Genomic DNA, 115343 nt, shown 5'->3' on the forward strand with positions numbered 1-115343 from the left:
CCTGGATACGGGCCCCGGCACCGTCGTTCAGCGACACCAGCGGAGCACCGGCCGAGATCGCCATGTCCATGATCTTGTGGATCTTCGTGGCGTGCGCCTCACCCAGCGCCCCGCCGAAGATCCGGAAATCGTGCGCGTACACGAAGACCGTACGGCCCTCGACCGTGCCCCAGCCCGTGATCACACCATCCGTGTACGGCTTCTTCGCCTCCAGACCGAAACCCGTCGCCCGGTGCCGGCGCAGCTGCTCGACCTCCTTGAACGAACCCGGATCCAGCAACAGCTCGATCCGCTCCCGCGCGGTCAGCTTCCCCTTGGCATGCTGCGCCTCGGTCGCCCGCTCACTCGGTCCGCGCAGTGCTTCGGCACGGATCGCGGCGAGTTCGGTGATCGCCTCCTGCGGCATGGACGGCCCCCTCGTGTTCACCGGCCGGGTCAGCACCCGGCCGCGCTGCTTCTGGACACCCGCGTGCCGACGTAGTCGCACAGGGCGTCCAACGCCCGGCGTCCGGCGCACGCGGGCAGGTCGTGCAGGGCGCTCCGGGCCAGGGCCAGGCGCTCCCGCAGGTGCCGCTCGGCGGCGGCGGGCGCCCCGGAGGAACGGAACAGCTCCAGCGCGCGCCGTCGCCGGGCCAGGTCGTCCAGCGGGCCCGCTTCCAGCAGGTCCCGCAGCTCCGCGTCGGCCGGTCCGGTGCCGGAGACAGCCAGGAGGACCGGCAGGCTGAGCACTCCGGCGGCCAGGTCCTTGCCCTGTTCCTTGCCGGTCTGCTCGGCCGGGGCGACCAGGTCGAGCAGGTCGTCGGAGATCTGGAAGGCGATGCCCAGCTGATGGCCGTACTCCATGAGGGAGCGGCCCTGTCCGGCCGGCGCCCCGGCCTGGAGCGCTCCTGCCCCGAGCGCCATGGCGAGGAGGGCCGCGGTCTTGCCCGAGGTGACCCGGAAGAAGTGCTGGACCGGGTCCTCGCCCTCGGCGGGGCCGGTCATCTCCAGGAGCTGGCCCTCGACCAGGTCGCCCGCGACATCCGCGTTGAAGCGCACCATGTCCGGCCCCAGCCCGGCGGCCAGCCGGGCGGCGCGGGCCAGCAGCCAGTCGCCGCCCGCCACCGCGAGGCGTTCGCCCCAGCGGGCGTTGGCGCTGGGCACCCCGTGGCGCAGGGCCGCGCCGTCCATGACGTCGTCGTGGTAGAGCGAGGAGATGTGGACGAGCTCGGCGATCACGGCGGCGTCGACGACCCCGTCCCGCCACTCCTCCCCGAACTCCGCCCCCAGCAGCACCAGCAGCGGACGCATCCGCTTGCCGCCCGACGCGGCGAGATGGCCCGTCAGCTCGCCCACCCGGGGATCGGGCGAGTCCGCCGCGACGTCCAGCAGACGCTTCTCGACGGCCTGCATGCGCTGCGCCATCCGTTCCCGGAACAGCGGGTCCCGTGCGGCGATACGGTCCAGGAGTTCACTTCCGGGCGATGCCGTGACCAACATGTCCTCGTCCTCTTCCCGGCGGGGCCATGGCCCGTACGCAGCCGTGCACGTCCGCCGACGGCGGCAGCGGTTCGAGAATCGGGTGCGCCCATCGGGCCCAGCAATATCGCTGACCTCTTCCTGCCAGCCGGTCCCGGGCGCATGTGCACGACGGTGCGGTGGGTGCGCACGGCAGGTTGCTGCCACATCCCGGCGGAAGCGCGGAGGCGGGAAGCGGTCTGTGCCAAGAATCGAAAAGTGCCTCGGAAGGACCGCTCCAAAGGAGACCCACGGGCCCGCCGAAGGGCAGGCCCGGCCCGGTGCGACGGGCCGGCTCCCCCCGGTCCGACCTCGGCACCGGTCCTTCGGGGGCCCAGAGAACGCGACCGGGCCACGGACCCGGATCGTGAAGGAGCGGCCGGACGCCGGGCTTCCGCCCGGGTCCGGCCGCTCCGCCGTCGGCGCCCTGCGCGACACCGTCTGACAGCTACCTGCCAAGGAGTGAACGCCGGACCCTCCCGATCGCACCGATCGCATAGAACGGAGACGGAGAAACCGGTGCGCCCCTCGGAGTCCCCGGGAAGAGCGGGCGCGGCGGGTTCGTCGCCCCGGTGGCCCATCGGCTCGATCGCCGAGCCGGGGCGTCGCCCTGTGGAGCCGGTGCCAACACCCTGGGCACCGACTCCACCGGTCGGAAACCGCCTGAGGCAGGCCCTGGGCAGGAGAAGTGACGGTCAGACGTGTCCTCCGCCGTCGCGGGACACGGTGAAAGGTGGCAGCTGGTGAGTCCGGCGCGAATCGGCCTGGTGTTTCCCGGGCAGGGCACGCAGCGTGAAGGCATGGGTGAGCCCTGGCGGGACACCCCCTCCTGGGCGCTCGTCGAAGAGATCTCCGAGCACTCCGGCACGGACGTGGAGGAGCTGCTGCTGCGCACAGGCGGCGAGCAGTTGCGGCGCACCGACCTGGCGCAGATCGCCGTCTACGCGGTGGCGATGATGGCCCACGCCGAGGCCGGGCGGGCGGGGCTCCTCACGGACGCCGTGGCGTGCGCCGGTCACAGCCTGGGCGAGTACGCCGCGCTGACCGCCGCGGGGATTCTCGACCTCGCGGACGGTACCGCGCTGGTGGCCGCACGCGGCAGGGCGATGCGCGAGGCCGCCGCCGCCCAGGAGGGCACCATGGGGGTGCTGGTACGGGCAGGGCTCGAGGAGGCGGAGGAGGTCGCGGCCAAGGCGGCGGCCGAAGGCCACGCCGTCTGGGTGGCCAACGTCAACGGGCCCGGTCAGATCGTGCTCTCGGGCACCCCGGCCGGCATCGACCACGCCGCCGAACACGCACCGGAGGGCGCCAAGCTCATCCGGCTCTCCGTGGGCGGAGCCTTCCACAGCCCGCTGATGGCACCGGCGGCGGACCGGCTCGCCGAGGCGCTGCGCACCACGACGTTCTCCCCGGGCCGGCTCCCGGTCGTCGCCAACGTCGACGGCGAACCGCACACCGGGGAGGCCGACTGGCCCGAGATGGCCGTCCGCCAACTCGTCACGCCCGTCCAGTGGGAGCGAAGCGTCCACACCCTGACCGGACGGCTGGGCTGCGAACGCCTGCTGGAGCTGGGCCCCGGCCGGACCCTGGCCGGACTGGTCAAACGGATCGTCCCCGACATCGACGTCGCCTCCTTCGACCGGCCGGACGCCCTGGGCTGACGACCCGGCCGGACGCCCTGGGCCGACGCCCTTCCCCCGCGAGGAGCAATCCGTGATGATCTTCCTGCTGAGTCTCCCGATCTGGCTGATGATCATCTGGCCGCTGGTGGCGGGCGCGCGCCGGGTGCTCGGGGTGCGGGTGCGGACGCCGAGAGCGCTGCTCGGCGCCGCGGTCGGCTGGTTCGTCGCCATCAGGATCGCCTTCGCCGCCCTCCCGCAGATGCGCACCACCGGGCAGGCCCTGGCGCTCGGCATCCCCATCGCGGGAGTCGCGCTGATCTCCACGCTGGTGACCATCTTCGTCGCCGAGCTGGTCAGGCCCTCCGGCAAGGGGTGGGGCGTGTTCGGCTGGAACGGCGCGGTGCGCCGCCGGCTGGACCGGGGCCGCCGCTACGGGCAGATCACCCGCATCGCCGTCCGCCACGGCCTGGGCCCCTACTTGGGCGGCAGGCGCGTCCAGCACTCCCGGTCCGACCAGCGGGACGTACGGCTCGCCCGCTCGCTGCGGCACGCGCTGGAGGACGCCGGCGTGGTCTTCGTCAAACTGGGCCAACTGCTCTCCACCCGGCCGGACCTGCTGTCGCCCGCCTTCATCGACGAGCTGAGCCGGCTGCAGAGCCAGGTCGCCCCGGCGGACAGCAGCGAGGTCGAGGCGGTGCTGCGCGAAGATCTCAGCGCGGCCTCCTGGGACGTCGTCTCGGTGGAGCCGGTGCCGATGGCCGCGGCCTCCGTCGCCCAGGTGCACCGGGCCACGCTGCGGACCGACGACGGCGAGACGGTCGACGTCGTGGTCAAGGTGCGGCGGCCGGGCGCACTGCCGCTGCTCGAACGGGATCTGGACATCATCGCCCGGGTCGCCGGCTCCCTGGAACGGCGGGCCGGCTGGGCCCGCCGGATGGGCGTGCTCGAACTGGTCCGCAGCTACGCGGTCGCGCTCCGCGACGAGTTGGACTTCCGTATCGAGGCCCGCAACATCGCGACGGTAGCCGCCGCCGGTGGCGCGACGTCGGACCACGTGGCGCTGCCGTACGTCTACGAGAAGCTGTGCACCCGGCGGGTGCTGGTGATGGAGCAGATGGACGGCACGCCCCTCGGATCGGCCGCACGGCTCCTCGCCGACTGCCCCACGGACCGGACCGTTCTCGGCCGCGCCCTCCTCGGCAGTCTGCTCGGCCAGATCATGCTGGGCGGCGTCTTCCACGCCGATCCGCACCCCGGCAACGTCCTGCTGCTGCGCGACGGCCGGCTGGGTCTGCTGGACTTCGGTTCGGTGGGCCGGCTGAACGGCTCGCTGCGCGTCGGGCTGCAGCACCTGCTGCTGGCCATCGACCGCGGTGACCCCGCGGCGGCGTGCGACGGACTGCTGGAGCTGGTCGCACGGACCGACGACATCGACGAGGCCCGTCTCGAACGGTCGGTGGGCCAGCTGATCGCCAAGCACTGCATGGCGTCCGGGACCACCGCCGACGTCGAGATGTTCACCGACCTGTTCGCGCTGATCAGCTCGCACGGGCTGGCCGTACTGCCCGAGATCGCGGCGGTGTTCAGGGCGCTGGCGACCCTGGAGGGCACCCTGGGGCTGCTCTCGCCGGGCTTCAGCATCGTCGACGAGTCCCGGCAGTTCATGGCGGCGAAGGTCGCCGAGCAGTTCAGTTTCCCGCCGAAGAGCGATGACCTGGTCAGTGAGCTGATGACCCTGCTGCCGATGGTCCGCCGCCTGCCCCGGCGGGTCGACCGGATCGTCTCCGCCGTCGAGCAGGGCCGGCTGTCGGTCAACGTACGGCTGATGGCCGACGAACGGGACCGGCGGGTGATCTACGACATCGTGCACATGATCGCGCTGGTGTTCGTCGGCGCCACGACCGGTGTGATGGCCGTGATGCTGCTCGGCACCAGCAACGGTCCGCAGGTGACCTCCGCCGTCACGCTGTACCAGGTGTTCGGCTACAACCTGCTGGTGATCAGCACCCTGGTCGGACTGCGCCTGCTGTACACGATCTTCCGCGCGCAGCGCTGACCTGCGCGGCGCCGGCCGGCGCGGACACACGTGGGCGCCGGCCCGTCGGGGACGGGAGTGACGTCCCCGGGTACGGACCGGCGCCCACGCCGCAGCCGTCGGCTACTTGCCGGCGGCCTCCATCTCCCGCACCAGGCTGAGCGGCCGCATGTCGGTCCAGTTCTTGTTCACGTACTCCAGGCAGGCCTCGCGGTCGGCCTGGCCGTGTGCGATGGTCCAGCCCGCCGGGACCTCGGCGAAGGCCGGCCACAGCGAGTGCTGGCCCTCCTCGTTGACCAGCACGTAGTAGCTGGCGTCCTTGTCCTCGAAAGGATTGGTGCTCATCTCTTTCTCCATCCTTGGATGCGAACCGGCGGCGGATCCGCCGATGGCTCGTGCCTGTCCCGGAGCCCGACAGGCAGTGCCCGCCCGGCGCCCAGCCTGACACCGCGGACGGCAGCCGTCAGCGCCGATGCGGAAACTTCGATGCGCGACCGGGGGCGGACGGCGCTCTGATGCAAATTATTCGTAGCAGGGTTGCCGACGCACCCGCCCGGATGATTTCCCTTTCCTCGGGCGGTACGAAGCCGCTTCGCCGTCGTGACTCCCGGGCTGGTTCGAATTCTTGGTACCGGCCTGGTGGCCGCCAGTTCGGGCTGGCTACTCTCGCCGAGGCGCGGGAGCAGAAGCGCTGAATTCAAAGGGAAATCACCCGGGACGCCGGTCATACCCGTGCGCCCACAGGGCTTTCCTGTCAATCGGTACGCCGCTCGTTCGGATCGGCGGCACCTTCACGGAGGAAATGGGAGCGACATGACGACCTCTGCCGAGAACCGGACCGCAGTTATCAAGGACATCGTCTGCGACATCCTCGAACTTGAGGAGGACGAGGTCACCGAGACCAGCCTGTTCAAGGAGGACCACGGGGCCGACTCGCTCCGCGCGATCGAGATCCTCGCCTCGCTGGAGAAGAAGTTCAGCGTCGTCATCGACCAGGCCGAGCTCGGCCGCATGGTCAACCTCAAGGGCGTTGAAGAGGTCGTGGCGGAGGCCGCGGCCAAGAAGTAGCCGCAACGAGCGGTACGGCCACGACACCGAGTGCATTCCGGACGGAGAGACCATGCGTGCAACTGCAACCAGTAACGGGTCGGCACCACCAGCGCACCGTGTGGTCCTGACCGGCTTCGGAGTCTTTTCGAGCATCGGTGTGGGTGCGGCCGAGTTCGCCGAAGGGCTACGGGCCGGGCGCAGCGGGGCGAAGCCGATCACCCGGTTCGAGACGGAGGGCTTCGCCCACGCCAACGGGTGTGAAGTCGTTGGCTTCGAACCCGACCGGTGGATCCGCAACCTGGACATCGACGAACTCGGCCCGGCCACCCGCTTCTCGGTGGCCGCGGCCAGGATGGCGATCGACCACGCCGGCCTGGACGAGACGTACCTGCGGGAACGCCGCGGACTCATCTCCATCGGCACCACCGACGGCGAGTCGCACGACCTCGACCGGCTGGTCGAGACCGAGATCAACCACGGGCCCGAGAAAATGGACCCCGTGGTGGCCCGGCGGGTGGCGCCCAGTCGGCTCGCCACCTCCGTGGCCCATGAACTGCGCCTGCACGACGTCGAGGCGGTCACCATCCCCACCGCCTGCGCCGCGGGCAACTACGCCATCGGCTACGGGTTCGACGCGGTGCGCACCGGTGAGGTGGAGTTCGCGCTGTGCGGCGGCGCGGACGCCATGTGCCGGAAGACCTTCGCCGGGTTCTACCGGCTGGGCACCATCGCACCGGACCACTGCCGGCCCTTCGACAAGGACCGCAAGGGCATCCTCACAGGCGAGGGCGCGGGCGTCCTCGTCCTGGAGACGCTCGAGTCGGCCGTGCGACGCGGCGCGACCATCTACGCCGAGATCCTCGGCTACGGGCTCAACTGCGACGCGGCCCACCCCGTCGCACCGAACCAGAGCAGCATCGCCCGGTGCATGGAACTCGCCCTGGAGAACGCCGGGGTGAAGCCGGACCAGGTCGACCTGGTCTCCGCGCACGGCACCGGCACCAAGGCCAACGACGTCACGGAGACCCGCGCGGTGCGCGACGTCTACGGGTCCGAGCCGCCGAGGACCGTCTCGCTGAAGTCGATGCTCGGCCACTCCATGGGCGCCGCCAGCGCACTCGCGGCCATCGCCTGTGCCCTGGCGATCACCAACGACTTCGTGCCGCCGACGATCAACCACCGGGAGACCGACCCCGAGTGCGAGATCGACTGCGTGCCCAACGAGGCGGTCGAGGCACAGCTGCAGATCGTGCAGAACAACGGAATGGCCTTCGGCGGCAACAACGCCGTCGTGATTCTTGCCAAGTACGAGGAGCAGGCCTCATGAGCTGGCCCATCGTCGGAATCGGCGCACTCGCGAGCATCGGCCGCGACCCGGAGGAGATATTCGAGAGCCTGTGCGGCGGGCACAGCGGGCTCGCCCCGCTCCGCGGCTTCGACAAGGAGAAGTTCAAGGCGGGACATCTCTTCGAGATCGACAACCGCGCGGAGCCCGGTGTGGACACCCCGGGCCGGGCCACCGAGTTCCTGCTCGACGCGGTCGGGCAGGCCGCCAGGGACGCCGGACTGGGCGAGGACCTCAGCGAGGTTCCCGTACTGATCGGCACCGGGCTGCGGGAGATGCGGTCGCTGGAGCTGTGGTGGCGCGACGGAGCCGACTTCGCGGCGGACCAGCTGCACTTCGGCCCCGCGCTGCGCGAGCGCTTCGGCGCGGCCGACACCCACACCTTCTCCAACGCCTGCTCCGCCTCGCTCTACGCCCTGGCGCTCGCCTTCGACCAGCTCCAGTCCGGGTCGGTGGAGCACGTGATCGTGGCCGGAGCGGACTCGATCACCGAGAGCATGTTCGGTCTGACGGACGCCTTCCAGCTGGAGCCGCCCGGCAGGCTGCGTCCCTTCGACGTCGACCGCAAGGGCACCATCCTGGGCGAGGGCGCCGGCGCGATCGTGCTGGGCCGCACCCCCGGCGACCGCAAGGTCTACGGCAGGGTGCGCTCGGTCGGCATGAACTGCGACGCCCACCACACGACGGCGCCGGACCAGTCCGGGGTCGCCACCGCGATCCGGCAGGCCCACACCCGGGCCGGTGTGAAGCCGGCCGACGTGGACCTGGTCATGCTGCACGGCACCGGCACCCCGCTCAACGACGAGGTCGAGGTGCGGGCGATGCGCGAGGTCTTCGGCGAGCACGAGAACGTACCGCTGGTGACCGCGATCAAGTCGATGACCGGGCACACCGCCGGCTCGGCCGGCGTGCTGAGCCTGATCACCGCACTGCTGGCCATGTCCGGCGGCCGGATCCCGCCCGTGACCGAGCTGGACGAGCCCACCGAGAACATCAGCGCCATGCGGCTCGTGCACACCACCCCGGTCAGGGCCGACGTCGGCGTGGCGCAGATCAACGGTTTCGGATTCGGCGGACTGAACGCCGTGGCGATAGTGGAGGCTGCCCGATGAGTGAGCTCGCGCCTGTCGTGATCACCGGAGTCGGAACGGCCCTGCCCGGCGTCACCGGCACAGCGGACCTGGTGACCGGGCCGGACCTGCCCGCGGAGCCGGTGGACCCGGCCGCCGTCCTGGGCAAGCGGGGCCTCAAGTACAAGGACCGCGCCACCCAGCTCGGCCTGTGCGTGGCCTTCGACGGGCTGAAGGACGCGGGCCTGCGGGACGACGAAGGTCCGCAGGCCGAGGGCGCCCGCATCGGTGTGGTCGTGGCGTCCAACTACGGCAACGTGGACACGGTCTGCCGGGTCACCACCACCATCGCGAACGAGACGTCCCGCGGCACCAGCCCGATGGACAGCCCCAACGCCTCCAGCAACATCATCGCCTCCGAGATCGCCATCCGGTACAAGCTCGGCGGCCCGAACCTCACGGTCTGCAACGGCGACGCCTCCGGTCTGGACGCGCTGCGCTGGGCCGCGACCATGCTGAACGCCGGGCGTGCCGACCAGTTCCTGGTCATCGGGGTCGAGCCGGACAACGAGATGGTCCGCAAGCTGGTCGGTGCGGACCGGATCGTGGACGGCGCGGTCGCGGTCGTCCTGGAGCGGGAGGAGACCGCCCAGGAGCGCGGCGCGCGGATCCGGGCCCGGATCGACGGTTTCGCCCGGACCGGCACGGTCGAGGCCGGCGTGCGCCGGCTCCGTACGCTCGGCGACGACACCCCGGGCGGCTGGTACCTGCCGGAGACGGCGGGCGGCTCCGAGATCCCCGCGGACCTCCTCGCCGGCGTCCCGCGCCACGGGATGCCCGACGCCTGGGGGGCGCTCTCCGGCGTGCTGGGCGTGCTCCAGTGCGCGGTGGCCGCAGGCCGGTTCGACGCGGGGGAACAGAGCCCGGTCTACGCCACGGCGGGCCGCGACGGCGACGGCATCGCCGGGGCCGTGCTGTGTGCCCCGCGGGGCACACCGTGATACGACAGGCGTCCGGGCCGCCGGGCGTCCTGGCGTCCGGCCCGGTGTGCACGGTGCGCCACCGGCGGCCCTCGGCCGGCCCCCGGGCGCTGCTGCTGCACGGACTGGCCAACGGCCCCTCGGTCTGGGACCCGCTGGCCGGGAGCGACGCCGCGGGCCTGGACCTGTGGACCGCGGATCTGCCCTGGGGCGGCGCGCACCCGCCCGACTGGGCCTACCGGCCGGACGCCACCTGGGCGATCGCCGAGGCCCTGAAGCAGGTGCCCGGCGGGGCGGGCGTCGTGGTGGCGCACTCCTTCTCCGCGCTGCTGCTGATGGAGCTGATCACCAACGAACTGGCGCGGGGCGGCGACCCGTTCGGGCGCTACGGCATCGACGCCGTGGTGTTCGCCTCGCCCTTCTACCGGCGCTCCCCCGAGACGTTCGAGTACAGCGTCGTCGGGGAGCTCCTGGAGAACTTCCGCCTCACCATGGACGAGGGCATCCGGGTGATGGCCGGGCCCCGGCTCGATCCCGCGCTGCGGCACGACATGGCCCAGCGGGTCTGCGACCGGGTGGGCCCGTACGGCTACATGAGCTTCTTCCGCAGCTATCTGCGCACCCCCTGGCTGCGCACCGATCTGTTCACGGTGCCCGCGCTGGTGATCGGGGGCGAGCAGGACTTCACCGCCGTCCCCGCCGAGAGCAGGGCACTCACCGACGCCCTCCCGGACGCCCGCTGCCGGTTCATCCCCGGCGCGGGGCACTTCCCGATGGTGGAGCAGGCGGACGTGTTCGCCGCAGAGATCGGCGACTTTCTCGGCTCCATCGGCCTGACCGAACCCGTAGCACTCGACCCGTCGCTTGACCACCAAGGAGCCTGAGCACGATGACGTCACCCGTCACCACCACTCCCGAGCTGACCGAGCAGTCCCTCAACGACTTCTTCGACGTCACCAGCAACGTCACCCTGCGACCGTCCTACGAGGGCGGGAACATCAGCACCACGATCGGGTTCAAGTGCGTGCACTACCTGATCGAGGCGGCCGTGCTGGAGCACTTCCGCTCCGCCGGCCTGGGCGCCACCGACCTCTACGTCGACTACGGCGTGGGCTTCGACGTGGTCTCCGTCAACACCCGCCTGCACACCGTCCTCACCCTGGACGACGCGGTCGCCGTCGAGGTGAAGCCGGTCACCAAGGAGACCGACAGCCGCCTCCGGTTCAAGATCACCGCGTACGTGCCGCGCGAGGAGGGCCAGCGCAAGGCGGTCACCACCACCTTCGAGGTGGCGCTGCGGGCGATCGACCACGTCGAGGGCGCCAAGCCGCTGCCGGAGAAACTGAGCCGCTTCGTGGTGCCGCGCCTGGGCCAGGCGACGCCGCGGGAGATCACCGCCGTCCCCGTGGACAACATCGACCTCTCCTCGCAGCGCGGGATCGGCACCCGGGCCGCCGACCCGGTGCTGACCGAGATCATCGGCGGCGACAACGCCTTCGGCTGGAAGTGGCGGGTGCCGTACTTCTACTGCCACTTCACCAGCCACATGCAGATGTCCGGCTTCCTGCGGCAGATGGAAGAGGTGCTCCACCTGTTCGTCGCGGACCGGGGCATCGCCATCCACCGCCTGCTGGAGGAGCGCAGCTGGATCCCGGTCGTGACCAAGTGCGACGTCGAGATCACCGACGAGGTCAGGATCGAGGACGAGCTGTACACGGTCTTCACGATCGAGGACATCTTCAAGTCGGTCCTCTTCACCGCCCGGATGGACTGCTACGTGGTCCGCGACGGCGGCCTGGTCCAGGTCTCCACCGGTCACATCACGCACGGCTACGTCACCAAGGAGTCGCCGGAGAAGGACTGGTCCCTGTGCACCTTCGACGAGGAGGTCATGGCCGCGCTGAGCGGCAAGAACCTCGCGGGCAACTGACCGGATCCGACCCGAAGGAGCTGTTGTCATGAGCAGCGACACCACGAGCGCTGTCCGCGGACCGGTGATCACCGCCTGGTCGGCCGTGTCCCCGTTCGGAATCGGTCGCTCGGCGTTCGCCGAGGGCATGCACGAAGGCGGCGAGACCGCCGTCCCGATCGATCCCGAGCAGTGGAAGGTGCCCGACGAGCGGGCCAGGCTGGTGCCCGGCTTCAGCCCGCGCGAGGTGCTGGGCCGCAAGGGGACCCGGTCGATGGACCGGGTGACCGGCCTCGCGGTCAGCGCCGTCGGTGCGCTGCTCGACGACGCCGAGCGCAACCGCCTCGTCGCCACGGACGAGCGCGGAGCCATCGTGCTCGGCACCACCACCGGCAGCGCGCAGAGCATGATGGACTTCACCCGGGACTCGCTCACGGGCGAACAGCCGTACTTCGTCGACCCGGCGCAGATGCCGAACACGGTGATGAACTGCGCGGCCGGACAGTGTGCGATCTGGCACCGCATCCAGGGCCCGAACGCCACCATCGCCGGCGGACGGCTGGCCGGCCTGCTCGCCCTGAACTACGCCCGCAGGCTCCTGGGGGCGGACCGGGCCAAGGCGGTGCTGTGCGGCTCGGCGGAGGAGTACTCCAACGAGCGGGCCTGGCTGGAGTGGCACACGCGGGGCGCCGAGGAACACCCGGGGCTGCTCGGTGAGGGCGCCGGCATGCTCCTGCTGGAGCCCGCCGAGGACGTCGACGACGCCCACGTACTGGCCGAGGTGCTCGCCGTGGAGAGCGGCGTCTTCGGCGACGGCGGCCTGCCGGAGGTGCTCGACGCCTGTCTGCGCCGTGCCATGGACCGTGCCGGGGTCGACCCGTCCCAGGTCTGGGTGGCGAGCCCCTGCTCGGCGGGCGACTCGCTCGGCGAGCAGGAACGCGCCGTACTGACCGGGATGTTCGGCGCCGGCGCTCTCGAACCCCTCGCCAACACCGCGCTGTTCGGGGAGGCCTCGGCCGCCTCGGTCAGCCTGCAGATCGCCTCCGTGCTCGCGCTGGCCGAGCGCAGGACGGACGTCGCCGGGCGCGTCGCGGTCATCACCGCGGTCGAGCGCGACGGCGGCGCGGGCTGCGCACTGCTGCGGCTGCGCTGAGCGCCCACCCCGAGCCGGACGAACCGAACGGAGACACACGTAATCATGACGACTCAGCCGATGGTCGAGCTGGACAAGGAAGAGCTGCGCACGACCCTGGCCGACGTGATCGACGTCGCCCCCGCCGAGATCGGCGACTCCACCGACTTCCTGGACGACCTGGGAGTCGACTCGCTGCTCCTGCTGGAGCTGGTCGTGGTGCTGGAGAAGCGGTACCGGGTCAAGTTCAGCGAGCAGGAGATGCGCACGGCGCGCACCTTCCGCGACGCGTACGCGCTGCTGGGCGGCAAGCTGGTGGTGTCCGGATGACCGCAGCGCCCGCCGGAGCGGGCGCCGCGGACTCCTTCGCCCTGCGGCCCTCCCTGGTGGACGCGGCCGTCGAGGTGGTCTCGGTGGAGCGCTCCGGCGAGGGCGGCAGCGCCCTCACCGCGGTGACCACCATCGGCATCGAGAAGACCGAGCAGCTCTTCGACGGCCACTACGCCGACTTCCCGATCTTCCCCGGCGTCTGCGTCATGGAGTGCGTCCAGCGCAGCGTCATCGCCGTGGCCGAGCGGTCCGGCATGGCCGAACCGGAGCTGCTCGCCGTGGAGTCGACCCGCTTCCTCGGCGCCGTGTACCCCGGCGACCTGCTCACCGTCCACCTGGACGTGCGCAACGACGAAGGCACCCTGCGGTGCCGGGCCAAGGCGTTCACCGAGCGGGGCGACGCCGCCTCCGTACGGCTGCGGATGACGGGGGAGGTCGCCGCGTGAAGCCGGTCCAGGACGTGCACGAACTGCTGCCCCACCGCTACCCCGTGCTGCTCGTCGACCGGGTCCTCGACCTGGTGCCGGGCGAGAGCGTCACCGCCGTCAAGGCGATCAGCCGCAACGAACAGTGCTACCGGAAGGTCGGCGCGCACACGACCGCGACCCACCTCGCGTATCCGCAGTCCCTGCTGATCGAGTCGTGGGGACAGACCGCCGGAATCCTGGCGACGTGGCGCTCACCCGACGAGGAGAGCGCCGCGCCCGAAGCCGACCGGGTGATGCTGCTCGGCGGACTGACCGGGATCACGTTCCACCGGCCGGTGCTGCCGGGCGACGTGCTCCACCACCGGGCCCGGGTGTTCCACGCCCTGTCCGACACCGTCATTTTCGAGGGCGAGACCCTGTGCGACGGCGAGTTGGTGATGTCGGTCGAGCGGATGGTCATGGCGTTCCGCCCCGCCGGCCGACTGCTCCCGTCCGCAGGCTGAACGAGGAAGGAAGAGAACCCGATGGCAGACGACGCGAAGCGGGTCGCCCTGGTCAGCGGAGGCTCCCGGGGCATAGGCCGGGCCGTGGTGAAGCGGCTCGCCGCCGAAGGCCACGACATCAGCTTCTGCTACCAGTCCAACAGCGACGCCGCGATGTCCCTGGAGAAGGAGCTCGACGAGTTCGGCGTCCGGGTGCTGTCCCGCAAGGTCGACGTGGCCTCCGCGGACTCGGTGCGCGCCTGGGTCGGCGAGACGCAGGAGACCCTCGGCGCGGTGGACGTCGCGGTCACCGCGGCCGGCATCACCCGGGACAACCCCCTGCTGATGATGACCGACGAGCAGTGGAGGGACGTGGTCGCGGTCAACCTCGACGGCGTCTACAACGTCTGCCGCTCGGTGGTGTTCGAGATGATGAAGCGCCGGTCCGGATCGCTGGTGCTGATCTCCTCGGTGGCCGGTGTCTACGGGCACGCCACGCAGTCCAACTACGCCGCGACCAAGGCCGGGATCATCGGGTTCGCCAAGTCCCTGGCCAAGGAGGTCGGGCGCTACGGCATCCGGTCCAACGTGGTCGCCCCCGGGTTCATCGAGACCGACATGACCTCGGTGCTCGGCGACAAGGTCCGCGACGAGATGCTCAAGTCCATCCCGCTGAACCGCTTCGGCTCCGCCGACGAGGTCGCCGACCTGGTCGCGTACCTGGGCTCCGAGCGCGCCGGATACATCACCGGCGGCGTCTTCCAGATCGACGGCGGCATCACCATCTGAATCCGGCCCGACCACCACACGAGGACACACCGCCATGGCCAAGAAGCCGCCGCGCTGGTACTTCTCCCTGCGCAGCCCGTACTCCTGGTTCGCCTACCGCGACCTGATGAAGCACCACCCGGACGTCCTCGACGCCGTGAAGTGGATCCCGTTCTGGGAACCGGACGCGCGCACCGAGGAACTGCTCGCCGAGGCCGAAGTCACCCTGCCGCTCGTCCCGATGGCACGGGAGAAGAACTTCTACATCCTGCAGGACGCCCGGCGACTGGCCGAGGACCGCGGCCTCGACGTCACCTGGCCGATCGACCGCGACCCGGTCTGGGAGGTCTCCCACCTGGCCTACCTGCTCGCCGAGGACGCCGGCCTCGGCCGGGAGTTCGTCGACGCGGTCTACCGGGCCCGCTGGCAGGAGTCGAAGAACATCTCCGACCCCGCCGTGATCGGTGAGATCGCCGCCGGTCTGGGGCTGGACGCGGACCGAGCCGCCGGTGCGGTCGACGACGCGGAGCTGCGCGCCCGGGGCGTGGAGATCCTCGCTGCCTCGGTGCGCGACGGCCTGTTCGGCGTGCCGTTCTTCATCCACGGCCACGACAAGTTCTGGGGCGTCGACCGGGTGGAGGCGTTCGCCGCCGCCCACCGGGGCGTGCCGCGCGGGTCCACCGGGCCCACCGAAGCCGAACTGGCGGCGCTGCCCGGGATGGCCGCCGCCCAGGGCGACGGCGGTCACGCCGGCGGGTGCGGCTGAGGCCCTGCCGGGCGGCCTGTGACCGGAAGGCGGACGCGGGCCGCCCGGCGGGCCCCGGTCCCACCCCGCCCCCGTACACGAAACGCGAGAGGCAGCGATGAACGACGAGCACCGGACCCCGGGCGACTGGGACGCCATCGTGATCGGCAGCGGCATGGGCGGTCTGACCTGTGCCGGGTACCTGGCGGTGACGGGGCACCGGGTGCTGGTGCTCGAACAGGCCGGGGTGGTGGGCGGCAACAGTCATGTCTTCCGCCGCCGCTCGGCCTACGAGTTCGACGCCGGTGTGCACTACATCGGCGACTGCGGGCCCGACGGCGTGCTGCCGTCGATCCTGCGCGGCCTGGCCCTGGAGGACCGCGTCACCTTCCGCGCCATGGACCCCGACGGCTTCGACGAGGTCGTCCTCCCGGGTCTGCGGATGCTCGTGCCCACGGGCTGGGACCGCTATCTCGACCGCCTCACCGGCGTACTCCCGCAGGACAAGGAAGGTCTGCGGGAGTTCGTCGAGGTGTGCTCGTCGGTCGGCGCGGAGATGCGCTGGACCCTGCTGTCCGCGGCCGGCGCCGAGCCGGCCGAGATGCTGCGGCGCACCGCCACGATGACGGCCTGGGGGCGCCGCACGCTGCACGCCCTGTTCGAGCACTGCGAACTGTCCGCCGACGCGCGCACCGCGCTCGCCGCCCAGGCCCTCAACTACGGCATCGGGCCCGAGGAAGCCACCGTCGGCATGCACGCCAGCGTCATGGACCACTATCTGCGCGGCGCCGCCTACCCGGTCGGCGGCGGACAGATGCTCTCCGCGTCGCTGGTCGAGGCGGTCACCGGGCACGGCGGCACCGTCCGGGTGCGGCAGCGGGTGGAACGGGTCCTGGTGGAGGACGGCCGGGTGTACGGAGTGCTCCTCGACAGCGGCGAGGAACTGCGCGCGCCCGTCGTGGTGTCCAACGCGGACTATCCGCGCACCGTCCTGGAACTGGTCGGCGAGGAGCACTTCGCGCCGCCGATCGTGAAGCGGGCCCGCACCGCGGTGATGGGCCACCCCCTGGTGGTGCTGTACGTCGGGCTCGACCGGGAGCTGCCCGGTACCGGGCCGAACGTCTGGTGGCACGGCGGGCCCATCGAGGACGCGTTCCGCGAGCTGGCCGACGGACGGTTCGACTCCCCGCAGTCGGTCTTCATCTCCTTCGCGTCCGCCAAGGACCCGGACACCGCCGCCATCCGGCCCCCGGGCCACGCCAACTTCCAGGTGATGGCGCTCTGTCCACGCCCGCTGGACGCCTGGGGCGCGGCCGCGGCCGACCCGGACGGCGAGGGGTACCGGCGCGACGCGGCCTACCTGGCGGAGAAGGAAAGGGTCACCGAGGCCATGCTGGCCACCGCGGAACGGGCGCTCGGCCCCTTCCGCTCCCACATCACCCACCTGGAGCTGGCCACACCGGCGACCCAGCGCCGCTACACCCGTTCCACCGGCGGCTCGCCGTTCGGCCTCGCGCGCTGGGGCGGTACGGGCGCCCGGCCCGACACCCGTACCGGGGTGAAGGGCCTGTACGTGGTGGGGCAGAGCACCCGGTACGGCAGCGGCATCACCGGGGCCGCGGTCAGCGGCATCGCCTGCGCCGGGCAGATCACCGACCGGCCGCTGCTGCCGGAGGTGCACGGCGGCGCGGTGCTGGGCGACCCGCGCCTGCTTCCCGAGCGCGGCGCCGGCTGGGACCCGCTGCACGCGTGCGGCGGCCGGGCCCCGCGCGGCGGTTCCCGATGACCGTTCACCAGGGCCTTATCGAGGCTTCTAATAAGGACGTTCCCGCGCCCCGAGGTGCACGGTAGCGTCCAAGCGGTGAGGCGGGGTCAGCTCGCGCGCCCGGTCCGAGAAAGCCGATCCGGCGTATTCCCGCGGGGCTGCCTTCACCATTTTCTGATTCCAGGGGAGTGAATTGTCGTGCCAGAATCCGGTGAAGTCCGACTCCCTCTGACGCCGGCACAATCCGGTATTTGGTACGCGCAGCGGATCGATTCCTCGCACACCGTTTACAACATCGCCGAATACCTGGACATCCACGGCCCCGTGGACCCTTTTCTTTTCGAGAGCGCCCTGCGCAGGGTGGTCGGCGAGACCGACGCGCTGCGGGTGCGGTTCGTCGAGAACGGTGAGCTCCCCGAGCAGGTGGTCCTGCCCGCCGTCGACTTCACGGTCCCCGTGCACGACCTCACCGGAGAGCCCGATCCACTCGGCAGCGCCCGGGCGTTGATGGACGAGGACAACACGCTCCCGATCGACCTGTTCGGCGACCGGCTCTTCGCGTTCGCGCTGTTCCGCGTCGCCGAGGACCGCTGGCTCTGGTACCACCGGGTCCACCACATCCTGCTGGACGGCGCCGGTGTGGCCATGCTCGCGCCGAGGGTGTCGGAGGTCTACTCCGCGCTGACGGCCGGCTCCCCCGTGCCCGACAGCCCGTTCCGCCCGCTGCGGGAACTGGTGGCGGCCGAGCAGGACTACGCCGGGTCCGAGGCGTACGCCGCCGACCGCGCCTACTGGACCGAGCGGCTCGCCGGCGCGCAGGACGCCGTCAGCCTCTCCGGTGGCCGGCAGCACCTGCCCCGCAAGGTGATCCGACGCAGCGAGGTGCTCGACGCCGCCGAGGCCGAGGCGATCCGCGACATCGCGCGCGAGGTCGGCGTCGGCTGGCCCACCGTCGTGGTCGCCGCTCTCGCCCTGTACGTACAGCGCCTCACCGGAACCGACGAGGTCGTCATCGGCCTGCCGGCCGCCGCCCGGCCCGGTCGCACCCTGAGGGCCGTCCCCGGCAGCGTGTCGAACCTGCTGCCGCTGCGGCTGCGGGTCAGGCCCGAGCAGAGCGTCGGCGAACTGTTCGCCGCCGTCTCCGCCGAGATGCGCGAGGCCGTGCGCCACCAGCGGTACCGGCACGAGGACATCCGGCGCGACCTGCGGCTCGGCCGCGAGCAGCACCTCGTCGGACCCCACGTGAACCTGGTGCTGTTCGACTACGGGCTGCGGTTCGCCGGGCACAGCGCGACCGCGCACAACCTCCCCACCGGGCCGATCACCGACTTCGCCCTCGTGCTGGACACCCGCTCCACCGGCGGCGGCCTGCGCTTCGACTTCGACGCCAACGCGGCGCTGTACGACGAGTCCTCCATCGCCGCGCACCAGGGCCGCTTCCTCGACCTCCTCTCCCGGCTGAGCGCCTGCGACCCGCAGACCCCGGTGGGACGGCTGGACACCACCACGGCCGGTGAACGCGCCGCCGGGTCCGCCGTCCCCGTCGCGGCGGCGGACCCCGCCGCGACGCTGCCGGAGCTGTTCGAGCGGGTGGCCGCGGAGCATCCCGACCGCACCGCGGTGGTGCTGGACGGCGCCCGTCACACCTACCGGGAGATCAACGCCCGGGCGAACCGGCTGGCCCGGCTGCTGACGGCGCGCGGCGCGGGCCCCGAGCAGTTCGTCGCGCTGGCGATGCCGCGCTCCGTGGACATGGTGGTCGCGCTGCTGGCGACGCTCAAGGCGGGCGCCGCGTACCTGCCGCTGGACCCCGCCTACCCGGCGGACCGGCTCGCGTTCATGCTCGCCGACGCCGCCCCGGTCCTGCTGCTGACCGACAGCGCGAGCACCGTCGGCCTGCCGGACCCCGGCACCGCCGAGCCGCTGCTGCTGGACGACCCGGGCATCGTGGCGGAGTTGGCCCGTCGGGCCGACGGCGACCTCACCGGGGCGGAGCGGACCGCCGCGCTCGACCCCCGGCACGCCGCGTACATGATCTACACCTCGGGATCGACCGGCCGGCCCAAGGGCGTCGTCGTCCCGCACCGCAACGTGGTCCGCCTGTTCACCGCCACCGAGCCGTGGTTCGGGTTCGACGCCGACGACGTGTGGACGCTGTTCCACTCGTACGCCTTCGACTTCTCCGTGTGGGAGATCTGGGGTCCGCTGCTGCACGGCGGCAGCCTGGTCGTCGTCCCCCACGAGGTGAGCCGTTCGCCGGAGGAGTTCCTGCGGCTGCTGGCCCGCGAGCGGGTCACGGTGCTCAACCAGACGCCCTCCGCCTTCTACCAGCTCATGCGGGCCGACCGGGAGTCCTCCGACGCCGGCGCCCTCCCCGCGCTGCGCCGTGTCGTCTTCGGCGGCGAGGCGCTGGACCTGTGGCGGCTGGAGCCCTGGTACGACAGGCACCCGGCCGACGCCCCCGTCCTGGTCAACATGTACGGCATCACCGAGACCACGGTGCACGTCAGCCATGTGGCGCTGGACGCCACGTCGGTGGGCGCCGAACGCGGCAGCGTCATCGGCACCCCGATCCCCGACCTCGGCGTCCATCTGCTGGACGACGCCCTGCGCCCGGTGCCGTCCGGGGTGGCGGCGGAGATGTACGTCTCCGGCGAGGGGCTGGCCCGGGGGTACCACGGGCGCCCGGACCTCACCTCCCACCGGTTCGTCGCCGACCCGTTCGGCGCCCCCGGCAGCAGGATGTACCGCACCGGTGACGTGGCCCGCCGGACCGCCGAAGGTGAACTGGAGTTCGTCGGACGCGCCGACCACCAGGTCAAGATCCGCGGCTTCCGGATCGAACTGGGCGAGATCGAGGCCGTGATCGAGGGCCTGGCCGAGGTCGCGCAGGCCGCCGTCGTCGTACGCGAGGACCAGCCGGGCGACAAGCGGCTGGTCGCCTACGTCACCCCCGTCGGCGGCCGTGAGGGCGTCGACCTCGCGGCCCTGCGCGAGGCTGCGGCGGCCGCACTGCCCGACTACATGGTGCCCTCCGCGTTCGTGGCGCTGCCCGCGCTCCCGATCACCGCCAACGGCAAGCTGGACCGCAAGGCCCTGCCCCAGCCGGAGTTCGTGGCGGGCTCGGCCGGACGCGCCCCCCGCACACCGGCCGAAGAGGTCCTGTGCGGACTGTTCGCCGAGGCCCTCGGCGTGCCCGGCGTCACCATCGACGACAACTTCTTCGACGTGGGCGGCCACTCCCTGCTGGCCACCCGGCTGGTCGGCCGGATCCGTGCGGTCTTCGGCGTCGAGCTGGAGATCCGGGCGCTCTTCGAGGCGCCGACCGTGGCCGCCCTCGCGGAGCGTGTCAACGGCGCCGAGAACGCCCGGCCCGGACTCGCCCCGATGCCCCGCCCGGCGCAGATCCCCCTCTCGTACGCCCAGAACCGGCTGTGGTTCCTCGACCGGCTGGAAGGCCCCGGCTCGGCCTACAACATCCCGCTGGTGGTACGGCTGTCCGGGCCGCTGGACCATGCGGCGCTGCGCGCCGCGTTCGGCGACGTACTGGCCCGGCACGAGAGCCTGCGGACCGTCTTCCCCGACACGAAGGGCGTCCCGAGCCAGGTCGTCCTGGACCCGGAGGCGTTCACGATCGAGCTGCCCGTCGCCGCCATCAGCGACGAGGACCTGCCCGCCGCGCTGGCCAGCTGCGCCGCCGGAACGTTCGACCTCGCCACCGAACTCCCTCTGCACGCCGACCTGTTCGCGCTCCGCGAGAACGAGCACGTGCTGTCCGTCGTGGTCCACCACATCGTCGCCGACGGCTGGTCGCTCGGCGTGCTGGCCCGCGACCTCTCCACCGCGTACTCCGCCCGCAGCCGGGGCGCCGCCCCCGACTGGCAGCCGCCGGCCGTGCAGTACCCGGACTACACCCTGTGGCAGCGCGAGGCCCTGGGCGACGACCGCGACCCCCACAGCGCCATGGCACGTCAACTCGCCTTCTGGCGGACCGAGCTGGCCGGCCTGCCGGAGGAGACCGCGCTGCCCACCGACCGGCCCCGGCCGGCCGAGGCGGACTACCGGTCCGACGTGGTGGAGCTCAAGCTCCCCGCCGAGCTGCACCGCGGCCTGTCCGAGCTGGCCCGCCGGTCCGGCAGCACCCTCTTCATGGTGCTCCAGACGGGTCTCGCCTCGCTGCTGTCGACGCTCGGTGCCGACACCGACGTGGTGCTGGGCAGCCCGGTCGCGGGGCGCGGCGACGAGGCCCTGGATCCGCTGATCGGCTTCTTCGTCAACACGCTGGTGCTGCGCACCGACGTGTCCGGCGACCCGACGTTCCGGGAGCTGCTGGACCGGGTGCGCGAAGCGGACCTGTCGGCCTACGCCAACCAGGACGTGCCCTTCGAGCGGCTGGTCGAGGTGCTCAACCCGGAGCGCTCGCTCGCCCGCCACCCGCTGTGCCAGGTGCTGTTCTCCCTGCAGAAGAAGCTGGACCCGACCCTGGACTTCCCGGGCCTGAGGGCGGTCGCCGAACCCGGCGTGCGCACGATGGCCAAGTTCGACCTGTCCTTCGAGTTCAGCGAGTGCGCCGACGGGACCGGTGGCCCCGGCGGTATCGAAGCCGTGGTCGAGTTCCGCAAGGACCTCTTCGACCGCTCGACGGTGGAGATGCTCGCCGACCGCCTGTCGCGGTTCCTGCACACGGCCGTCGCCGACCCCGGACTGCCGGTGCGCGCGGTCGACGTGCTGTCGCCCGCGGAGCGGCGGAGGCTCCTGGAGACCTGGAACGACACCGACGCCGACCTGCCGGACGGCACCCTGGTCGACCTTCTGGAGCGGGCCGCGGCCACGAGCCCGGACGCGGTGGCGGTGTCCGACGGAACCCGGGCCCTGACCTACCGCGAACTGCACCGGTCGGCCGACCGGCTGGCGCACGAACTGATCGCCCGGGGCGCGGGCCCCGAACGCGTCGTCGCGCTGGGCATGCCGCGCTCCACGGAGCTGCTGGTCGCCCTGGTGGCGGTGCTCAAGTCCGGGGCCGCGTACCTGCCGATCGACCCGGGCTACCCCTCCGAGCGTGTCTCCCTGCTGCTGGGCGACGCCCGCCCGGTGCTGCTCGTGACCACCTCCGGAGTACCGGCGGGCTGGCCCGAGGAAGCGGTCGCCGGGGTGCCCGTGCTGGCACTCGACGACGCCGCGACGGCCGCGGCGGTCGCCTCCCGTCCGGCGACCACCCCGGCCGACGCCGACCGCACGGCGCCGCTCGGCCCGGACAACGCCGCCTACGTGATCTACACCTCCGGCTCGACCGGGACGCCGAAGGGCGTCGTGGTGCCGCACCGCAGCGCCGCCAACCTGGTCGGCTGGGCCGTACGGGAACTCGGCGCCCCCGCCCTGTCCCACACGCTCGCCTCCACCTCGCTCAACTTCGACGTGTCGGTCTTCGAGATCTTCGCGCCGCTCACCTGCGGCGGACGCATCGACGTCGTACGCGACCTGCTGGCGCTGACCGAACGGCCGGAGGGCTGGTCGGGCAAGCTGATCAGCGCTGTGCCGTCCGCCCTGGCCCAGCTGATCGGCGAGGACACCGTCCCCGCATCGGCCGACCTGGTGGTGCTCGCCGGTGAGGCGCTCACCGGGCGGGCGGTCGCGGACATCCGCGCCGCCCTGCCGCAGGCGCGCATCGCCAACTTCTACGGCCCGACCGAGGCCACGGTCTACGCCACCGCCTGGCACGCCGACGGCGGCTCCGCCGAGCCGCTGATCGGCCGCCCCGTCGCCAACACCCGGGTGTACGTGCTGGACGCCTGGCTGCGGCCGGTGCCCGCCGGTGTCGCGGGTGAGCTGTACCTCGCCGGTACGGGGCTCGCGCGCGGCTACCTGGACCGGCGGGGGCTGACCTCGGAGCGGTTCGTGGCCTGCCCCTTCGGCCCGGCCGGCTCACGGATGTACCGGACCGGCGACGTGGTGCGGTGGACGGCCGACGGGCAGCTCGACTACGTCGGACGCGCCGACGAACAGGTCAAGGTCCGCGGATTCCGCATCGAGACCGGCGAGATCGAGTCGGTCATCGCCCAGGACCCCTCGGTGGCGCAGACGGTGGTGATCGCCCGGGAGGACCGGCACCACCACAAGCAACTGGTCGCCTACGTCGTGCCCGTGAGCGGCACGGAGGCCGACATCGACGGCCTGCGCGAGCAGGTGGCGACCACCCTGCCCAGCTACATGATGCCCGCGGCCTTCGTGACGCTGCCCCGACTGCCGCTCAACCACAACGGCAAGCTCGACCGCGGCGCCCTGCCCGCGCCGGAGTTCGCCGGCGACCGCGCCGGCCGGCAGCCCCGCACCTCCACCGAGCAGGTCCTCTGCGGGCACTTCGCGGAGATCCTGCAGCTCTCCTCGGTCGGCATCGACGACAGCTTCTTCGACCTCGGCGGGCACTCGCTGATCGCGAGCCGGCTGATCAGCCGGATCCAGTCGGTGCAGGGCGTCGCCCTCACGGTGCGCGACCTCTTCGAGGCGCCGACCGTCGCCCTGCTGGCGAAGCGCGTCGAGCGGGCCGGCACCGCCCGGGCCCGGGTGGTCCCGGTGGAACGCCCGGCCGAGGTGCCGGTGTCGTTCACCCAGCAGCGGCTGTGGTTCCTGAACCGTATGGAGGGCCCGGGGCCGACCTACAACCTCGGCATCTGCCTGCGCCTCACCGGCCCCCTAGACCGTGCCGCCCTCCTCGGGGCGCTGCACGACGTGGCCGTCCGGCACGAGAGCCTGCGGACGGTCTTCCTCGACCGGGACGGTGTGCCGATCCAGTCGGTCGTGCCCGCGGACGAGGCCGTCCCCCCGCTGTCGGTGACCGAGGTGAGCGAGCCGGAGCTCGACGCGCGGCTCACCGCGGCCGCCCGCCGCGGTTTCGATCTGGCGGCGGAACTGCCGCTGCGGGGCGAGCTGTTCGTGCTCGACCCCACCGAGCACGTGCTCCTGGTCGTGGTGCACCACATCGTCGCCGACGGCTGGTCGCTGGCCTCGCTGACGACCGACTTCTCCACCGCCTACGCGGCCCGCGTGGCGGGCCGGGAGCCCGCCTGGACGCCGCTGCCGGTGCAGTACGCCGACTACGCGCTGTGGCAGCGCGAGGTGCTCGGCTCCATCGACGATGCCGACAGTGTGCTGGCGCGGCAGATCGCCCACTGGAAGTCGGCACTCGTGGGCCTGCCGGACCAGTTGGAGCTGCAGACGGACCGGCCCCGCCCGGCGGTCTCCAGCCACGGCGGCGGGTTCGTGCCGATCACGGTCGGCCCCCGGACGCACGCCCGGCTGCTGGACATCGCGCGCGGCTCCGGCGCCAGCCTCTTCATGGTGATGCAGGCCGCGCTCGCGACGCTGCTGAACCGCATGGGCGGCGGCGACGACGTCCCCATCGGCACCTCGGTCGCCGGACGCAACGACGAGTCGCTGGCCGACCTGGTCGGCTTCTTCGTCAACACGCTCGTCCTGCGCAACGACCTCACCGGCGACCCGACCTTCCGCGAACTCCTGGACCGGGTCCGCGAGTGGGACCTGTCGGCCTACGCCCACCAGGACGTGCCGTTCGAGCTGCTGGTGGAGAGGCTCAACCCGGAACGCTCGCTCTCCCGCCACCCGCTGTTCCAGGTGCTGCTCAACTTCGAGAACACGCCCGCGTCCGACCCCGACCTCCCCGGTCTGAGCACCCGCGCCTACCCGGTGGACACGGAGGTCGCCAAGTTCGACCTGTCGTTCTCGATGGGCGACCGCTACGACGACGAGGACGCGCCCGCGGGCATCACCGGCCTCCTCAGCTTCAGCACCGACCTGTACGACCGCGCCAGCGCGGAGGACATCTCCGCCCGGTTCGGCCGGCTGCTGGAGTCGATCGCCGCCGACCCCACGCGACGGGTCAGCGAGCTGGACCTCCTCGGTGAGACCGCCCGCCGCCGGATCCTCGCCCTCGGGGTCGGTGAGATACGCGACGAGGTCCCGCCGACGTTCGTCGAGCGGTTCGAGAGCCAGGCGGCGCGGACCCCCGACACGGTCGCCCTGGTCCACCGGGGCCAGGAGACGACCTACCGGGAGCTGAACGACCGGGCCAACCGGCTGGCGCACCAGCTGATTGCCCGCGGCGTCGGTGCGGAGCAGTGGGTCGCGGTGGCCCTGCCCCGCGCCCCCGAGCTGGTGATCGCCCTGATCGCCGTCCAGAAGTCGGGCGCCGCGTACGTTCCGGTCGACCCGGACTACCCGGCGGAGCGCATCGCCTACATCCTCGACGCGGCCTCCGCGACGCTGCTCGTCACCGACGGCACCATCGGCGCGAGCCTCACGGACACCCCGGACCTGCCGCAGCTGCGACTGGACGACCCGGGTACGGCCGAGACGGTCGCCGCCCGCCCGGCGACGAACCCGACGGACCGGGACCGGCTCTTCCCGGCCGACCCGCACCATGCCGTGTACGCCATCTACACCTCGGGATCGACGGGCCGGCCCAAGGGCGTCCTGACCGAGCAGCACTGTCTGAGCGACTACCTGCGGTGGAGCACGTCGGCCTATCCGAGCGCGGCGGGAACCGCCGTACTGCACAGCCCGATCTCCTTCGACCTGACGGTCACCGCGCTGTACACCACGCTCTCGCTCGGCGGCCGGCTGGTCCTCGCCACCCTCGACGACGGCGACCCGCTGACGGTGGAGTCCCTGCGCCGGTCCCCGACCACGTTCCTCAAGGCGACGCCGAGCCATCTGTCGCTGCTGGAGGCGCTGCCCGAGGAGTTCTCGCCCACGCGGGAGCTGATGCTCGGCGGCGAGCTGCTGCTCGGCGGGTCGCTGACCGAGTGGCGGGAGCGTCACCCCGGGGCGAACATCTACAACGGCTACGGACCCACCGAGACCACGGTCAACTGCACCCAGTACGTGATCGGGGCCGGCGAGCCGGTCGACAGCGGGCCGCTGCCGATCGGCGACCCGATGCCCAACACCTGGCTGTATGTGCTGGACGAGAAGCTGCAGCCGGTACCCGTGAGCGTGGCCGGCGAGCTGTACGTGGCGGGCGAGGGCATCGCCCGCGGCTATCTCCACCGGCAGGCGCTGACCTCCGAACGGTTCGTGCCCAACCCCTTCGGCCCGCCCGGAACCCGCATGTACCGCACCGGCGACATCGTCAAGTGGACGTCCGGCGGCGACCTGTGCTTCCTGCGGCGCGTGGACGACCAGGTCAAACTGCGCGGCTTCCGCGTCGAGGTCGGCGAGATCGAGAACGCCCTGCTGCGCCACCCGCACGTCGCCAAGGCCACCGTCCTGGTGCGCGAGGACACCCCCGGCGACCAGCGCCTGGTCGCCTACCTCGTGCCGGCCGCCGGCCCGCTCGACGCCGCCGAGGTCGCCCGTGAGGCCGCCGCCGGCCTGCCCGACTACATGGTGCCCTCGGCCTACGTCGTCCTCGACGACCTGCCGCTGAGCCCGAACGGCAAGGTCGACCGCCGTGCCCTGCCCGCACCCGAGCACACCGCCACCGGCACCGGCCGCGCCCCGCGCACCCCGCAGGAGGAGATCCTCTGCGGGCTCTTCGCCGACATCCTGGACGTGGCGCACGTCGGGCCGGACGACAGCTTCTTCGACCTGGGCGGCCACTCCCTCCTCGCCACCCGGCTGGTGAGCCGGGTCCGCTCGGTCTTCGGCACGGAGCTGCCGATCCGCGCCCTGTTCGAAAGCCCGACGGTCGCCGCTCTGGCCGCGGCGCTGCCGGGCGCGCCGCAGGCCCGCTCGGCGCCCGCCGCCGGACCGCGGCCGGCCCTGCTGCCCCTGTCGCACGGCCAGATGCGGCTGTGGTTCCTCAACCGCTTCGACACCGGCGGCGCCACCTACAACCTGCCCGTCGCGCTCGATCTGGACGGCCCGGTGAACAGCTCCGCGCTGCGCGCGGCGTTCGGCGACGTCGTCTCCCGCCACGAGGCGCTGCGCACGATCTTCCCCGACCGGGACGGCACGCCCTACCAGGCGGTGCTCGACGCCACGGTGGCGGCGCCCGAGTTCACCGAGCTCGACGTCGCCGCCGGGGAACTGGACGACGCCGTACGCCGGATCGCGGGCGAGGGCTTCGACCTGACCGTCGAACTGCCCGTACGCGCGGCCCTGCTGCGGGTCGACGGCCGCCCGGCGGCGCTCGTCGTCGTCATGCACCACATCGTGGTCGACGGCTGGTCCACCGGCCCCTTCGCCAGGGACCTCGCGGCGGCCTACGGCGCGCGGTGCGACGGCGCCGCCCCCGCCTGGGAGCCCCTGCCGGTGCAGTACCCGGACTACACGCTCTGGCAGCGTTCCGTGCTGGGCGGCGAGGACGACCCGGACAGCGTGGCCTCCACGCAACTGGCGTACTGGCGCGAGACGCTGGCCGGTCTGCCGGACGAGCTGAGCCTGCCGGTGGACCGGGCACGGCCCGCGATCCCGTCCCACGGCGGCGGCTGGGCCACCTTCCGGATGAGCCCCGCTCTGCACCGGGACCTGGCGGCGCTCGCCCGCCGCTGCCGGGCCAGCATGTTCATGGTCCTGCAGGCCGGCATGTCGGTGCTGCTGCACCGCCTCGGCGCGGGCACCGACATCCCGCTCGGCACCCCCGTCGCCGGCCGGACGGACGAGTCCCTCGACGACCTGGTGGGCTTCTTCGTCAACAACCTCGTGCTGCGCGGCGATCTGTCCGGCGATCCGACCTTCGCCGAACTCCTCGGCCGGGTACGCGACGCCGACCTCTCCGCCTACGCCCACCAGGACGTTCCGTTCGAGCGGGTCGTCGAGGTGCTGAACCCGGATCGCGCCATGGCCCGTCACCCGCTCTTCCAGGTGATGATCAGCCTGCACAACCACTCCGACGCCGACTTCGACCTGCCGGGCGTCACGGCCCGACGCCGTCAACTCGACCTCAACGTCGCGAAGTTCGACCTTAACTGGAATCTGCGGGAGAAGTTCGGCGACAACGACGAGCCCGCGGGCATCGAGGCCGTCGCCGAGTACAGCACCGACCTGTTCGACCACTCCACCGTGGTGCGGATGACCGAACAGTTCCTCCACCTCATGGAGCAGCTCACCGCCGACCCCGACCGGTCCGTCGGCGAGGCCGACGTCCTGACCCCCGCCGAGCGCACCACGCTGCTGCGTGAGTGGAACACCACCGGGGCCGACTTCGGCCCCCGGTCGCTGGTCGAGAGGATCGAAGCGGCGGCGGCCCGTCACCCCGGACGGGTCGCGGTGGTGGCCGACGCCGAGGAGACCGGCTACGCGGAGCTGAACGCGCGGGCGAACCGGCTGGCGCGCCACCTGACCGGCCTCGGCGCCGGCCCGGAGGTCCGGATCGCGGTGAGCCTGCCGCGCGGGCTCGACCTGGTGGTCGCCCTGCTGGCGGTCCTCAAGTCCGGCGCGGCCTACATCCCGCTGGACCCCGCCTACCCGGCGGAGCGGGTCCGCTACATCCTTGAGGACGGCTCACCCGGGCTGGTGCTGACGACGTCCGCGCTCACCGGCGACCTGCCCGTACCCGACGGCACACGCGTCCTCGCGGTGGACGACCCGGCGCTGCGGGAGCGGATCGCCGCCCTGCCGGGGAGCGACCCGACGCCCCCGGTCCGCGGCGACCACCCGGCCTACGTGATCTACACATCGGGTTCCACCGGCCGCCCCAAGGGCGTGGTGGTCACCCGGGCGAACATCGCCAACTTCGTGCTGGACATGCACGAGAGGCTTCCGGTGACCGAGGCCGACGTCCTCGTCGCGGTCACCACCGTCGCCTTCGACATCGCCGCCCTCGAACTGTTCGTCCCCCTGGTCGCCGGCGCACGCCTGGTGGTGGCCGCCACCGAGCAGGTCCGCGACATGGACCGGCTGGCCGGGCTGATCACGGACAACGGGGCGACCCTGGCCCAGGCCACGCCGACGCTGTGGCAGGCGCTGGCCTCCGTACGCCCCGAAGCGCTGTCCGGGCTGCGGGTGCTGGTCGGCGGCGAGGCGCTGCCCACGCAGCTCGCCGCGCGGCTGCGTGAACTGTCCGCCGGCGTACGCAACATGTACGGGCCGACCGAGACCACCGTGTGGTCCACCACCGCCGCGCTCGACGGGCGTCCCGGCGCCCCGGTGATCGGCCGCCCGATCGCCAACACCCAGGTCTACGTCCTCGACGCCCGCCTCGGGCCGGTGCCCGCCGGTGTTCCGGGTGATCTGTTCCTGGCCGGCGACGGAGTGGTCCGCGGCTACCTGGACCGCCCCGCGCTGAGCGCCGAACGGTTCGTCGCCGACCCGTTCGGCCCGGCCGGCTCGCGGATGTACCGCACCGGCGACGTGGCGCGCTGGAACGCCCTGGGCGACCTGGAGTTCGTCGGCCGTGCCGACGACCAGGTGAAGATCCGCGGGTTCCGCATCGAACTCGGCGAGATCGAGGCCGTGCTCGCCGCCCATCCGGCGCTGGTCCAGGTGACCGTGGTGGCCCGGACCGACGGTGACGACAACACCCGGCTGGTCGCCTACGCGGTCGCGCCCGCCGGACAGGAGGTCCCGGACGCCGCCGAACTGCGGGAGCACGCGGCCAAGGTCCTGCCGGACTACATGGTCCCTGCCGCGTTCGTCGCGCTCGACGCCCTCCCGCTCACCCCGAACGGCAAGGTCGACCGCAAGCTCCTCCCCGCCCCCGACTTCTCCGCCCTCGTCGGGAACGTGGCACCGCGCACCCCGCGCGAGGAGGTGCTGTGCGAACTGTTCGCCGAAGTCCTCGGACTGCCCTCGGTGGGCATCCACGACAGCTTCTTCGACCTCGGCGGCGACAGCATCGTCTCGATCCAGCTCGTCGGCCGCGCCCGCGGCAGAGGGCTCCAGCTCAAGCCGGAGGACGTGTTCGTCCACCGGACCGTCGAAGGTCTCGCCACGGCGGCGACCGACGTCCCCGACGTGCTCGTCGAGTCGTCCGGCGCACGGCTCGGCGGGCTTCCCCTGCCGCCGTCGGTGCACGAGCTGCGGGAGCGCGGCGGTGTGTTCACCGGACACCACCGGTCACTGCTGCTGGAGACGCCCCCGGGCCTCGACCTCGACCGCCTCCACACCCTCGCGGGCATGCTCGCGGCGCGTCACGACGCCCTGCGGCTGAGACTCGGACGTCACGACGACGGTGGCCGCTGGAGCCTGGAGGTGCGGCCCCCCGGCACGGTGGACGCCGCGCGCACGGTCACCCGCATACCCGTGGCCGGGCTCCGTCCCGAGGCGCTCGACGCCGCGGTACGCGACCACGGGGCGCGGGCCGCCCGCGGGCTCGACCCGGAGACGGGCGACATCGCCCGGTTCGTCTGGTTCGACGCCACGGAGCCCGCGGACACCGGGGACGCCGGACCGGGACTCCTGCTGGTGCTGGTGCACGGTCTCGCCGCCGACGCGGAGTCCCTGCACCTGCTCCGCGCCGACCTCGCCACCTGCTGGGAGGCCCTGGCCTCCGGCGGGCAGCCGGCCCCGTACCCGGACGGCACGTCCTACCGCCGCTGGGCGCAGCAACTGCTGGCCGCCGCCCAGGACCCGGAGCGCGAGCGGGAACTGGACCGTTGGACGGCGGTCCTCACCGCCCCGGACAGCCGGGTCACCGAACCGGCTCCGAAGCCCGGGGTCGGCGTGACCGACGCTCCGGGCACCCTGACCCGCACGCTGCCGGCGCGGGCGACCGAACCGCTGCTCCACCGGGCGCCCGAAGCGTTCAACTGTGACGTGGACGACCTGCTGCTCACCGCGTTCTCCCTGGCCTTCGCGCACTGGCGGCGGCGCAGACTGCGGGACCACCTCAGTGGCACGAGCGTCCTCGTGGACCTGGAGCGCGACGGACGGCAGACGTTCGCCGACGGCCAGGACCTGACCCGGGCCCTGGGGCTCTTCGCCGGGGCGCACCCGGTGCGCCTGGACCCCGGCAACGTCGACCGGGCCGAGCTGGCCTCGGGCGGCCAGGCCGTCGGCAACGCCGTCAAGGCGGTGAAGGAGCAACTGCGTTCGGTGCCGGACCACGGCGTCGGCTACGGCATGCTGCGCCATCTCAACCCGCGCACCGCCCCGGTGCTGGCCGCACTGCCCGCACCGGCCGTCGGCTTCGGCCGCCTCGGCCGGACGGACACCGAGGACGGCGCCGGCTGGCCGCTCCGCGCACGGCAGGCCGAGCCGGCCGCCGGGCTGCGCGAGGGCCACGCACTGGAGGTGACCTCCTCGGTCACCGCCGGGGCGGAGGGGCCGAGCCTGGCCGTGACCTGTGTGTGGCGCGGCGAGCTGACCGACGGGACCGGAGTGGGCGAACTGGTCGATGACTGGTTCCGCGCGCTGGAAGCCCTCGTAACCCGCTCGCAGGCCGTGGACGCCGGTGGGCACACCCCGTCCGACCTTTCCCTGGTCGGTCTCGATCAGGACGAAATCGACGTGCTGGAAGCTGACGGAAGGTACTTCTCCTCATGACGAAGCCGGGATTCCAGGACGTCCTGCCGCTCTCGCCGCTGCAGGAAGGCTTGCTCTTCCACAGCGTCTACAGCGAGCGTTCGCTCGACATCTACACGGCCAGGATCTGCCTCGACCTGGAGGGCGATCTCGACGTCGCGGCGATGCGCGCGTCGGTCGCCTCCCTGCTGGAGCGGCACCCGAACCTGCGGGCCGCCTTCCGCTACGAGCGGCTCAGCCGCCCGGTGCAGCTCATCCCCCGGGACGTCGCCCTGCCCTGGCAGGAGTTCGACCTGCGGGACCTTCCCGAGGAGCAGCGGGCGGAGCGGCTGGAGGAGCACACCGCCGCCGAGTCGGAGCGCACGTTCGACCTGACCAGGCCGCCGCTGCTGCACTTCACGCTGATCCACCACGGCGAGGGACGCCACCGGCTGATCCTGGCGCACCACCACATCCTGCTCGACGGCTGGTCCGTGGGCCGCCTGATGACGGACCTGTTCACGCTGTACGCCGCCGGCGGCGACGCGTCCGGGCTGCCGCCGGTGACGCCCTACCGCGACTACCTCGCCTGGCTGGCGCGGCAGGACCGCCCCGCGGCGGAGGAGGCGTGGCGCACGGTGCTGGCCGGCGTCGAGGAGCCGACCCGGCTGGTGTCCGAAGGGCCGGAGGCCGCCGTGGCGCCGGACCGCCTGCTGGTGGAGGTGCCTGCCGGGCTGAGCCGTGCCCTGACCGAGACGGCCCGCAAGCACGACCTGACCCTGAACACGGTCTTCCAGGGCGCCTGGGCCGTCGTCCTCGGCCGCCTCACCGGCCGCGACGACGTGGTGTTCGGCGGCACCGTCTCCGGGCGGCCGGCGGACATCCCCGGCGTGGAGAACGTCATCGGCCTGTTCATCAACACCCTGCCGGTGCGGGTGCGGCTGGACCCGGCGGAGCCGGTGGGCGAGATGCTCGCCCGCTTCCAGCGCCAGCAGGCCGGGCTGATGGCCCACCAGCACCTGAACCTGCCCGACATCCACGCCCTGGCCGGGGCGCCGGGCGAGCTCTTCGACACCATCACCGTCACCGAGAACTACCCCTTCGACGAGAAGGGCTTCCGCGAGCTCGCCGGTCTGACGATCGCCGCCGCCCACGGCGCCGACGCCAACCACTACCCGCTCAGCGTCGCCGCCCTGCCCGGTGAGACCCTGCGCTTCCGCTTCGGCTACCGGCCCGACGTGTTCAGCGCCGCCGACGTCGAGGCGATCGGCGCCCGTCTGGTGCGCGTCCTGGAAGCGGTCGTGCGTGAGCCCGGCCGTCCCGTGGGCCGCCTGGACGTCCTCGCCGGCGCGGAGCGCGAGGAGATACTGCACACCCGCAACGCCACCGGCGCCGCCTCCCCGCGGACCGTGCCGGAGCTGTTCGCGGAGCGGGTCGCCCAGGCGCCCGACGATCCGGCGGTCGTCTTCGAGGGGACGACGCTCCCGTACGCCGAGCTGGACCGCCGGGCGAACCGGCTGGCGCACCACCTGGTGTCCGCGGGCGTGCGGCCGGAGGACTTCGTCGCGCTGGCGCTGCCCCGGTCGGCGGACCTGGCGGTCGCCGTGCTCGCCGTGCACAAGGCCGGCGCCGCCTACCTGCCGGTCGATCCCGACTACCCGGCCGAGCGCATCGCGTACATGCTCGACGACGCCCGGCCCGGCGTGGTGCTGACCACGGCCGCCCTGGCGGACACCCTGCCGTCCGGTGACCGGGCGGCGCGGATCGTCCTGGACGATCCGGCGACGGCCGCGCTCGTCGCGGCGGCTCCGGGGGACGCGGTTCCCGCCGTGACGGCTTCGGTCGACAGCCCCGCCTACCTCATCTACACCTCCGGGTCCACGGGCCGGCCCAAGGGCGTCGTGGTGACGCACCGCGGTGTTTCGAGCCTGGTGGCCTCGCAGGTCGAGCGGTTCGAGGTCGGCCCCGGAAGCCGGGTGCTGCAGTTCGCCTCGATCAGCTTCGACGCCGCGTTCTGGGAGCTGGTGATGGGCCTGCTGAGCGGCGCGGCCCTGGTCCTGGCACCCGCCGACCGGCTCAACCCCGGGCGGCCGCTGGCCGACCTGGTGGCCGAGCAGGGCGTCACCCACGCCACCATCCCGCCGGCCGCGCTGGCGGTCCTGGAGCCCGACGCGCTGCCCGAGGGCATCACGCTGGTCGTCGCCGGTGAGGCGACCTCGCCGGAGCTGGTCGGCCGCTGGTCCGCCGGACGCCGCATGATCAACGCGTACGGCCCCTCCGAGACCACCGTCTGCGCGACCATGAGCGCGCCCCTGTCCGGTGAGGCCGTGCCGCCGATCGGCGGCCCGATCACCGGCACCCGCGTCTACGTCCTCGACGCCGCCCTGCGACCGGTGCTGCCCGGTGTGCGCGGTGAGCTGTACGTGGCCGGCACGGGCCTGGCCCGCGGCTATCTGGACCGTCCCGCGCTGAGCGCCGAACGGTTCGTCGCCGACCCGTTCGGCCCGGCCGGCTCACGGATGTACCGCACCGGCGACGTCGCCACCTGGACCGCCGACGGCGAACTCGACTTCAACGGACGCGCCGACCACCAGGTGAAGATCCGCGGCTTCCGCATCGAACTCGGCGAGATCGAGTCGGCGCTCCTCGCCCACGACGGCATCGCCCAGGCCGCCGTCGTGATCCGCGAGGACCGGCCGGGCGACCGCCGGCTGGTGGCCTACCTGGTCGCCCGGCCCGGCGCGGACCGCCCCACCGCGGCCCTGCTGCGCACCCGGCTCGGCGAGAGCCTGCCCGACTACATGGTGCCCGCGGCCTTCGTCACCCTCGACGAGCTCCCCGTGACGCCCAACGGGAAGCTGGACAAGCGCGCCCTGCCGGCCCCGGACTTCTCCGGGGTGGCCTCCGGCCGCGCCCCGCGCACCCCGCAGGAGGAGATCCTGTGCGGGCTGTTCGCCGAGATCCTCGGCGCGTCCGTGGTCAGCATCGACGACAGCTTCTTCGAGCTCGGCGGCCACTCGCTGCTGGCGACGCGGCTGGTCACCCGGATCCGGTCGGTGTTCGGTGTGCAGTTCTCGCTGCGCAGCCTCTTCGAGGACCCGAGCGTCGCCGGACTCGCCCAGCAGCTCACCACGGACGGCACGACCACCCGGCGCGTCGAGGCGGTCGAGCGGCCGGCCGACGTACCGCTCTCCCTCCAGCAGACCCGGCTGTGGTTCATCAACCAGTTCGAGGGCCCGAGCCCCGCGTACAACGTGCCGATGGCGGCCCGGCTGACCGGCCCGCTGGACGTCGACGCCCTGCGCGCCGCGCTGGCCGACGTGGCCGGGCGCCACGAACTGCTGCGCACCGTCTTCCCCGACCGGGACGGCACGCCCTGCCAGGTCGTCGTGGACGCCACGCCCGAGCTGCCGGTGGCCGACGTCGACCCGGCCGGTCTGGAGGCGGCCCTCACCGAGGCCGCGAGCGGCGGCTTCGACCTGACCGCCGAACCGCCGGTACGGGCACGGCTGCTGCGCCTGGGCGCCGAGGAGCACGTGCTGCTGGTGCTGATGCACCACATCGTCATGGACGAGTGGTCGGCCGTCCCGTTCGGGCGCGATCTGTCCGTGGCGTACGACGCGCGGTGCGGCGGCGACGAGCCGGCCTTTGAACCGCTGCCGGTGCAGTACGCCGACTTCGCGCTGTGGCAGCGCGACGTGCTGGGCAGCGAGGACGACCCGGACAGCCCGGTCTCGCGCCAGCTGGACTTCTGGCGCGGGACGCTGGCCGGACTGCCGGACGAGCTGAACCTGCCGGTGGACCGGCCGCGTCCGGCGGTCGCCACCTACCGGGGCGGCACCGTCGGCTTCCGGATCAACCAGGAGGTCCACCAGCGCCTGGTCGCCCTCTCCCGCAACTGCCAGGCCAGCGTGTTCATGACGCTGCAGGCCGGCCTCGCGGTGCTGCTGCACCGGCTGGGCGCCGGAACGGACATCCCCGTCGGCACCCCGATCGCCGGGCGCAGCGACGAGTCGCTGGACGACCTGGTCGGCTTCTTCATCAACACCCTGGTGCTGCGCACCGACCTGTCGCAGGACCCCGACTTCCGCACCCTGCTGGGCCAGGTACGGGAGGCCGACCTGGCGGCCTACGCCCACCAGGAGGTGCCGTTCGAGCGGCTCGTCGAGGTGATCAACCCGGACCGGTCGATGTCCCGGCACCCGCTGTTCCAGGTGATGCTCACCCTCCACAACAACCCGTCCGCGCCGTTCCGGCTGCCCGGCGTGGAGGTCGGCACCCAGCGTGTGGACACCCGGGTCGCCAAGTTCGACCTGCTGTTCAGCCTGCGCGAGAGCTACTCGGCCGACGGACGCCCCGGCGGTGTCGAGGGCTTCGTCGAGTACAGCAAGGACCTGTTCGACGAGGCGACCGCGGAGCGCGTCGCCGCCGCCTACGTACGGGTGCTGGAGAACGTCCTCGCCGAACCGGGCCGCCCGGTCGGCAGGATCGAGGTGCTGGACCCGGTCGCCCGGCACGAACTGCTCGTCGCCCGCAACGACACCGAGCACGAGGTGCCCGCCACCTCCCTCCCCGCCCTCTTCCAGGACCGGGTCGCGGCCCACCCCGGGGCCACCGCCCTGGTGTACGGCGACGAGGAGCTGAGCTACGCCGGGCTGAACGAGCGGGCCAACCGGCTCGCCCGGCTGCTCATGGCGCGCGGCACCGGCCCCGAGCGCGTCGTGGGGCTCGCCCTGCCCCGCTCGACGGACCTGGTCGTCGCGCTGCTCGCCGTACTCAAGTCCGGTGCGGGCTACCTGCCGCTCGACCCGGAGTACCCGGCCGAGCGGATCTCCTTCATGCTGGCCGACGCCGCGCCGGACGTGGTGCTGACCACCGCCGACGTGGCCGGCCGGCTGCCCGCCGGGCCGATGCTGGCGCTCGACGACCCGCAGGTGCGGACCGAGCTGGCCGGGCTCGCGCCCACCGACCCGCGCGACGACGAGCGGACCTCCCCGCTGCGGCCGCAGCACCCCGCCTACCTGATCTACACCTCCGGCTCCACGGGCCGGCCCAAGGGCGTGGTGCTGCCCTCCGGCGCGCTGATCAACCTGATGGCGTGGCACGCCGCGACCCTGCCCGGCGAACCCGGCGCCCGGGTCGCCCAGTTCACCGCCGTCAGCTTCGACGTCTCCGCCCAGGAGATCCTGTCGGCGCTGCTGGACGGCAAGACGCTGGTGATGCCGGAGGAGGACACCCGGCGCGACCCCGCCCGGTTCGCGGCCTGGCTGGCCGAGCGTGACATCACCGAGCTGTACGCCCCCACGATGATGCTGGACGCGCTCGGCGAGGCCGTCGCGGAGCACGGCACCGACCTGCCGGCCCTGCGGCACGTCGCGCAGGCCGGCGAGGCGCTGACGCTCGGCGGCCGGGTCCGCGACCTGTGCGACGCCCCCGGACGGACGCTGCACAACCACTACGGGCCGTCCGAGACGCACGTGGTGACCGCCCACACCCTGTCCGAAGGACCGTCGGACCGGGCACGGAACGCCGCACCCATCGGCCGCCCCGTCTGGAACACCCAGGTCTACGTGCTGGACGCCGCCCTGCGGCCCGTGCCCGACGGCGTCACCGGTGAGCTGTACATCGCCGGTGCGCAACTGGCGCGCGGCTACCACGACCGCCCCGGCCTCACCGCCGAGCGGTTCACCGCCGACCCGTTCGGCGCCCCCGGCGGCCGCATGTACCGCACCGGTGACCTGGTGCGCTGGAACAGCGACGGCGAACTGGACTACGCCGGCCGTGCCGACCACCAGGTGAAGGTCCGCGGCTTCCGGATCGAACTCGGCGAGATCGAGGCCGTCCTGCGCACCCACCCCGGTGTGGCCCGGGCCGCCGTGGTCGCCCAGGAGGACCCGCGCGGCGGCCGCCGCCTCGTCGGCTACGCGGTGCCGGCGGCCGGCGCCGTACGGCCCGCCGAACTGAAGGCCCATGTGGCGGCCGGGCTGCCGGACTACATGGTTCCCGGGGCGTTCGTGCTCCTGGAGGAGTTCCCGCTGCTGCCCAACGGCAAGCTGGACCGTGGAGCGCTGCCGGTGCCCGAGACCGAGGTGCGACCGGCCGGCCGTGCCCCGCGCGGCCCGCGCGAGGAGATCCTCTGCGGCCTGTTCGCCGAGGTGCTCCAACTGCCGTCGGTCGGGGTCGACGACGACTTCTTCACCCTGGGCGGCCACTCCCTGCTGGCGACCAAGCTGGTCAGCCGGATCCGCGGCGCCCTGGGCGTGGAACTGGCCGTGCGGGACGTCTTCGAGGCGCCCACCGTCGCCGCGCTCGCCCCGGCGGTGACGGGCGCGTCCGCCGCCCGTGCCGCCGTGCGCCCGATGGACCGCACGGAGCTGGTGCCGCTGTCGTTCGCCCAGCGCCGCCTGTGGTTCCTCCACCGCCTCGAAGGCCCGAGCTCCACGTACAACCTCCCGCTGGCCGCGCGGCTGAACGGGCCGATCGACGTGGTGGCCCTGCGCGAGGCGCTCGGTGACGTGGTGGCACGGCACGAGAGCCTGCGCACCACCTTCCCCGAGATCGACGGCATCCCCCGGCAGTCGATCGCCGCGCCCGGCGGGACCGCCCCCGAGCTCGTCCTCCGCGACGTCGACGAGGCCGGCCTGAACATCGCCATGGAGGAGGCCGCCTTCCACGGCTTCGACCTGGCCGCCGAACTGCCGATGCGGGCCCACCTCTACCGGCTGGGCGCCGACCGGCACGTGCTGCTCATCGTGATGCACCACATCGCCGGCGACGGAATGTCCATGGCGCCGATGGCCCGCGACCTCGCCGAGGCGTACGCCGCCCGGCTGGAGGGCCGGGCGCCCGGCTGGGCGCCGCTGCCGATCCAGTACGCGGACTACACGCTGTGGCAGCGCGAGGTGCTCGGCAGCGAGACCGAGACCGACAGCGAGATCGCCCGCCAGCTGGAGTACTGGCGGACCACGCTGGCCGGACTGCCGGAGGAGCTGCGGCTGCCCACCGACCGGCCCCGTCCGCCGGTCGCCAGCCACAAGGGCTCCACGGTCCCCTTCGGCGTACCGGCCGAACTGCACCAGCGGATGGCGGACCTGGCCCGGCGCACCCGGACCAGTCTGTTCATGGTCGGCCAGGCCGCGCTCGCCGCGCTGCTCACCCGGATCGGCGCAGGCACCGACATCGCCCTCGGCACCCCGGTCGCCGGACGCAACGACGAGGCGCTCGACGACCTCGTCGGGTTCTTCGTCAACACCCTGGTGCTGCGCACCGACACCGGCGGCGACCCGAGCTTCACCGAACTGCTGGAGCGGGTCCGCGAGGACGACCTGGCGGCCTACGCCCACCAGGAGGTGCCGTTCGAGCGGCTGGTCGAGGTGCTCAACCCCGAGCGCTCGCTCGCCCGCCACCCGTTGTTCCAGGTCTGGCTGAACCTCCAGAACACCGCCGACATCGAGATCAGCCTGCCCGGCACGGAGGTCGGCCCGCAGGGCGTCGGCATCGGCGCCGCCAAGTTCGACCTCGCCTTCAGCATGCGCGAGCGGTACGACGAGCAGGGGCGCCCGGCCGGCATGACCGGCCTCGTCGAGTACAGCGACGACCTGTTCGATCCGGAGACCGTCTCCCGCATGGCCGACCGGCTGCTGCGGCTGCTGGACGGCGTGTGCGCGGACCCGGACCTGCCGATCGCCCGTGTGGACGTCCTCTCCCCCGCCGAGCGGCGACAGGTGACGGCCGGCTTCAACGCGACCGGGCACGACGTGCCGCGCGGCACCTTCGCCGCGCTGTTCGCCCACCAGGCCGCGGCCACCCCCGGCTCGGTGGCGATCAGCTACGACGGATCGGAGCTGAGCTACGCCCAGCTGGACGCCGAGGCCGACGGCCTCGCCCGGCTGCTGACCCGCCGGGGCATCGGCCCCGAGGACGTGGTGGCCGTCGCGCTGCCGCGCACACCCCGGCTGGTCGTGGCCCTGCTGGCGGTGGCCAAGGCCGGTGCGGTCTATCTGCCGGTCGACCCGCAGTACCCGGCCGAACGCGTCTCCTTCATCCTGTCCGACGCCCGGCCGGCGCTGCTCGTGACCGACGGGCCCGCCGCCGCCGGGCTGCCCGACTCCGATGTGCCCCGGCTGCTGCTGGACGGCCCCTCGGCCGACGACGGACCGGACGGATCCCAGGACGCCGTGCCCGGCGCCGTCCGCAGGGCCGGCCCGGCCAACGCCGCGTACATGATCTACACCTCCGGCTCCACCGGCACGCCCAAGGGCGTGGTGGTGACGCACGAGGGCATCGGCTCCTTCGGGGCCATCCGCCGGCAGTTCGGCCTCGACGCGAGCAGCCGGATGCTGCAGTTCGCCTCCTCCAGCTTCGACGCCGCCATCTGGGAGATCCTCGCGCCGCTGCTCGTCGGCGGTGCGCTGGTGATGGCCCCCTCGGACGACCTGGCGGTCGGCGAGCCGCTGATCGCGCTGCTGGCCCGGGAGCGGGTCACGCACGCCAACATCCCGCCGGCGGCGCTCGCGGTGCTGCCGCAGGGCGCGCTCCCGGACGGCATGAACGTGATCCTCGCGGGTGAGGCGTCCGCACCGGACCTGATCGCCCGCTGGTCCGACGGGCGGCGGCTGCTCAACGCCTACGGCCCCACCGAGGCCACCGTCTGCGTCACCGTCAGCGCGCCGCTCACGCCGGGGACCACTCCGCCGATCGGACGTCCGCTGTGGAACGTCCGGGTGTTCGTCCTGGACGAGGCGCTGCAGCCCGTCCCGGTCGGCACCCCCGGCGAGGCGTATCTGGCCGGTGACGGCCTGGCCCGCGGCTACGCCGGGCGGCCCGGTCTCACGGCGGAGCGCTTCGTCGCCGACCCGTACGGCCCGGCGGGCTCGCGGATGTACCGCACCGGCGACCTGGTCCGCTGGCTGCCGGACGGCAACCTGGAGTTCGTCGGCCGCGCCGACGACCAGGTCAAGATCCGCGGTCACCGGATCGAGCCGGGCGAGGTCGAGTCCCTGCTCGTCGCCCACGAAGGCGTCGCGCAGGCGGCCGTGGTCGCCCGGGAGGACGAGCCCGGCGACCGGCGCCTGGTCGCCTATGTGGTCGCCGCGCCGGACGGCGCCGCGCCCTCGGCCGCGGAGCTGCGCGAGCACGTCGCCGCCCGGCTGCCGGAGTACATGGTGCCGTCGGCCGTCGTGACGCTGCCGGTCCTGCCGCTCACACCCAACGGGAAGATCGACCGCCGGGCGCTGCCCGCTCCGGAGACCACCGCCCAGGGCCCCGGCGGCCGCGAGCCGCGCAACGAGACCGAGGCCCGGCTGCGCCGGATCTTCGAGGAGGTGCTGCACAGCGACGACGTCGACGTCGAGGCGAACTTCTTCGAACTCGGCGGGCACTCGCTGCAGGCGACCAAGCTGGTCAGCCGGATCCGCAGCGAGTTCGACGCCGAACTCCCGCTGCGCGACTTCTTCGAGCACCCGAACGTCGCCGGACTCGCCGTACTGATCGGCGGGGCCGAGGAGGCCCGGGAGTCCGTGGTGCGCCAGGAACGGCCGGAGCACATCCCGCTGTCGTTCGCGCAGCGCCGGATGTGGTTCCTCAACCGGCTCGAAGGCCCCAGCCCCACGTACAACATCCCGCTGTCCATGCGGCTCACCGGCCCCCTCGACGCCAGGGCGCTGCAGGCCGCGCTCGGCGACGTGGTGGCCCGGCACGAGAGCCTGCGCACCACGTTCCCCGAGATCGACGGGAAGCCACGGCAGGAGATCCTCGACGCCGCGACCGCCACACCGCGGCTACGGATCGCCGACGTCACCCCCGACGAGCTCGACGCGGCGGTCGCCGGGGCGGTCGCGTACGGCTTCGACCTGAACACCGAACTGCCCGTCCGTGTGCACCTGTTCACGGTCGGACCGCGCGACCATGTGCTGGTCTTCCTGGTGCACCACATCGCCTCCGACGGCTGGTCGCTCGGCCCGCTGCTGCGCGACCTCTCCGACGCCTACCGGGCGCGGGTGGCCGGCCGGGCGCCCCGGTGGACGCCGCTCGCCGTGCAGTACGCCGACTACGCCATCTGGCAGCGCGACCTGCTGGGCAGCGAGGACGACCAGGACTCGCGGCTGACCGCGGAACTGAACTACTGGCGCGAGCAGCTGGCCGGCATGCCGGAGGAACTCGCCCTGCCGACCGACCTGCCGCGCCCGGCCAGGCCCAGCCACCGGGGCGAACTGGTGCGCCTGCGGCTGCGGCCCGAGCCGCACCGCGCGCTGGTCGACCTGGCGAAGGCGACCGGAGCCAGTCCCTTCATGGTGCTGCAGGCCGCGCTCGCGGCCCTGCTGACACGGCTCGGCGCGGGGACCGACATCCCGGTGGGGACCACGGTCGCCGGCCGTACCGACGACGCCCTGGACGAGCTGGTCGGCTTCTTCGTCAACACCCTGGTGCTGCGTACCGACACCTCGGGCGACCCGACCTTCCGGGAGCTGGTGGAACGGGCACGGGTCACCGACGTCGCGGCCTACGAGAACCAGAACGTGCCCTTCGAACGGCTCGTCGAGGTCCTCAACCCCAGCCGCTCGATGTCCCGTCACCCGCTGCTGCAGGTGATGCTCAACCTGCTCAACACACCGCCCGCGGAGCTGAGCCTCGGGGAGGACCTGACCATCGCCCAGCAGCCCAACGGGCTGCGGGTGGCCAAGTTCGACCTGGCGTTCAACCTGGCCGAGACGGTGGACGCGGCGGGCGAGCCCGACGGCGTCGTGGGCGTGGTCGAGTACAGCACCGACCTGTTCACCCACGACACGGTGCAGTTGCTCGCCGACCGGCTCATCACCCTGCTGGAACGCATGCTGGCCGAACCGGACCGCCCGACCGGCGAGCACGACCTGCTCACCGGTGACGAGCGGGAGCTGCTGCTCGGCGAGTGGGGCGGCACCGCCGCCCCGGTGCCGCCCGGCACCTTCGCCGAGCTGTTCGAGGCGCAGGTGGAGCGCACCCCGGACGCCACGGCCCTGTGGTGCGAGGGGGAGTCGATCGCCTACGCCGAGCTCGACCGGCGCGCCAACCGGCTCGCCCACGAGCTGACGGCCCGCGGGATCGGCCGCGGCCAGGTCGTCGCGGTCGCCGTACCGCGCTCGCCGCAGCAGGTCACCGCGTTCCTCGCGGTGACCAAGGCGGGAGCCGTCTATCTGCCCGTCGACCCGGAGTACCCGGCCGAGCGGGTGGCGTACATGCTCGACGACGCCGCCCCGGCCGCACTCCTGGTCACCGACGCCGCACGCGGCGAACTGCCGGCCGAACCGGCCGTGCCCGTCTGGGCGTTGGACGACGACGCGTTCGCCGCGTCCGTCGCCGCCCGCCCCGCGACCGGCCCCGCCGGCCCCGGGCGGCCCGGACCGCTGAGCCCGGCCTACGTCATCTACACCTCCGGATCGACCGGCCGGCCCAAGGGCGTACTGGTCAGCCACACCGGCCTCGCCCCGTTCGTGCACAGCCACGTCGAGAGGCTGGGGCTGCGCACGGGCGACCGGGTGCTCCAGGTGGTGTCGACCAACTTCGACGTATCGGTCGGCGACCTGGCGATGACGCTGCTGTCGGGTGCCGCCCTCGCCCTCCCGGGACCGTCCCGGGAGCTGGTCGGCGACGGGCTGGCGGACGCCCTGGAGGCCGCCGGGGCCACCCATGTGATGCTGCCCGCCCCGCTGCTCGGCACCCTGCCCGAGGACCGCACGCTGCCCCGCCTGCGCTGCATCGTCTCCGGCGGTGAGGCGCTCTCGCCGGGCCTGGTGGCCCGCTGGTCGGCAGGGCGCACCGTCATCAACGCCTACGGCCCCACCGAGACCACCGTCGCGGCGACGCTCAGCGATCCGCTGTCGCCGGACACCACGCCCCCGATCGGACGGCCGGTGGCGGGCACCCGCGTGCTGGTGCTCGACGACCGGCTGCGGCCGGTGCCGGTGGGCGTCGCGGGCGAGCTCCACATCGCCGGTCCCGGCGTGGCACTCGGCTACCTCGGCCGTCCCGGCCTGACCGCCGAACGGTTCGTGGCCGACCCGTTCGGCCCGGCGGGCTCCCGGATGTACCGCAGCGGCGACCTGGTCCGCTGGACCACCGGCGGACGGCTGGAGTTCGTCGGCCGCGCCGACCAGCAGGTCAAGATCCGCGGCTTCCGCGTGGAGCCGGGCGAGATCGAGACCGTACTGCTCGCACGGGCCGGGCTCGCGCAGGCCACGGTGATCGTGCGCGAGGACCAGCCGGGCCTCAGGCAACTGGTGGCCTACGTGGTGCCGGACGCCGGGGCGCAGATGCCGGAACCGGTGGTCCTGCGGAAGGACGTCGCCACCGCGCTGCCCGACTACATGGTCCCCGCCGCCTTCGTCACCCTCGACGCGCTGCCGCTCACCTCGAACGGCAAGCTGGACCGCGCGGCGCTGCCGGTGCCCGAGTTCGACACCGGTGTGCCGGGCCGCGACCCGGCCACCGAGCGCGAGGAGACGCTCTGCCGGATCTTCGCCGAGCTGCTCGGCCGTACGACGGTCGGCGTCGACGACAGCTTCTTCGACCTCGGCGGCGACAGCATCGTCTCCATCCAGCTCGTCAGCCGGGCCCGGACGGCCGGCATCGAGCTGAGCGTGGCGGACGTCTTCGAGCACCGCACCCCTGCGGCGCTCGCGGAGATCGCCGAGGCGGCGACCCGGACCCTCGCCGAGGACCCGGACGCCGGAATCGGCGAGCTGCCGCTGACCCCGATCGTCCACTGGTGGCGTGAGCACGGCGGCCCGATCGACGGCTTCCACCAGTCGATGGCCGCCCAGACGCCCGCGGCCCTCGACCTCGACGGGCTGACCACCGCCGTGCAGGCCGTGATCGACCGGCACGACGCGCTCCGCATGCGGCTGACCCGGGCCGACGCCGACGACTGGCGCACCGAGGTCCGCCCGCGCGGAGAGGTGCGTGCCGCGGACCTGGTGCACCGGGTGGACTTCGCCGAGGCGGCCGCCTCCGGCGACACCGAGGCCCAGCGGGCCCTGGTCGTCGAGCACGGCCAGGCGGCCTCCCGGCGGCTCACCCCCGAGTCCGGCACCCTGGTGCAGGTCGTCTGGTTCGACGCCGGCCCCGACCGGCCCGGCCTCCTGCTGTTCGCCGTGCACCACCTCGTGGTGGACGGCGTGTCCTGGCGGATCCTGCTGCCGGACCTGGCCTCCGCCTGGTCCCGGGTGGCAGCGGGCGACGAGCCCGGACTGGAGCCGGTGGGAACCTCGCTGCGGACCTGGGCAACCCGGCTCGCCGAGGAGGCGTCGGACGCCCGCCGCCTGGAGGAGCTCCCGCTCTGGCGCGCGGCCCTGACCGGCCCCGACCCCCAGCTGGGCGCCCGTCCGCTGGACAAGGGGCGTGACGTGTTCGGCACGGCGCGCACCCTCACCCTCACCCTGCCCCCGGAGGTCACCGGTCCGCTGCTGACCGGTGTCCCGGCCGCCTTCCACGCCCAGATCAAGGACGTGCTGCTGGCCGCCTACACGGTGGCGGTCGCCTCCTGGCGGGCACGCCGCCAGCCGACGCAGGGCAACGCGGTACTGGTCGAGATGGAGGGCCACGGCCGCGAACCGGTGGTCGAGGGCGCCGACCTGGGCCGTACCGTCGGCTGGTTCACCAGCTCGTACCCGGTACGGCTCAACCCCGGACAGCTCGACTGGAACGACTTCTGGGGCGGCGGCCGGACCGTGGAGAGCGCCCTGGACGCGGTGCGGGCCCAGCTCGCCGAGCTGCCCGACGGCGGCATCGGCTACGGCATGCTGCGCTACCTCAACCCGCGGACCCGGTCCGAGCTGGCCGCGCTGCGCACCCCGCAGCTCGGCTTCAACTACCTCGGCCGCTTCGCGGCGGGCGGCACGGACGCCAAGGCGCAGGACTGGAGCCCGCCACCCGGTATGGCGGGGCTGGGCGGTGGCGGCGACGCCGCCATGCCGATGGCCCACAGCCTGGACCTCAACGCACAGACCCAGGACCACCCGGACGGTCCCCGGCTGGTCGCCGCATGGGCGTGGCCGGACGGCATGTTCGACGAGTCCGACGTGCGGGGCCTGGCCGAGGCCTGGTTCCGCGCCCTGACAGCGATGGTCGACCGGGCCGCGGACCGGGGCGCGCAGCCCGCCACCTCCGCGCCGGGGACCTTGGTCCAGATGGACCAGCAGGAACTGAACGAGTTCGAGAACGATCTGGACGACGAGGGGTTGTCATGGTGAAGCAGTCACGTATCGAGGATCTTCTGCCCTTGTCGCCCCTGCAGGAAGGGCTCCTCTTCCACGCGCAGTACGCGGAGGACGACGAGGACGCCCTCGACGTCTACAGCGTGCAGATCGCGGTGGATCTCGACGGGACCCTGGACCTGGAGCGGCTCCGGTCCGCGGCCGCAGCGCTGCTGCGCCGGCACGCCAACCTGCGCGTCGGCTTCCGCCGCCGCAAGAACGGCGAGCCGGTGCAGGTGGTGCACCGCGACGTGGAACTGCCCTGGTTCGAGACGGACCTCACGGACGTGCCCGCCGAGGAGCGGGACGCCGGACTCGACGCGTTCATGGCCGCCGACCGGCTGCGCCGCTTCGACCTGAAGCGCGCACCGCTCATCCGCTTCACCGTCATCCGGCTCGGCGAGAACCGCTGCCGGTTCCTGATGACCAACCACCACATCCTGCTCGACGGCTGGTCGGGGCCGCTGCTGATGCGCGAGCTGTTCGCGCTCTACTCCGGCGCCGAACTGCCCCCCGTGACGCCCTACCGCGACTACCTGGCGTGGCTCGGCCGGCAGGACCGGCGGACCGCGCTCGGCGCCTGGCGCGACGCGCTGGGCGACGTCACCGAACCCAGCCTGATCTCCCCCGACGCCGGACGCGGCGCGGTGGTGCCCGAGGACCTGCTGGTCACCCTGGACGAGCAGGCCAGCGAAGGCCTGGCACAGACCGCCCGGCACTGCGGCGTCACCCTCAACACCCTGGTGCAGGCGGCCTGGGGCGTCGTGCTGGGACGGCTGACCGGCCGCGACGACGTCGTCTTCGGCGGCACCGTCTCCGGCCGCCCGTCGGCGCTCCCCGGCGTCGAGAACATGATCGGCTCCTTCATCAACACCCTGCCGGTGCGGGTCTCCGCACGGCCGGCCGACTCCTGGGCGCAGCTGCTGGAACGCCAGCAGCGCGGGCAGGTCGCGCTCCTGGACCATCACCACCTCACGCTCGCCGAGGTCCAGGCGCAGTCCGGGACCGCCGGCGAACTCTTCGACACCCTGGTCGTCTTCGAGAACTACCCGGTGGAGGCCGACGGTCTCGGCGAGCCCGCCGAGGGCCTCCGGATCACCGGTGCGGTCGGCCAGGACGCCACCCACTACCCGCTGACGCTCTTCCCGGCCCCCGGCCGGCGTATGCAGATCAGGCTCGGCTACCGGCCGGACCTGTTCGACCGTGACCGCGCGCAGGGCATCCTGGACGCGTTCGTCGCCGTACTCCTGCAGATCGGCGCCGACCCCGAGGCGCCGGTCGGCCGCGCCCGCGCCCTGCCGGGCCCCGAGCGCCACCGGCTGCTGACCGAGTGGAACGACACGACGGCGCCCGTCGGCGACTTCGCCGTGGACCTCTTCGCCCGGCACGCCTCCCTCACCCCGGACGCCGTCGCCCTCCTCGACGGCGGCGCCGAGGTCTCGTACCGGGAGCTCGACGAGCGGGCCAACCGCCTGGCCCATCACCTGACCGGTCTCGGCGTCGGCCCGGAGTCCTGGGTCGCCGTCGCCCTGCCGCGCGGGGCCGCGCTGGTGACCGCCCTGCTGGCGGTGGCGAAGACGGGCGGCGCCTATGTTCCGCTGGACCCGGAGTACCCGGCCGACCGGATCGGCTACATCCTCGACGACGCACGGCCCGCCGCGCTGCTGACCGACGCGTCCGTGACCACGCTGCCCACGACCGGCGGCCCGCGCCGGGTCGTGCTGGACGCCCCCGATGTCACCGCCGCGCTCGCGGGGCTGCCCGCCACCGCGCCGACCGCGCGGGCGCACCCCGACAACCCGGCGTACGCCATCTACACCTCCGGCTCCACCGGCCGCCCCAAGGGTGTCGTCGTCTCCCGGCGCAACATCACCAACCTCGTCACCGACATGCGCGACCGGTTCGACGTCGTCGCCGCCGACCGGCTGGTCGCGGTGACCACCATCGCGTTCGACATCTCCGCGCTGGAGCTGTTCGTCCCGCTGAGCGCGGGCGCCACCGTGGTCCTCGCCTCCCGTGACGAGGTGATGGAACCGGCGGCGCTCGCCCGGCTGATCACCGGTGCCGGCGCCACGCTCATGCAGGCGACCCCCACCCTGTGGCAGGCCCTGGTCTCGGAACACCCGGAGGCCCTGGCCGGACTGCGGGTCCTCGTCGGCGGCGAGCCGGTACCGGCCGGCCTGGCCGGCCGGCTGCGCGACCTGGCCGCCGAGGTCACCAACGTCTACGGGCCGACCGAGACCACCGTCTGGTCCACCACCGCCCGGCTGACCGACCGCCCCGGTCTTCCGCCGATCGGCGGCCCGATCGCGAACACCCGGGTCTACGTGCTCGGCCCGGCCCTCGAACCCGCCCCGGCCGGCATCGCGGGCGACCTGTACCTCGCCGGTGACGGCGTGGCCCGCGGCTACGCGAACCGCTTCGGCCTGACCGCGGAACGCTTCGTGGCCGACCCCTTCGGCGCCCCCGGCTCCCGCATGTACCGCACCGGTGACGTGGCGCGCTGGGCCGAGGACGGGCAGCTGGAGTTCGTCGGCCGGGTGGACGACCAGATCAAGATCCGCGGCTTCCGCGTCGAACTCGGCGAGATCGAAGCCGTGCTGACCGAGCACGAGGACATCGCCCGGGCCACGGTGGCGGCCCGCCCCGACGAGTCGGGGGAGGCCCGCCTGGTCGCCTACCTGGTCGCCGCGGGCGGCCGGACCGTACCGGCCGTGGACGTGCTGCGCGCCCATGTGTCGACCCGGCTGCCCGACTACATGGTGCCCGCCGTCCTCATGACCCTGGACGCCCTCCCGCTGACCCCGAACGGCAAGGTGGACCGCAAGGCGCTGCCCGCCCCCGACTTCGCCGCGCTCGTCACCCGGCAGGCCCCGCGCACCCCGCAGGAGGAGATCCTCTGCGGCCTGTTCGCGGAGATGCTCAACCTGCCGTCCGTCGGCGTCCACGACAACTTCTTCGAACTGGGCGGCCACTCGCTGCACGCCACGCGTGTGGTCAGCCGCATCAGGTCGGTCTTCGAGGTCGAACTGCCGCTGCGCGAACTGTGGGAGGCCCCCACCGTCGCGGAGCTCGTCGGCCGGATCGGCGGCGCCGCCGGCGCCCGGACCGCGCTGCGGCCGATGGAACGGCCGCAGGAGATCCCGCTGTCGTACGCCCAGCGCCGGCTCTGGTTCATGAACCGCTTCGAGCCCGCCAGCGCCGCCCACAACATCGTCCTGGCCGTGCAGATGAACGGGTCCCTGGACATCGAGGCACTGCACCGCGCCGTACAGGACGTCGTGGCCCGCCACGAGAGCCTGCGCACCGTCTTCCCGGACCGGGACGGCGAACCGCGCCAGGAGGTCCTCCCCGCGGACCACGGCTGCGAGCTGGCCCTGATACGTACGAGCGAGGAGGACCTGGAGACCGCCATCGCGGCGGCGTCAGCCCGGAGCTTCGACCTGGCCACCGAGACCCCGCTGCGGGTCACCCTGTTCGAGACCGGACCCGAGACGCACGTCCTGCTGACCGTGCTGCACCACATCGCCGGAGACGGCTGGTCGCTCGACCCGTTCGCGGTCGACCTCACGAGCGCCTACACCGCACGGGCCGCGGGCGAGACGCCCGACTGGCAGCCGCTGCCCGTCCAGTACGCCGACTACACGATGTGGAACTACGAGATCCTCGGCGACGAGGACGACCCGGACAGCCGCATCCACCAGCAGCTCGCGTTCTGGAAGGACGCCCTGGCCGGCCTGCCCGACGAGCTGCGCCTGCCCACCGACCGGCCGCGGCCCGCCGAGGCCGACTACCGGGCCGACTCGGTGGTCGTCCATCTGCCGGCCGAGCTGCACCGCGAACTGAACGCGCTGGCCCGCAAGACCGGGACCACCCTGTTCATGGTGCTCCAGGCGGGCCTGGCCTCGCTGCTGTCGGTGCTGGGATCGACCGACGACGTCGTCGTGGGCAGCCCGATCGCGGGCCGTACCGACGACACGCTCGACCGCGTCGTGGGCTTCTTCATCAACACCCTGGTGCTGCGCACCGACCTGTCCGGCGACCCGACCTTCACGGACCTGCTCGGCCGGGTGCGCGATGTGGACCTGGCGGCGTACGCCAACCAGGACGTGCCCTTCGAGCGGCTGGTCGAAGTGCTCAACCCGGAGCGCTCGCTGGCCCGCCACCCGCTGTTCCAGGTCTCGCTGGCGCTGCAGAACACGCCGGAGAGCCGCTTCGGCCTGACCGGTCTGGACAGCGCCGTACGCCAGGTGCCGGTGAAGTCCACCCAGTTCGACCTCTCCCTCAGCTTCAACGAGAGCACCGACCACGAGGGCGGAGCGCGTGGCATCGAGGGCCTGGTGGAGTTCCGCCTGGACCTCTTCGACCGCGCGACCGTCGAGCAGCTGGGGGAGCGCCTGGTCCGCTTCCTGGAGGCCGTGGCCGCCGACCCGCAGCTGCCGGTCCGGGCCGTCGACGTCCTCTCGGCACCCGAACGCCGCCGGGTTCTGGTGGAGTGGAACGACTCCACCCGCGCCGATGTCGTACCGGTGACGTTCCCGGAGCTGTTCTCGGCGTCCGTGGCGCGGGACCGCGACGCGGTCGCGCTGGTGCACGGTGAGAAGTCGCTGTCCTACGGCGAGCTCGACGCCTGGGCGAACGGCCTCGCGCGGGTGCTGGCGGACGCGGGTGTGGGTCCGGAGCGGCTGGTCGCCCTGGTGCTGCCGCGCTCCGTGGAGATGGTCGTGGCACAGCTCGCCGTACTGAAGGCCGGCGGCGCCTACCTCCCGATCGACCCCGACTACCCGGTCGAGCGCATCGAGTTCATCCTCGGCGACGCCTCCCCCGCGCTCGTCATCTCCACCGAGATCATCACCGAACGGCTGACCGGTGTGGGCGGCGACCTGCGCTGGCTCCACGTCGACACGGACAACATCCACCCCGGGGACGACTCCCCGTTCAGCGTCGCGGACCGGATCGCTCCCCTGCGGGTGGACCACCCCGCATACGTCATCTACACCTCCGGCTCGACGGGACGCCCCAAGGGCGTCGTCGTCTCCCACCGGGGCCTCGCCGCCTTCGCGACCTCCTGCGTCGAACGCTTCGCGGTGGACGCCACCTCCCGGGTGCTGCAGTTCTCCTCGCCGAGTTTCGACGCCTCGGTGCTGGAGCTGTGCATGGCCGTCGGAGCGGGAGCGGCGCTCGTCGTGCCTCCCGTCGGACCGCTCGTCGGCGAACCCCTCGCCGAGGTCCTGCGCGACCAGCGGGTCACCCATGCGCTGATCCCGCCGGCGGCCCTCGCCAGCGTCCCGGATGAGGCGGCGGGTCAACTCGTCGAGTTCCAGGGCCTGGTGGTCGGTGGTGACGCCACCTCGCCGGAGCTGGTCGCCCGCTGGGCGCCCGGCCGCCGCATGGTCAACGCCTACGGCCCCACCGAAGCAACCGTCGCCGTCACCATGAGCGCACCTCTCACCCCCGGTGCCACGGTTCCTATCGGCACCCCCGTCACCAACACCCAGGCGTTCGTCCTCGACAACTGGCTGCGGCCGGTGCCCGTCGGCGTCGCCGGCGAGCTCTACGTCACCGGCCACGGCCTCGCCCGCGGCTACCTCAACCGCCCCTCCCTCAGCGCCGAACGCTTCGTCGCCAGCCCCTTCGGAACCACCGGCGACCGCATGTACCGCACCGGCGACATCGCCCGCTGGACCACCCACGGAACCCTCGAATTCGTCGGCCGCGCCGACGAACAGGTCAAGATCCGCGGCTTCCGCATCGAACTCGGAGAGATCGAAACCGTCCTCGCCAAGGACACCACCGTCGCCGAAGTCGTCGTCCACGCCCGCGAGGACGAAGAACAGCGCAAACAGCTCATCGCCTACCTCGTCCCCGCCACCGGCCAGACCATCGACACCGCACGACTCCGCGAAACAGTCGGCGCTGCCCTGCCCGACTACATGGTTCCCGCGGCGTTCGTCGCCCTCGACGCACTCCCCCTCACCCCTCACGGCAAGCTCGACCGCAAGGCCCTCCCCGCACCGGAGTTCAGCGCCGCGAAGGACAGCCGGGAGGCGGGCAACGACACCGAGCGGGTCCTGTGCGGGCTCTTCGCCGAGGTGCTCGGCCTGTCCGAGGTCGGGATCGACGACAGCTTCTTCGACATCGGCGGCGACAGCATCGTCTCCATCAAGCTGGTCAGCCGTGCCCGCACGGCGGGCATCGAGTTCACCGCGCGGGACGTCTTCGAGCACAAGACCGTCGCCCGTCTCGCGGCGGCCGCCCGCGTCGGCGGCGAGAAGGCCACAGCCGTACGCGACGACAGCGACGGCTCCGGCTCCGTACCGCTGCTCCCGATCATCCACTGGATGCGTGAACGCGGCGGCCCCGTGCAGCGCTTCAACCAGACCATGATGGTGGTCGCCCCCGCCGACCTCGGCGTCCAGCGGCTGGAGACCGCCCTGCAGGCGGTGCTCGACCATCACGACGCGCTGCGGATGCGGCTGCGCCGCACCGGCGGGCTGATCTGGAACCTGGACATCCCGCCGCGCGGCGAACTGCGCGCCTCCGACTGCATCCGGCGGGTGGACATCGCCGGCCTCGACAAGGAGGCCGCGGGCGCCCGCATCGGCGAGCACGTCCAGGCCGCCTGGGACCGGCTCGACCCGGAGACCGGCGCGATGGTGCAGGCCGTGTGGTTCGACGCCGGCCCCACCGCCCCCGGACGGCTGCTGCTCGCCGTCCACCACCTGGTCGTGGACGGTGTCTCCTGGCGGATCCTGCTGCCCGACCTCGCCCAGGCATGGACGGAGGCTGCGGCCGGCCGGACACCGGAACTGGCGCCCGTCGGCACCTCGCTCCGCACCTGGGCCCAGCGGCTGACCGAGGCCGCCCAGGACGCCGAGCGGGTCGGGGAACTGGAGACCTGGCTGGACGTCCTCGGGGACTCCGACCCGCTGCTGACCCGGGAACCGCTCAACCCGAAGCGGGACATCACCGCGACCGCGCGGACGCTCTCCCTCGTCCTGCCCACCGAGCTGACCGCGCCGCTGCTGACCACCGTGCCGGCCGCGTTCCACGCACGGGTCAACGACGTGCTGCTCACCGCGTTCGGTGCGGCCGTGGCCCGGTGGCGGCAGACCCACGAGCGGGGCGACCACACGGGTGTGCTGATCGACCTCGAAGGCCACGGTCGCGAGGAGATCGTCGACGACGTCGACCTGCACCGCACCGTCGGCTGGCTCACCAGCCTCTTCCCGGTCCGGGTCGACCCGGGCCCGCTGGACTGGAACGAGTTCCGCGAGGGCGGCCCGTCCGCGGGCCGGGCCCTGAAGGAGGTCAAGGAGCAGCTGCGCAGGCTCCCGGAGAACGGCATCGGCTACGGCCTGCTGCGCTACCTCAACCCGCAGACCAGCATGATGCTCGCGTCCCTGCCGAAGCCGCAGATCGGCTTCAACTACCTGGGCCGGTTCGCCATCGCCGAGGACAAGGCCCATGTGGCGCCGGAGGTGTGGAGCCCGGCTCCGGAGTCCGGCGGACTCGGCGGCGGCGGCGACGCCGAGGTGCCGCTGAGCCACAGCATCGACCTGAACGCGCAGACCCAGGACCGCGCCGAGGGTCCCCGGCTGATCGCGGTCTGGTCATGGGCGGAGGCGCTGTTCACCGAGGAGGAGGTGCGCGAACTCGCCGAGACCTGGTTCGATGCCCTCCGCGCTCTGGTGGCGCACGTGGACCGGCCGTCGGCCGGCGGCCACAGCCCCTCCGACCTGCCGCTCGTCCCGCTGACCCAGGCCCAGATCGACATGGTCGAGACGGCCGACCCCGAGCAGCTGGAGGACGTACTGCCGCTCACCCCCCTGCAGGAGGGGCTGCTCTTCCACGCCCAGTTCGACGAGGACGCGCCCGACATCTACAACGTCCAGCTCGCGGTGGACGTGGAGGGCGGCCTGGACGCCCCCCGGCTCCGGGAGGCCGCGGCCGGACTGCTGCGCCGTCACGCCAACCTGCGCGCCGCGTTCCGGCAGCAGGGCCTGGACCGGACCGTCCAGGTGGTGCGTCGAGGGGTGGAGCTGCCCTGGCGGGATGTGGACCTCAGCACGCTCGCCCCCGAGCGGCGCGACGCCGAACTGGCCGCGTTCATGGCCGAGGACCGGGTGCACCGGTTCGAGGTGGAGCGGCCTCCCCTGTTCCGCTTCACGCTCGTCGACCTCGGCGACGGCCGCTACCGGTTCGTCATGACGATGCATCACATCCTGCTCGACGGCTGGTCCGCACCGCTGGTGCTGCGCGAACTGTTCGTGCTGTACGCGGGCGGTGACCTGCCGACGCCGACGCCCTACCGGGAGTACCTGTCCTGGCTGGGCCGTCAGGACCGCCGGACCGCGCTCGCCGCCTGGCAGCACGCGCTGGAGGGCGTCAGCGAGCCGACACTGATCGCACCGGAGGGCTCCGACCTCCGGGCGACCGTGCCGGACGAGCTGAGGGTCCGGGTGCCCGAGGAGCTGACATCGGCCCTGGACGCGGCCGTACGGCGCTGCGGCGTCACGCTGAACACCGTCGTCCAGGCGGTCTGGGGCGTCCTGCTGGGACGGCTGACGGGGCGCGACGACGTGGTCTTCGGCGGTACGGTCTCCGGCCGTCCGCCGGAGATCGCCGGCGTGGAGAGCATGGTCGGCCTCTTCATCAACACCCTGCCGGTACGCGTATCGGTGCGGCCCGGTGACTCCTGGGCCGACCTGCTGACGCGGCTGCAGGGCCAGTCGGTCGAGCTGATGTCCCACCAGTACCTCGGCCTGTCGGACATCCTGCGCGCCCAGGGCGTCGACAAGCTCTTCGACACCCTCACCGTCACCGAGAACTACCCGATGGACACCGGCTCGTTCGGTCAGCCCGCCGACGGTGAGCGGGTCACCGGCATCGAGGCACGGGACGGCAACCACTACCCGATCTCGCTGACCGTCGTCCCCAACAACGAACTGCTGCTGAAGTTCGAGTACCAGGGCGGCCTGTTCGAGCGTGACCGGGTCGAGAGCTGGATGAACGCGCTGATCGGGCTGATCGACCAGTTCGCGTCCGACCCCGATCGCCCCGTCACCGACGCCGAGATCCTGTCCTCCGACGAGCGTCGTCGGGTTCTGGTGGAGTGGAACGACTCCGCCCGCGCCGATGTCGTACCGGTGACGTTCCCGGAGCTGTTCGCAGCCTCCGTGGCGCGTGACCCCGAGGCCGTGGCCCTGGTCCACGACCACGACTTCCTGTCCTACCGGGAGCTGGACGCGCGGGCGAGCGGTCTCGCGCGGGTGCTGGCGGACGCGGGTGTGGGTCCGGAGCGGCTGGTCGCCCTGGTGCTGCCGCGCTCCGTGGAGATGGTCGTGGCACAGCTCGCCGTGCTCAAGGCCGGCGGCGCCTACCTCCCGATCGACCCCGACTACCCGGTCGAGCGGATCGAGTTCATCCTCGGTGACGCCTCCCCCGCGCTCGTCATCTCCACGGCAACCATCGCCGAACGGCTGACCGGTGTGGGCGGTGACCTGCGCTGGCTCCACGTCGACGCGCAGACCGGTGCGGCCGAAGGTGACGGTGACGGTGCGGAGTTCGGTGACGCGGACCGGATCGCCCCTCTTCGGGTGGACCACCCCGCGTACGTCATCTACACCTCCGGCTCCACCGGCCGCCCCAAGGGCGTCGTCGTCTCCCACCGGGGCCTCGCCGCCTTCGCGAACTCCTGCGTCGAACGCTTCGCCGTCGACACGACGTCCCGGGTGCTGCAGTTCTCGTCCCCGAGCTTCGACGCGTCCGTACTGGAACTGTGCATGGCCGTCGGCGCCGGGGCAGCCCTCGTCGTGCCTCCCGTCGGACCGCTCGTCGGCGAACCCCTCGCCGAGGTCCTGCGCGACCAGCGCGTCTCCCATGCGCTGATCCCGCCGGCCGCCCTCGCCAGCGTCCCCGCCGAAGCCGCGGGTCAACTCACGCACTTCCAGGGTCTGGTGGTCGGTGGGGATGCCACCTCGCCGGAGCTGGTCGCCCGCTGGGCGCCCGGCCGCCGCATGGTCAACGCCTACGGCCCCACCGAGGCAACCGTCGCCGTCACCATGAGCGCACCTCTCACCCCCGGCGCGACCGTGCCCATCGGCACCCCCGTCACCAACACCCGGGCCTTCGTCCTCGACAACTGGCTGCGGCCGGTGCCCGTCGGCGTCGCCGGCGAGCTCTACGTCACCGGCCACGGCCTCGCCCGCGGCTACCTCAACCGGCCCTCCCTCAGCGCCGAACGCTTCGTCGCCAGCCCCTTCGGAACCACCGGCGACCGCATGTACCGCACCGGCGACATCGCCCGCTGGACCACCCACGGCACCCTCGAATTCGTCGGCCGCGCCGACGAACAGGTCAAGATCCGCGGCTTCCGCATCGAACTCGGAGAGATCGAAACCGTCCTCGCCAAGGACACCACCGTCGCCGAAGTCGTCGTCCACGCCCGCGAGGACGAAGAGCAGCGCAAGCAGCTCATCGCCTACCTCGTCCCCACCACCGGCCACACCATCGACACCGCACGACTCCGCGACACCATCGCCACCGCCCTGCCCGACTACATGATCCCCGCGGCCTTCGTCACCCTCGACGCACTCCCCCTCACCCCCCACGGAAAACTCGACCGCAAGGCCCTCCCCGCACCGGACTTCAGCCCCACGGCCTGGACGGGACCGCGCACACCGCAGGAGGAGATCCTCTGCGCGCTGTTCGCCGAGGTGCTCGGCCTGAAGACGGTCGGCGTGCACGACAGCTTCTTCGACATCGGCGGCGACAGCATCATGTCGATGAGGCTGGTCACGAAGGTCCGTTCGACCTTCGGCGTGAGGCTGAGCATCCGCACCATATTCGAGGCGCCCAGCGTCGCCGAGCTGGTCGGTCAGCTCGGGAACGACACCGACGGCGACACTCTGGACGTGCTCCTGCCGCTGCGGACCACGGGCGAGAAAGCGCCGCTGTTCTGCGTACACCCGGCCGGCGGCCTGAGCTGGGTCTACTCGGGCCTGATGCAGCACATCGGAGCCGACCGCCCGCTCTACGGTCTCCAGGCCAGGGGTCTCGCCGACCCGTCGGCCACGCTGCCGTCGAGCATCGAGGAGATGGCGGCGGACTACGTCACGCAGATCCGCGGCGTTCAGCCGAGCGGCCCCTACCACCTGCTCGGATGGTCGCTGGGCAGCCTGGTGATCCACGCGATGGCCACCCAACTGCGCGCCGAGGGCGAAGAGGTGGGGCTGCTCGTCAACCTCGACCAGTACCCCATCGACCGCAGCAGGCCGGCGCCGGAGAGCCAGCCGGACCAGCAGGACGCGCTGCGGATCATGCTGGACTTCGTCGGCTACGACATGGACAGCCTGGGCGACGAGCCCCTGGACTACGCGATGGTCGCCGATGTGCTGCGCGAGCGGCAGAGCGTGTTCGCCAACCTCGACGAGACCGCGATCACCGCACTGGCGAATGTCTTCGCCAACAGCCGCTCGCTTTTCGGCAGCTTCGACCCGCAGCCGCTGGACAGCGATGTGCTGGTCATCGTCGCCGAGCCGGACGAGACGGTACCCGCTGCCGAATTGGCCGCAAGGGTCGAGCAGTGGCGTCCATTCGTAACGGGAAAAATTGAATATCAGACGGTGCGCTGCTCCCACCCGCATATGATGCAGCCTGAACCGGCCGCGGAGATCGGCCGCCTCATCGCCGAAAAGCTCGGAACAAGCAAGTAGTCGGAAACTCTTTCGCAGCACAGGACGAACGGCGGAAACATGACCGCGCACACCCTGCCTATACCGGACGACATCTCCACCATCAATCTGACCGATCCCAGAACGTACGAGGTGAATGACCTCAGCGAATACTGGCGGCAATTGCGGACCACCCGTCCGCTGTACTGGCATCCACCGGTCGGCGACGCACCGGGATTCTGGGTGGTCAGCCGGTACGCGGACGTCATGGCGCTGTACAAGGACAACAAGAAGCTCACGTCGGAGAAGGGCAACGTGCTGGTCACGCTGCTCGCCGGGGGCGACTCGGCGGCCGGCAAGATGCTCGCCGTGACCGACGGCGCCATGCACCGCGGCCTGCGCAACGTGCTGCTCAAGAGTTTCTCTCCGCAGGCGCTCAAGCCGATTGTCGACCAGATCCGGGTCAATACGACCCGGCTGGTGGTGGACGCCGCGCGGCGAGGTGAATGCGACTTCGCCGCCGACGTCGCCGAGCAGATTCCGCTGAACACCATCTCGGACCTGCTCGGTGTGCCCACCGCGGACCGTGAGTTCCTTCTCAAGCTCAACAAGTCCGCGCTCAGTTCGGAGGACGCCGACCAGTCGGCCACCGATGCGTGGCTCGCCCGTAACGAGATCCTGCTGTACTTCAGCGAGCTGGTCGCCGAGCGCCGCGCGAAGCCTACCGAGGACGTCATCAGCGTTCTCGCCAACAGCACCGTGGACGGCAAACCGCTGACCGAGGAAGTCATCGTCCTCAATTGCTACAGCCTGATCCTCGGCGGCGACGAGACCAGCCGGCTCTCCATGATCGACTCGGTGCAGACCTTCACGCAGTACCCCGACCAATGGGAGCTGCTGCGCGACGGAAAGGTGACCCTGGAGTCGGCCACCGAGGAGGTGCTGCGCTGGGCGACCCCCGCGATGCACTTCGGCCGCCGGGCGGTGACGGACATGGAGCTCCACGGCCAGGTGATCGCCGCCGGTGACGTGGTGACGCTCTGGAACAACTCGGCCAACCGGGACGAGGAGGTCTTCGCGGACCCGTACGTCTTCGACCTGAACCGGTCGCCCAACAAGCACATCACCTTCGGATACGGTCCGCACTTCTGCCTCGGCGCCTATCTGGGCCGTGCCGAGGTGCACGCGCTGCTCGATGCCCTGCGCACCTACACCACCGGGTTCGAGATCACCGGTGAGCCGCAGCGGATCCACTCCAACTTCCTCACCGGGCTGTCCCGGCTGCCGGTGCGCATCCAGCCGAACGAGGCCGCGATCGCCGCCTACGACAGCGACGACGGGGTGCGGTCGTGAACCAGCCGGCCGTCGCGCCGTCGCGATGGCTGCGCTGGTACCGCAGGTCGGCGAACCCCCGGGTGCGGCTGGTGTGCTTCCCGCACGCGGGCGGCGCGGCGAGCATGTTCCGCGACTGGCCGCGGTGGCTCCCGGAGGACGTCGAGGTCATCGGCGTGTGCTACCCGGGGCGCCAGGACCGGGTGATGGAACCGTGCATCGACGACATGGGTGTGCTGTCGACCCGGATCGCCGATGTGCTGCAGCCCTTCGCGGGGCAGCGGCTGGCGCTGTTCGGGCACAGCATGGGCGCCTCGGTCGCCTACGAGGTGGCGCTGCGACTGCAGCAGCGCACCGGCGGTGTGCCGGCGGGGCGGCTGTTCGTCTCCGGACAGCTGCCGCCCCACCGGGTGACGCCGGACGACGCGCATCTGCGCGGTGACGAGGCCATCCGGGACGAGGTGCGCCGGCTCGGGGACCCGAACGCCGACACCGTGCTGGACGACCCGGACCTGCTGGAGCTCGTCATGCCGGCGATCCGGGCGGACTTCCGCCTGATCGGCACCTATCTCCCCCGGCCGCCGACCCGGTTGAGCGCACCGATCTCCGCGTACACCGGGTCCGAGGACGAGGACGTGCCGGTCGAGGGTCTGCGGGAGTGGGCGGCGGCCACCGCGACGGCCTTCGACCACCGGGTCAGTCCCGGTGGCCACTTCTATCTGCTCGATGATCCCGAGGCGCTCGTCAAGGACCTGGCCGACCATCTGGCCGTCGGCTCCGTCGTCGGCTGAGCCGACGACGGAGGCGCGGTCAGCCGATCGCGAACTTCAGACCGGCGAGGGACAGCGTCACGCCGAAGAGGTCGACGAGCACGACACCGACGACCAGGGACCAGACCCAGCGTCGCCGGTTGGCCGCGGTGCGGATGAACTGCCAGGAGGCCATGGCGAGCACCAGACCCTGGATCAGGAAGCAGGGTTCGAACACCAGGATGTCGATGACCGCGGACAGGTGATTCTCCTTGTCCGCGGTCGCGGCACTGACACCGGGCACGACCGGGAAGTCGACAGCGGACTTCATGCCGGCCAGGTACAGCCCCTTGGTGACCCAGCCGAAGAAGGCGTGGGAGATGCACACGACCGAGGCGCCCCACAGGGGCAGCAGTACTATCCAGGCCGGGACACGCCGTGCGGCGGGATGCAGCAGCGCCAGGACCCAGAGGGCGCCGCACAGCATGATCGCGCTGACGACCCAGTTGACCGCCTGGACCTCGGACTGGTTGTGCTGGCCCCACAGCGGCAGCCCCCAGGTGCCGCCGACCGCCCAGTACACATGGAACGCGGTGTAGAGGAGTGTGAAAACGAAAGCCGAATGAACCCACAGCGGCCGGGACGGCAGTTCGATTTCTGTTTCCCGGTCCCCTGAATTAACGCTTTCGTCGGCCGGTGCTGAATTCGCGTACGTCATGCACAATCCTCACTCTGAATGCGTGCAACCGGGTCTGACGCACGGTACCACCAGGCCCAAGGCCCCCCGCTGCCAGTCGTATCGGATTCTTCAATGAGACGCTTGGATCCGGCCAGGCCGCTGCTAGCGTCGGCACCGTCGATGTGGCAACCGCCGCGCCTTTGAGGCTGCTGGTGAACACGGTATTTCTTGCGGGAAACCCGGCGTTGTCCGACCTGAACCGTTGATCCGCGATCTGTGGAATTTGAGTTGGGGTGAGCGCACGTGGACATTGCTATCCAGGCCGAGGGGCTGCGCAAACGGTACGGCGGCAAGGAGATCAAGAACGCGCTGAACGGCGTGGACCTGATCGTGCCCGCCGGGACGGTCTTCGGGCTGCTCGGTCCGAACGGCGCGGGCAAGACCACCACCGTGCGCATCCTGGCCACCCTGCTCACCGCCGACGAGGGGGAGGCGAGCGTGGCCGGTTTCGACGTGCGCCGCCAGTCCAAGGAGGTGCGCCGCCGTATCGGCCTGACCGGCCAGTACGCGGCCGTCGACGAGCGGCTGACGGGGCGTGAGAACCTCCGCCTCATCGGCACGCTCTACCACCTCGGCAAGACCGCCACGAGGGCCCGCGCGGACGAGCTGCTCGAACTGCTCGACCTCACCGATGCCGCCAACCGGGCGGTCAAGACCTATTCCGGCGGTATGCGGCGCAGGCTCGACCTGGCCGCGAGCCTCATCGCCGAGCCGCCGGTGCTGTTCCTCGACGAGCCCACCACCGGGCTCGACCTGACCAGCCGGCTCACGCTGTGGGACGTCATCCGCACGCAGGTCGGCCGCGGCGTCACCGTGCTGCTCACCACGCAGTACCTGGAGGAGGCCGACCAGCTCGCCGACCGGATCGCCGTCATCGACGACGGGGCCGTCGTCGCCGAGGGCACCCCGGACCAGCTGAAGGACCGGGTGGGCGACGACCGGATGCGCGTCACCGCCGCCAAGGTCGAGGACCTCACCCAACTCACCAAGGTGCTGGGCAGGTTCACCAGCGACCAGCCGCTCGTCGACGAGGAGCAGCGGACCGTCTCGGTGCCGATGACCGACGGTATCGGCGGCATCGCCTCGGTCGCGGCGGAGCTGGCCGCGGCCGGCATCCCGGTGTCGGACTTCCAGGTGAGCCGTCCGTCGATGGACGAGGTCTTCCTGTCCCTGACCAACAAAGCCGCCACGCGGCCGGTGAACGAAGGAGCGGCGGCGTGACCGAGGCCCTGACCGATTCGACCGCGCTGATAGGCCGGCATCTGCGGCATCTGCTGCGCGTGCCCGAGCGCCTGTTGAGCGTCACGCTGATGCCGGTGATGTACGTCGTCGTCTTCGGTTTCCTGTTCGGCAGTGCCATGCAGGTCGAAGGCGGCAACTACCGCGAATACATCATGGCCGGCATCTTCGCCCAGGTCATGCTCGCCAACCTGCAGACCACCGCGGTCGGCGTGGTCGACGACCTGCGCAACGGCCTGGTCGACCGCTTCCGTTCGCTTCCCATGTCCCGGTACGCCGTCCTCGTCGGACGCACGGTGTCCGACCTCATGCTCTCGGGGGTCGCCATCGTCGTGATGTCCGTGGTCGGCTACCTCATCGGCTGGCGGGTCCACACCGGACTCCCCGAGATGGCGGCCGCCTTCGGCATGCTGCTCCTGCTCGGTCTCGGCGCCTCCTGGCTCGGTGCGCTGCTCGGCCTCTCGCTGCGCAACGTCGAAGCGGTCAGTGCCGTGATGTCGATGGTCATGATGCCGCTGACCTTCCTCTCCAGCGCCTTCATCCCGCTGAGCGGACTTCCCGACTGGCTGCGTGCCATCGCCGTCTGGAACCCGCTGTCCATGGTGGTCGGGGCGCTGCGCGAGCTGTTCGGCAATCCCACGTCGGTCACCGACACGTCCTTCCCCTCGACTCACCCGATCCCGGTCGCCGTGGGCCTGATCGTCGTGATGATCGCAGTGGCCATGCCGCTCGCGGCCCACAAGTACCGGACCGCTGCGGCCCGGTGAGCCGGTCGGCCCGCAAGGCGCCGCCTACTGCCCAAGGAGCACTCCGATGACGCCAGGCTTCACCACGTCCGCCGGCTTCGAGACGGGCGAGACGCCCGCTCCGGAGCACAACGTCCGCCCCCTGGTGGACACCGCCCTGCTGCCCGACTGGCGCGGTGCGGGCAAGGTCGTGCACTCCGCACACCGGATCTACGAGCACCTCATCTCGCTGTGGGCCCCGGGTGTCATCGAGGCCGCACACGACCTCGGAGTCTTCGCCGAGCTGAGCTCGGGACCCCGCACCAGCGACCAGCTCGCCGAGGCGTGCAGCTCCAACCAGCGGGCGATGCGCGTCCTGTTGGACGGTCTCTTCGCCTACGACATCCTCGACCGCATACCCTCCGACTCCGGCCCCACGGTCTACCGGATGCCGGACGAGATGCGTGAATGCCTCCTGCCCGGCGGCCTGTTCAGCCTCGTCGGCAAGATCGAGTACGACCGACAGCTGGCCTGGCACTCCTGGCGCAACCTGGCCGACGCCGTGCGCACGGACAACCGCGACGCGTCGGGCGACCTCCAGCTCAACCAGATCACCGAGCACAACTACGAGTCCCTCGTGCGCGGCATCAACTTCTGGGCGCCGCCGATCGTGGCGGCGCTGGCCGACGGGTTCGAGACGTTCGAGTGGCCCACGGACCGGCCGGCCTCCGTCCTGGACATCGGCTGCGGCACCGGCCTCTACAGCCAGTTGCTGCTGGAGCGGTTCCCGCAGTGGCGGGCCACCGGCCTGGAGGCCCCGCACATCGCCCCGATCGCCGAGGCGCAGGCGCAACGGCTCGGGGTGGCGGACCGGTTCGACGTCCAGGTCCGCGACTTCTGGACCGAGTCCTGGGGCTCGGACCACGACCTGCTGATCTTCGTCAACATCTTCCACCTGCAGACCCCCGAGTCGTCGCTCGAACTGCTGCGGAAGTCCAAGGAGTCGCTGGCCGAGGGCGGTCTGATCTGCATCGCCGACCACATGGTCACCGACGAGCAGGAGGCCAAGCCGGTCCAGGACCGGTTCGCGATGCTGTTCGCCGCGTCGATGCTGGCCACCGGTGGCGGGGACGCCTTCCTGCTCGACGAGTACGACACCTGGCTGGCGGAGGCCGGGCTGCGGCGGGTCGCGGTGCTGGACACCCCGATGCACCGCATCCTGCTGGCCGGCCACGCCTGAGCGCCCCGTCGCCATGACCGTGTTCCTCAGCGACTTGTACGCGATCGCCGGCCGCCACGTGCACCATCTGGTGCGCCTGCCGGAGAAGCTGATCGGTTTCACCGTGATGCCGGTGGCGATGGTCCTGGGGCTCGGGATCCTCTTCGGCGGCAGCATGCGGATCTCCGGTGGCGGAGAGTACGGCGCCTATGTCGCCGCGGGTGTGATCACCGTGATGGCGGTGTCGACGGTCGCGGTGTCCGCCCTGGGCGTCGTCGACGACCTGCAGGACGGCATGTTCGACCGGCTGCGCTCGCTGCCCGTCGACCGGACGGCCGTCCTGCTGGGCCGTGCCCTGGTGGACTCGCTGCCGGTGGCCATGTCGATCGTCGGCGTGCTGCCCGCGGCCTGGATCGCCGGCTGGCCGCTCGGTCTCGGGGTTCCCGAGGTATTGGCGGCCATGGGCCTGGAGTTGCTGCTGGGCGTGGGCTGTTCCTCGCTCGGTGTCTTCATCGGACTCACCATTCGTAATGCCGAAGCAGTCACGTCGGTGGTACCGGTGTGCCTTCTTCCTCTGACGTTCCTCTCCGACGCCTTCGTGCCTCTCGACGGTCTTCCCGGCTGGCTGCGCACCCTGGCGAGCTGGAATCCGGTCACCGCCGTGACGCGTACCGTGCGGGATCTGCTCGGCGCTCCTTCCGCGGTGACGGAAATGAGTTTCCCGGTCCGTCACGCACCGCTGATCGCGGTGAGTTTCTGCCTGGTGCTGACCGTTGTCGCCATCCTGGCGGCGACCCGTGCGTACGACCGGGCGGGAACGGTCCGCTGACGGTGGGCCGTACGGCCCGAGCAGACCGGAGAACGCGCACAAAGACGCACGAAGACTTATCGAAACAAAATGGCTGGAGGCGCCATGGATTTCGGCCTTTTCTACTTCGCCAACGACAACGAGGATGTCAGCGACAGATACCGACTGCTGATAGAGGGCGCCAAGTTCGCCGACACCCATGATTTCGCCTCGGTGTGGACCCCCGAACGGCACTTCCACGCGTTCGGCGGCCTCTATCCGAACCCGGCGGTGACGGGCGCGGCGGTCGCCGCGGTCACCGAGAGGGTCGCGGTGCGGGCCGGCAGCGTGGTGGCTCCCCTGCACCACCCCGTGCGGGTCGCCGAGGAGTGGTCCATCGTCGACAACCTGTCGAAGGGACGCGTGGGCATCGCCTTCGCCTCCGGCTGGCACGCGGCCGACTTCCTGCTGCGGCCCGAGGGTTACGCGACCCGCAGGTCGGGCCTCATCGACACGGTGAAGTCGATCCGCAGCCTCTGGCGGCGGGAGCCCGCGTCGTACGTCGACGGGGCGGGCGAGAGCGTCGAGGTGACCGTCTTCCCGCCGCCGGTGCAGTCCGAACTGCCCGTCTGGCTGACGAGCGCGGGCAACCCGCAGACGTTCCGCGAGGCCGGGGAGATGGGCGCCGGTGTGCTGACCCATCTGCTGGGCCAGGGCGTCGACGTCCTGGAGAAGCGGATCGCGGAGTACCGGCAGTCCTTCCGCGACCACCACGACGCGAGCGAGGGCGACGGGCACGTCGCGCTGATGCTCCACACCTTCATCGGCAGCGACCGGGAGACGGTGCGGGAGACGGTCCGGGCGCCGTTCAGCAAGTACCTCGCCAGCTCCTTCGACCTCGTCATCCACGCGGCCAGGGCGGCCGGCGAGAACGCGGTCGCGCTGGACCTGAACACCATGACCCAGTCGGACATCGACTTCATGGTGGGCCAGGCCTTCGACCGCTACTTCCAGACCAGCGGCATGTTCGGCACCGTCGAGGACGCCCTGCAGGTGTGCGAGAAGCTGTACGAGATCGGCGTGGACGAGATCGCCTGCCTCATCGACTTCGGCGTGGACACGGACGACGTGCTGAACAGCCTCGTCCACCTCGACGAGCTCAGGCAGGCCTGGCAGGAGCGCGAGCAGGGCCGGTGACCGGGAATCGATGACGTCAGGCGGAAGGGGTTGGCCGTGGGGCCGCAGCCGGTCGGTACAGAGTCTTATCGCACATTCATGAGTTCCTTCCCGACCGGTGTCTCCGTCGTCACCACCGTGGACACGGACGGTCGGCCGCGCGGGATGACCTGCTCCTCGCTCTCGAGCGTCAGCCTCGACCCGCCCGTCCTGTCCGTCTGCCTGTCGGTGACCAGCGGGACGCTCAGCTCGCTGCGCTCGCACGGCCGCTTCGGTGTGAACCTGCTCGGGGAATCCGCGAGCCCGGTGGCCCGGCTGTTCGCCGACTCGGCCCAGTCCCACTTCGACCGGGTGCCGTGGCGGCCGGCCGACGACAGCGGGGTGCCCCGGCTCGGCGGCGACACCATCGCGTTCGCCGCCTGCCGGGTGGCGGACACCAAGCTCGTCGGGGACCACGTGGTGATCTTCGGAGAGGTCCTGGCCGCCGACTGCGGCGCCGGCACCCCGCTGCTCTACGGGCGCCGGCAGTTCGCCGGCTGGCCCGGCGGGACGCAGGGCGGTCCGGCCGGGCCGCCCGCCGGCCGCCTGGACCCGGCGGTCTCGCCCCTGCCGCCGACGGGCTGACGGCCCGGTGCACCAGGTCCCGGGCCCCGCGAACGAACCACGGAGGCGCCGCCCCTGTCCGAGGGGCGGCGCCTCCGTGGTTCCCGTCGGGTCAGACCGAGCCCGTCAGCTCGCTCGACGAGCGGTCGGCGACAGCCTCGCGGTCCATCTTCTGCCGCAGGAAGGAGAGGTCCGCCAGCAGACCTGCGGCGGTCACCTTGTGGCTCTGTCCCGTACGGACCAGATGCCCCAGCGGCAGCGCCCCGGTGTACGCCCAGCGCAGGCGCCCCTCCTCGTCCAGCCGGCTGCGGGTGAGGCCCCGGTTGTCGGGGTGCACGCAGTAGGGGATGTCGAGGTAGCCGCGGCGGAAGGCCAGCAGCAGCGCGCGGGAGAGGTCCGATGCCAGGTTCAGCACGGCCTCCACCAGCGCCAGCGCCTCGGCGTACGTCTGCGAGTCCGTGCCGGGATCGTGCGCCGTCGTGCGGTTCGCCTCGGCGGCGCGTGCCGCGTACTCCAGGGCCGCGACGTTCTCCGCGACGGTGGGGATCCGCCGTGATTCCGCGACGGTCTTGACGATGAGCCGCTCGGAGCCCGTCCGCACCGCCAGTTCGGCGGCCTCGCGGAGCAGCCGGTACGCCCCGGCCTCGGTGACCGGGTACGCCCCCATGTACGTGTAGACGACCACGTGCCACTCCACGTCCGGCAGCAGGTCGGCGCAGAGCCGGCGCAGAGCGAGGACGGCCGCCGTGTCCTGTCCGGGATGCGTCTGCTGGGCGTAGCTCACCGAGATGCTCCGGCAGCCGTGGGCGCGGAAGAACAGCGCCTCCAGCACACTCAGCGCCACGAGCTGGCTCGGCGGGCAGAGCTGGCCCATCATGCAGCCGCCGAAGGTCTCCAGGTGCGGCTCGGCGCCCAGGTCGCGCGCCTGGGCGAAGAGTTCGGTGCACTCGCGCCACGCGTCGATCGAATCGGCGAGCGGTACGCGCCCGTAGGGGAGGCAGTAGGACACCGGGCCGCCCTCGGTCGCGGTCAGCCCCAGGGCGATGAGCCTGCGGAAGATGTGCTGCGGGAGGGCCGAGCCGTGGCGGACCTGCACGGGGAAGTCGGCGTCCATGACGCCTTCCAGAACCGCCCGGGTCATGGAGTCGGAGTGGGTGGCGATCGGATAGCCGTTGAGCGGCATGCCGTCGTGCAGCGCGCGTTCGATCGCGGCCAGATCCCCCAGCCTGGTGTAGCTGTCCAGGGTCAGTGTGCCCACGGTGTGCGCCCTCGCCGCCCGGGTGGCGGCCAGACCCGCTCGCATCCACGCCGGGTCGCCGAACCCCATCCGGGGCTGCACCACGAGAGCACCGGCGTCCGCACGGGCGCGGACGAACGCGCCGAACCCCTGTTCCGGGCGGGACGGCCGGTCCGGCACACGTGCGGTCACTCGGGTCTGCCCATACTCAGGAGCTGCCGGGGAGCCGTAGGCAGGGCGGCGACGAAGGCCGCGAACTCGCCCTCGCTGGACGCCCTGTCGGGGAAAACGCCGTCGAAGCCGGCGGCGAGCAGTTCCGGCGCGAGCGTCTCGGCGTCGTCGGACACCGTGAGCTTGCCGCCGATCACCATCGGGGTGGCCACCAGTTCCGGGCAGTCGCGCAGGCGGGCGACCACGCGCAGTCCGTCCGTGCGTCCGTGTCCGTTGACGCTGCCGAGGGCGATCAGCGCGGGGTCGATCCTGCGGCACGTCTCGACCAGGACGTCGTCCGGGACACAGGCCCCGAGATTGACCACGTGATAGCCGAACTCCTCGATGAGGATCTGGAGATAGACCAGATTCCAGGTGTGCGCGTCGCTCGCCAGCCCCGACACCACCACGGTGCCACGCGACGGCATCGCCGACCGCGCGCTTTCCACAGCGACTTCCACCTCTTGGTGCCGTGCCATGGTTCCCCCCTCTTTTCTCTTGTTGTGTGAAGCCGCTCCGGAACCGAACCGGTCGCGGGCGGGCGAACGGACCTGCGCCCCTACGCCCCTACGCCTCTAGGCCAGGGTCGCCAAAGGCGTTCGGCCGAGTTCGAGGCATTCCTTCTTGATGTTGTCGATCAACATCAGCGTCGCGCGTGCCGTCGGAAGGATGGTGTGCCCTTCGCGCGTGAGAGTCGTACCGCCCGAACTACGGGTGAAGAGTTTGATGCCGAGCGACCGCTCGAGGCAGATGATCTGATAGCTGATTGCGGGCTGCGAGTAACCGAGCTTCTTGGCTGCGAGGTCCATACGGCCTATCTCGGCTATCGCGACAAAGGCACGCAGTTCACGTTCCTGCATTTTGCTCCCCCACTTTGACTGAATATCGTCGTTTGCAACGCTAGCGGGCAGATCTCCCGGCAGCCACGGCTTCTGCAGGAAGATGCCAGGGGGTGGGTGGGCGGGCATTCGTCGCAGCCGCACGGGTGATATTCCGGCAGGGCGGATCGAGGCCGCCCTGCTCGCACCCGGTAAACCTGCCAGAACAAGCCACCCGAACAGTTTCATCAACGTACGGCTGCGCGGCACCGGTCGCCGCAAAAGGTTTCCGCGGGAAGGGTGTTCAGCGCGCCAGTCCCGCGCCCAGCTGCACCGCCGCGTCGATGACCACCGCGCCGTGCTCCCGGCCAGGACTCGGGGTCAGCCGGGAGACGAGGCCCGACACGCACACCGCGGCCACCACCCGGTTGCCCGGCCCCCTCACCGGCGCCGCCACCGATACCGTCTCCCACTCATGCGTACCGACGGTCTGCGCCCAGCCCTGCCGACGTACGCAGGCGAGCGTGGCCGCCGTGTAGCGGGCTCCGCGAAGACTCAGATAGAGGCTCTCCGGAGACTCCCAGGCGACCAGTGCCTGCGCCGCGGATCCGGACGTCATCGGCATGGCGGCCCCCAGCGGGACCTCCTCGCCCGTCCCGCCCCCCGACGCGGCGGCCACACAGACCCGCAGATCACCGTGGCGTCGGTAGAGCCGGACGCTGGCCCCCATACAGTCGCGCAGGGTCTTCAGGACGGGCCCGGCCGCGTCGACGAGCCGGTCCCGGCCCGCCTCCACCGCCATGTCCCCCAGCCGGGGCCCGAGGACGAACCGGCCGCGCCGGTCCCGGGCGACCAGCCGCAGCCTCTCCAGCGCGGTCGCCAGCCGGTACACCGTCGGGCGCTTGAGCCCCGTGCGCGCCACGAGCTCCGCCAGCGAAGCGGGCCCGCGCTCCATCACTTCCAACAGCAGCGATGCCTTGTCGAGCACCCCGACACCGCTGACCGCTTCCACCCGTTCGGGAGCCACGGCGGTCATACCCGGAACCTCTTTCTCACCAACGTCGCACGGAGTGGACGGTAGGGATGAACTCGCTTGCGGCCTGGGGACCGAGTCGGCAAGGACCCGGGCCCCAGGCATCCCGGCGGCGTCAACGGGGGGGAATTCGGCCGCCGCACAGGGGGGTTCGCGGAAGGGAGCGAACACCGCACCTGACGCACCCATCGAACTGTGCCGGTGCCGCCGGGGGCAATGCCAACTACAGGAAGCTGCCAGCCAGTTCATGCCGGTCGGCGCGTCGCGCGGCCGACCCGGGCGACGCGGCCGGGAGTATAGAGAACGCATAGGCAGATACCCAACCCTGGAGGGATCGCCCAACAGGGGCGAATCACGGAGGAGGGGAACATGGGCCAGGACGCGACGCCGGATCCGGCAGAGATACCGCTCGGGGACGGCTCGGCGGACGACCCGGACGACCAGGCTGCCGACGACGACCAGGGGCTGCGCTGGGCGGCGCTCCTGGCGGCGTTCATCGACGACACCCTGAGCCCGGGCCCCGGCACACCCCCGGGCGCTCCGGCCGCCGATCATCCGCACGGGCCCGGGGAGGATTGACGGACGACGACCGCGGGGCGAGGGCCGGCCCCGTGGCGTCTCCCGCGGGACAGCCCTGCCGGTGACGTCTCCCGCAGGGCAGCCCTCAGGCGCCCGCCGCCGGACGGCGGAACAGCAGCCGCACCAGCGGCGAGCACCGGTAGCTCTCCGGTGAGGGGTGAGCGGCGAACGGCCCGCCGGGCGGATACGCGAACGCCCCGTCCGGCTCGCTCACCAACCCGATCAGCCCGGCTTCCACCAGTGCGTCCAGCGCCGTCCGGGCACGCTCCTCGGTCCAGCCGAGCCGTCGCGCGGCGGCGGCGAGCGTGAGGACGCCGCGCTCGTCGCGGGCCAGCGTCCGCAGCACCGGCCGCAGGAACGGCTTGAGCTCCAGGACCCCCGACCGCACGGCGCTCAGCGGTTCATGGCTGACCTCGCCCCATTCCTCCGGCCGCACCTCGCCCTGCTCCAGCCGGGCCACCAGCCGGACCACCGGCCATCGCGGCCGTGCCGCCAGCCGGGCCGCGCAGAACCGCAACGCCAGCGGGTTGCCGTCGCACAGCTCCAACAGCCTTGTCGTGGGCTCCCGTTCGGCGTCGAGGCGGGCCGACCCGACGGTCGTCGCGACCAACTCGCGCGCCTCGGCCGCACCGAGCCGGCCCACCCGGACCACCCGTACGCCTTCCAGTGAGGCGAGCGACCGGCGACCGGTGATCAACGTCCGGCAGCCGGGCCCGCTCGCCAGCAACGGCCGGACCTGCCGGGCGTCCACGGCATTGTCCAGCACCACCAGGACGCGACGGCGGGACAGCGCGCTGCGGTAGAGCTGGAGCCGTTCGTCCAGCGTTTCGGGGAGGTCCGCGCCGCGTTCGGGAATCAGCGCCCGCAGGAAGCAACCGAGCACCTCCAGGGGGTTCTTCGCCCCACCGCCCTCACGGCGCAGGTCGATGTAGAGCTGCCCCTGCCGGAAGTCGTCCCGGCAGAGGTGCCCCGCGCGCACGGCCAGGGCGCTCGTGCCCGCACCGGCCTCGCCGGTCAGGACGACCGCCCGGCGCCCGCTGCCGCCTCCCCTCAACTCCTGTAGTACACCGTCCAGTTCGGGGCGACGGCCGATGAAGGTCACCGGGTCCATCGGGAGCATGGCGGGGACCAGGCCGAGCCACGGGCTGTGCGGCCCGCGGTGCCGCTGCGGGGGAGCCGCACCCGGACCGAGCGCACAGTCCGGGGCGGCGTCCAGACCGATCCCGGCGGCCACCGGGGCCGGGGCCTCCACCGCGGCCGGCCCGGGCAGCTCCTCCAGAAGTACGGCACGGTGCAACGCCCGCAGCGCCGCACCCGGCACCACGCCCAGCTCCTCCTGGAGGACCCGGCGCCCCTGCTCGTAGACGCGCAGCGCGTCCATCTGCCGGTCACTGCGGTACAGGGCCACCATCAGATGACCGCGCAACGACTCCCGGGTGGGGTGCTCGGCCACCAGCCTGCTCAGCTCGGGCAGCGCGGCGACATGCCGCCCCAGGGCGAGCACGGCCGCCATACGGTTCTCGATCGCGCCGAGCCGCGCCTCCTCCAGCGCGGGCAGTTCGGTCCGGCTCAGGAACTCGGTGACGTCCGAGAGCGCCGGGCCCTTCCACAGCTTCAGCGCCGACTCCAGACGGCTCGCGGCCTCCGCGTACCGGTGCTTGACCAGGTCCCTGCGCCCCTGCTCCGCCAGTTGCTGGAAGGCCGCCCAGTCGAACCACGCGGTGCCCAGCACCAGGTGGTAGCCGCGGTGTCTGCGCACCACCCGGAGCCCCGGGCCGCAGCAGTTCCTCAGCCGGGAGACGTAGGTGTAGAGCTGGGCGGTCCTGGTCGCGGGCGGGTTCGCCCCCCACAGCAGTTCCGCGAGCCAGGCGTCGGAGACGAACCGTCCCGGGGAGATGAGGAGCGCCGCGAGCACCGTGCGTTGCTTGGCCGCCGTCAGGGGGATGCGCACACCCTGGACCCAGACCTCGGTGGCGCCGAGAATTCTGAACTCCGTGCGGGCCGACGTCGGGGGCGGGGTCGTCATGCGCGACCTCCGCCCGGCCGGGAACAGGTCATCCGTCGCAGGCTTCGCCCAGGCGCATGGCCGCGTCGATCATCGTGGCGGTGAACTCCCGTACGCGGGGCCCGGTCCGAGGGCCGGACAACGAGAGCGCCGCGACGACACGGCCGCCGGGGCCGCGTACGGGAACGGCCAACGTCACCCCGTCGCCCGCCGGTCCGCCGGAGCCCTGCGCCCAGCCCCGGTGACGGACCTGGGCGAGCATCGCGGCCGTGAAGCGGGCACGGACCAGGCCCTGGTAGAGCACGTCGGGCTCCTCCCAGGCCAGCAGGACCTGGGCCACCGGACCGGTCCACAGGCCGACCGCCGTCCCGACCGGCACCGCGTCCTCCTCCGCGTCCGCCGCCTCGGCGGCCGCCACGCACAACTGGTGCCCTTCGCACCTGCGGTGGAGGCGCGCGGAGGAGTGGGTCGCGTCGCGCAGTTCGGTGAGCACGGGGGTGGTCTGCTCCAGCATCCGGTCCCCGTGCTCGGCCACGGCCATCTCGCCCAGCCGGGGGCCGAGGAGGAAGCGGCCCCGGGCGTCGCGGGTGACCAGCCGCAGCCGCTGCAGCGCCAGCGCGAGCCGGTGGGCGGTGGGGCGGGTCAGCCCGGTGAGCGCGACGATCCGGGACACCGAGGCGGGACCGTCCTCCAGCACGCTCAGCAGCAGGGACGCCTTGTCCAGCACGGCGACCCCGCTGTCGTGCCGGAGCGTGTCCGTGGGAGAGGGCCAGGTCGTCACCGGACACCTCCCGGGGACCGGACGAGCGCACCGGCCGCCTCGTACCGGCGGAACCAACCGCCGCCGATGCCTGCCTTCATACTCTTCGCACCTCGCGTCAGCGGAACAGGTCCCGGCGGTCATGGCCGTAGTCGTACGGAACCCGCCGGTACGGAGCCCGGCGGCAGAGGACTCGCCGACCGGGAACTCGCCGCCCCGGGGCCGACGATCACCGCAGCTTGTTCTAGCCGCCCGGTTCCGGGCCCGACAACGGGTACTTCAGGAAGCTGCCACACCCGACGGCCGGGGCGCGGAGCCCTCAGCCCTCGGTACGGGACTGGGGGCCCTGCGCCACCCCCGGGCTCGACGAACCCAGCAGGCCCAGCTCGGCCGCCCGGACACCGGCCTGGAACCGGGAACTGGCGTCGAGAAGGGTCATGATCTCCGCGACGTAGCGCCGGTAGGTGCGCACCGAGACCGTCAGCTCGCGCGCGGCCACCTCGTCCGTGGTCCCGGCCCGCAGCGCGCCCAGTATCTGCCGCGCGAGATCGGACCGGGAGTGGTCACCGAACGTGATGCGCCCGTCGGCGGCCACCGCGTTGCCCCAGACCCCGTCGTAGAGGGTGCAGAGGGTGCGGATGACGTCGGGGACCCGGATGAGCGACGCCCGGCGTCCGGTGGGGGACTCGGCGGAGACCAGCGCCACGGAGTCGTCCACGATCATGGCCTGTAACGGGGGAACCCGCGCCACCCGGACCTCGGCCGACGTCTTCCGCTCGCGCCGGTCGCGGACGAAGTCCTCGTCGATCATGGCCGGCGAGCAGAGCAGGCGCAGCCGGACGGTCTCGGGCACCAGCCGGATCAACTCGGCCAGCGTGGCCTTCGCCTCGGCCCCGCAGCTCGGCCCGGCGGCCAGCACCACATCGATGGTCGCCGTGGCCTGGAACACCAGCTTGCGCGCCTCGCCCATCACTTCGGGCTTCCGGCCGTCCACGGCGGTGATCAGCTGGTCCCACGAGACCCGGTCGCGATGCTGTTCCACGGTGGTCTCGATCAGGGCCCGGACCTCCAACAGGGCCCGCTCTATGGCGTCCTGGCCGTCCCCCGGATCGTCCGGCCGGCCCCGGGCGTCGGCCGCCCCGGGTCTGTGCGGCTCCTTTCCCGCCGCCGCTTCCGCACCGACCCCTTCCGTCGCCGCCGGCTCACGCCCGCCATCGCCCGGGTCGTCCGGTCCTGTCGCCGATGTCGTCCTGATCATCCTGTCCCCCGATATTTGCCAGCCGGCGCCGCCGCCCGAGGCGGCGGCTCAGCACCGCTCCAGCAGACCCAGCTCGACGGCGCGCGCCCCGGCCTGGAACCGGGAGTTCGCGCCGAGCTCGCGCATGATGTCGGCGACATGACGCCGGTAGGTGCGCAGCGAGACGTCGATCTCCCGCGCGGCCACGTCGTCGGTGCGCCCCGCGCAGAGCTGCTCCAGGATCCGCCGTGTCTGCGCGCCCCGCAGGCTGCGGTCCAGCCGCAGTTCGTCGGCGACGGGCCGGGCGCCGGCCCACGCCCCCGCGAAGAGCAGGTCGAGCGCGCCCACCGCCGCCGGGTCGGTGATGATCGCGGCGTGCCGGCCGGCCGATCCGTTGCCCGACTGGACCAGGGCCGTGCGTCCGTCGACGATCAGCGCCTCGCGCAGCTCGCCCTTGGTCATGCGGACGTCCAGATACGTCTCGGCGAACGACCGGTGGCATTCCGCGGTGAGTTCGAGCGCGCCGCCGGAGGCGAGCAGCCTGACGGCGAGCCGGCCCCGGCCCTCACGAGCCGTCCGCGGCGCCTCGGCCAGCGAGTCCGCGACGGCCGAACACACCACGGCCGAGTGCTTCCGGTTGCTCGTCACCGCCAGATGGGCCGAGTACCGCGCCCCTGCCATCAGGCGCTTCACCGCGTCGACGACCGAGCCGTCGTCCGCCCGCACCAGCAGCGACGTACGCCCGGGCCGGCTGCGGTGCAGCGACACCGAGGACTCGATCAGTGCCCGCGCCTCCAGGAGCGCCCGCTCCACGGAATCGGTGCGATGTCTGTCTTCCGAACGGTGCACATCGCCGCACACACCAGTCGCCCCCGAACCCATTCCACTCCCCCGTTACCCACTTGCGGTCACCCCCGGTACACCAATGGCGCGCATCGGATTTCCTCAGGGTGTCGTCGACATGCGAAGTTGAATAGAGAACCAATCAGCGGACCCTCATGGGCACTTACACGCCAATCTTTCAGCTCACCCAGAGATTAGGTCGCGAACGTGAACCCGTCAACGGCGGCCCTTTCCATTCAACGAATAGGCCTCGCAACCTCCTCCACCCCCACGTTCCGCGCCGCTCACGGGCTCGGAGATGTCAGGAAGCTGCACCCCCGACTCACATTCACGCCCCCACCATTCCGCTTACCCCCCGGTATGTCACCGGGCGATCACACAACGGAGTCACGCCTGTCCCATAGAGGACAGCGGTTACCCTCAACCCCGGGGCCCGATCTACGCTCACCCCGTGACCGCACCCCAGGCCCCGACAGCCACCGATATGGCCGTCCACTGGTGGCAAGTTGCCGGGAACAGCACCGATCCGGCCGATCTCGCCCTACTCGCCCCAAGGGAGCGAGCACGGCCGAATCGCCCCCAACACCCCCCGCACGCAACCGAATTCACCGGCAGCCGGACGAGGCTCCGGCGCGTCGCGACGGGGCCCCCGGAGCGGTGCCGGACGCCGTCGCGCCGGAGCGGACACCCCGCCGCGGCCGAGGGCGCGGCGACCACGGGCCACCTGCGGTGCCGCACCCGCCCAGCCCCTTCGGGGCCTGCCTCTCGCACCTCTCCGGCCGCTGCCCGGCGTCAGCCGCACGGCCCCCGGTGGGAGGGGACGCCGAAGCCGGACGCGCACCGGGGGGCAACGAACCGGCACGCGACGCCCGCACCCCGGCCGGGGCCGGTCGCCGTCCCGGCCGGCCCGCCGGGCACCCCCACCACCTGGGCGTTCACGATGTGACCGTTCCGGGAGCACGGACTGCAACCACGGCGGCACCCTTCGGCGTCCCCACTCGCGTGACCCTTTCCCTTCACCCCGAAGTGCATGAGCAAATTCCCTGACCGGTTCCGCCCCCGCACGGACTCCCTCCCGCAATTTCGCGTTCACACACCCACCCGTAAGCCACCACTCGGTAGAGCGATTGAACGCGCATGTGCACCTAATTGGACGCAGCGTTTAATAACGCGCGTCCAGCCATGCGCAAATTGGGTCCGCCGACAGAACCGCACCATAAGCGACCGGCCAGTAACTTCACGGTCGGCGTATCCGGAGAAATGCAGCGGTGCGGAAGTAAAAAATGAGAAAGCCTCTTCTTTTGCGGGTCCGGCCCGCCCGTGCCGCTCAGCCCCCCTCGGCCGCCAGGTCCCGGGACCTCAGCGCCAGCCACAGGTCGTAGCGGGCGCTCGGCGGGCGGAGCAGCGAGCGCCGGAGGACCGTTTCGAGCCGGGTGAGGCGCTTGCGGGCGCCGGGCACGCTGATGCCCAGCTCGGCGGCGGCCGGACCCAGCCGGCCCTCGCAGCGCAGCCAGGTGCGCAGCGTCTCCTCGGACCCGAGGACGGGGGCCAGTTGCTGGTCCGCCCAGTGCCGCACGGCGGGGCGGCGCAGGATCTCGTCGAGACCCCGCGCCACGTCCGGCGCACCGGATCCGGTGGGGGCGTACGGGGCGGGCTCGGGGGTGCAGGCCGGGGCAGGGGCGGCCCGGACGCGCAGCGCCAGGTCGAGGGCGGCCTGGTCGGCCAGCCGGTGCAGGTCGAGGCCGAGCAGCTCGCCGATGAGCCGCAGCCGGGCGGCCAGGGTGTTGCGGTGGACCTTGAGGTGGTCGGTCGCGTGCGACGAGAACGCCAGCCAGGAGGCGGCCGTGGCCGCCAGCTCCTGGGCCGCGGGGTCCTGCGCACGGCGCGGCACATGGGTCAGGAGCGGGGTCAGCAGATCGTTCGCCCACTGCCGCCCGGCCGGTCCGACGACCAGCGCGGGATCCGGCGAGACCCCGAACCGGGCGTGCCGGGACGGCAGTTCGCGGGCGACGGCCAGGGCGTGGAAGGCCTGGCGGTAGCCGGTCGCGGTGTCGGCCAGCGGCACGGGCTCGCTGACGCCCACGGTGCAGTCGCCGACCCGGGCGGCGACGGTCTCGTCGGTCGGGGCCGCACCCGGCTCCGCCTCCTCCGGCATCCGCGCGGGCATCACCAGGATGAGGTGGCGGGCGTAGACGGGGCACCGCACGATCCAGGACCGGCCGCCGTCCGCGTCCGCGCAGACCCGGGCCACCTCGTCGCGGCCGTCGCCCGAGCACTCCACGACGCACACCCGCACCGGATCGGGCAGCCGGGGGCGCAGCGCTCCGGCGACCTGCTGGGCGATGGAGAGCTGGCCCGTCATCAGCAGGTGCAGCACCGCCTCCCGGCCCCGGGACTCCGCGAGGTCCACCCGGCGGCGTTTGCGCTCCAGGGTCTCGGCCTGCCGGCACACGGACAGCGGCAGGACCACGTCGGCCAGCAGCGTGGCGAGCCCGGCGGCCACGGGCCGGGGGGTGACGACGGCGAGCACGGGGGCGGCGCGGTCGTCGGCGCTCAGGGGAAACAACAGGGCGGTGTGCGCGCCGGTGTCGAGGGAGTACGCCTGGGCGCCGCGCTCCGTGAGGGCGCTCGCGACCTCGGCGACGAGCGCGGCAGCGTCGGGGACCACCGCCCGCGCCGTCCGGGCCGCCGCCTGCAGCACCGTCCCGTCCGTCCCGACGATTCCGGCCCAGCCACCGGCCCGCCCGGCCAGCCAGCGCAGCAGTTCGGCCGTTCCGCCCGTGCGGGCCAGCCGGTGCATCAGCAGAAGATCGTCCGCACGCTCCCGTGCTCGCACCTGTTTCCCCGTTCCCGCCCCGGACACAGCCGTAGCACCGGTGGACCGCCCCGCACGGCTGACTGTGCGGACCGATACCCCTCCGGCTGCTCCACTGGGCGCATTGAATCTCCCGTCTCCCTACCCTGCGTTCTATCGTCCGAACGTGTTCCAGCCAGTCGGGGGACAGGCTCCGGAACAGGGGGACGCGGGGGAACGGGGCGGCAGCGACTCACGGGGGTGGTCGCTGTCGTCGGTTCCCGCCCCGCGCCGATTGTCAGTGGCGCCTTCTATCGTCGACGCCGTCGGATCCGGCTTCGGAATTCCGGCTTCCGACGCGCCGGGAAGGCCCCATGGAATTCCGTATCGAACGCAGTGCCCTGACCGACGCCGTGTCCTGGGCGGCCCGTGTCCTGCCCGTGCGGTCGCCCGTCCCCGTGCTGGGCGGGCTGCTGCTGGAGACGGGGGGCGAGGGCGGGCCGCTGCGGATCTCCGGGCTCGACTACGAGGCGTCCGCGCGCATCGACGTGGACGCCGAGGTCGCGCGGCCCGGGAAGGTGCTCGTCATGGGACGGCGGCTGCTGGACATCTGCAAGGTGCTGCCCGAGGGGCCCGTGGAGTGCGCCGTTGAGGGCTCGCGGTTCACGGTGTCGGGCGACGGGGCCCGGTTCGGCCTCTCCGTGCTGCCGCTGGACGACTACCCGGCGCTGCCCCCGCTCCCGCAGGTCCGGGGCGCGGTGGACGCGGAGCTGTTCGCGGCGGCCGTGGCCGATGTGGCGGTGGCCGCGGGCCGCGACGACACGCTGCCCGCGCTCACCGGGATCCGGCTGGGGCTCGACGGCGACACGATGACGCTCGCCGCGACCGACCGGTACCGCTTCGCCGTACGGACCCTCCCGTGGAAGGCGACCGCCCCCGGCGAGGCCGCCGATGTCATCGTCTCCGCCCGCCGCCTCACCGAGATCGCCCGCTCACTGGGCCGCTCCGGGCTCGTGAGCCTCGCCCTGGACGCCGGTTCGGCGGGGTTCGAGCATGCCGGGACGCGGACCACGGTCCGGCTGCTGGACGGCCGGCTGCCGCGCCACGAGAAGCTGTTCTCGATGGCGGACCCGGCGGTCGCGGTGGTCGACCGGGTCCGGCTGACGGAGGCCGTCAAGCGGGTCTCCGTCGTCGCCGACGGGGACAGCCCGGTGCAGATGGCCTTCTCCCGCGCCGACGCCTCCGTGACGCTCCGCGCGGGTTACGAGGACGACGTGGCGTCCCAACGACTGCCGGCCGACCTGGAGGGGGCCGAGGAGCTGACGGTGGCCTTCAACCCCGGCTATCTGGCGGACGCCCTGGCCTCCTTCACGGAACCGTCGCTGCGGCTCCTGCTGCTGGGGGCCGGACAGCGCGCGATGATCACGGACGTGGCGGGCACGGACGTCCACCGGCACCTGCTGATGTCGGTGAAGCCGCAGTTGGTGTGACCGGGGCCGGGACGCCGGAACGGGGGTGCGCCCGGCGCGAGCCGGCCACACCCCCGTTCCGGGTGGGGTCCTCGGGTTCCTCAGGGGCCCTCGCGGGCCGGTGAGGCGCGGTACGGAATCAGCAGCTCAGGTTCGGACCGGTCGTGGTGCCGAGGATCTGGGTGAACTGCGTGAACTTGTTGATGCGGCTCTGGACCTGCGCCGGGTTGCCGCCGTTGCACTCCAGTGCGCCGTTGATCGAGCGGATCGTCTCGCCGAAGCCGGCGTTGTTGACGATGGCGTTGTGCGGCGTCATCGTGCCGGGGCCGTTCTGGGTGTTCCAGTACCAGAGGCCGGTCTTCCACGCCACGGCGGCGTCCTGCTCCACCAGGTACGGGTTGGCGAGCAGGTTGATGCCCAGGGCGTCACCGGCGGCCTTGTAGTTGAAGTTCCAGCTCAGCTGGATCGGGCCGCGGCCGTAGTAGGCGGCCTGGCCGGCCGGGCAGCCGTAGGACTGCGTGGTGTCGCAGTAGTGCGGGTAGTTCGCCTCGTTGACTTCCTTGATGTAGAACAGCCCGCCGGTCTCGTGGCTGACGTTGGCGAGGAAGGCCGCGGCCTCGCGCTTCTTCACCTCGTCGCTGCCGGTGTTGGCGAAGGCGGGGTACGCGCTCAGGGCGTCGGTCAGGCCCTTGTACGTGTAGAAGGCGTTCCGGTTCGGGAACATCTGGTTGAACTGGGCCTCGCTGACGACGAAGCCGTTGTTCTCGCCCGGGTTCTCGCCGCCGGTGCCGCAGGCCCCCTTGTCGGCCCACACGTCCGACGTGCCCGGACGCTCGTTCTGGGTCCACCACTTCGCGGTGTAGTTACGGCCGTTGTACGAGACCGCGCCGCCGTTCGTGTAGACGGAGGAGGAGCTCCAGGCCGTGGCGCAGGTGGCTGCCTGCGCGGTGGCGGCGGGAAGAACGACGAGCGCCGCGACGATCGCGCCGAGCGCGACCAGCAGACTCATGACACGTCGGATCACGTGATCACACTCCTTAGACGCGGCGCGACGTCCGGCCTGCGCCGCCGTGGGGGTGCCGACACTCAAGCGAGGATGGTCTGGACCTGTCAAGGTCTAGACCATCCTCGGAGAAGGTGCCGGTTCCACCGGCTCCACGTCCCTGCCGCCCGGACCATCGCGTCAAGAGGGCCCTCAACAGCCGCTATTCCGGAGGGAGTCCATCCGGATCATCCCCGAACAGGGGCGGCCGCGAAGGTAAAATCTTCCGGCCCGCCCAGCATGCGGACGGTTCCGGACGGCCTGCGGACACCCGGGGCCGGCAGGCTCAGCAGGTGAGTCCGGATCCCGGGGCCACCCCGACGATGCCGGTGATGCGCTCGTACCGCTCCACCCGCGCGGCCACCGAACCCGGGTTGCCGCCCTCGCACTCCAGGGCGCCGTTGAGCGAACGGATCGTCTCGCCGAAGCCCGCGCCGCCCACCATCGCGTCGTGGGACGTCATGGTGCCGGGGCCGTTCTGGGTGTTCCAGTACCAGAGGGCGGTGGCCCAGGCGACGGACGGATCCCGCTCGACCAGCCAGGGGTCGTTCAGCAGGTCGAGCCCGAGAGCGTCACCGGCGGCCTTGTAGTTGAAGTTCCAGCTGAACATGATCGGGCCGCGCCCGTAGTACGCCTCACGCCCGGCCGGGCAGCCGAAGGGCTGGGTGTCGTCGCACTTGCGCCAGTAGTTGGCCTCGTTGATCTCCTTGACGTACTTCAGCCCCACCGACTCGAAGTCCGCGTGCGTCAGGAACGCCGCCGCCTCCCGGGCCCGCGTCTGCGGCGTACCGACGTTGGCGAAGCGCGGGTAGGCGTGCAGCGCGTCGATCAGGCCCTGGTACGTGTAGAAGGGGTCGCGGTCCGGGAAGATCTCGTCGAACCGCTGCTCACTGATGACGAAGTCGGACACCCCTCCCGTACAGGCGCCCCGGTCCGACCAGGCGGATCCGGCGCCCGGGTTCTCGCCCCGCGTCCACCACTTGGCGCTCCAGTTGCGCCCGTGGTGGGAGACGGTGTCCCCGGCGCGGTAGTCGGCCGACGCGCTGTGGAGCGGCGCGCAGGGCCCGTCGGTGGGGGCGGCGGCCGACGCGGCGGGGGCCGCCGTCACGAGAGCGGCGGCGAGGGTGGCCAGGGCCGCCGGAACGGTCAGGAACCTCTTGGCACGAGCGATGCGATCGATGCGATTCAGGGCTGCTCACTCCTTCGGCGCGGCACACCGAGCACCCCGGCACGCCGACATGACGGGCCACCACCCAAGCCCGCCTGGTCTGGACCTGTCAAGGTCTAGACCAGCCACGCCAACCCGCCCACTCCGGCCGGCACCCCCGCCCGGGTTCGCCGGGGGCTTGATACCCACCCCGGGTATATGGCCGGTCAAGCCATTGCGGCAGGTGACGCCCCCTCCATAGCGTCATCGGGTGATAACCGCACAGCAGCCCCGCCGACAGGCCGCACTCATCGTTCTCTGCTTCGTCCAGTTCATGCTGGTGCTGGACGACACCGTCGTGAACGTCGCCCTCCCCAGCATCAAAAGCGACCTCGGCTTCAGCGCCACGGACCTGACCTGGGTCGCCAACGCGTACTTTCTCGCCTTCGGCGGGCTGCTGCTGCTCTTCGGCCGCCTCGGCGACCTGATCGGCCGCCGCCGGGTCTTCCTCTGGGGCGTCACCCTCTTCGGCGCCGCGAGCCTGCTCTGCGGACTCGCCCAGGAACCCTGGCAGCTCGTGGCCGGCCGGTTCGCCCAGGGGGCGGGCGCGGCCATGGCCGGCCCGGCGGCCCTGGCGCTGATCACCCTGCTCTTCCCCGGCCGCGAGGAGCGCGCCAAGGCGCTCGGCATCTGGGGCGCCATCGCCGGCCTGGGCGGTACGACCGGGGTGGTGATATCCGGGGCGCTCACCGGGCTGGCGTCCTGGCGCTGGATCTTCCTGATCAATCTGCCGGTCGCCGTCCTGGCCCTGGTGCTCCTTCCGCGCCTCGTCGGCGAGAGCCGCACCGACCGCCCCACCCGGCTGGACGTCCCGGGCGCGCTGCTGGGCACCGGCGCCGTCGTCTCCCTCGTCTACGCCCTGCTCCAGACCGAGAAGGCGGGCTGGAGCGACCTGCCGGTCCTGACACCGCTGCTGCTCGGCATCGCCCTGGGGGCCCTCTTCCTCATCGTCGAGGCACGCACGGCGGATCCGCTCATCCCGCTGTCCTTCCTCTCCGTCAGGATCCGCGTGGTCTCCAACGCCGCGGGCCTGCTCTTCACCGCCGCCTTCTTCTCCCTCTCCTTCCTGCTGATGCTGCATCTGCAGACGGTGCTGGGATACGGCCCGCTCAAGGCCGGCTTCGGCTACCTGCCCTACGGCGCGGGCATCCTCACCGGCGTCTGGTGCTCCTCGCGGGTGGTGGTCAGGCTCGGCCTGCGGTGGGCCCTGGTGCTGGCGTTCCTGATCAGCGCGGGCGGACTCCTGCTGCTCTCCGGGGTCTCGCCGAACGACAGCTACGCGATCGGCGTGCTGCCCGGCATGCTGGTGGTGAGCTTCGGCTCCGGCCTCGGCTTCCCCGCCCTCGCCATCGCCGGGGTCTGGGGCACCGACGAGGAGAACGCCGGCCTCGGCTCGGCGATCCTCAGCTCGGTGCAGCAGATCGGCGGCGCCGTGGGACTGGCCGTCCTGGTCTCCGTGGCCACCCGGCGCAGTGAGGAACTGACCGGTTCCGTCGGCCCGTCGCGCGCGGCGACCGAGGGGTTCTCCCTGACGCTCACCCTCACCGCCGGGCTCCTCGTTCTCGGCGCCGCGCTCATCGCCGTACTGCTCGCCAAGGACAGCGCGGCACAGCCGGAATCCGCCGCGCGGGAGCCTTCGCTGAAAGCGCTGTAGCGGTGGGCCGTGAACGGGGAGCGTACAACGCGCGCGGCGGCGGACGACGGGTCGTGCCCGTCGTCCGCCGCCGCGCCGGTCGTGCTCGGTGCTCCCTAGAGGAACGAGTTGATCTCGATGGTCTCGGTCCGGCCGGGGCCGACACCGATCGCGGAGATCGGTGCGCCCGACATCTCCTCCAGGGCCTTCACGTACGCCTGCGCGTTCTTCGGCAGGTCGGCGAAGGTCTTGGCCTTCGTGATGTCCTCGGACCAGCCCGGCAGGTTCTCGTAGATCGGCTTCGCGTGGTGGAAGTCGGTCTGGTTGTACGGGAGTTCCTCGACGCGCTTGCCGTCGATCTCGTACGCCACGCAGACCGGGATCTGCTCCCAGCCGGTGAGGACGTCCAGCTTGGTGAGGAAGAAGTCGGTCAGGCCGTTGACCCGGGTCGCGTACCGCGCGATCGGGGCGTCGAACCAACCACAACGACGGTCACGGCCGGTGGTGACACCGCGCTCGCCGCCGATGCGCCGCAGCGCCTCGCCGTCCTCGTCGTGCAGCTCCGTCGGGAACGGACCGGCCCCGACCCGCGTCGTATAGGCCTTGAGGATGCCGATGACCCGGCTGATCTTCGTCGGGCCCACGCCGGCGCCGGTGCAGGCGCCGCCCGCGGTCGGGTTCGACGAGGTGACGAAGGGGTACGTGCCGTGGTCGACGTCGAGCAGAGTGCCCTGGCCGCCCTCGAAGAGGACGACCTTGCCCTCGTCGATGGCATCGTTCAGGATCAGGGTCGTGTCGGCGACGAACGGCTTGATCTGCTCCGCGTACTGGAGCATGTCCTCGACGACCTTGCCGGCCTCGATGGCCCGGCGGTTGAAGACCTTGGCCAGGAGCTGGTTCTTCTGCTCCAGGGCCGCCTCCACCTTCTGCACCAGGATCGACTCGTCGTAGAGGTCCTGGACGCGGATCCCCACCCGGTTGATCTTGTCGGCGTACGTCGGACCGATACCCCGGCCCGTCGTACCGATCTTGCGCTTCCCCAGGAAGCGCTCGGTCACCTTGTCGAGCGTGACGTTGTACGGAGTGATCAAATGAGCGTTGCCGCTGATCAGAAGCTTGGACGTGTCGACGCCTCGCTCGTTCAGACCGCTCAGCTCGGAGAGCAGGACCGCCGGGTCGACCACGACACCGTTCCCGATGACCGGGGTACACCCCGGCGACAGGATTCCGGAGGGGAGGAGATGCAGTGCGTACTTCTGGTCGCCTACGACGACCGTGTGACCGGCGTTGTTGCCGCCTTGGTAACGCACCACATAGTCCACGGATCCACCGAGGAGGTCGGTGGCCTTCCCCTTGCCCTCGTCACCCCACTGAGCACCGAGCAGCACAAGTGCGGGCACAGGCGTACACCCCTTCCGGGCGGGGCATGTCCAAGGTCAGGGGGCGTACGTAAAGGTCGTACCTGCCGTACGACGATGTACGGCAAAGCCTGAGCCGTCGAACCGGGTGCCCCGGAATAGACGAAGCCCCTGGCGCAATAGCGCAAGGGGCTCTTGCACCAAGATGCTACCCGAGGAAGGACCGAGGTGTCGGCTGCAGAGCCCCCCGGCGACGGCGACGACCAGCTTCTGGTGGTCATCGACCCGGTCGCCCGCCGGACCGACGGCGAGTCCGTCCGTATCGCCAAGGACGTGCTGAGCGCCGGCTCACACGCCAAGATCTGCCTTCCGGACACCCCCGAGGAGTTCGCGCGGGCCCTGTCCCGGCGGGGTTCGCGCAGGCCCGTGGTGGTCGGCGACGATCACGCACTGCTGCGCGCGGTGGCCCAGCTCCACCGCGAACGGGAGCTGGCCGCCGGCGTCCTCTCCCTGATCCCCGTCGGCGCGGCGCACGCCCTGGAGGTGGCCCACGCCCTCGGCGTCCCCCGGGGCGCGGTGGCGGCCGCACGGACCGCGCTGGACGGTGCGGTGCGGCGCCTGGACCTCCTGGTCGACGACAGCGACGGCGTCGTCCTCGGCCGCCTGCGCATCCCCGCCCCGGCCCCGCCGCCCGGCCCCGGGGGCCCGCACTCGGGCGTCACGGCCGTCTGGGACACCTGCCGCTCACTGATGACGTCCCTGGTCCGCCCGGCCCCGGTCGCCGCCTCCACCCATCCGGGCACGCACCGGCTCCGCATCGAGGCGGACGGGGTGCTGCTGAGCGACCTGGACACACCGGTACGGGGCATCTCGGTGACGTCCCAGGGCGGCGGGGGCCTGGCCGACGTCGTCGTCCGCACCGCCTCCGGCGAGGACGTCACGGCGGAGGCCAAGGCCGTCACGGTCTCCGGCGCGGACTTCCGCTACCGGGCGGACATACAGACCGGGGGGCCGGTCCGCACCCGGACCTGGACGGTCCGGGCGGGTGCCTGGGGGCTGATGCTGCCGAGCCCGGCGAGCGCGGACGGGACAGCGGGCGCACGCTGGTAGAAGACGGCCCGAGACGTCCCGGAGGTGACCGTCATGACCAGGATCGCTGTCGGATGGCACATCGACCTCGAATTCGAGGAGGACACCCACCGCACCCGCGCGGCGGCGCTCGTCCGCCTCTCCGACGGAACAGAGGTACGCGCCCACGGCTACGCCAGCCGCCACCCCTCGGACTCCGACCAGCAGCGGGTCGGCGAGGAGATCGCGGGTGCCAGAGCGCTCAACGAACTGGCGATGAAACTGCTGACCAAGGCGCACGACGAGATCGACGAGGCGTCGGGCCGACGGTCGTACCCGCTGACGTAGCACCGGGGCTCCGCCCCGGACCTCGCTCCTCAATCGCCGGAGGGGCTGAGTGTGTCGGCGTTCGAGGAGCGGGGGTCCGGGGGCGGCGGTCTGTCTTCCTCCGCCCTCATGCCCCTGCCCGTCCGCGTGAGGCCGTTTTCCAGCCCCTCCGGCGTTTGAGGAGCGGGGGTCCGGGGGCGGCGCCCCCGGAAGCGGAACCACGTCCGCGCCCCGCCGCGTCCCCCCGGACATGGAGATCCAGAACTCGCGGCGCGAAGCCGTCGTCGGAACCGCCGGCTGCGTGACCGCCTTCGTCGGCGCGCTCGCGGGCATCGCGCTCTGGGCCCCGTACGGCAAGGACGGCCTCGTCGATGGCTTCGAGGGGGCCACCAACTGGGACGTGGTCTGGTTCGGCCTGCCCCTCATGGTCCTCGGCGGGATCGCGACGGCCCTGGCCGTGTTCTTCCTGGTCCGCGGCGACTGGAAGCGGGCGCTCGGCCTCGTCGCGGCCATCGCCGTGCTCTTCGCGATCGGCGTGGGCGTGGACGCGCTGGCCGGCCCGCCGAGGCCGGAGTGCTACGACCCCTGCTGAGCCCGAGGCCGCCGGAGCCGCAGCCGCAGCCGCAGCCGCAGCACCGCGCTACACCTCCGCCCGCAGCTCCTTCAGCCCCCGGATCACATACCCCGGCTGCCACTCCGGCTCGGCCGTCATCCGCAGCGCGGGCGCCTTGCGGAGCAGTTCCCCGAAGGAGGCGGCCAGCTCCAGCCGGGCCAGCGGGGCGCCCAGGCAGAAGTGGATGCCCGCGCCGAAGGTGATGTGCGGGTTGTCCTCCCGGGACAGGTCCAGCGTGTCCGGCCGCGCGAACCGCTCCGGGTCCCGGTTGGCCGAGCCGAACAGCAGCGCCACCTCCGCCCCGCGCCCGATCACCTGGCCGTCGATCTCGATGTCGTCCAGTACCCAGCGCTCGAACATCTGCAACGGGGTGTCGTAGCGCAGGAGTTCCTCGATCGCGCGGGGCAGCAGCGCGGGGTCGGCGCGCAGGGCGGCCAACTGCTCCGGGTGGTGGAAGAGCGTGCGCCAGCCGTTGATCGTGGTGTTCACCGTCGCCTCGTGGCCCGCGTTCAGCAGGAGCACACAGGTCGAGATCATCTCCTGCTCGGTCAGCCGCTCACCCTCGTCGTGGGCGGCGATGAGCGCCGAGATCAGGTCCTCGCCGGGATTGGCGCGCCGCTCGGCGATGAGCCCGCGCAGATACGCGGAGAAGTCGACGGAGGCCCGGACGGCGGCCTCGGCCGTCGCCTCCGACGGGTTCAGCTCGAACATTCCGCAGATCGCCGCCGACCAGGGCCGCAGCAGCCCCCGGTCCGCCTCCGGAACGCCCAGCATCTCCGCGATCACGGCGACCGGCAGCGGCTCCGCGACCTCCGCGAGAAGATCGCCGCCGCCCTTCGCCACGAAGGCGTCGACCAGCTCGGCCGCCAGCCGCCGTACGGTCGGGGCGAGGTTCTCGACCGTACGCGGGGTGAACGCCTTGGAGATCAGCCGCCGGATCCGGGGATGGTCGGGGGCCTCCAGATCGAGGATGCCCTGCCCGTTGAGCGTGGTGAACGGCTCGTGCGCGGCCGGCGGCGGGGTGCGGCCGAACTCCTCGTGGCTGAAGCGGTGCAGATACGTCCGGCCCAGGCGCCGGTCGCGCAGCAGGGCCGACACGTCGGAGTGGTGCGGGATCAGCCACTGCCCCGTCGGCTCGAACCAGTGCGCCCGGCCGGCGGCGCGCAGGGCGGTGTAGGCGGGGTAGGGATCGGCGACGAACGCGGGCGACCAGGGGTCGAAGGACACGTGCATGACCCGACGCTACCCGCGCCCGCCGCCGGCGCAAGGGGTGTCCCCGCCCGCGTCCTCCCCGGACCGCCCGCCCCGGCCGTACGGGGGTGCTACCCCGGCGTCACCAGCCGCGCCTCGTACGCGAACACCGCCGCCTGGGTCCGGTCGCGCAGCCCCAGCTTCACCAGGATGCGGCTGACGTGCGTCTTGATCGTGGACTCGGCGACGATCAGGTGCGAGGCGATCTCCGCGTTGGAGAGCCCCTGCGCGATCAGGACGAGCACCTCCGTCTCGCGTTCGGTGAGATCGCCGATCCGGGCCAGGGCGGGCGGGCGCGGGGTCTCCGCGAGCTTGGAGAACTCGGTGATCAGCCGCCGGGTCACCGTCGGGGCGAGCAGCGCCTCGCCCGAGGCCACCACCCGTACCCCGTCGGCGAGCTGCCGGGCGGAGGCGTCCTTGAGGAGAAAGCCCGAGGCCCCGGCCCGCAGCGCCTGGTAGACGTACTCGTCGAGGTCGAAGGTCGTCAGCACCAGCACCTTCGCGTCGGCGTCCCGCGCGACGATCTCGCGGGTCGCCTCGATGCCGTTCATCTCCGGCATGCGGATGTCCATCAGGACGACGTCGGGGCGCAGTGCGGTGACCTGGGCGAGCGCCTGACGCCCGTCCACCGCCTCGCCCACGACGGTGATGCCCGGCATCGCGTTGAGCAGGACCGAGAAACCCTCGCGGACCATCATCTGGTCGTCGACGATCAGGACCCGGATGTCGGTGTCGCTCATGCGCCGCCGCCCCGTTCGACGACGACCGTGTCCGCGTCGCCCGTCGCGTCCAGCGTGGAGCCGGCCGCCTCCCGTGGCTCCGGACCGTCCGACAGCGGTACGGGGAGGAACACGGCGATCTCGTACCCGCCGTCCTCGGTCGTCCCGGCCGTCATCTCGCCGTTCAGCATCGCGACCCGCTCCCGCATCCCGGTGATGCCGTGCCCGGCCCCCGGCGAGGGCTTGACCAGGCCGCGCGGGGGTCCGTTGACCACCCGCAGCCCGAGCCCGCCGAGGACGTAGCCGAGCTCGACCCGGGCGGAGGCGCCCGGCGCGTGCCGCAGGCTGTTGCTCAGGGCCTCCTGGACGATCCGGTACGCCGACAGCTCGACGCCCTGCGGCAGTTCGCGGACGGCCCCGGTGATCACCTTCTCCGTCTCCAGGCCCGTCTCGCGGACGTTGTCCAGGAGTCCGTCGAGTGCGGCGAGGGTGGGCTGCGGGGCGTCGGGGGCCTCGTAGTCCTCCGCCCGGACGACCCCGAGGACGCGGCGCAGCTCGGTGAGGGCGGCCACGGCGTTCTCCCGGATGGTGACGAAGGCCTGCTCCAGCTCGGGCGGCGGGTTCTCGACCCGGTACGGGGCGGCCTCGGCCTGGATCGCGACGACCGACATGTGGTGGGCCACCACGTCGTGCAGCTCCCGGGCGATGGTGGTGCGCTCCTCCAGCAGGGTGCGCCGGTCGCGCTCGACGGCGGTGACGGTGCGCTGCACGGTGACCTCGCGCTCGGCGTCGCGCCGGATCTGGACCACGGCGACGACGAGCAGCGCGAAGGCGGAGAGCGTCGCCAGGGGCGCGGTGATCGACGGGTCGCCGGCCTCCACCAGCACCCCGAACAGCAGGGTCAGCAGCCACATCCAGGCGGCCGTACGGGGCCGGGTCCGGGCGGCCACGACCACCATGACCACCACCTGCGCCGCGAAGGTGCTCGGCCCCCAGAGCTCGCTGCCCAGGATCCCGCAGAAGACGGTCGCCAGCATCGAGGCCCAGAACGCGGCGACCGGCCTGATGAGGGTCATCGCGACCGGGATCGCGGGCACCACGCCCATCAGGAAGCGGTAGTCCCACTCGGCGAACCCGGCCATCATCACGAGGAAGGCGGCGAACAGCACCAGGGCGTGCGGGGTCCAGACGACGAGCCTGCGCATTCCCTCGGGCAGCCGCCGGACCACCCGTCCGTCGGGACTGAGCGGTGGCAGGGGACGGTAGTCGAACACCTGGCGCAGGAGGTCGTTCCGCAGGCCGTCCATCGCCCCTGCGGCCGCCCGGAGCTCCGGGCTGCTGGTCTTTGTCTGGGTCTCGGTCACGCTTCCACGGTAGGCGGCGGCGGACGGCGGGTCGTCAGCATCGCTACGGATTCCGGGGCGTCCCCCTCAAGGACTACCCTCCTCCGCCGTACCGTCCCAGGGACCGGAAACCCCCTGGTGGCAGCCTTCTCAGGCCCCCGCGCGGAAGTGGTCCGCGTGCTCCTCGGCCCACTGCGCGAAGGTCCGCGCCGGCCGCCCGGTGACCTTCTCCACCGTGTCGATCACGGTCCGGCCCTCCGGCGGGGTGTCCCGGTAGACGTCGATCAGGAACGCGATCACGTCCTCCGGCATGCCCTGGCCCCGCCAGCTCTCCAGCGCCTGCTCCTCGGTCAGCTCGACCAGCTCCACGTCCGCGCCCCGCGCCGCCGCGATGACCGCCGTCTTGTCGCCGACGGTCAGCGCCTGCGGCCCGGTGATCAGGTACGCCTGGCCGCCGTGACCGTCCTCCGTGAGGGCCGCCGCCGCCACCGCCCCGATGTCCGCCTCGTGGACCATCGCGCTCAGCCGGCCGACGAAGGGCTCGCGCACCACGCCCTCGCTCCTGATGCCGGGCGCCCACTCCAGGGCGTTCGCCATGAACTCCACGGGCATCACGACGGTCCAGGCGAGGTCGCTCGCCCGCACCGCCGCCTCCATCGGGGTCTCCCCGCCGCCGTGCAGCACGGTCACCCGGCGCACGCCCGCCTTCCGGGCCAGGGCGAGGATCTCCTCACCGGTCTCCAGCGGGGCGAAGTACTCGCCGCCGAAGGTGATGAGGTGCAGCCCGCTCACCCCGTCCAGCGCGGGGGCGAGCGACGCCGGGTCCGTGAGGTCGCCGCGGACGACATCGACCCCGTCCGGGAGCTCCGCCCGCGCCGGGTCGCGGGTCAGGGCCCGGACGTGCTCGCCGCGCTCCAGCAGCTGCTCGACCACGCGGCGGCCGACCGTTCCCGTGGCTCCGGTCACCAGGATCGTCATGAGGTCTCCTTCGTCGGTTCCGACTCCGTCTGAGCGGCAACAGGACCAACGTAGAGACCCTTGCGGACACCTTCCGTCCGCAATCAGGGCGGGGGGGCCGAGGGAATTCACCAGGCGAGCTGGGTGATCTCCTCGGCCACGACGGCGCAGGCGTCGGCGGCCGGATCGATCAGCGGGAAGTGCCCGACGCCGCCGAGCAGCGTCAGGCCCACCATCTCGCCGGACCTGGCCGCCGCGTCGACGTACGCCTCGGAGACGGCCTGCGGGACGACGATGTCCTCGACGCCCTGCACGATCGCGGTGGCGATCCCGGTCGGCAGCAGCACCCCGGGGTCGGCCTGCGCCGCCCGTTCCTTGAAGTCGGCTTTCCCAGCCAGGAGTTGGGCGACCGCACCGCCGCACACGCCCAGCTCGGCCGCCGTCGTGAAGTCCGCGATCGGGGCCAGGGCGACGACCCCGCGCAGCGGCGGCGGGGCGGGCAGCCGCCACGGCGACCCCTCGGGCAGGACGTGCCGCGCCGCCGCCCACAGGGCGAGGTGCCCGCCCGCCGAGTGCCCGGTGACCACGATCCGCCGCACATCGGCCCCCGGCAGCTCGCGGGCGGCCAGCACGGGCATCGCGTCCATCGCCGCGGCCACGTCGTCGAAGGTCTCCGGCCAGCGTCCCGCGACGGGGTCGGCGCCGCTCGCCCGGGTGCTCTCCGCACCGTCGCGCTGCTGCGGGATGTCGTCACCGCCGCGCCGGTACTCCACGCTCGCCACGGCGAAGCCCCGGCGGGCCAGGAAGTCCGCGAGCGGGGAGACATGGGCCCGGTCGTACGGGGCCCGCCAGGCGCCGCCGTGCAGGAGGACGACGAGCGGGGCGCCGGTGCGGCCGTCGCGCGGCGCGTAGAAGTCGACGACCTGGTCCGGGTGGTCCCCGTAGGCGGCGGACCGGTCGGGCGCGACCTCCGGATGCGCGAACGCCGACTCCGTCTCGGCGACGTCCCGATCACGCGCGGCAGAATCCGACATGCTGCTCAACCGTCCTATGCCTGTGTCCAGTGCCTGTGTTCTTGCCCAACTGGGCTGACCTGCGGGGACGGTACCAGCACTCGGCACCGTCCCCGCCCGGTCGAACAGACGGTGACGACCCGTCAGCCGACGGTATCCCCGGCGAGCACCTCGGCGAGAATCCGCGCCGCCCGTTCCGCGTCGGCGAATCCCACGTACAGCGGGGTGAAGCCGAACCGCAGCACGTCCGGCCGCCGCAGATCGCCGACGACGCCCCGCTCGATCAGCCGCCGCATGACGGGTTCCGCCCCGTCGCAGCGCAGGGCGACCTGGCTGCCGCGTTCGGCGTGCGCGGCCGGGGTGACGGAGGTGACCCGGCCTTCCGGGGCGTACGCCTCGACGCACTCCAGGAAGAAGTCCGTCAGGGCGAGGGACTTGGCCCGCACCACGTCGACGGACACCCCGTCCCACACGTCCAGCGCCGCTTCCAGCGTCAGCATGGAGACGATGTCGGGCGTGCCGACCCGGCCCCGTACGGAACCGTCCGCGGGGGCGTAGTCGGGGGTCATGCCGAACGGGTCGGCGTGCGAGTTCCAGCCCGGCAGCGGCGAGTCGAAGGCGGCCTGGTGGCGCTCGGCGACGTACAGGTACGCGGGCGAACCGGGGCCGCCGTTCAGGTACTTGTAGGTGCAGCCGACCGCGAGGTCCACCCCGTGCTCGTCCAGCCCGACCGGCAGCGCGCCGGCGCTGTGGCAGAGGTCCCACACCACGACCGCCCCCGCCGCGTGGACGGCGGCGGTCAGTCCGGGCAGGTCGTGCAGCCGGCCGGAGCGGTAGTCGACGTGGTTGAGCAGCACGGCGGCGGTACGCGGGCCGAGCGCGGCCGGGACGTCGGCGGGCGCGACGGGCACGATCCGGTGGCCGGTGAGCCGGGCGGCGGACGCCGCGATGTACCCGTCCGTGGGAAAGGTCGTCGCGTCAACCAGGATCTCGTCGCGTCCCTCCCCCGCGATCCGGGCGGCGGCGACGACGGCCTTGAAGACGTTCACGCTGGTCGAGTCACCGACGACGATCTGCCCGGCGGCGGCCCCGACGAGCGGGGCGATCCGGTCGCCGATCCGTTCGGGCGCGGTCCACCAGCCGCTCTCGTCCCAGGACCGGATGCGCAGCTCGCCCCACTGGCGGGTGAGGACGTCCTGCACCCGGGCGGGGACGTGGACGGGCAGCGCGCCCAGCGAGTTGCCGTCGAGGTAGACGCCGTCGTCGTCGAGGGCGAACAGCTTGCGCCGCGCGGCCAGCGGGTCGGCGGCGTCGAGGACGAGCGCCCGCTCGCGGAGGCTGTCACGGGAGGTCTCAGACATGGCTGCGCGCCGTCCACAGCTCGGGGAACACGTTCTTCGTGGCGCGCTTCTCCAGCCAGGCCACCCCGGCGGAACCGCCGGTGCCGGTCTTGGAGCCCATCGCGCGCCGGGTGGCGACGAGGTGGTCGTTGCGCCAGCGCCAGACGAGTTCGCCGACGTCGGTGAGCACCTCGCCGAGGCGCACCAGCTCGTCGTTCTGGTCGTCGGAGGCGTAGATCTCCGCCCACACGGCCTCGACCTCGGGCGAGGGTTCGTACCGCCGGGTCAGGTCCCGGCCGGTGACGGCCTCGGGGATGGCATAGCCACGCCGGGCCAGCAGGGCGAGGGTCTCGTCGTACAGGCTGGGCTCCCCGAGCGCCTTCTCCAGCTCCGCGTACACGCGGGGCGCGCCCCGGTGCGGGACCAGCATGGAGGCGGACTTGTCGCCGAGCAGGAACTCCATCCGCCGGTACATCGCGGACTGGAACCCGGAGCCCTCGCCGAGGGATCCCCGGTAGGAGTTGAACTGGGCGGGGGTGAGTCCGGCCAGCGGCCGCCAGGACTCGTTGAGCGCCTCCAGCTCGCGCAGCGACCGCTTCAGCGCGTCGCGCGCGACGGGTATGCGGTCCTCGCGCAGGGCGCGGGTCGCGGTCTCCCACTCATGGACGATGACCGTGAACCACAGCTCCATGACCTGGGTGGTGACCAGGAAGACCATCTCGCCGGGATCGTCCGAGCGCAGGTGCTGGAGGTGGGTCAGGACATCCGCCTGGACATAGTCCTCGTACGGAGTCGTTCCCGCGAAGTCCAGGTGCGGGGTGTCCGCACCGGTGGCTTCGGGGTCGGGGTGATTCGTCGACATTTCTGTCTCCTCGACACGAGCTTCCGGGTAGCGGTCCGCCCCTTCCGTGAGGTGATGGAGCTCCGGTCCCCTGCTCGCATACTAGGGCCTCCCTTCGGACCAGGCCGGATCAGGGAGCGGGGTCCGGTGCGTGCAGCTGCAAGGCGGAGGAGGGAGTCATGGCGGAGCCATGCCGACCGACGACAACGCCGCAGATGTGCGTGCCGGACCCCGCGAGCCCGGCCTGGTCCGAAGGGAGGCCCTAGGCCCGGCCCGCCCGGGGTGTCGGGCGGGCCGGGCTCCGGGAGACGACCCGGGTCAGCTCAGGATGTCGGCGGCGGTCGGCGAGGAGTCCCGCAGGAACGTCGAGCAGCGCTCGTGCTCCTCGGTCTCGCCGATCGACCCGGCGGCCCGCGCCAGGGCGTGCAGGGCGCGCAGGAAGCCGCGGTTCGGCTCGTGCTCGAACGGGACGGGGCCGTGGCCCTTCCAGCCGGCCCGGCGCAGGGAGTCGAGGCCGCGGTGGTAGCCGGTACGGGCGTACGCGTACGACTCGACGACCCGGCCGCCCTCGAACGCCTCGTCGGCGAGCTGCGCCCAGGCGAGCGAGGAGGTGGGGTACTTCGCGGCGACCTCGGCGGGCGGGGTGCCGGCGGCGAGCAGCTCGCGCGGCTCCGGGTCGTCGGGGAGGTGGGTCGGGGCGGGGCCCCCGAGCAGGTTCTCGTGGATGGACATGGCTCAAGTGTGCCTGCCGCGACGCCCCGGCGGCACCGCGCCCCGTCCCCGTGGCCCAGCTCGCTCCCACCGCCTTGGGGCCCCTCACCGGGGTACGGGTCACGGCTCGGCGCGGGACGCGCGTTCCGGCTCCAGCGGCGGGGCGACGACCCCGCAGTGCACGGCGCACTCGGGCCGCTCGCCGCGGACGGCGGCGGCGGCCGGGGTGCGCACCGTCCACCAGGCGATGACCGCGCCCGCCACCAGCAGCCCGGCGCACATCGGCATCGCCCGCCGGAAGGTCGCGGCGAACTCGCCCGCGTCCCGGTACGCCTCGGGCCCCATCCCGGCGAGCAGCGGGAGGGCGGCCACCGCGATGAGCCCCGCGGCACGCGCGGCGGCGTTGTTGATGCCGCTGGCCAGCCCCGCCCGACCGGCGTCCACGGCGGCCAGGACGGTCGCGGTGAGCGGCGCGACGACCACGACGAGCCCGGCGCCGAGCACCGATACGGCGGGCAGCACCTCACTGACGTACGAGCCGACGGACGGGGTGCCGGGCCCCACCCGCAGCATCAGGAGCATCCCGGCGGCGGCCAGCAGCGGCCCCACGGTGAGGGGGATGCGGGGCCCGATCCGCCGCCCCAGCTCCCCCGACCAGGCGGAGAACAGCAGCATGAGGACCGTGGTCGGCAGCAGCGCGGTACCGGCCCCCAGCGCCGAGTACCCGGCGACGACCTGGAGCTGGATCGCGGAGAGGAAGAAGAAGCCGCCGAGGGCCGCGTAGACGCAGAAAGTCACCAGGTTGACGGAGGTGAACAGCCGGGAGCGGAAGATCGACGGCGGCAGCATGGGATCCGCCCGCCGCTGCTCGACCAGGACGAACGCCACTCCGAGGGCCAGCCCGCCGAGGGCCGACCCGATCACCAACGGCGACGCGCCCCGCCCCGGGGCCTCGATCAGGGCGTACGTCACCCCGGCGAGCGCCAGCGCCCCGAGGACGGCCCCCAGCACGTCGAACCGGCCGTGCGCCGCCGGATCCCGCGACTCCGGTACGTGCCGGAGCGCGACGGGCACGCAGATGGCCGCGAGCGGCAGATTCAGCAGGAACACCCACCGCCACCCGGGCCCGTCGACGAGCCACCCGCCCACGAAGGGCCCGACCGCCGCCCCGACCCCGCCGAACCCGGACCAGAGCCCCACGGCCCGGGCGCGGTCGTCCGGATGGAAGCTCGCCTGGATGAGCGCGAGGGACCCCGGAGTGAGCAGCGCCCCGCCGACCCCCTGGAGGGCCCGCGCGACGATGAGGACCCCCGCGTCGGGCGCGATCCCGCAGAGCAGCGAGGCCAGCGCGAACCACACCACCCCCACCACGAACACCCGCCGCCGCCCGTACCGGTCCCCGAGCGCCCCGCCGAGGAGGATCAGCCCGGCGAGCGTGAGCATGTACGCGTTGACGGTCCACTGGAGCGCGGCCATGTCGGTGCCAAGGTCCTCGCCGATACGGGGCAGGGCCACGTTGATGACCGTGGAGTCCAGCATCGCCATGCTGGAGCCGAGCACGGTGGTCAGCACGACCCACCGCCCGACGGACGAGGCGACCCGAATCTCTCCGGGCGCGGGGGCATCAGCCATGGAAGCAGCATCCCGGCTGCCCCCGCCCCCTGCCACCGGGGCCGGGGCCGTGCGCCTGCCCGCTATCCCCCGGCCCGGGGGAGCCGCACCACGGCTGTCCCACCGTCGAGATCGACCAGGGTCCGGTGGGGCGGCGCCCCGTCCTCCTCGTCGTCCCGCAGGAGCAGGGCGGACTGCCGCTCCTTGAGCTCGCTCTGCTTGCCCGGCGAGAAGGTCGCGTGGAGCTGCTCGAACCCGGTCGCCGATATCTGCCCCTGCCGGGCGCTGTTCCGCCACGGCAGCATCCCGGCCCGCCCGGCGCGCAGCAGAAGCTGATCGAGGAAGGCGAGGGCGGTCAACAGGATGACCAACCCGGGCAACGTCAGAAACACGAGAAAGGCCATGCCGCCCAGTCTGCCCGCCCCCACCCCCGAAGGGCAGGGGCCCGCACTTCACGGACCGGGGCCACCGAGGACCGGGGGCACCCAATCCAGCCCCTCCGGCGATTGAGGAGCGGGGGCGGGCAGAGCCCCCGCAACCGGGGGCCCGGGGGCGGAGCCCCCGCAACCACCCCTACCGCACGGCCCCCACCGCCCGCACCAACGCCGAAACCCCCCGCACCACCTTCTCCCGGGGACACCCCACGTTCAGCCGGACGAACCCGGGCGCCCCGTAAACGGCACCCCCCATGATCGCCACCCCTTCCCGCTCCACCAGCACCCGCTGCAACTCCTCGTCGTCCACCCCCAGCGGCCGCAGGTCGATCCACGCCAGGTACCCGGCCTGCGGCGGCTCCCACCCCAGCTCGGGAAAGGCCTCGCCCAGCCGCTCCGCCACGTAACCCAGGTTCCCCGCCACATACGCCCGTACCGCGTCCAGCCACGCCGCCCCCTCCCGGTACGCCGCGATGTGCGCGGTCAGCGACAGCACGGCCGACGACGCCAGCCCCTCCCCCGTCTCCATCCGGCGCACGAACTCCGCCCGGTCCGCCGGATCGCCGATCAGCCCGTACGAACCGGTCAGCGCCGGAAAGTTGAACGCCTTCGACCCGGAGGAGATGAGCGCCCACCGCCCGTCGCCCGCCACCCGCGTCCACGGCACATGGACGCGCCCCGCGCCCCCCGCGTCCCCCTCGTGCACGAAGTCCGCGTGGATCTCGTCGCTGATCACCGCGACCCCGTACCGCTCGGCCAGCGCGGCCGTCCGGGCCAGCTCGTCCACCGTCCACACCCGGCCCGTCGGGTTGTGGGGCGAGCACAGCACCAGGACCTTCGCGTCCGGCCGGGACAGCTCGCGCTCCAGCGCCTCCTCGTCCCCCACCGGCACCCCCCGCAGCTCGCGCCCGAGTCCGGTGATCGCCTTGCGGAAGCCGTCGTACGTGGGGGTGTGGACGACGACGCCGTCCCCCTCCTCCGTCCACATCCGCAGCAGCTGGGAGAGCTGGTTGAGCACGGACGGGCCGTAGACCAGCTGCCCGGTGTCGATCGTGGTGTCGTACCGGGTCGCGTACCAGTGGGCTATCGCCGAGCGGAAGTCGTCCTGCTGCCAGGTGGTGTAGCCGAGGACCCCGTGCTCCAGGCGGGCCCGGAGCGCGGCCAGGACCTCCGGAGCCGTGGCGAAGTCCATGTCGGAGATGGTGAACGGCAGCAGCCCGTCGACCCCGAACCGGTCAGCGACCCCGTCCCACTGGACGCACCAGGTGCCCCGGCGGTCGACGACGGTGTCGAAATCGTAAGTCGCACCCACAGCGGGGCCTCTTCTCTCTCCTGGTACGGCAACGGGCCCGGCCCCCTGAAGGAGGACCGGGCCCGACGCCGTACGTCCGTGCGGACGGGTGATTACTTCAGCTTCGTACCGGTGGAGCGCAGGTGCCCGCACGCCTCGGTGACGCGCTTGGCCATGCCCGCCTCGGCGGCCTTGCCCCAGGTGCGCGGGTCGTAGGTCTTCTTGTTGCCGACCTCGCCGTCGACCTTCAGGACACCGTCGTAGTTGCGGAACATGTGGTCCACGACCGGGCGGGTGAAGGCGTACTGGGTGTCGGTGTCGAGGTTCATCTTCACGACGCCGTTCTCCAGCGCGGTGGCGATCTCCTCGGCGGTGGAGCCCGAACCGCCGTGGAAGACGAAGTCGAACGGCTGGCTGCCGGCCGGCTTGCCGTACTTCTCGGAGACGCCGGCCTGAAGGTCCTTCAGCAGCTCGGGACGGAGCACGACGTTGCCCGGCTTGTAGACGCCGTGGACGTTGCCGAAGGAGGCGGCCAGCAGGTAGCGGCCCTTCTCGCCCAGGCCGAGCGCCTCGGCGGTGCGCAGCGCGTCGTCGACGGTCGTGTACAGCTCGTCGTTGATCTCGTGCGTGACGCCGTCCTCCTCACCGCCGGTCGGGGTGATCTCGACCTCAAGGATGATCTTGGCGGCGGCGGCCTTGGCCAGCAGCTCCTGGCCGATGGCCAGGTTGTCGGCGAGGGTCTCGGCCGAGCCGTCCCACATGTGCGACTGGAACAGCGGGTTCAGACCCTTGGCGACGCGCTCCGCGGAGACGTCGAGCAGCGGACGTACGTAACCGTCCAGCTTGTCCTTGGGGCAGTGGTCGGTGTGCAGCGCGATGGTGACGTCGTACTTCGCCGCGACGATGTGCGCGAACTCGGCCAGGGCGACCGCACCCGTGACCATGTCCTTGCTGTACTGGCCGCCCAGGAACTCCGCACCACCGGTGGAGATCTGGACGATGCCGTCGCTCTCGGCCTCCGCGAAACCGCGCAGGGCGGCGTGCAGGGTCTGGGACGAGGTCACGTTGATGGCCGGGTAGGCGAACTTGCCCGCCTTTGCCCGGTCGAGCATCTCGGCGTACGCCTCGGGGGTTGCGATGGGCATCTGACCGCTCCTTGGGATGTGCGGGTGTGCAGGCTTTGAGTCCCTGACCTGGGGGCGACGTCATCGTCGCCCCCATCTTCCCAGACTCCTCATCCGGCTCCACTCGGCGGACCCTGTTTCACGTGAAACCGTCCGCCCCGGGGTTCAGCCCAGGTCGAGGTCGGCCACCGAGTAGACGTGGATGTACGGCAGACCGGCCTCGGCGATGGCCGGGGCGGCACCACGCTCGACGATCACGGCGACGGCGACGACCTCGCCGCCCGCCTCGCGCACCGCCTCGACGGCGGTCAGCGGCGAACCGCCCGTCGTCGAGGTGTCCTCGACGACCAGGCAGCGGCGGCCCTTCACATCGGTGCCCTCGATACGGCGCTGCATCCCGTGCGCCTTCTGCGCCTTGCGGACGACGAACGCGTCCAGGCTCTTACCCCGCGCGGCGGAGGCGTGCAGCATCGAGGTGGCGACCGGGTCGGCGCCCAGGGTCAGCCCGCCGACGCAGTCGTAGTCCAGCTCGGCGGTGGCGTCGAGCATGACCTGACCGACCAGCGGCGCGGCCTTGCCGTCCAGCGTGATCCGGCGCAGGTCGATGTACCAGTCGGCTTCCAGACCCGAGGAGAGGGTCACCTTGCCGTGCACCACGGCCTTGTCCTTGATCTGCTGGAGCAGGTCAGCGCGTACGTCAGTCATGTCCACGAGGGTAAGCGGTGCCGCACCGGCCCACCGCCGGGCACCCGCTCAGAGCCGCGTCCAGCTCCAGACCGTCGTGATCTCCAGCGGGTCGATCGGGGTCACCAGCCGGGGCGCGGTGTTCAGCCCGTTCGGCGGCCCGGACTGCGGCTCGACACAGACGGCCTCGTCCTGCTCGTCGTAGACGACCACCCATTCGCTGCGGCTCTTCACCGTCAGCTCCAGCCGCTCCGGCCAGGTGAGCTTCACGTCCACTCCGTCGGGCATGCCGAAGCAGTCGTCCCACGGACCGGGCAGGGGGTCGATGCGACGGCCGGTGGGCAGATGGTCCGCGCCCCGCTCCTCCTGCCAGGCGGCGTCGAAGGACAGCTCGGCGTCCACGCCGTCGATGGTGCGGTGGAACCACGGGTGCCAGCCGGCCTGGGCCGGGAAGGAGTCGCGTGACGTCTCGACGGCGAGGCCCAGCGTCAGCGACTCCCCGGTCAGCTCGAAGGTCTGCGTGACCCGGCCCCGGTACGGCCAGGGCTCGGCGAGGTCGTAGTAGAACGCGGCCCGCCCCTCTTCCAGGTCGGCGGCCGTGAACGCCGGCTGCCAGGAGGTGTCCCGGCCGGTGCCGTGGATGGCGTGCGGCGGGGAGTTCAGCGGCAGCCGGTGGAGCTCGTCGCCGTTGCGGAACTCCCCGTTCCCGGTCCGCCCGCACCAGGGCACCATCGGGAAACAGCCGTACCGCTCGCCCTGCCGGAGCAGTTCGACGCCCCCGATCCGGAGGCTGCTGATCCGGCAGCCGTGCACGGGGTCGACGGTCAACTCGGCTTCGCCGACGGTCAGCCTGACGTTCTCTTCGCTCCTGCTCACCCGACGACCCTACTGGCCCGCCCCGCCTCCGGCGCCCGCTACCTCCGGCGTCGCAACGCCCGGCCCAGCACCACGGCGGAGGCGAGCGCGAGGGCGGCGGCGGGGGCGACCCACCGCAGGGTCGTGCTCGCACCGCCCGCCTCCGGGGAGGGCACGGGGGCGTAGCGGCCCCGCGGGGGCGCGTGGTCGACCTCCTCGGCGCTGCGCCCGATCATGGTGCGGCGGGCGTGCGCGGCCTCGGCGGGCGGTTCGTCCGGAACGGTGAACTCCACCCCGGCGACGGGATCGAGCGAGGGCGGCGGCACGGGCGAGTCGAACACCGACCCGGAATCCTCCGTATCGGGATCGACGACCTCGGCCCCGGTCTCCGTCTCCTCTTCGATCTCCGCCTCGGCCCCGATCTCCGTCTCGGGAGCACGGCCTTCGCCTCCGACACCGTCCGCCGCGTCCTCGTCGCCCTCAAGCCCTTCGGCGACCACCGCACCGTCCTCGTCGCCCTCGCGGGCGTCCTCGTCCCGCACCGCCAGCGACTCCGTCACCAACTGCTGGGTGAAGCGGTCCAGGAGCCGATGGGCGGCCGCGAGCGCCGCGCCCTCCTCCAGCTCGACCAGCCGTCCGTCCCCGATCGCCGTGCCGCTGTAGGCGAGCGCCGTCCCGCCGTCCGCCTCCGTGAGGCCGATGGTCAGGGCCAGCTCGACCGCACCGGTGCCCCGGGCCTCGACGCCCTGCCCGGTCACCGAGAAGCGCTGCCCTTCCGAACCGCCGGATCCCTCCGGGCCGGTGAGCCGCAGCTCGCCCCGGTAGGTGATGGTGTGGCCGCCGGCCCGTAGCTTCAGCCGGCCCGCCAGGGGCGACGCCGACGCGTCGGCGTCCTGCTGGAGGCCGGGGACGCAGCGGGCGACCCGGGCGGGATCGCCCAGCGCGCGCAGCAGAGTCGGGACGGGAACCGGAACGAACACCTCATGCTCCATGGAAACCGAGCCTAATCGGCCCCGGCCCGGACGTCAGCGCTTCCGCCCGCCGAAAGCCGGGCCACACCCCTGGCCACACGCCGGGCCGCACGCCGGACCGCATGCCGGGAATCCCCCCGGCCGCGCCCCCGGGCGGGCTCACACGTCCTCCCAGTACCGCGGATGGATCAGCGTCGACGGGATCAGCCCCGGCAGCCGGGCGTCGTCCGCCGCCCGCGCCCCCTCGCGCAGCTCCCGGCCGCCCAGCGACCGGGGTACGGGCCCTCCGGCGGCCAGCGCGGGCTGCGGCGCCGCGCCCGCGCCGGCGAGGAGGAAGCCCCAGTCCTCCCGCTCCCGGTCCTCGCCGCCACCCCGGTCGGGGCTCGCGGCGAGGCCCGCGTACCGGCCGGTGACCCGGTACGGGTGGGTCGCGAGGCCGCCCGCGCGCATCGAGGCCTCCACCGTCCAGAAGGTCTGCGGCCGGGCCCCCAGCGGCCCGGCGTGCACCACGAGCCGCCCGTCCGGGGCCAGCGCCTCCGCGACCAGCCCGTAGAACTCGGCGGAGTACAGCTTCGTACTGGCGGTGATGCCCGGGTCCGGAAGGTCGGAGATCACCACGTCGTAGCGCCCCCGGTCGGCCCGGAGCCAGGGGAACGCGTCCGCCCCGACCACCGAGACGCGCGGGTCGCGGAAGGCGTGGTCGTTCAGCTCGGAGAGGGCGGGGTCCGTACGGGCCAGTCGGGTGACAGCCGGGTCCAGCTCGACGACGGTGACCGAGCGGACGTCCCGGTAGCGCAGCACCTCGCGGGCGGCGAGTCCGTCGCCGCCGCCCAGGACGAGCACACGGGCGCGGGGCCCGTTCATCGCGGGGTGCACCAGCGCCTCGTGGTAGCGGTACTCGTCGCGGGCGCTGACCCGCAGCCGGCCGTCCAGATAGAGGTCGAGGGAATCGCGGTCCGCGCCGGTCAGGACGACCTCCTGCACCCCGGTCTGCACGGCGACCCGCACCTGGTCCCCGTAGACCGCCCGCCGCGCCGCCCGCTCGAAGTCGTCGACCAGCACCGTCGCCGTGGCCAGGACCGCGATCACCGAGACGTTGACCAGGACGAGGAGCCACCGGGAGCGGGAGCTGAGGTCGCGCCGGAACACCCACAGGACCAGCGCGCCGCCCGCCGCCGCGTTGACCGCCCCGGTGAACAGCGCACCGGTCAACTGCCCCAGCACCGGCAGCAGCAGAAACGGGAACGCGAGCCCGCCGACCAGCGCGCCCACGTAGTCGGCGGCGAAGAGATCGGCGACGGCCCCGCCCGCGTCCTGCCGGTCGACGCGCTGGATCAGCGTCATCAGCAGCGGGATCTCCGCGCCGATCAGCACCCCGATCGCCAGCGAGAACCCGACCAGGGCGTACTGGGAGTCGCCGAGCCAGGCGAACGAGGCGTAGAGCACCAGCGCCGAGGAGCCGCCGATCAGCGCGAGGGCCGCCTCGACCATCCCGAAACCGACGGCGGCATGGCAGCGCAAACGTTTCGCGAGAAGGGAGCCGATGCCCATCGCGAACACCATCACGGAGAGCACGACGGACGCCTGGGTGACCGAATCGCCGATCAGATAGGAGGCGAGCGCGACCAGTTCGAGCTCGTAGACGAGACCGCAGGCGGCGCAGACGAAGACCGCGGCCAGCACGAGGAACCGGCCGGTCCTCGGCCGTACGGGAAGCCGCGCCGCGCCCCCTCGCAGCGACATCTGCTGGTCGATCATGTTGCGAACGCTACGTCACTGCATCGTCGCGGCCTGTCACCCACACGGGTGTAAGTGCGCCTGCCGGTCAGGCCGCGGGCGCGGGAATCCGCACCCCCACCCTGGTCCGGGTCACCACCAACTGCCCTTCCTGCGGGTACGCGTGCCAGGTGCGCCACCGCACCTGCCCCTCGGTGCGCTGGGCGAGCATCGCGGTGAAGGCGTACGGGCTGCCGGGGAAGGTGCCCGCCAGACCGTGCGGGTGGTCGCTCACCAGGGCGAGCAGCTCCTGCGCCCGGCCGGCGAACTGCCCCTGCGTCAGGGTCTCCACGCGCGCCGCGAATTCGTACTCCCAGTCCCCGATCCGCTTCGCGACGCCGAGGGGCAGGGGGGTGCTGCTGCCGGGCATACAGGCCACGGTCTCGGAGCAGACTCCGCGGTCCTCCTGGAGGAGGACCTGGTGGGAGGCGCCGAGCAGCCTCAACTGGAGTTCGGCGCCGTCGAGCCGGAGATCGAGGACCGCCAGGGCGGGCAGCGGCTCCCGCCCCAGCATCCAGGCCAGGTCGGCGGCGCGGGTATCGGAATAGGCCGTCTGGAGGGTGGTGAGCATGGGTGGGCTCCGCAAACACACATGGACACATGGACAGCAGGACGCCCCCGGATGACTGCGCGTGGGAGGTGGGGAGCGCCCGATCTGGTCCAACTGGGGTCCGAGGGCTGATTGTTCTCTTCAACGAGGGAATCACGAAGTACGCCCACTCACAGCGTTTTCGCCCAACTTGCCGTGGTTTCCATCCCCCCGGGGGCTCACGGGGTCACTTGTTCAACCGAAAACGTCCGCGTCGTTCAACGAAAGAGCGCCCGGAGGGAGTTCACCCTCCGGACGCCCGGTGCCGCGTCACTTTCGGTGACCGCGCGGCGGCGGCCCGGTCAGCTGCCGCCCCCGCCGCAACCGCCACCGCCGCCCCCGCACGACGAACCGCCGCCGCAGGAGTGCCCGCCGGAGCCGTCGCTGCCGGAGTCGCCCCCCGACCACCAGCCGCCGGAGCCGCCACCGCCGTCGGCCGAGGCCCCGCTCGACGTCGCACGCCGGCGTCCGACGCGCGCCTTCGCCGGTCCACGCCCGCCGGTCACCCGCAGACCGGCCACCAGCGCTCCGACGACGACCACGGAAACCAGCACCGCGATGAAGATGCTCATGCCCCCCACCCGCCTTTCTTTCCCCCGAAGCGAGGTCCCCCGTCGCTTCCCCGTTGTTGTGTGACAGGGGGATTCCCCCCGCTTCCTCGCGCCAAAGCGGACTTGAGCAACTCCAGAGCTTCGGCCCAGGATGGCGCCCATGACACAGGGACGAGCGACACAGGGAACACCGGCGGAGGGGCGGCCGCTGCTCAACCGCCGCCTCGCCGCGTTCGGCACGACGATCTTCGCGGAGATGTCCGCGCTGGCCGTACGGACCGGCTCCATCAACCTCGGCCAGGGCTTTCCCGACACCGACGGCCCCGAGGAGATCCGGGAGGCGGCGGTCCGGGCGCTGCGCGCCGGGCACGGCAACCAGTACCCGCCGGGCCCCGGCGTCCCGGAGCTGCGCACCGCCGTCGCCGCCCACCAGGAACGCTTCTACGGACTGACCTGGTCCCCGGACACGGAGGTCCTGGTGACGACCGGCGCCACCGAGGCCATCGCCGCCTCCCTGCTCGCCCTCCTCGAACCGGGCGACGAGGTCATCGCGTTCGAGCCGTACTACGACTCGTACGCCGCCTGCATCGCCATGGCGGGCGCGAAGCGCGTACCGCTCACCCTGCGCGCTCCGGACTTCCGCCCGGACCTCGACGAGCTGCGCACCCTGATCACCCCGCGCACCCGCCTCCTGCTCCTGAACACCCCGCACAACCCGACCGGGACGGTGCTCACCCCCGACGAACTGGCCGGGATCGCGGCCCTCGCGGTGGAGCACGATCTGCTGGTGGTCACCGACGAGGTGTACGAGCACCTGGTCTTCGCGGGGGCGCACCACCCGATCGCCGCCCTGCCCGGGATGCGCGGGCGCACGGTCTCCATCTCCTCGTCGGGCAAGACGTTCTCGTACACGGGATGGAAGATCGGCTGGGTCACCGGGGACGCGCCGCTGGTGGCCGCCGTGCGTGCGGCGAAGCAGTATCTGACCTTCGTGAGCGGGGGCCCGTTCCAGTACGCGATCGCCGAGGCGCTCGCCCTGCCCGACGCCTTCTTCACCGACTTCCGGGAGGGCATGCGCCGTAAGCGGGACCTGCTGGCGAAGGGGCTGCGCGCCGCGGGATTCCGGGTGTACGAGCCGGAGGGGACGTACTTCATCACCACCGACATCTCCCCGTTCGGCGACGAGGACGCGGGCGCCTTCTGCCGCGCGCTCCCGGAGCGCTGCGGGGTGGCGGCCGTGCCGAACTCGGTCTTCTACGACGACCCGGAGGCGGGCCGCAGCCAGGTCCGTTTCACCTTCTGCAAGAAGGACGAGGTCCTGGAGGAGGCGGTGGAACGGCTGGCGCGGCTGGGCTGAGTACGCGGACGGCCCGGGAAACGGTCGTGGTGACCGCCTCCCGGGCCGTTCGACGCGACGAACGCGACGGGACGCGACTAGGCGCCCGCGGGCTCCTCGCCCTCCGTCTTGTCCTCGGCGGGCTCGATGCCGAGGCGCTCGACGAGCCACTTGTCGAACTCGATCGAGGCGCGGACCCAGCTCACCGTCGAGGAGACGAAGTGCTCCAGGCTGACGCCGGTGCCGATGAGCATCTGCGCCTCACCGATCAGCCGGACGGAACCCGCCTCGCCCTCCTCGCCCTCGTGGGCGTGGGTGTAGACCTTGGGCCACAGCGTGCGGCGGTTCCAGTCGTCGATGGCGTCCAGCAGAACGGGACGCTGGTCGAGGTCGTGGGGGCGGTCGTAGAACGTGCGGACCGAGAAGACCTGCTGCTCGTCCTCGCCCCGGAACATGAAGTACGTCCGGAACTCTTCCCACGGCGCCGCGAGGTCGCCCTCGTCGTCGACGACGTACTTCAGCTCCATCTGTTCGAGGAGCTGCTTGACGAGGTCCTGGTCAGGGACGACGGGGCCCTCCGGTCCTGCCGCCTGCGGTTCGGGCTGGCCCCCGAAATTAGGAATCGAGGACGGATCGATGCTCACCGTTATTTCCCTTCGTGACGAGTACGGCCATCCTCCCCCATGGCGGGCGGGGCATGGCAAGCCCGGACGGCCCCGATCCGCCACAAGCTGACAGACAGCGCGTGGGGGACGGGGTCCGCCGGGCATCGGCCGGACATGCGCCGACGGACCGCGACGCGCCGTGACCGGCGGTCACGGCCTCGGGCCGGTCGTTACGCGGCGGGGCCGACGATCAGCCCGTCCTCGACCCGCTCCACCCGTACGGTGTCACCGTCGCGGACCTCGCCGGACAGGATCTCCTTGGCGAGCCGGTCGCCGATCGCCGTCTGGATGAGCCGGCGCAGCGGCCGCGCCCCGTACGCCGGGTCGTTGCCCTCCTCGGCGAGCCAGGCCAGCGCCTCCGGCGAGACCTCCAGGGTGAGCCTGCGGTCGGCCAGGCGCTTCGCCAGCCGGTCGATCTGGAGCCCGGCGATGTGCGCGAGCTCGTCGCCGGACAGGGCGGAGAAGACCACCAGGTCGTCGAGCCGGTTGATGAACTCCGGCTTGAAGGAGGCCCGCACCACGTCCAGTACCTGCTGCTTCTTCACCTCGGGCTTGACCAGGGGGTCCATCAGGAACTGGCTGCCGAGGTTGGAGGTGAGGACGAGGATGGTGTTGCGGAAGTCGACCGTGCGGCCCTGGCCGTCGGTGAGCCGGCCGTCGTCGAGGACCTGGAGCAGGACGTCGAAGACCTCGGGGTGGGCCTTCTCGACCTCGTCCAGCAGCACGACGCTGTACGGGCGGCGGCGGACGGCCTCGGTGAGCTGGCCGCCCTCCTCGTAGCCGACGTAGCCGGGCGGGGCGCCGACGAGACGCGCGACGCTGTGCTTCTCGCCGTACTCGCTCATGTCGATGCGGATCATGGCCCGCTCGTCGTCGAACAGGAAGTCCGCGAGCGCCTTGGCCAGCTCGGTCTTGCCGACGCCGGTGGGCCCGAGGAAGAGGAACGACCCGGTGGGCCGGTCGGGATCCGCGATCCCGGCCCTCGTGCGGCGTACGGCGTCGGACACGGCCTGCACGGCCTCGCTCTGCCCGATCAGCCGCTTGCCCAGCTCGGACTCCATCCGCAGCAGCTTCTGGGTCTCGCCCTCCAGCAGCCGGCCGGCCGGGATGCCGGTCCAGGCGCCGACGACGTCCGCGATGTCGTCCGGGCCGACCTCCTCCTTGACCATGGTGTCCTTGGAGGCTTCCTGCTCCGCCTCGGCGGCCTCCTCCAACTCCCGCTCCAGGCCCGGGATCTCCCCGTACAGCAGCTTGGAGGCGGCGTCGAAGTCGCCGTCACGCTGGGCGCGTTCGGCCTGGCCCCGCAGTTCGTCGAGGCGCTCCTTGAGCTCACCGACCCGGTTGAGGCCCTGCTTCTCCTTCTCCCAGCGGGCGTTGAGTCCGCGCAGCTCCTCCTCCTTGTCGGCGAGGTCGCGGCGCAGCTTCTCCAGGCGCTGCTTGGACGCGGGGTCGGACTCGTTCTTGAGGGCCAGCTCCTCCATGCGCAACCGGTCGACGGAGCGCTGGAGTTCGTCGATCTCCAGCGGCGAGGAGTCGATCTCCATACGGAGCCGGGAGGCGGCCTCGTCGACCAGGTCGATGGCCTTGTCGGGGAGGAAGCGGGAGGTGATGTAACGGTCGGAGAGGGTGGCGGCGGCCACCAGCGCCGAGTCCGCGATCTGCACCTTGTGGTGGGCCTCGTAGCGGCCCTTGAGCCCGCGCAGGATCGCGATGGTGTCCTCGACGGAGGGCTCGGCGACCAGCACCTGCTGGAAGCGCCGCTCCAGGGCGGGGTCCTTCTCGATGCGCTCGCGGTACTCGTCGAGCGTCGTCGCGCCGACCATGCGCAGCTCGCCGCGGGCCAGCATCGGCTTGAGCATGTTGCCCGCGTCCATGGCGGAGTCGCCGCCGGCGCCCGCGCCGACGACGGTGTGCAGCTCGTCGATGAACGTGATGATCCGGCCGTCGCTCTCCTTGATCTCGGAGAGGACGGTCTTCAGGCGCTCCTCGAACTCGCCGCGGTACTTCGCGCCGGCGACCATCGCGCCGAGGTCCAGGGAGACCAGCCGCTTGTTCTTCAGGCTCTCGGGAACGTCGCCCTTGACGATGCGCTGGGCGAGCCCCTCGACGACGGCGGTCTTGCCGACGCCGGGCTCACCGATGAGCACGGGGTTGTTCTTCGTCCGGCGCGACAGCACCTGCACGACACGGCGGATCTCCTGGTCGCGGCCGATGACCGGGTCCAGCTTGCCCTCGCGCGCGGCGGCCGTGAAGTCGGTGCCGAACTTCTCCAGGGCCTTGTACTGGCCCTCCGGGTCGGGTGTGGTCACCCGGCGCCCTCCCCTGCTCGTCTCGAATGCGGCCAGCAGCTTCCTGGCACCGGCGCCCTGCCCGTCGAGGATCTCACCCGCACGGCCGCCCCTGGCCGCGATGCCGATCAGCAGGTGCTCGGTGGAGATGTAGTCGTCGCCCAGCTCCTTGGCCCGCTGCGCGGCGTCCTGGATGACGGCCAGCAGCTCGCGGTTGGGGGCCGGCGGGGCGACGGTGGAACCGGTGACGCTGGGCAGCCCGCCGAGCAGCCGCTCGGTCTCGCTCCGTACGACGGCCTGGTCGGCCTCGACGGCGGCGAGCAGGTCGACGACGTTCTCGTTGTCCCTGCCCTCCAGCAGCGCGAGGAGCAGATGTCCCGGCGTGAGATCGGCGTGCCCGTCCTTCACGGCCCTGCTGGTGGCCGCGTTGATGGCGTCCCGGCTCTTGTTGGTCAGCTCGGCGTCCACGTGTGGTTACTCCTCCTCGCAGCTGGTGGGTCATGCGTGAGTGCGTCAGTCATGCCTTGATGCATTGACTTAATCAACGTGCACAAAGTTGAGTCTATTCCACTCAAGGCGATGCGCGCACGCGCTGCGGGCACCCGGGGCGCGCACGAGCACCCGGGGACCGGCCTCGTACGCTGCCCCCATGGCAGACGTACACGCCCCCGCTCCCGCATACGTCGCGTTCTGGCGCGAGAGCCACCTCTCCACCCTGACGACCCCCCGCCCGGACGGCACACCGCACGTGGTGCCGGTGTGCGTGACGTACGACCCGGAGGCCGGGGTGGCGCGCGTGATCACCGACGGGGGCAGCCGCAAGGTCGCCCACATCCGGGCCGCCGGCCCCGGCGGGGCACGCGTGGCCGTCTGCCAGATCGACAGGGCCCGCTGGGCGACCCTGGAGGGCCTCGCGGTCATCCGGACGGAGCCGGAGGCCGTCGCGGACGCGGAGGCCCGTCACGAGGCGCGCTACGGCCGCGCCCCGCGGATCAACCCGACCCGGGTCGTCATCGAGATCACCCTCGACCGGGCGCTCGGCAAGGCCTGACCGGCCCCCTGCGACACACCGCCCCCGTACAGGAACAGCACAACGGCGCCACCGTGTTCAGGTCACGGTGGCGCCGCTGTGTGGGGGAAGCGCCGGAGCGATAGGTGACGACGGGGGAATCGCTCAGGCACTGCGGGGGGTGGCGGAAAGTGGTTCTGCGTCGAACAGCTCGTGGTCCCGCTGATCGAGATTGACGAAGATCATGCCGTACCTGACGGCACAGCGGACCGGCTGCGGCGCACCGCGCGGCCGACGGAGACAGCGATAGGCGCGGACGTCCTCGTCCTCTTCCATCACCACGACGATCGGCTCTCCGAACAGGGTGACCATCAACGAGTCGCCACGGCGGGGGAGTGCCGTGAGCAGATCGATGAAATGCCACCCTGAGCGATAGGCGGTCGCCATCTCGCGCCGGAAGGTGCGGTCGTCCGGCGGGGTACTCATGCCCGGCCCCGTGCGGCAGGCGTGCTCTCCGACAGCGACTCGGGTGCCGCTTCCGCTCCCGTCGTCCGTGCGGGCATCAAGTCCCAGGCCAGGTCCGGAGGCGGAGCGGCCTGCACCTGCGCGCCGGCCGAACCGTGGGTCACGCCGCCCTCAACGAGGTCAAGAACACTCAGCGCCCCGGTCGTCAGCCCAACGGAGAAGGCAACAGCAAGCACCGAGCGAAGCGTTTTGTAACTCATGATGGGCTTCGTCCTCACTTCCAAGGTTTCCTCTCCCCCGCAGAACAAGACGATGGCCCATCCAGGCACGTCAACGCCACAGAAGCGATGCATCATGTTCCTGCTGATTCATGTTCCTGGGGGGTGGAGAATTGACCACAGACAACACCAAAGCGGCACATCCCCACTCGGTTAGTGCCTTGTGTGACGAGGGAGCACGGCTCTACGCCAGTGCGCTGAGTGTGGGCAAAATAGCTCGCGTCGAGGCGGAGGACGCTCCGTGTCTGCTGGAATTCGCCCTGCTGCATCCCGATCCCGACGACCCCAACTGGCTGCGGCCGGTACCGCCGTCCGCGGCGCTCACGCAGCGGCTCCATCCGATCGAGCGGGAGATCCAGGAGCGAAGGCGCCTCTCGGTGGAGCTCACCGAGGTGTTCGAGCCCTTCATGGCGATCAGCGCCCAGGCTCCGCCGACCACCCACGCGATTACGGTTCTCGAAGGCATCGGCCGTATCAACGCCTCGATAGAACTCGCCCTCGCCGAGTGCCGCTCGGAAGTCCTCACCATTCAGCCGGGGGGCGGGCGCAGCGAGAACGCGCTCACCACTGCCATGGAACGCGGCAAGATGCTCACGGAACGTGGCGTCGGCATGCGCACGCTGTATCAGCACACTGTCCGCCACAGCCACGGCACTCTCAATTACGCGGCCCGGATGGCCGAGAGCAAGGTCGAGATCCGCACGCTCGAAGAGCTGATAGAGCGGCTCATGATTTTCGACCGCACCGTCGCCTTCATACCGGCCACCGACGACCGCACCGTGGCCCTTGAGCTGCGGCACCCCGGCATCGTGGAGTACCTCGCCAAGGTCTTCGAGCAGTTCTGGCACCGCGCGGTGCCCCTCCAGGAACAGATTCCGTACGACTCCACGACGGACGGCATTTCCGGGGTGAGGCATTCGATCGCCAAACTGCTCGTCGAGGGTCATGTCGACGAGGCGATCGCCCGCCACCTCGGCATGAACGTACGCACCTGCCGGTCGCACATCGCGAAGCTCAGCGTCGCGCTCGGCAGCAACAGCCGGGCCCAACTCGGTTACCTGATCGCGCGATCCGGAATCCTGGAATCAGGTCCCGACCATGCGCTCGGCCGCGAGCCGGGAGCGTGACCGCGCACGCGAGAATTCCGTACATCAGGCCTGACCGACCTGACGCATTCCCGCCACGCGACAGAAGGACCACGAAGCCCGGATGACCGACACCACATCCATACCCGCCGCCGTCGAGGACGACCACCACGGGGACATCCTGGTCGAACTCGCGGGCGAGCACAGCGAGATGCTCGTCGTGAGCGGCGAGATGATCCCCCGCGTCGTCCTCACCCGCGCACCCGGCGCGGAGGTCGACGACCACATCGTCATCGGCACCCGCGACCCCCGCCACCTCACGCTCACCGTGGACGGCCGGGAAGCGACGATCACGCCCGGCAAGGGGAAACTCCGCCGCCGCTCCTACCGGGTCGACGTCCGCTGCGCCGGTACGTCCTACCGGCTCGTGCCCGACTCCATCCCGAGCAGCCGGCTGACCCGCGACGGCAAGCACATCGGGGACTTCTCCTCGGACGGCGACCGGCGGGTGCTCGCCGAGTGGCGGTCCGGGGCCGCCGTCGAGCCGGCCGACGCCGCGATCGGCTACGCGCTGGCCGCCGCGTTCGGCACCGGCGGACAGCCGATGTGGATGATGCTGGTCGACACGGTCAGCGAGCTCCTGCCGTAGGCCCGGGCCGGGGGCACACGCGAAGGGGCCGGGAGAGCTGCTGAACGCTCTCCCGGCCCCTTGGGCGTACGAAGGGCACCGGAGCCGCACGAAGGGGCCCGGAGCCGTACGAAGGGCCCCGCCGGCCCGTCGGCCGCTTCCTAGTCCGTCGGCCGCTTCGGCTTCGGCCGCCAGACCACCAGCGCGCTGGTCTGCTGCACGTCCTGGTACGGAACGAGGTCCCGGCGGTACGAGGCGTGCACCTGGGCCTCGCGCTGTTGCATGGCGACCGCCGCGCCGTCCACCGCCGCCGAGAGCTCGGCGACGCGCTGCTGGAGGGCCGCGACCTGGTTCTCCAGCTCGATGATCCGCTTGATGCCCGCGAGGTTGATGCCCTCGTCCTGCGACAGCTGCTGCACGGTGCGCAGCAGCTCGATGTCACGGGCCGAGTAGCGCCGGCCGCGCCCGGCCGTACGGTCCGGGGAGACCAGGCCGAGACGGTCGTACTGGCGCAGTGTCTGCGGGTGCAGGCCCGAGAGCTGGGCCGCGATCGAGATCACGTACACCGGTGTCTCATCGGTCAGCTGGTACGGATTGCGTCGACGGCCGTCCATCTCAAGCTCCCTTCGCAGCCTGGAACAGTTCCGCCCGCGGGTCCTCGTCCGCGGTCGCCTTCCGGTAGGCCTCCAGGGCGTCCCTGGCCTCCTGGCCCAGGTCCCTGGGAACCGCGACCTCCACGGTGACCAACAGGTCGCCACGGGTGCCGTCCTTGCGCACCGCGCCCTTGCCCCGGGCGCGCATCGTACGCCCGTTGGGGGTGCCGGCGGGAAGCTTCAGGGTGACCGGGGGGCCGCCGAGAGTGGGGACCTTGACCTCGCCGCCGAGCGTCGCCTCCGGATAGGTGACGGGCACGGTGACCGTGAGGTTGTCGCCCTTGCGGCCGAAGACCGGGTGGGCGTCGACGTGGACGACGACGTAGAGGTCGCCGGCCGGACCGCCGCGTTCGCCCGCACCGCCCTTGCCGCGCAGCCGGATCCGCTGGCCGTCGGAGACGCCCGCCGGAATCCTCACCTGCATGGTGTGCGCCGACTTCGCCCGGCCGCTTCCCTTGCAGACCTCGCAGGGGTCCTGGGCGATGAGGCCCCGGCCCTTGCAGTCCACACAGGGGTCGGTGAGCGAGAAGCCGCCGCCGCTGCCGCGCGAGACCTGGCCGGTGCCGACACAGGTCGGGCAGACCCTGGGGGTGCCGTTCTTGTCGCCGGTGCCGGAACACGCCTTGCAGGGCGCCTGACTGGACATCCGCAGCGGGACCGTGGCCCCGTCGACCGCCTCGGTGAAGCTGAGCGTCACCTCGGACTCGATGTCCTGGCCGCGCCGCGGCTGGACACGGGTGCCCGCGCCGCCGCGGTTGAACAGCCCGCCGAAGACGTCGCCGAGACCGCCCCCGCCGCCGAAGCCGCCGCCCGCGCCGCCCTGGCCGCCGCCACCCTGGGCGCCACCTCCGAAGAGGTCGCCCAGGTCGAAGTTGAAGTTGCCGCCGGCACCACCGGGGCCGGGGCGGAAGCCGCCGTTGCCGAAGAGGGCGCGCGCCTCGTCGTACTCCTTGCGCTTCTTGGGGTCACCGAGGACGTCGTTCGCCTCGGAGATCTCCTTGAAGCGCTCCTCCGCCTTGGCGTCGCCCTTGTTGGCGTCCGGGTGGAACTCGCGGGCGAGCTTCCGGTACGCCTTCTTGACCTCGGCGTCGGTGGCGTCCTTGGGGACGCCGAGGACCTTGTAGTAGTCCTTCTCGACGAAGTCCTTCGTGCTCATCGACGTCCCTCCTTCCGGACGATCGGCCGAGCGGCCGGCCCGTGGGCCGGCCGCCGGGCCGGTCGGTGTGCACCCTGGTGGTCAGACGCGTTGCCGTCAGACCTCCTCGGTGCCACCGCTCTCCTCGTCGTCTGTCTTCTCTTCCTTGGCCGCGGCGGGCGTGGCGCCCGGCTGCGGCTCGGCGACGGCCACCCGCGCGGGGCGGATGGTGCGCTCGCCGATGCGATACCCCGGCTGCAGGATCGCCACGCAGGTCGTCTCGGTGACGTCCGGCGCGTAGCTGTGCATCAGGGCCTCGTGGATCGTCGGGTCGAAGGGCTCGCCCTCCTTGCCGAACTGCTGGAGGCCCAGCTTCGCGACGACGGTCTCCATCGATTCGGCCACCGACTTGAAGCCGCCGACCAACTCGCCGTGTTCCCGTGCGCGGCCGACGTCGTCGAGGACGGGCAGGAGCTCGGACAGGAGGTTCGCGACAGCGACCTCCTTGACCGCGACCCGGTCCCGCTCGACGCGGCGACGGTAGTTCTGGTACTCGGCCTGGAGCCGCTGGAGGTCCGCGGTGCGCTCACCGAGCGCGGTGCGTACCTGGTCCAGCTGTGCGGTCAGACCGACGGTCGGGTCGAGGTCCCCGGCCGGGGCTGCCGTCTCCTCCTCGGAGGAGTCGGCAGCCTTCGGCTCGGCGTCATCAGGGGTGGCGCCGGAGGGGACGTCGGGCTTCTCCTCGAAGCCCGGAGTCTCCTCGGTCACGCCGCACCGCCCTTGGTGTCCTTCTCGTCGTCCACGATCTCGGCGTCGACGACGTCGTCATCGGCCTTGGCCTGGGCATCGCCCGGGGCGTCGGCGCCCGGGGTCGCACCCTCAGCCTGGGCGTTGGCGTACATCGCCTGGCCCAGCTTCTGGGAGACGGCGGCGACCTTCTCGGTGGCCGTGCGGATCTCGGCGGAGTCCTCGCCCTTGAGCTTCTCCTTCAGCTCGCCGACGGCGGTCTCCACCTCCGTCTTCACGTCGGCCGGGACCTTGTCCTCGTTGTCCTTGAGGAACTTCTCGGTCTGGTAGACGAGCTGCTCGCCCTGGTTGCGCGACTCGGCGGCCTCGCGGCGGGCGTGGTCCTCCTCCGCGTACTTCTCGGCCTCTTCGCGCATCCGGTTGACCTCGTCCTTCGGCAGCGAGGAGCCGCCGGTGACGGTCATCTTCTGCTCCTTGCCGGTGCCGAGGTCCTTGGCGGCGACGTGCATGATGCCGTTGGCGTCGATGTCGAAGGCGACCTCGATCTGCGGCACACCGCGCGGGGCCGGCGGCAGACCGGTCAGCTCGAACATCCCGAGCTTCTTGTTGTACGCCGCGATCTCGCGCTCGCCCTGGTAGACCTGGATCTGCACGGACGGCTGGTTGTCCTCGGCCGTCGTGAAGATCTCGGAGCGCTTGGTCGGGATCGTGGTGTTGCGCTCGATGAGCT

General features: G+C 72.1%; 77 protein-coding genes (1 of these 77 running past the window's edge). 36 read left to right on the forward strand and 41 right to left on the reverse strand.

What is annotated here, in order from left to right:
- Both IE272_RS08575 and IE272_RS08580 read right to left on the reverse strand, forming a co-directional pair.
- The coding region (locus tag IE272_RS08575) for a carboxyl transferase domain-containing protein (RefSeq protein WP_308433845.1) at nt 1–406 on the reverse strand (406 nt) is incomplete at its 3' end.
- 29 nt (nt 407–435) lie between these two features.
- Nucleotides 436–1479, reverse strand: coding sequence for a polyprenyl synthetase family protein (locus IE272_RS08580; protein WP_098892733.1), 1044 nt, complete (start codon nt 1477–1479; stop codon nt 436–438).
- An 818-nt stretch (nt 1480–2297) separates the two neighbouring features.
- Between IE272_RS08580 and IE272_RS08585 the strand changes: the two genes are divergently transcribed.
- Complete coding sequence (locus IE272_RS08585) at nt 2298–3158, forward strand: ACP S-malonyltransferase (RefSeq protein WP_229897238.1); 861 nt, start codon at nt 2298–2300, stop codon at nt 3156–3158.
- A gap of 55 nt (nt 3159–3213) precedes the next feature.
- Nucleotides 3214–5175 carry an ABC1 kinase family protein gene (locus IE272_RS08590; protein ID WP_050358518.1) on the forward strand — a complete coding sequence of 654 codons (1962 nt, stop codon included), beginning with the start codon at nt 3214–3216 and terminating at the stop codon, nt 5173–5175.
- A 102-nt stretch (nt 5176–5277) separates the two neighbouring features.
- On the opposite strand, the gene IE272_RS08595 is transcribed toward IE272_RS08590, so the two are convergent.
- Entirely contained in the window at nt 5278–5499 is a 222-nt protein-coding gene (locus tag IE272_RS08595) for an MbtH family protein (protein WP_050358517.1), read from the reverse strand.
- A gap of 468 nt (nt 5500–5967) precedes the next feature.
- Between IE272_RS08595 and IE272_RS08600 the strand changes: the two genes are divergently transcribed.
- The 18 genes from IE272_RS08600 to IE272_RS08685 all read left to right on the forward strand — a co-directional run bounded on the left by IE272_RS08600 (nt 5968) and on the right by IE272_RS08685 (nt 59584).
- A complete protein-coding gene (locus tag IE272_RS08600; RefSeq protein ID WP_050358516.1) occupies nt 5968–6222 on the forward strand; it encodes an acyl carrier protein in 255 nt (84 codons plus the stop codon).
- 52 nt (nt 6223–6274) lie between these two features.
- On the forward strand, nt 6275–7531 hold the full coding sequence (locus IE272_RS08605; protein WP_050358515.1) for a beta-ketoacyl-[acyl-carrier-protein] synthase family protein: 1257 nt from the start codon (nt 6275–6277) through the stop codon (nt 7529–7531).
- The gene (locus tag IE272_RS08610; protein WP_050358514.1) at nt 7528–8661 is read left to right on the forward strand and encodes a beta-ketoacyl-[acyl-carrier-protein] synthase family protein; all 1134 of its coding nucleotides are present in this window, start codon (nt 7528–7530) and stop codon (nt 8659–8661) included. Before IE272_RS08605 ends, IE272_RS08610 begins: the two co-directional genes overlap by 4 nt.
- Complete coding sequence (locus IE272_RS08615) at nt 8658–9620, forward strand: beta-ketoacyl synthase N-terminal-like domain-containing protein (RefSeq protein ID WP_050358513.1); 963 nt, start codon at nt 8658–8660, stop codon at nt 9618–9620. The genes IE272_RS08610 and IE272_RS08615 overlap by 4 nt, the downstream gene beginning before the upstream one ends.
- Complete coding sequence (locus IE272_RS08620) at nt 9617–10483, forward strand: alpha/beta fold hydrolase (RefSeq protein ID WP_190006578.1); 867 nt, start codon at nt 9617–9619, stop codon at nt 10481–10483. The genes IE272_RS08615 and IE272_RS08620 overlap by 4 nt, the downstream gene beginning before the upstream one ends.
- Nucleotides 10484–10488: 5 nt before the next feature.
- On the forward strand, nt 10489–11529 hold the full coding sequence (locus IE272_RS08625) for a thioesterase family protein (RefSeq protein WP_063804490.1): 1041 nt from the start codon (nt 10489–10491) through the stop codon (nt 11527–11529).
- Between the two features lie 28 nt (nt 11530–11557).
- Nucleotides 11558–12661 carry a beta-ketoacyl synthase N-terminal-like domain-containing protein gene (locus IE272_RS08630; protein ID WP_190006579.1) on the forward strand — a complete coding sequence of 368 codons (1104 nt, stop codon included), beginning with the start codon at nt 11558–11560 and terminating at the stop codon, nt 12659–12661.
- A 45-nt stretch (nt 12662–12706) separates the two neighbouring features.
- The gene (locus tag IE272_RS08635) at nt 12707–12970 is read left to right on the forward strand and encodes an acyl carrier protein (protein WP_229897239.1); all 264 of its coding nucleotides are present in this window, start codon (nt 12707–12709) and stop codon (nt 12968–12970) included.
- On the forward strand, nt 12967–13416 hold the full coding sequence (locus IE272_RS08640; protein ID WP_063804619.1) for a 3-hydroxyacyl-ACP dehydratase FabZ family protein: 450 nt from the start codon (nt 12967–12969) through the stop codon (nt 13414–13416). The genes IE272_RS08635 and IE272_RS08640 overlap by 4 nt, the downstream gene beginning before the upstream one ends.
- Entirely contained in the window at nt 13413–13901 is a 489-nt protein-coding gene (locus tag IE272_RS08645; protein ID WP_050358509.1) for a 3-hydroxyacyl-ACP dehydratase FabZ family protein, read from the forward strand. Before IE272_RS08640 ends, IE272_RS08645 begins: the two co-directional genes overlap by 4 nt.
- 21 nt (nt 13902–13922) lie before the next feature.
- Nucleotides 13923–14669 (forward strand): 3-oxoacyl-[acyl-carrier-protein] reductase, encoded by a 747-nt coding sequence (gene fabG / locus IE272_RS08650; RefSeq protein ID WP_050358508.1) that lies wholly within the window; start codon nt 13923–13925, stop codon nt 14667–14669.
- A 34-nt stretch (nt 14670–14703) separates the two neighbouring features.
- A complete protein-coding gene (locus IE272_RS08655) occupies nt 14704–15414 on the forward strand; it encodes a 2-hydroxychromene-2-carboxylate isomerase (protein ID WP_050358507.1) in 711 nt (236 codons plus the stop codon).
- A 97-nt stretch (nt 15415–15511) separates the two neighbouring features.
- Entirely contained in the window at nt 15512–17179 is a 1668-nt protein-coding gene (locus IE272_RS08660) for a phytoene desaturase family protein (RefSeq protein WP_050358506.1), read from the forward strand.
- Nucleotides 17180–17356: 177 nt separating this feature from the next.
- Nucleotides 17357–31600 carry a non-ribosomal peptide synthetase gene (locus IE272_RS08665; RefSeq protein WP_190006580.1) on the forward strand — a complete coding sequence of 4748 codons (14244 nt, stop codon included), beginning with the start codon at nt 17357–17359 and terminating at the stop codon, nt 31598–31600.
- On the forward strand, nt 31597–45783 hold the full coding sequence (locus tag IE272_RS08670) for a non-ribosomal peptide synthetase (protein ID WP_190006581.1): 14187 nt from the start codon (nt 31597–31599) through the stop codon (nt 45781–45783). The genes IE272_RS08665 and IE272_RS08670 overlap by 4 nt, the downstream gene beginning before the upstream one ends.
- Nucleotides 45777–57503, forward strand: coding sequence for a non-ribosomal peptide synthetase (locus IE272_RS08675; protein WP_190006582.1), 11727 nt, complete (start codon nt 45777–45779; stop codon nt 57501–57503). Before IE272_RS08670 ends, IE272_RS08675 begins: the two co-directional genes overlap by 7 nt.
- A gap of 39 nt (nt 57504–57542) precedes the next feature.
- Nucleotides 57543–58814 (forward strand): cytochrome P450, encoded by a 1272-nt coding sequence (locus tag IE272_RS08680; protein WP_050358502.1) that lies wholly within the window; start codon nt 57543–57545, stop codon nt 58812–58814.
- On the forward strand, nt 58811–59584 hold the full coding sequence (locus IE272_RS08685) for a thioesterase II family protein (protein WP_050358501.1): 774 nt from the start codon (nt 58811–58813) through the stop codon (nt 59582–59584). The genes IE272_RS08680 and IE272_RS08685 overlap by 4 nt, the downstream gene beginning before the upstream one ends.
- A gap of 19 nt (nt 59585–59603) precedes the next feature.
- On the opposite strand, the gene IE272_RS08690 is transcribed toward IE272_RS08685, so the two are convergent.
- Complete coding sequence (locus IE272_RS08690; RefSeq protein WP_078961230.1) at nt 59604–60260, reverse strand: DUF3995 domain-containing protein; 657 nt, start codon at nt 60258–60260, stop codon at nt 59604–59606.
- A gap of 264 nt (nt 60261–60524) precedes the next feature.
- Here IE272_RS08690 and IE272_RS08695 point away from each other — a divergent pair, with 264 nt between their 5' ends.
- From IE272_RS08695 to IE272_RS08720, 6 genes are all read left to right on the forward strand, one after another.
- Complete coding sequence (locus tag IE272_RS08695) at nt 60525–61502, forward strand: ATP-binding cassette domain-containing protein (RefSeq protein ID WP_050358499.1); 978 nt, start codon at nt 60525–60527, stop codon at nt 61500–61502.
- A complete protein-coding gene (locus IE272_RS08700; protein WP_050358498.1) occupies nt 61499–62287 on the forward strand; it encodes an ABC transporter permease in 789 nt (262 codons plus the stop codon). The genes IE272_RS08695 and IE272_RS08700 overlap by 4 nt, the downstream gene beginning before the upstream one ends.
- A 46-nt stretch (nt 62288–62333) precedes the next feature.
- The gene (locus tag IE272_RS08705) at nt 62334–63485 is read left to right on the forward strand and encodes a class I SAM-dependent methyltransferase (RefSeq protein ID WP_056701867.1); all 1152 of its coding nucleotides are present in this window, start codon (nt 62334–62336) and stop codon (nt 63483–63485) included.
- 13 nt (nt 63486–63498) lie between these two features.
- Complete coding sequence (locus IE272_RS08710) at nt 63499–64293, forward strand: ABC transporter permease (RefSeq protein WP_050358496.1); 795 nt, start codon at nt 63499–63501, stop codon at nt 64291–64293.
- 84 nt (nt 64294–64377) lie between these two features.
- Nucleotides 64378–65448 carry a MupA/Atu3671 family FMN-dependent luciferase-like monooxygenase gene (locus tag IE272_RS08715; RefSeq protein WP_050358495.1) on the forward strand — a complete coding sequence of 357 codons (1071 nt, stop codon included), beginning with the start codon at nt 64378–64380 and terminating at the stop codon, nt 65446–65448.
- A 78-nt stretch (nt 65449–65526) separates the two neighbouring features.
- A complete protein-coding gene (locus tag IE272_RS08720) occupies nt 65527–66051 on the forward strand; it encodes a flavin reductase family protein (protein WP_063804487.1) in 525 nt (174 codons plus the stop codon).
- 91 nt (nt 66052–66142) lie between these two features.
- Here IE272_RS08720 and IE272_RS08725 read toward each other — a convergent pair whose 3' ends face one another.
- From IE272_RS08725 to IE272_RS08740, 4 genes are all read right to left on the reverse strand, one after another.
- Nucleotides 66143–67459, reverse strand: coding sequence for a methylaspartate mutase (locus tag IE272_RS08725; protein ID WP_050358494.1), 1317 nt, complete (start codon nt 67457–67459; stop codon nt 66143–66145).
- The gene (locus IE272_RS08730; RefSeq protein WP_073958156.1) at nt 67456–67956 is read right to left on the reverse strand and encodes a cobalamin B12-binding domain-containing protein; all 501 of its coding nucleotides are present in this window, start codon (nt 67954–67956) and stop codon (nt 67456–67458) included. Before IE272_RS08730 ends, IE272_RS08725 begins: the two co-directional genes overlap by 4 nt.
- Nucleotides 67957–68052: 96 nt before the next feature.
- Nucleotides 68053–68337: a LysR family transcriptional regulator gene (locus tag IE272_RS08735; protein ID WP_050358492.1), complete on the reverse strand. Its 285-nt coding sequence runs from the start codon at nt 68335–68337 to the stop codon at nt 68053–68055.
- Nucleotides 68338–68599: 262 nt separating this feature from the next.
- Nucleotides 68600–69307, reverse strand: coding sequence for an IclR family transcriptional regulator (locus tag IE272_RS08740; protein WP_190006785.1), 708 nt, complete (start codon nt 69305–69307; stop codon nt 68600–68602).
- A gap of 390 nt (nt 69308–69697) precedes the next feature.
- Between IE272_RS08740 and IE272_RS08745 the strand changes: the two genes are divergently transcribed.
- Nucleotides 69698–69907, forward strand: a complete 210-nt coding sequence (locus IE272_RS08745; protein WP_050358491.1) for a hypothetical protein — start codon at nt 69698–69700, stop codon at nt 69905–69907.
- An 85-nt stretch (nt 69908–69992) separates the two neighbouring features.
- On the opposite strand, the gene IE272_RS39080 is transcribed toward IE272_RS08745, so the two are convergent.
- The 5 genes from IE272_RS39080 to IE272_RS08770 all read right to left on the reverse strand — a co-directional run bounded on the left by IE272_RS39080 (nt 69993) and on the right by IE272_RS08770 (nt 77552).
- Complete coding sequence (locus tag IE272_RS39080; protein WP_190006583.1) at nt 69993–71933, reverse strand: AfsR/SARP family transcriptional regulator; 1941 nt, start codon at nt 71931–71933, stop codon at nt 69993–69995.
- Between the two features lie 28 nt (nt 71934–71961).
- On the reverse strand, nt 71962–72693 hold the full coding sequence (locus tag IE272_RS08755; protein WP_229897240.1) for an IclR family transcriptional regulator: 732 nt from the start codon (nt 72691–72693) through the stop codon (nt 71962–71964).
- A gap of 298 nt (nt 72694–72991) precedes the next feature.
- A complete protein-coding gene (locus tag IE272_RS08760; RefSeq protein WP_234437327.1) occupies nt 72992–73930 on the reverse strand; it encodes a LuxR family transcriptional regulator in 939 nt (312 codons plus the stop codon).
- A 48-nt stretch (nt 73931–73978) separates the two neighbouring features.
- On the reverse strand, nt 73979–74722 hold the full coding sequence (locus IE272_RS08765; RefSeq protein WP_050358470.1) for a helix-turn-helix domain-containing protein: 744 nt from the start codon (nt 74720–74722) through the stop codon (nt 73979–73981).
- Between the two features lie 1357 nt (nt 74723–76079).
- Nucleotides 76080–77552, reverse strand: a complete 1473-nt coding sequence (locus tag IE272_RS08770) for a helix-turn-helix domain-containing protein (RefSeq protein ID WP_190006786.1) — start codon at nt 77550–77552, stop codon at nt 76080–76082.
- A 368-nt stretch (nt 77553–77920) separates the two neighbouring features.
- On the opposite strand from IE272_RS08770, the gene dnaN reads away from it, so the two are divergent.
- A complete protein-coding gene (gene dnaN / locus IE272_RS08775) occupies nt 77921–79036 on the forward strand; it encodes a DNA polymerase III subunit beta (RefSeq protein ID WP_190006585.1) in 1116 nt (371 codons plus the stop codon).
- A 118-nt stretch (nt 79037–79154) separates the two neighbouring features.
- Here the strand turns inward: dnaN and IE272_RS08780 are convergent, their stop codons facing one another.
- On the reverse strand, nt 79155–80039 hold the full coding sequence (locus IE272_RS08780; protein ID WP_050358467.1) for a glycoside hydrolase family 19 protein: 885 nt from the start codon (nt 80037–80039) through the stop codon (nt 79155–79157).
- A gap of 304 nt (nt 80040–80343) precedes the next feature.
- Nucleotides 80344–81228, reverse strand: a complete 885-nt coding sequence (locus IE272_RS08785; RefSeq protein ID WP_308433849.1) for a glycoside hydrolase family 19 protein — start codon at nt 81226–81228, stop codon at nt 80344–80346.
- A gap of 247 nt (nt 81229–81475) precedes the next feature.
- Here IE272_RS08785 and IE272_RS08790 point away from each other — a divergent pair, with 247 nt between their 5' ends.
- On the forward strand, nt 81476–82918 hold the full coding sequence (locus tag IE272_RS08790; protein ID WP_190006586.1) for an MFS transporter: 1443 nt from the start codon (nt 81476–81478) through the stop codon (nt 82916–82918).
- A gap of 95 nt (nt 82919–83013) precedes the next feature.
- On the opposite strand, the gene IE272_RS08795 is transcribed toward IE272_RS08790, so the two are convergent.
- Nucleotides 83014–84297: an adenylosuccinate synthase gene (locus IE272_RS08795; RefSeq protein WP_032792540.1), complete on the reverse strand. Its 1284-nt coding sequence runs from the start codon at nt 84295–84297 to the stop codon at nt 83014–83016.
- 186 nt (nt 84298–84483) lie between these two features.
- On the opposite strand from IE272_RS08795, the gene IE272_RS08800 reads away from it, so the two are divergent.
- From IE272_RS08800 to IE272_RS08810, 3 genes are all read left to right on the forward strand, one after another.
- Complete coding sequence (locus IE272_RS08800) at nt 84484–85365, forward strand: diacylglycerol kinase family protein (RefSeq protein ID WP_190006587.1); 882 nt, start codon at nt 84484–84486, stop codon at nt 85363–85365.
- Nucleotides 85366–85398: 33 nt separating this feature from the next.
- The gene (locus tag IE272_RS08805) at nt 85399–85671 is read left to right on the forward strand and encodes a DUF1876 domain-containing protein (RefSeq protein WP_018961800.1); all 273 of its coding nucleotides are present in this window, start codon (nt 85399–85401) and stop codon (nt 85669–85671) included.
- 229 nt (nt 85672–85900) lie between these two features.
- Nucleotides 85901–86242 carry a hypothetical protein gene (locus tag IE272_RS08810; protein WP_050358462.1) on the forward strand — a complete coding sequence of 114 codons (342 nt, stop codon included), beginning with the start codon at nt 85901–85903 and terminating at the stop codon, nt 86240–86242.
- A gap of 48 nt (nt 86243–86290) precedes the next feature.
- Here IE272_RS08810 and IE272_RS08815 read toward each other — a convergent pair whose 3' ends face one another.
- From IE272_RS08815 to IE272_RS39085, 18 genes are all read right to left on the reverse strand, one after another.
- Entirely contained in the window at nt 86291–87496 is a 1206-nt protein-coding gene (locus IE272_RS08815) for a cytochrome P450 (RefSeq protein ID WP_190006588.1), read from the reverse strand.
- Between the two features lie 89 nt (nt 87497–87585).
- Nucleotides 87586–88254, reverse strand: coding sequence for a response regulator (locus tag IE272_RS08820; protein WP_050358460.1), 669 nt, complete (start codon nt 88252–88254; stop codon nt 87586–87588).
- Nucleotides 88251–89597 (reverse strand): sensor histidine kinase, encoded by a 1347-nt coding sequence (locus IE272_RS08825; protein ID WP_190006589.1) that lies wholly within the window; start codon nt 89595–89597, stop codon nt 88251–88253. The genes IE272_RS08820 and IE272_RS08825 overlap by 4 nt, the downstream gene beginning before the upstream one ends.
- Before the next feature lie 129 nt (nt 89598–89726).
- A complete protein-coding gene (locus tag IE272_RS08830; protein ID WP_056701917.1) occupies nt 89727–90554 on the reverse strand; it encodes an NAD(P)H-binding protein in 828 nt (275 codons plus the stop codon).
- Between the two features lie 107 nt (nt 90555–90661).
- Nucleotides 90662–91567: an alpha/beta hydrolase gene (locus IE272_RS08835; protein ID WP_190006590.1), complete on the reverse strand. Its 906-nt coding sequence runs from the start codon at nt 91565–91567 to the stop codon at nt 90662–90664.
- A gap of 122 nt (nt 91568–91689) precedes the next feature.
- Nucleotides 91690–92907, reverse strand: coding sequence for a kynureninase (gene kynU / locus IE272_RS08840; protein ID WP_190006591.1), 1218 nt, complete (start codon nt 92905–92907; stop codon nt 91690–91692).
- Entirely contained in the window at nt 92900–93748 is an 849-nt protein-coding gene (locus IE272_RS08845) for a tryptophan 2,3-dioxygenase family protein (RefSeq protein WP_050358455.1), read from the reverse strand. Before IE272_RS08845 ends, kynU begins: the two co-directional genes overlap by 8 nt.
- Nucleotides 93749–94045: 297 nt before the next feature.
- Complete coding sequence (locus IE272_RS08850; RefSeq protein WP_007452918.1) at nt 94046–94459, reverse strand: DUF3151 domain-containing protein; 414 nt, start codon at nt 94457–94459, stop codon at nt 94046–94048.
- 99 nt (nt 94460–94558) lie between these two features.
- Nucleotides 94559–96070 carry a DHA2 family efflux MFS transporter permease subunit gene (locus IE272_RS08855; RefSeq protein ID WP_050358454.1) on the reverse strand — a complete coding sequence of 504 codons (1512 nt, stop codon included), beginning with the start codon at nt 96068–96070 and terminating at the stop codon, nt 94559–94561.
- A gap of 62 nt (nt 96071–96132) precedes the next feature.
- A complete protein-coding gene (locus IE272_RS08860; RefSeq protein ID WP_050358649.1) occupies nt 96133–96453 on the reverse strand; it encodes a DUF6191 domain-containing protein in 321 nt (106 codons plus the stop codon).
- 169 nt (nt 96454–96622) lie between these two features.
- Complete coding sequence (locus tag IE272_RS08865; protein WP_098892578.1) at nt 96623–97795, reverse strand: MalY/PatB family protein; 1173 nt, start codon at nt 97793–97795, stop codon at nt 96623–96625.
- 92 nt (nt 97796–97887) lie between these two features.
- Nucleotides 97888–98919: a class II fructose-bisphosphate aldolase gene (gene fbaA, locus IE272_RS08870; RefSeq protein WP_007452913.1), complete on the reverse strand. Its 1032-nt coding sequence runs from the start codon at nt 98917–98919 to the stop codon at nt 97888–97890.
- Between the two features lie 144 nt (nt 98920–99063).
- Nucleotides 99064–99603 carry an orotate phosphoribosyltransferase gene (pyrE, locus tag IE272_RS08875; RefSeq protein WP_050358452.1) on the reverse strand — a complete coding sequence of 180 codons (540 nt, stop codon included), beginning with the start codon at nt 99601–99603 and terminating at the stop codon, nt 99064–99066.
- 48 nt (nt 99604–99651) lie between these two features.
- The gene (locus IE272_RS08880; RefSeq protein ID WP_190006592.1) at nt 99652–100458 is read right to left on the reverse strand and encodes an aldose epimerase family protein; all 807 of its coding nucleotides are present in this window, start codon (nt 100456–100458) and stop codon (nt 99652–99654) included.
- Nucleotides 100459–100496: 38 nt separating this feature from the next.
- A complete protein-coding gene (locus IE272_RS08885; RefSeq protein WP_190006593.1) occupies nt 100497–101429 on the reverse strand; it encodes an SRPBCC domain-containing protein in 933 nt (310 codons plus the stop codon).
- 138 nt (nt 101430–101567) lie between these two features.
- Nucleotides 101568–103166 carry a polyamine aminopropyltransferase gene (locus IE272_RS08890; RefSeq protein WP_050358449.1) on the reverse strand — a complete coding sequence of 533 codons (1599 nt, stop codon included), beginning with the start codon at nt 103164–103166 and terminating at the stop codon, nt 101568–101570.
- 67 nt (nt 103167–103233) lie between these two features.
- On the reverse strand, nt 103234–103755 hold the full coding sequence (locus IE272_RS08895) for a DUF2617 family protein (RefSeq protein WP_050358448.1): 522 nt from the start codon (nt 103753–103755) through the stop codon (nt 103234–103236).
- A 320-nt stretch (nt 103756–104075) separates the two neighbouring features.
- Entirely contained in the window at nt 104076–104345 is a 270-nt protein-coding gene (locus IE272_RS39085) for a hypothetical protein (RefSeq protein ID WP_057664716.1), read from the reverse strand.
- Nucleotides 104346–104484: 139 nt separating this feature from the next.
- Between IE272_RS39085 and IE272_RS08905 the strand changes: the two genes are divergently transcribed.
- The gene (locus IE272_RS08905; protein ID WP_056701932.1) at nt 104485–105681 is read left to right on the forward strand and encodes a pyridoxal phosphate-dependent aminotransferase; all 1197 of its coding nucleotides are present in this window, start codon (nt 104485–104487) and stop codon (nt 105679–105681) included.
- A 77-nt stretch (nt 105682–105758) separates the two neighbouring features.
- On the opposite strand, the gene IE272_RS08910 is transcribed toward IE272_RS08905, so the two are convergent.
- Nucleotides 105759–106304 (reverse strand): YbjN domain-containing protein, encoded by a 546-nt coding sequence (locus IE272_RS08910; protein WP_007452894.1) that lies wholly within the window; start codon nt 106302–106304, stop codon nt 105759–105761.
- A gap of 191 nt (nt 106305–106495) precedes the next feature.
- The gene (clpB, locus tag IE272_RS08915; protein WP_190006594.1) at nt 106496–109081 is read right to left on the reverse strand and encodes an ATP-dependent chaperone ClpB; all 2586 of its coding nucleotides are present in this window, start codon (nt 109079–109081) and stop codon (nt 106496–106498) included.
- A 181-nt stretch (nt 109082–109262) separates the two neighbouring features.
- On the opposite strand from clpB, the gene IE272_RS08920 reads away from it, so the two are divergent.
- Nucleotides 109263–109664, forward strand: a complete 402-nt coding sequence (locus tag IE272_RS08920; RefSeq protein ID WP_190006595.1) for a pyridoxamine 5'-phosphate oxidase family protein — start codon at nt 109263–109265, stop codon at nt 109662–109664.
- 123 nt (nt 109665–109787) lie between these two features.
- Here the strand turns inward: IE272_RS08920 and IE272_RS08925 are convergent, their stop codons facing one another.
- A complete protein-coding gene (locus IE272_RS08925; protein ID WP_003967571.1) occupies nt 109788–110108 on the reverse strand; it encodes a Rieske (2Fe-2S) protein in 321 nt (106 codons plus the stop codon).
- Between the two features lie 349 nt (nt 110109–110457).
- On the opposite strand from IE272_RS08925, the gene IE272_RS08930 reads away from it, so the two are divergent.
- Together IE272_RS08930 and IE272_RS08935 are read left to right on the forward strand one after the other, a co-directional pair.
- Entirely contained in the window at nt 110458–111492 is a 1035-nt protein-coding gene (locus tag IE272_RS08930) for a helix-turn-helix transcriptional regulator (RefSeq protein WP_190006596.1), read from the forward strand.
- 82 nt (nt 111493–111574) lie between these two features.
- Nucleotides 111575–112099 (forward strand): hypothetical protein, encoded by a 525-nt coding sequence (locus IE272_RS08935; protein ID WP_056701936.1) that lies wholly within the window; start codon nt 111575–111577, stop codon nt 112097–112099.
- A 140-nt stretch (nt 112100–112239) separates the two neighbouring features.
- Here the strand turns inward: IE272_RS08935 and IE272_RS08940 are convergent, their stop codons facing one another.
- The 4 genes from IE272_RS08940 to dnaK all read right to left on the reverse strand — a co-directional run.
- Entirely contained in the window at nt 112240–112692 is a 453-nt protein-coding gene (locus IE272_RS08940) for a heat shock protein transcriptional repressor HspR (RefSeq protein ID WP_007452885.1), read from the reverse strand.
- A gap of 1 nt (nt 112693) precedes the next feature.
- Nucleotides 112694–113887: a molecular chaperone DnaJ gene (gene dnaJ, locus IE272_RS08945; protein ID WP_050358441.1), complete on the reverse strand. Its 1194-nt coding sequence runs from the start codon at nt 113885–113887 to the stop codon at nt 112694–112696.
- A 96-nt stretch (nt 113888–113983) separates the two neighbouring features.
- Complete coding sequence (gene grpE / locus IE272_RS08950) at nt 113984–114634, reverse strand: nucleotide exchange factor GrpE (RefSeq protein WP_050358440.1); 651 nt, start codon at nt 114632–114634, stop codon at nt 113984–113986.
- Nucleotides 114631–115343, reverse strand: the final stretch of a protein-coding gene (dnaK, locus tag IE272_RS08955; protein ID WP_050358439.1) for a molecular chaperone DnaK. It continues 1141 nt past the right edge of the window; only the last 713 of its 1854 coding nucleotides appear in the window; its start codon lies off the right edge, out of view — the gene reads right to left on this strand; the stop codon is at nt 114631–114633. Before dnaK ends, grpE begins: the two co-directional genes overlap by 4 nt.

Source organism: Streptomyces anulatus (genome assembly GCF_014650675.1).
GTDB classification, from domain to species: domain Bacteria; phylum Actinomycetota; class Actinomycetes; order Streptomycetales; family Streptomycetaceae; genus Streptomyces; species Streptomyces anulatus.

What these genes read in the sequence shown, in the direction of transcription:
- IE272_RS08585 (WP_229897238.1), top strand. Translation starts at nt 2,298, where the DNA reads ATGGGTGAGCCCTGGCGGGACACCCCCTCCTGGGCGCTCGTCGAAGAG.
- IE272_RS08855 (WP_050358454.1), bottom strand. Translation starts at nt 96,070, where the DNA reads ATGGCTGATGCCCCCGCGCCCGGAGAGATTCGGGTCGCCTCGTCCGTC.
- IE272_RS08835 (WP_190006590.1), bottom strand. Translation starts at nt 91,567, where the DNA reads ATGTCGGATTCTGCCGCGCGTGATCGGGACGTCGCCGAGACGGAGTCG.
- IE272_RS08860 (WP_050358649.1), bottom strand. Translation starts at nt 96,453, where the DNA reads ATGGCCTTTCTCGTGTTTCTGACGTTGCCCGGGTTGGTCATCCTGTTG.
- IE272_RS08905 (WP_056701932.1), top strand. Translation starts at nt 104,485, where the DNA reads ATGACACAGGGACGAGCGACACAGGGAACACCGGCGGAGGGGCGGCCG.
- IE272_RS08690 (WP_078961230.1), bottom strand. Translation starts at nt 60,260, where the DNA reads ATGACGTACGCGAATTCAGCACCGGCCGACGAAAGCGTTAATTCAGGG.
- IE272_RS08710 (WP_050358496.1), top strand. Translation starts at nt 63,499, where the DNA reads ATGACCGTGTTCCTCAGCGACTTGTACGCGATCGCCGGCCGCCACGTG.
- IE272_RS08630 (WP_190006579.1), top strand. Translation starts at nt 11,558, where the DNA reads ATGAGCAGCGACACCACGAGCGCTGTCCGCGGACCGGTGATCACCGCC.
- kynU (WP_190006591.1), bottom strand. Translation starts at nt 92,907, where the DNA reads ATGTCTGAGACCTCCCGTGACAGCCTCCGCGAGCGGGCGCTCGTCCTC.
- IE272_RS08770 (WP_190006786.1), bottom strand. Translation starts at nt 77,552, where the DNA reads ATGCACCGGCTGGCCCGCACGGGCGGAACGGCCGAACTGCTGCGCTGG.
- IE272_RS08760 (WP_234437327.1), bottom strand. Translation starts at nt 73,930, where the DNA reads ATGATCAGGACGACATCGGCGACAGGACCGGACGACCCGGGCGATGGC.
- IE272_RS08805 (WP_018961800.1), top strand. Translation starts at nt 85,399, where the DNA reads ATGACCAGGATCGCTGTCGGATGGCACATCGACCTCGAATTCGAGGAG.
- IE272_RS39080 (WP_190006583.1), bottom strand. Translation starts at nt 71,933, where the DNA reads ATGACGACCCCGCCCCCGACGTCGGCCCGCACGGAGTTCAGAATTCTC.
- IE272_RS08640 (WP_063804619.1), top strand. Translation starts at nt 12,967, where the DNA reads ATGACCGCAGCGCCCGCCGGAGCGGGCGCCGCGGACTCCTTCGCCCTG.
- IE272_RS08895 (WP_050358448.1), bottom strand. Translation starts at nt 103,755, where the DNA reads ATGCTCACCACCCTCCAGACGGCCTATTCCGATACCCGCGCCGCCGAC.
- IE272_RS08670 (WP_190006581.1), top strand. Translation starts at nt 31,597, where the DNA reads ATGACGAAGCCGGGATTCCAGGACGTCCTGCCGCTCTCGCCGCTGCAG.
- IE272_RS08810 (WP_050358462.1), top strand. Translation starts at nt 85,901, where the DNA reads ATGGAGATCCAGAACTCGCGGCGCGAAGCCGTCGTCGGAACCGCCGGC.
- IE272_RS08730 (WP_073958156.1), bottom strand. Translation starts at nt 67,956, where the DNA reads ATGGCACGGCACCAAGAGGTGGAAGTCGCTGTGGAAAGCGCGCGGTCG.
- IE272_RS08660 (WP_050358506.1), top strand. Translation starts at nt 15,512, where the DNA reads ATGAACGACGAGCACCGGACCCCGGGCGACTGGGACGCCATCGTGATC.
- IE272_RS08615 (WP_050358513.1), top strand. Translation starts at nt 8,658, where the DNA reads ATGAGTGAGCTCGCGCCTGTCGTGATCACCGGAGTCGGAACGGCCCTG.
- IE272_RS39085 (WP_057664716.1), bottom strand. Translation starts at nt 104,345, where the DNA reads ATGAGCATCTTCATCGCGGTGCTGGTTTCCGTGGTCGTCGTCGGAGCG.
- IE272_RS08735 (WP_050358492.1), bottom strand. Translation starts at nt 68,337, where the DNA reads ATGCAGGAACGTGAACTGCGTGCCTTTGTCGCGATAGCCGAGATAGGC.
- IE272_RS08675 (WP_190006582.1), top strand. Translation starts at nt 45,777, where the DNA reads ATGGTGAAGCAGTCACGTATCGAGGATCTTCTGCCCTTGTCGCCCCTG.
- IE272_RS08815 (WP_190006588.1), bottom strand. Translation starts at nt 87,496, where the DNA reads ATGCACGTGTCCTTCGACCCCTGGTCGCCCGCGTTCGTCGCCGATCCC.
- IE272_RS08610 (WP_050358514.1), top strand. Translation starts at nt 7,528, where the DNA reads ATGAGCTGGCCCATCGTCGGAATCGGCGCACTCGCGAGCATCGGCCGC.
- dnaN (WP_190006585.1), top strand. Translation starts at nt 77,921, where the DNA reads ATGGAATTCCGTATCGAACGCAGTGCCCTGACCGACGCCGTGTCCTGG.
- IE272_RS08580 (WP_098892733.1), bottom strand. Translation starts at nt 1,479, where the DNA reads ATGTTGGTCACGGCATCGCCCGGAAGTGAACTCCTGGACCGTATCGCC.
- IE272_RS08850 (WP_007452918.1), bottom strand. Translation starts at nt 94,459, where the DNA reads ATGTCCATCCACGAGAACCTGCTCGGGGGCCCCGCCCCGACCCACCTC.
- IE272_RS08845 (WP_050358455.1), bottom strand. Translation starts at nt 93,748, where the DNA reads ATGTCGACGAATCACCCCGACCCCGAAGCCACCGGTGCGGACACCCCG.
- IE272_RS08705 (WP_056701867.1), top strand. Translation starts at nt 62,334, where the DNA reads ATGACGCCAGGCTTCACCACGTCCGCCGGCTTCGAGACGGGCGAGACG.
- IE272_RS08890 (WP_050358449.1), bottom strand. Translation starts at nt 103,166, where the DNA reads ATGATCGACCAGCAGATGTCGCTGCGAGGGGGCGCGGCGCGGCTTCCC.
- IE272_RS08605 (WP_050358515.1), top strand. Translation starts at nt 6,275, where the DNA reads ATGCGTGCAACTGCAACCAGTAACGGGTCGGCACCACCAGCGCACCGT.
- IE272_RS08930 (WP_190006596.1), top strand. Translation starts at nt 110,458, where the DNA reads ATGTTCCTGGGGGGTGGAGAATTGACCACAGACAACACCAAAGCGGCA.
- IE272_RS08715 (WP_050358495.1), top strand. Translation starts at nt 64,378, where the DNA reads ATGGATTTCGGCCTTTTCTACTTCGCCAACGACAACGAGGATGTCAGC.
- IE272_RS08745 (WP_050358491.1), top strand. Translation starts at nt 69,698, where the DNA reads ATGGGCCAGGACGCGACGCCGGATCCGGCAGAGATACCGCTCGGGGAC.
- IE272_RS08595 (WP_050358517.1), bottom strand. Translation starts at nt 5,499, where the DNA reads ATGAGCACCAATCCTTTCGAGGACAAGGACGCCAGCTACTACGTGCTG.
- IE272_RS08920 (WP_190006595.1), top strand. Translation starts at nt 109,263, where the DNA reads ATGGCAGACGTACACGCCCCCGCTCCCGCATACGTCGCGTTCTGGCGC.
- IE272_RS08935 (WP_056701936.1), top strand. Translation starts at nt 111,575, where the DNA reads ATGACCGACACCACATCCATACCCGCCGCCGTCGAGGACGACCACCAC.
- IE272_RS08720 (WP_063804487.1), top strand. Translation starts at nt 65,527, where the DNA reads ATGAGTTCCTTCCCGACCGGTGTCTCCGTCGTCACCACCGTGGACACG.
- fbaA (WP_007452913.1), bottom strand. Translation starts at nt 98,919, where the DNA reads ATGCCCATCGCAACCCCCGAGGCGTACGCCGAGATGCTCGACCGGGCA.
- pyrE (WP_050358452.1), bottom strand. Translation starts at nt 99,603, where the DNA reads ATGACTGACGTACGCGCTGACCTGCTCCAGCAGATCAAGGACAAGGCC.
- IE272_RS08885 (WP_190006593.1), bottom strand. Translation starts at nt 101,429, where the DNA reads ATGGAGCATGAGGTGTTCGTTCCGGTTCCCGTCCCGACTCTGCTGCGC.
- IE272_RS08925 (WP_003967571.1), bottom strand. Translation starts at nt 110,108, where the DNA reads ATGAGTACCCCGCCGGACGACCGCACCTTCCGGCGCGAGATGGCGACC.
- IE272_RS08830 (WP_056701917.1), bottom strand. Translation starts at nt 90,554, where the DNA reads ATGACGATCCTGGTGACCGGAGCCACGGGAACGGTCGGCCGCCGCGTG.
- IE272_RS08625 (WP_063804490.1), top strand. Translation starts at nt 10,489, where the DNA reads ATGACGTCACCCGTCACCACCACTCCCGAGCTGACCGAGCAGTCCCTC.
- fabG (WP_050358508.1), top strand. Translation starts at nt 13,923, where the DNA reads ATGGCAGACGACGCGAAGCGGGTCGCCCTGGTCAGCGGAGGCTCCCGG.
- IE272_RS08600 (WP_050358516.1), top strand. Translation starts at nt 5,968, where the DNA reads ATGACGACCTCTGCCGAGAACCGGACCGCAGTTATCAAGGACATCGTC.
- dnaJ (WP_050358441.1), bottom strand. Translation starts at nt 113,887, where the DNA reads ATGAGCACGAAGGACTTCGTCGAGAAGGACTACTACAAGGTCCTCGGC.
- IE272_RS08820 (WP_050358460.1), bottom strand. Translation starts at nt 88,254, where the DNA reads ATGAGCGACACCGACATCCGGGTCCTGATCGTCGACGACCAGATGATG.
- IE272_RS08590 (WP_050358518.1), top strand. Translation starts at nt 3,214, where the DNA reads ATGATCTTCCTGCTGAGTCTCCCGATCTGGCTGATGATCATCTGGCCG.
- IE272_RS08940 (WP_007452885.1), bottom strand. Translation starts at nt 112,692, where the DNA reads ATGGACGGCCGTCGACGCAATCCGTACCAGCTGACCGATGAGACACCG.
- IE272_RS08680 (WP_050358502.1), top strand. Translation starts at nt 57,543, where the DNA reads ATGACCGCGCACACCCTGCCTATACCGGACGACATCTCCACCATCAAT.
- IE272_RS08635 (WP_229897239.1), top strand. Translation starts at nt 12,707, where the DNA reads ATGACGACTCAGCCGATGGTCGAGCTGGACAAGGAAGAGCTGCGCACG.
- IE272_RS08655 (WP_050358507.1), top strand. Translation starts at nt 14,704, where the DNA reads ATGGCCAAGAAGCCGCCGCGCTGGTACTTCTCCCTGCGCAGCCCGTAC.